Consider the following 111,704-nt stretch of genomic DNA (forward strand, 5'->3'; position numbering starts at 1 on the left):
AGGGCCACGAAGAGCGTCAGCAGATCGTTGGCCGCGGGGAAGACCAGCATGCCGGCCACCGAGAAGAGGACCAGCGGGAAGACCTCGGTGGTGGTGAATCCGGCCTTGACCGCCGCCTTCTCGCTGTCGCTGCCGGGGACCGAGGCCGCCTGGGCGGCGAAGGAGTCCACGTGCTTGCCGTGCGAGGCGGGGTCGAGCCGCCGCTCGGCGAAGGTGAAGACGGCGACCATCGAGGTCAGCAGGATGGTGCCCTGCAGGAACAGCGTCGGCCCGTCGATCGCGATGGCGCCCATCGCGGCGATGTGCGCCTTCGTCGTGCCGTATCCGCCGGCCGCCAGTCCGACGACCGCGGCGAACGCGGCGGCCAGCGCGACGACCGTGAGGAAGACCTGCGTGTAATAACGGGCCCGGCGCGGCACGAAGGCCTCGACGAGCACGCCGACCACGGCGACACCGATCACAATGAGGACCGGGGCCAGCTGGGTGTACTCGATGACCGGGGCCTTGAACTTCTCGACCGGGGCGGCCGATGTCACCCCGCCCGCCATTGTCCACAGGCTGTGGACAGCTGTTGCGCTCACTTGGCGGCCTCCACCTCAGGCTGGGGGTCCTTCTTCTGGACGTCCGACATGGTGTGCTGCACCGCCGGGTTGACGATCTCCGTCAGCGGCTTCGGATAGACACCCAGGAAGAGCAGCAGCGCGATCAGCGGGAGGACCACCACCAGCTCCCGGACCTTGAGGTCCGCCATGCCCTGGACCTCGGCCTTCACCGGGCCCGTCATCGTCCGCTGATAGAGGACGAGGACGTAGAGCGCGGCGAGCACGATGCCGGTCGTGGCGATGATGCCCGCCGCCGGGTACGCGCTGAACGCGCCGACCAGGACCAGGAACTCGCTGACGAACGGGGCGAGTCCGGGCAGCGACAGGGTGGCCAGACCGCCGATCAGGAAGGTGCCGGCCAGGATCGGCGCCACCTTCTGCACCCCGCCGTAGTCGGCGATGAGCCGCGAACCGCGCCGGGTGATCAGGAAGCCCGCCACCAGCATCAGCGCGGCGGTCGAGATGCCGTGGTTGACCATGTAGAGCGTGGCACCGGACTGGCCCTGGCTGGTCATCGCGAAGATGCCCAGGACGATGAAGCCGAAGTGCGAGATCGACGCGTAGGCGATCAGGCGCTTGATGTCGCGCTGGCCGACGGCGAGCAGCGCCCCGTACACGATGCTGATCAGCGCCAGGACGACGATCACCGGCGTCGCCCACTTGCTGGCCTCCGGGAAGAGCTGGAGGCAGAAGCGGAGCATCGCGAACGTGCCGACCTTGTCGACGACCGCGGTGATCAGGACGGCGACCGGGGAGGTCGCCTCGCCCATCGCGTTGGGCAGCCAGGTGTGCAGCGGCCACAGCGGGGCCTTCACCGCGAAGGCGAAGAAGAACCCGAGGAAGAGCCAGCGCTCCGTGCTGGTCGCCATGGAGAGCGAGCCGCTCGCGCGGGCCTCGGCGATCTCGGAGAGCGAGAACGTCCCCGCGACGACGTAGAGCCCGATCACGGCGGCCAGCATGATGAGCCCGCCGACCAGGTTGTAGAGCAGGAACTTGACCGCGGCGTACGAGCGCTGCGCCGCCGCGTTCTCGTCGCTGCCGGTGTGGGCCCGGTCCCCGAAGCCGCCGATGAGGAAGTACATCGGGATGAGCATGGCTTCGAAGAGGATGTAGAAGAGGAAGACGTCGGTGGCCTCGAAGGAGAGGATCACCATCGCTTCGACCATCAGGATCAGGGCGAAGAAGCCCTGGGTCGGGCGCCATCGATACGGCTTCGTCTCGTTGGGGCCTCCCCTGCTCGAACTCTGTTGAGAGCTTGGGGAAGGGTCGGCGTCGTGCCAGCCGGCCAGGATGACGAAGGGGATCAGCAGGGCGGTGAGCGCCATGAGCGCCACCCCGATGCCGTCCACGCCCAGTTCGTACCGGACGCCGAAGTCCTTGATCCAGGCGTGCGATTCAGTGAGTTGGTAGCGGTCGCCGCCGGGCTCGAAGCGGGCGAGCGCGATGCCCGCCAGCACGAGTGTGGCCAGCGAGAAGACCAGCGCCAGCCATTTGGCGGTGGTGCGCCGGGCGGCCGGGACGGCGGCGGTGGCGACCGCGCCGATCGCCGGGAGCGCCGCCGTCGCTGTCAGGAGGGGAAAGGACATGGTGATCAGACCGCCCTCATCAGCAGGGTCGCGGCGATGAGAACCGCCGTACCGCCGAACATCGAGACCGCGTAGGTGCGGGCGTAGCCGTTCTGCAGCTTGCGCAGCCGGCCGGAGAGCCCGCCCATCGAGGCCGCCGTGCCGTTGACGACGCCGTCGACCAGGGTGTGGTCGACGTACACCAGGGAGCGGGTGAGGTGCTCGCCGCCGCGGACCAGGACCACGTGGTTGAAGTCGTCCTGGAGGAGGTCGCGGCGGGCGGCCCGGGTGAGCAGCGAGCCGCGCGGGGCGACGACCGGCACGGGCTTGCGTCCGTACATCGTCCAGGCGATGGCGACGCCGATGACGAGCACCACCATGGTGGCGGCGGTGACCGTCGTGGCGCTGACCGGGGCGTGTCCGTGGCTGTGGCCGGTGACCGGCTCCAGCCAGTTCAGGAAGCGGTCGCCGATGGAGAAGAAGCCTCCGGCGAAGACCGAGCCGAACGCGAGGATGATCATGGGGATGGTCATCGACTTCGGGGACTCGTGCGGATGCGGCTCATGGCCTTCCGCGTCGGGCTGCCAGCGCTTCTCGCCGAAGAACGTCAGCAGCATCACGCGCGTCATGTAGAACGCGGTGATCGCTGCGCCCAGCAGAGCCACCGAGCCGAGGATCCAGCCCTCGGTGCCGCCCTTGGCGAAGGCCGCCTCGATGATCTTGTCCTTGGAGAAGAAGCCGGACAGACCGGGGAAGCCGATGATCGCCAGATAGCCGAGGCCGAAAGTGATGAAGGTGACCGGCATGTACTTCCGCAGGCCGCCGTACTTCCGCATGTCGACCTCGTCGTTCATGCCGTGCATGACCGAGCCGGCGCCGAGGAAGAGCCCGGCCTTGAAGAAGCCGTGCGTCACCAGGTGCATGATCGCGAAGACATAGCCGATCGGGCCGAGCCCGGCGGCCAGGATCATGTAGCCGATCTGCGACATCGTCGACCCGGCGAGGGCCTTCTTGATGTCGTCCTTCGCACAACCGACGATCGCACCGAAGAGCAGCGTGACCGCTCCGACGACCACGACGACCAGCTGTGCGTCCGGTGCTGCGTTGAAGATCGCGCCGGACCTGACGATGAGGTACACACCCGCGGTCACCATGGTCGCGGCGTGGATGAGGGCCGAGACCGGGGTCGGGCCCTCCATCGCGTCACCGAGCCAGGACTGCAGCGGCACCTGGGCCGACTTGCCGCAGGCCGCGAGCAGCAGCATCAGGCCGATCGCCGTCAGCTTGCCCTCGCTCGTCTCCCCTGTGGCTTCGAGGACCGGGCCGAAGGCGAAGGTGCCGAAGGTGGTGAACATCAGCATGATCGCGATCGACAGGCCCATGTCGCCGACCCGGTTGACCAGGAATGCCTTCTTGGCGGCCGTGGCCGCGCTGGGCTTGTGCTGCCAGAAGCCGATGAGCAGGTACGACGCCAGACCGACGCCCTCCCACCCGACGTACAGCAGCAGGTAGTTGTCGGCAATGACCAGGATCAGCATCGCCGCGAGAAACAGGTTCAGATAGCCGAAGAAGCGGCGCCGGCGCTCGTCGTGCTCCATGTAGCCGATCGAGTAGATGTGGATCAGGGTGCCCACACCGGTGATCAGCAGCACGAACGTCATCGACAACTGGTCGAGCTGGAAGGCCACATCGGCCTGGAAGCCCTCGACCGGAATCCAGCTGAACAGCTTCTGGTGCAGCGTCCGGTCCTCCGCGCCCTTCCCCAGCATGTCGAGGAAGAGCACGACACCGATGACGAACGACACGGCGGCCAGCAGGGTGCCGAGCCAGTGTCCGGCCCGGTCCAGCCGTCGGCCGCCGCAGAGCAGGACCGCCGCTCCGAGCAGAGGCGCCGCGACGAGCAGCGCGATCAGGTTCTCCACGATTCAACGTCCCCTTACAGCTTCATCAGGCTGGCGTCGTCGACCGAGGCCGAGTGGCGGGAACGGAACACCGACACGATGATCGCGAGCCCGACCACGACCTCGGCGGCGGCGACGACCATCGTGAAGAAGGCGATGATCTGGCCGTCGAGATTGCCGTGCATACGGGAGAAGGTCACGAACGCGAGGTTGCAGGCGTTGAGCATCAGCTCCACGCACATGAACACCACGATCGCGTTCCGCCGGATCAGCACCCCGGCCGCACCGATGGTGAACAGCAGGGCTGCGAGATAGAGGTAGTAGACCGGATTCACTTGGCGACCTCCTCTTCTTCGTTGTCACGGCCGAGCCGCTCCTCGGAGCGCTGTTCCAGCGCCTTGAGCTGCTCCAGCGACTCGTTCGACACATCGCGGATCTGGCCGCGCTTGCGCAGCGTCTGCATGACGGTGAGCTCGGAGGGCGTGCCGTCCGGGAGCAGACCCGGGATGTCCACGGCGTTGTGCCGGGCGTAGACGCCGGGGGCGGGCAGCGGCGGCAGCTGCTTTCCGCGTACGCGCTCCTCGGACATCTCCCGCTGGTTCTTGGCCCGTTCGGTGCGCTCCCGGTGGGTGAGCACCATCGCGCCGACCGTCGCCGTGATCAGCAGGGCGCCGGTGATCTCGAAGGCGAAGACGTACTTGGTGAAGATGAGGCTGGCCAGCCCCTCGACGTTCCCGCCGTGCTCGGCGTTGGCGGTGCCGAGTCCGTTGAAGCTGTTCAGGGAGGCGTTGCCGATGCCGGCAATGAGCAGGACGCCGAAGCCGAGCCCGCAGCCCGCGGCCAGCCAGCGCTGCCCCTTCAGGGTCTCCTTCAGCGAGTCGGCCGCGGTGACACCGACGAGCATGACCACGAAGAGGAACAGCATCATGATCGCGCCGGTGTAGACGACGATCTGGACGATGCCCAGGAAGTAGGCGCCGTTGGCGAGGTAGAACACCGCGAGGACGATCATGGTCCCGGCGAGGCTCAGCGCGCTGTGCACAGCCTTCTTCATCAGTACGGTGGACAGTGCGCCGATCACGGCGACGATCCCGAGCACCCAGAACTGGACGGCCTCACCGGTCGAGGTCTGGGAGGCCGCGGCGGCCAGGGCGGTCATGCGCCCACCTCCTGCGCCGAGCCGTTGTTCTCGTGGTGCGCGTCGTCCGGCTTCTCGCCCTTGGAGACGGCGACCTGACGCTCCGTACCGGGCGCGGCCTCGGTGACCAGACCCCGGTAGTAGTCCTGTTCGTCCATCCCCGGGAAGATCGCGTGCGGGGTGTCGACCATGCCTTCCTCCAGGCCCGCGAGCAGCTCGTCCTTGGTGTAGATGAGGCTCTCGCGGGTGGTGTTGGCGAGCTCGAACTCATTGGTCATCGTCAGCGCCCGGGTCGGGCAGGCCTCGATGCACAGTCCGCAGAGAATGCAGCGCGCGTAATTGATCTGGTAGACGCGGCCGTAGCGCTCACCCGGGGAGTAGCGCTCCTCGTCGGTGTTGTCCGCGCCCTCGACGTAGATCGCGTCCGCCGGGCAGGCCCAGGCGCACAGCTCGCAGCCGATGCACTTCTCCAGACCGTCGGGGTGGCGGTTGAGCTGGTGCCGGCCGTGGAAGCGCGGCGCCGTCACCTTCGGCGTTTCCGGATACTGCTCGGTCAGCCGCTTCTTGAACATGGCCTTGAAGGTCACGCCGAAGCCGGCGACGGGGTTCTGGAACTTCTCCTCCGAGGATCCCGAGGATCCCGAGGACTCCGATGACTCAGACACCGTCGGCCTCCTTTCCGTCACTCACATGTTCGTCACTCTGAGTATCCGACCCGCCACTGACAACGAGCTCCCGCTCGCCCCGCGGCCTGCGGCGCGGCACCGGCGGCAGGGTCTGTCCGGGCAGCGGCGGCACCGGGAACCCGCCCGCCATCGGGTCGAACGCCGGCCCCGGTCCGGCCTCCGCCTCGGCGGCCCGGCCCTTCTTGTCGCGGAAGATGTCGGCGACGAAGGAGATCAGCAGGATCGCGATCACGGCCCCGGCCACGTACAGCACGATCTTCGTGAAGTCGTAGCCCTCGTTGCGCAGCGCCCGTACCGTCGCGACCAGCATCAGCCAGACCACGGAGACCGGGATCAGGACCTTCCAGCCGAGCTTCATCAGCTGGTCGTAGCGGACCCGGGGCAGGGTGCCGCGCAGCCAGATGAAGAAGAACAGCAGCAGCTGGACCTTGATGACGAACCAGAGCATCGGCCACCAGCCGTGGTTCGCGCCCTCCCAGAAGGTGCTGATCGGCCACGGGGCCCGCCAGCCGCCCAGGAACAGGGTCGTGGAGACCGCGGAGACGGTGACCATGTTGACGTACTCGGCGAGCATGAACATCGCGAACTTGATCGACGAGTACTCGGTGTTGAAGCCGCCGACCAGGTCGCCCTCGGACTCCGGCATGTCGAACGGGGCGCGGTTGGTCTCGCCGACCATCGTGACGATGTAGATGATGAAGGAGACCGGCAGCAGGATGATGAACCAGCGGTCCTGCTGCGCCTCCACGATCTTCGAGGTCGACATCGACCCGGAGTAGAGGAAGACCGAGGCGAACGCGGCGCCCATCGCGATCTCGTAGCTGATCATCTGCGCGCAGGAGCGCAGACCGCCGAGGAGCGGGTACGTCGACCCTGACGACCAGCCGGCCAGCACGATGCCGTAGATCCCGACCGAGGCGACCGCGAGGATGTAGAGCATCGCGATCGGCAGGTCGGTGAGCTGCATCGTGGTGCGGTGCCCGAAGATCGAGACCTCGTTGCCGGACGGGCCGAACGGGATCACCGCGATCGCCATGAACGCCGGGATGGCGGCGACGATCGGGGCGAGCACGTACACGACTTTGTCGGCCCGCCTGACGACGACGTCCTCCTTCAGCATCAGCTTGATGCCGTCGGCGAGCGACTGGAGCATGCCCCAGGGGCCGTGCCGGTTGGGGCCGATGCGCAGCTGCATCCAGGCGACGACCTTGCGCTCCCACACGATGGAGAAGAGCACGGTCACCATCAGGAAGGCGAAGCAGAACACCGCCTTGATGACGACGAGCCACCACGGGTCGGTGCCGAACATCGACAGGTCCTCGGCGGCGAGCACGGCGCTGTGCGGTGCCGCGGCCAGTTGAGCGAAGGCACTCACGCCCCCACCTCCGGTGTGACGTCGGGAGTGCCCGGTGCGGCGGGGCCGATCCGGACCAGACCGCCGGGCCGGGCGCCGGTGTCGGCCGGGACGCCCCGCCCGACGGAGTTCAGGGGCACCCAGACCACCCGGTCCGGCATGTCGGTGACCTTCAACGGGAATGCGACGCTGCCCGCCGGGCCGGTGACGGCCAGCAGATCGCCGTCCTTCACGCCCGTCTCGGCCGCGGTGGCCGCGGACAGCCGGGCGACCGCGGCGTGCCGGGTGCCGGCCAGCGCCTCGTCGCCCTCCTGGAGCCGGCCCAGGTCGAGCAGCATCCGGTGGCCCGCGAGGATGGCCTCGCCGTCGCCGGGCCTGGGCAGCGGCTGCGGCGGCTCGTTCGGTTCGGTGGCGCGCGCCCCGCTCCAGCCGCCGAGCCGGTCCAGCTCACGGCGTACGGACTTCAGGTCCGGCAGCGCGAAGCGGCCGGGTCCCTCGGCGCCCGCGGTGCGGGCCATCGCGTCGGCCAGCATGTGCAGCACCCGGGCATCGCCCGACGCGAGCGTGCGCGTCATCTGCTCGGGCTTCAGCGCCGCCTCGAACATCCGCGCCCTGCCCTCCCAGTTGAGGAAGGTGCCGGACTTCTCGGCCACCGCGGCGACCGGGAAGACCACATCCGCGCGCTCGGTGACCTCGCTCGGCCGCAGCTCCAGCGAGACGAGGAAGCCGACCTGGTCCAGGGCCTCCAGGGCCCGCGCCGGGTCCGGAAGGTCCACGACCTCGACCCCGGCGACGACCAGCGCGCCCAGCTCGCCGGTGGCCGCGGCCTCGACGATCTGGCCGGTGTCGCGGCCGAAGCGGGACGGAAGTTCGGCGACGCCCCAGACGGCCGCCACCTCGTCCCTGGCCCGTGGGTCGGTCGCCGGACGGCCGCCGGGCAGCAGCGACGGGAGCGCGCCCGCCTCCACCGCGCCGCGCTCGCCGGCCCGGCGCGGGATCCACACCAGCGCGGCCCCCGTCGCGGTGGCCGTCCGTACCGCGGCGGTGAGCCCGCCCGGCACCGCGGCCAGCCGCTCGCCGACCACGATCACGGCGCCCTCGCCGCGCAGCGCCTCGGCCGCCGCGGCTCCGTCGCCGTCGAGCCCGACACCGCCCGCGATGGCGTCCAGCCACTCGGTCTCGGTGCCGGGGGCGGCGGGAAGCAGCGTGCCGCCCGCCTTGTCCAGGCCGCGGGTGGCGTGCGAGGCGATGGCGTAGGTGCGCTGTCCGTGCTTGCGGTTGGCCTTGCGCAGCCGCAGGAAGACGCCGGGCGCCTCCTCCTCCGACTCGAACCCGACGAGCAGCACCGCGGGGGCCTTCTCCAGCGAGGTGTACGTGACCCCCGCCCCGTCCAGGTCCCGGCCGCGCCCGGCGACGCGGGCGGCCAGGAAGTCGGCCTCCTCGCCGCTGTGGACCCGGGCCCGGAAGTCGATGTCGTTGGTGTCCAGCGCGACCCGGGCGAACTTGCTGTACGCGTAGGCGTCCTCGACGGTCAGCCGGCCGCCGGTGAGCACGCCGGTCCGGCCGCGCGCGGCGGAGAGACCGGCGGCCGCGGCGGCCAGCGCCTCGGGCCAGCTCGCCGGTTCCAGGACGCCGTCCGCGTTGCGCACCAGCGGGGTGGTGAGCCGGTCCCTCTGCTGCGCGTAGCGGAAGCCGAAGCGGCCCTTGTCGCAGACCCACTCCTCGTTGACCTCGGGGTCGTTGGCGGCGAGCCGCCGCATGACCTTGCCGCGCCGGTGGTCGGTGCGGGTCGCGCAGCCGCCCGCGCAGTGCTCGCAGACCGACGGCGAGGACACCAGGTCGAAGGGGCGGGAGCGGAATCGGTACGCCGCCGAGGTCAGCGCCCCGACCGGGCAGATCTGGATGGTGTTCCCGGAGAAGTACGACTCGAACGGGTCACCCTCGCCGGTACCGACCTGCTGGAGCGCGCCGCGCTCGATCAGCTCGATCATCGGGTCGCCCGCCACCTGGTTGGAGAACCGGGTGCAGCGCGCGCAGAGCACGCACCGCTCGCGGTCCAGCAGCACCTGGGTGGAGATCGGGACGGGCTTCTCGTACGTGCGCTTCTTGCCGTCGAAGCGGGAGTCCGCGTCGCCGTGCGACATCGCCTGGTTCTGCAGCGGGCACTCGCCGCCCTTGTCGCAGACCGGGCAGTCCAGCGGGTGGTTGATGAGCAGCAGCTCCATCACACCCTTCTGGGCCTTCTCGGCGACCGGCGAGGTGAGCTGCGACTTCACCACCATGCCGTCGGTGCAGGTGATGGTGCAGGACGCCATCGGCTTGCGCTGGCCCTCGACCTCGACGATGCACTGGCGGCAGGCGCCGACCGGGTCGAGGAGCGGGTGGTCGCAGAAGCGCGGGATCTCGATGCCGAGGAGTTCGGCGGCCCGGATGACCAGGGTGCCCTTGGGCACGCTGATCTCGATGCCGTCGATGGTCAGCGTGACCAGGTCCTCGGGCGGGATGGCCGCCTCGCCGCCCCCGGAGGGCGCACTCGTGGTGACTGTCATGCGTTCACCCCCTGGTGAGCGTTCTTGTCGTCGGCCCAGGCGGTCGACCTGGCGGGATCGAAGGGGCAGCCCTTGCCCGTGATGTGCTGCTCGTACTCCTCGCGGAAGTACTTCAGCGAGGAGAAGATCGGCGAGGCGGCGCCGTCGCCGAGGGCGCAGAAGGACTTGCCGTTGATGTTGTCGGCGATGTCGTTCAGCTTGTCGAGGTCGGCCATCTGTCCCTTGCCGGCCTCGATGTCGCGGAGCAACTGGACCAGCCAGTAGGTGCCTTCGCGACAGGGCGTGCACTTGCCGCAGGACTCGTGGGCGTAGAACTCGGTCCAGCGGGTGACGGCCCGCACGACGCAGGTCGTCTCGTCGAAGCACTGGAGCGCCTTGGTGCCGAGCATGGAACCGGCGGCGCCGACGCCCTCGTAGTCGAGCGGTACGTCGAGGTGCTCGTCGGTGAACATCGGGGTCGACGAGCCGCCGGGGGTCCAGAACTTCAGCCGGTGGCCGGGGCGCATGCCCCCGCTCATGTCGAGCAGCTGGCGCAGCGTGATGCCGAGCGGAGCCTCGTACTGGCCGGGGCCCGCGACGTGCCCGCTGAGCGAGTACAGCGTGAAGCCGGGGGACTTCTCGCTGCCCATCGACTTGAACCAGTCCTTGCCCCGGTTCAGGATTGCGGGAACCGAGGCGATGGATTCGACGTTGTTCACCACAGTGGGGCAGGCGTACAGACCGGCGACCGCGGGGAAGGGGGGTCGCAGCCGGGGCTGGCCACGCCGTCCTTCGAGAGAGTCGAGCAGCGCAGTTTCCTCACCACAGATGTACGCGCCGGCACCGGCGTGCACCGTGAGTTCCAGATCGAGCCCTGAGCCCAGGATGTTCGTCCCCAGATAACCCGCCTCGTACGCCTCTCGTACGGCCTCGTGCAGACGTCGCAGCACGGGGACGACCTCACCGCGCAAGTAGATGAACGCGTGCGACGAACGGATCGCGTAACAGGCGATCACGATGCCCTCGATGAGGCTGTGCGGGTTGGCGAACAGGAGCGGGATGTCCTTGCAGGTGCCCGGTTCCGATTCGTCGGCGTTGACAACTAGATAGTGCGGTTTACCGTCGCCCTGCGGGATGAACTGCCACTTCATCCCGGTGGGGAAGCCCGCGCCGCCGCGGCCGCGCAGACCGGAGTCCTTGACGTACGCGATGAGGTCGTCCGGTGTCATGGCGAGGGCCTTGCGCAGTCCCTCGTATCCCTCGTGGCGCCGGTAGGTCTCCAGGGTCCAGGATTCCGGCTGGTCCCAGAAGGCGGAGAGGACGGGGGCGAGCAGCTTCTCGGGGCTGTCCCCGTTGCCGCCTCCGTTGTCGTTGATCTCGGTCGTCAACGTCATCACTTCCCCTCCTCGGCGTGCGGGCGTTCGCCGCGCGGGGCGACGACGCGCGGGTGCGGCTCCTCGCCCTTGGCGAGCCGGAGGCCGATCAGCGAGGCGGGGCCCGCACCGCCGGAGGCCTCGACGGCACCGGGGCGCTCGTCGGGGAAGCCGGCCAGGATCCGGGCGGTCTCCTTGTACGAGCAGAGCGGGGCGCCTCGGGTGGGTTCGACGGTGCGCCCGGCGATCAGGTCGTCGACCAGGCGGGTCGCGCTCTCGGGCGTCTGGTTGTCGAAGAACTCCCAGTTGACCATCACCACGGGGGCGAAGTCGCAGGCCGCGTTGCACTCGATGTGTTCGAGGGTGATCTTCCCGTCCTCGGTGGTCTCGTCGTTGCCGACGCCGAGGTGCTCCTTGAGCCGGTCGAAGATGGCGTCGCCGCCCATCACCGCGCACAGGGTGTTGGTGCAGACACCGACCTGGTAGTCACCGCCGGCCCTGCGCCGGTACATCGTGTAGAAGGTGGCGACCGCGGTGACCTCGGCGGTGGTGAGGCCGAGCAGCTCGGCGCAGAACGCCATGCCCGTACGGGAGACGTAGCCCTCCTCGGACTGCACCAGGTGCAGCAGCGGCAGCAGGGCGGAGCGGCTGTCGGGGTAGCGGGCGATCACCTCCTTCGCGTCCGCTTCGAGCCTGGCGCGCACCTCGGCCGGGTAGGCGGGGGCGGGGAGCTGCGGCATCCCCAGACTGACTTCCTGACGTGCTTCGGTCACCGGTCGACGCCTCCCATCACGGGGTCGATGGACGCGACGGCGACGATGACGTCGGCGACCTGGCCGCCCTCGCACATCGCCGCCATGGCCTGAAGGTTGGTGAAGGACGGGTCGCGGAAGTGGACCCGGTACGGGCGGGTGCCGCCGTCCGAGACGACATGCACGCCGAGCTCGCCCTTGGGCGATTCGACCGCGGTGTACACCTGTCCGGCCGGGACCCGGAAGCCCTCGGTCACCAGCTTGAAGTGGTGGATCAGGGCCTCCATGGAGGTGCCCATGATCTTCTTGATGTGGTCGAGCGAGTTGCCGAGGCCGTCGGGGCCGAGCGCGAGCTGGGCGGGCCAGGCGATCTTCTTGTCGGCGACCATCACCGGGCCCGGTGCGAGCCGGTCGATGCACTGCTCGACGATCCGCAGCGACTGACGCATCTCCTCCAGGCGGACGAGGAAGCGGCCGTAGGCATCGCAGGTGTCGGCGGTGGGGACGTCGAACTCGTAGTTCTCGTATCCGCAGTACGGGTCGGTCTTGCGCAGGTCGTGCGGGAGTCCGGCGGAGCGCAGGATCGGGCCGGTGGCGCCGAGGGCCATGCAGCCGGTCAGGTCGAGATAGCCGACGTCCTGCATACGGGCCTTGAAGATGGGGTTGCCGGTGGCGAGCTTGTCGTACTCCGGCAGGTTCTTCTTCATGGTCTTCACGAACTCGCGCAGCTGGTCGATCGCGCCGGGCGGCAGGTCCTGGGCGAGTCCGCCGGGGCGGATGAACGCGTGGTTCATGCGCAGGCCGGTGATCAGCTCGAAGAGGTCGAGAACGAGTTCACGATCGCGGAAGCCGTAGATCATGATCGTGGTGGCGCCGAGCTCCATGCCGCCGGTGGCGATGCACACCAGGTGGGAGGAGATCCGGTTGAGCTCCATCAGGAGCACGCGCAGGACGGTGGCCCGGTCGGGGATCTGGTCCTCGATACCGAGGAGCTTCTCGACGCCGAGGCAGTACGCCGCCTCGTTGAAGAAGGGCGTCAGGTAGTCCATGCGCGTGACGAAGGTGGTGCCCTGCGTCCAGTTCCGGAATTCGAGGTTCTTCTCGATGCCGGTGTGGAGGTAGCCGATGCCGCAGCGGGCCTCGGTGACGGTCTCGCCGTCGATCTCCAGGATCAGCCGCAGAACACCGTGCGTGGACGGGTGCTGGGGGCCCATGTTGACAATGATGCGCTCGTCGTCGGACCTGGCGGCGGACTCGACGACCTCGTCCCAGTCGCCGCCGGTGACTGTATATACAGTCCCCTCGGTCGTCGCCCGGGGCGTTGCATGGGGAGTAGACATCAGGAGTACGACCTCCGCTGGTCCGGAGCCGGGATCTGGGCGCCCTTGTACTCGACGGCGATGCCGCCGAGCGGGTAGTCCTTGCGCTGCGGGAAGCCCTGCCAGTCGTCCGGCATCATGATCCGGGTGAGGGCGGGGTGCCCGTCGAAGACGAGCCCGAAGAAGTCGTAGGTCTCGCGCTCGTGCCAGTCGTTGGTCGGGTAGACCGCGACGAGGGACGGGATGTGCGGATCGCTGTCCGGGACCGACACCTCCAGGCGGATCAGCCGGCCGTGCGTGAGCGAGCGCAGGTGGTAGACGGCGTGCAGCTCGCGGCCCTTGTCGCCGAGGAAGTGGACGCCGCTCACCCCCGTACAGAGCTCGAAGCGCAGCGCCGGGTCGTCGCGCAGGGTCCGGGCGACCCGGACGAGGTGCTCGCGGGCGATGTGGAAGGTGAGCTCGCCGCGGTCGACGACGGTCTTCTCGATGGCGTTCCCGGGAAGCAGGTCCTGCTCCTCCAGAGCCCCTTCGAGCTCGTCGGCGACCTCGTCGAACCAGCCGCCGTACGGACGGGACGTGGCGCCCGGCAGGGTCACGGTGCGGACGAGGCCGCCGTAGCCGGAGGTGTCACCGCCGTTGTCGGCGCCGAACATGCCCTTGCGTACGCCGATGACCTCGCCGGCGTCCTCGCGCGGGGCGGGCACACCGTTGTGGTTCTGCTCGTCGTGGTTCTGGGTCCCGCTCACCGCAGCAGCCCCTTCATCTCGATCAGGGGCAGCGCCTTGAGTGCCGCGTCCTCCGCCTCGCGGGCGGCCTCCTCCGCGTTGACCCCGAGCTTGGAGCCCTGGATCTTCTGGTGGAGCTTGAGGATCGCGTCCATCAGCATCTCGGGCCGCGGCGGACAACCGGGCAAATAGATGTCAACCGGAACAATGTGATCAACACCCTGAACAATGGCGTAATTGTTGAACATTCCGCCCGATGATGCGCAAACTCCCATGGAGATCACCCACTTGGGGTTGGGCATCTGGTCGTAGACCTGCCGCAGGACGGGAGCCATCTTCTGGCTGACCCGTCCTGCCACGATCATCAGATCCGCCTGCCGCGGCGATCCGCGGAAGACCTCCATCCCGAAACGGGCCAGGTCGTAACGTCCGGCCCCGGTCGTCATCATCTCGATGGCGCAACAGGCGAGGCCGAAGGTGGCCGGGAAGACGGAGGACTTCCGCACCCAGCCGGCGGCCTGCTCGACAGTGGTCAGTACGAAGCCGCTGGGCAGCTTCTCTTCGAGTCCCATGGTGTGCCCCTCAGCCCCTCAGTCCCATTCCAGGCCGCCGCGACGCCACACATAGGCGTAGGCGACGAAGACGGTGAGCACGAAGAGCAGCATCTCCACGAGCCCGAAGATCCCCAGGGCGTCGAAGGTGACCGCCCAGGGATAGAGGAAGACGATCTCGATGTCGAAGACGATGAAGAGCATCGCCGTCAGGTAGTACTTGATGGGGAAGCGGCCGCCTCCGGCCGGAGTGGGTGTGGGTTCGATACCGCACTCGTACGCTTCGAGCTTTGCCCGGTTGTACCGCTTGGGGCCGATAAGCGTGGCCATGACCACGGAGAAGATCGCAAACCCTGCCCCGAGGGCGCCGAGCACGAGGATGGGCGCGTAGGCATTCACGCTCCTCGCTCCTTCCAGTCGTCCTTGACCGTTGGACCGCATCGGGCGACCGGCTCACCACCCCACCAAGATTGTGCACATGTGAGGCAGTTCACAAGCCCGACTGCCCCGCATCCTATGCCCGCCGTCCTGTGATCTGCGACACGGGGTACGACAACGCCTTTGTGATCTCCACCACCTGACGAAGGATCATGAAGTCGGATGAGCGGTGATCTTCACACGCGAAGCGGCCGAGTGATCACGAGACGTGACATTCGATGCCGTTACCGCTGGTCAAACGGCTGCCGCCCTATCAAGAGATGGCCACACCAAGCAAATTGGCGATGGACACCGCAGGGTGATAAAGGATCTTCCGCCCTCCGGCCCCGATCGACCGCCCACCGGTCGCCCCACCCCCGCCCGGACCGCTCGAACCTCACCCGGGAGAGGGAGCGCGAGGAGCGAAGTGGACGCCTGGGAACATTTGCGATCAACCGACCGAACGGGACATCTCCCCTCGCCCGGCGCCACCTTGGGTGCATGGCGCATTAGCGACCCCAGCACGGCGATCGCACTGTGACCTGCGTCACCCCTTCAAGGCTCCAACGAAAGCGGGCTTGGCCATCGGTCTGAACGGATGGTAGGTGGCGGGCAATTCGGGCGTATTGCCGAAAGTCCGTGATCACAGCGGTGATCGGGCATGCCCGTTTTGCCCGTTACGGCGTCAATAAGGGTCCCCGGAAAGCGGATTCACAGGTTCCGTACGTAACTGTGTCGCAACACACGTTTCTTGATGGGAGCCCCGGGGCCCTGATAGCGCTAGTACTCATGTCCCACACCGCTCACATACCCAGCCACCGGAAGCCCCGCCGAAACGCCTCGAAGACGGCGCTGCGGGCCGGAGTTGCCGGTGGCGTCCTCAGCACCATCGCGGTCGCAGGCGCTGCCGGTCCGGCCCAGGCCGAGCCGGTGACCCAGACCATCGAGATGCCCACCATCACCTCCGGGCTCTCCACCGCCGTCGCCGCGTCCGCCCAGGCCACGCAGCAGGTCGCCCAGGACCTGCAGACGCAGGCCCAGGAGGACGCCGCAGCCGCCACCGCGGCCAAGACCGCCAAGACGGCCAAGGCCGAGGCGGTCCGCAAGGCAGAGGCCAAGAAGAAGGCGGAGGCGGCCGCCAAGGCCAAGGCGGAGGCCGCCGAGCGCGCTTCCCGCTCCACCGCCCGTACGACGCTCAGCGCGACCTCCGGCTCCAACGCCGGCACGGCCGCCTCCTCTTCCTCCTCGTCGAACGCGACCGGCTCCGCAGCGGCCGTCATCGCCTTCGCGAAGGCGCAGCTCGGTGACGCGTACGTGTTGGGCAGCACCGGCCCCAGCTCGTGGGACTGCTCCAGCCTCGTCCAGGCCGCGTTCCGCTCGGTCAACATCGACCTGCCGCGCGTCTCGCAGTCCCAGTCCACCGCCGGCACCCAGGTCTCCCTGAGCAACCTCCAGCCGGGCGACATCCTGTACTGGGGCGGCGCGGGCAGCGCGTACCACGTCGGGATCTACGTGGGCGGCGGCGAGTTCGTCGGTGCGCAGAACTCCGGCACCGGTGTGGTGCAGCGCCCGCTGTCCTACGACCCGCCGTCGGGCGCGGTCCGCGTTCTCTGATTCGGCGCAACCTCTGGGTTCACGGATTCACAAGCGCCGTCGCGGCGCACGGTGAAGGGCCGTCACTCCCCCGCTCGGGAGCGACGGCCCTTCGCTGTTTCCGGTCCTCCGGCGAAAAGTGTCCGGCCTCCGGCGAAAAAGCGACGTCAACCCCGGCCGGTGGCATTGACGTCGCGAACCTGCCGGACACCGTCCACCGACGCTTGTGAACTGGGGCGAACAGCCCTCGCGTCACCGAGCACAGGACGGCACCCGCCATGACCACCCCCGCGGCCACCACCCCTTCCGAACGCACCGCCCTCCCTCCCCGCACCCCCTTACGCGGCCGACTCGCCGTCGTCTCCGTCATGCTGGGCATCTTCTCGATCGTCACCACCGAGATCCTGCCCATCGGCCTGCTCACATCGATCGGGTCCGACTTCGCCGTCTCGGACGGCACGGCGGGCCTGATGATGGCCATGCCCGGACTCCTCGCGGCGGTCTCCGCCCCCTTGGTCACGGTGGCGACGGCACGTGTCGACCGGCGCGTGATGCTCTGCGCCTTCATGCTCCTGCTGGCCCTGGCCGACTTCCTCATCGCCGCAGCGACCGACTACCGCCTCGTCCTGGTCTCCCGGGTGATGGTCGGGGTCACCATCGGCGGCTTCTGGTCCATCGGCGCCGGGCTGGCCGGCCGGCTGGTCCGCCCGGCGTCGGTCGGCCGGGCGACAGCGGTGATCTTCTCGGCCGTCCCGCTGGGCTCCGTACTCGGCGTCCCCGCCGGTACGTTCATCGGCGGCCTGGCCGGCTGGCGGACGGCGTTCGTGGTCATGGGGGTGCTGGGCGTGGGCGTACTGGCCCTGATGCTCCTGGTGGTTCCGCCCCTGCCGCCGGCACAGGTCACCCGCGCGAGCCTGCTGCGCACCGTACTCGGCCGGCCCGGCACCCGGTTCGCCCTGCTCCTCACCTTCCTCATCGTTCTGTCCCACTTCGCGACGTACACCTATGTCGCCCCCTTCCTGGAACAGGTCACGCACGCCGGTCCGGCGCTGATCACGGTGTTCCTGCTGGTCTACGGCGCCGCCGGGATCGTCGGCAACTTCGTCGGCGGCGCACTCGTGACGCGCCGCCCGCGCGCCGCGGTCTCCCTCGCCGCGGGACTGATCGCCGCCGCGACCGCGCTGCTCCCGGTCCTGGGCAGGTGGGAGGCCGGAGCCGTCGCGCTGCTTGCCGTCTGGGGAGTCGCCTATGGTGCGGTGCCGGTCTGCTCGCAGACCTGGTTCACCAGGGCCGCGCCCGAAGCACCCGAAGCCGCGTCCGTCCTGTTCACCGCGTCCTTCCAGGCCACCTTCGCCCTCGGCGCCCTGGCGGGCGGAGCCGTCCTCGACCGCGTGTCCGTGTCGGCGGTCATGCTGCTCGGCGGCGCGACCGCGGCTCTCGTGGTGGTCGTGGTGGCCGCGACGGGGCCAAGCTCCGGGCACTTCGGCGTCCGGGGGCGGCGAGGGTGAACCACACCGGCGACCGCGCCCCGTACGCGGTGGGGACAACCCCACCATGGCACGCAGTGCTGGCCCCCCAATGAATTCGGGGGGCCGCTTTACTGTCCGTAGCGCCTGCTGACCGCACGATGATTGCATGCAGCAAACCCACGCACATTCGCCCGGTCGCGGTCGCGATTCATTCATAGACGTCATCAGAGCGCTATGCGTGCTGGCCGTGATTTCCCAGCACTGGCTCATGCCCGTACTGGCCTACGAGAACGGGCATTTGAGCACCGGGAATGCGCTCGCGAGCCCCGGCTGGTGGATTGTCACCTGGCTGACGCAGGTCATGCCCATGGTGTTCTTCGCCGGCGGGGCCGCCAATTTCTTCTCGTTCCGGTCGGCGAAATCGGTGCGCACCTGGCTCCGGAGCAGAATTGCGCGTCTCCTGGTGCCGGTCATACCCCTGGCAGCCGTGTGGCTGCTGCTGCCCCACGCGTTGATCGGCGCGGGAGTGCCTCAGCAACCCGTGCTGATGGCGGGCAAAACAGCCGGGCAGTTGCTCTGGTTCCTCGCCGTCTACGTACTCGTGGTCGCGCTCACGCCGGTGATGTTCCGGTGGTACCGCCGGTACGGATGGCGCGTGATCGGCGTACTCGCCGTCTGCGCCCTGGCCGTCGACGTACTGCGCTTCGAGGTCAGCCCTGCGATCGGTTTCCTGAACGCCCTGTTCGTCTGGCTGGCGGCCCACCAGTTCGGCTTCCACTACGCCGACGGCGGCCTGCGCATGCGGAACGCGTGGGCGTCGTCGGGTCTGGCCGCGGTCGGCTTCGGACTCACCGCGGCCGCCGTGTTCTTCGGCCCCTACCCGGCGTCCATGATCGGAATGCCCGGGGCCCCCGTCTCCAACATGAGCCCTCCGACCGCGTTGATGATGTCGCTGACCATCGGCCAGCTCGGACTCTGGCTGACGCTCAAGCCGGTGATCACGCGATTCGCCGAACGCCCCATGGCCACCGCCGTACTTCAGTGGTGCGGAGCCCGTTTCATGACGCTGTATCTCTGGCACATGCCCGCGCTCGTGATGACGGCGGGAATCTCAATTGTCGGACTCGGATTCGCGACGCCGACGCCCGGCAGCCCCCTGTGGTTCGCGGTGGCACCGCTGTGGGTCGGCGTTTTGGGATTCTTCCTGGTCAGCTTCACTCGAATTTTCGGCCGGTTCGAATTCCGTCGCCCCACCGGTGGGGCATCGGACATGAGCCTCGGCAAGGTCGTTCTCGCGGCCGTGCTTTCCGCCGGCGGTCTCCTCGGACTTGCCGCGCAGGGCTTCATTTCCCCCGGAAACCCGCTCGGTCCGGTGCTCTGCGTGGCGCTGGTGCTGACCGGACTGCTCGTCGTACGGGAGAAGAACGCCCCGAAGGCTGCCGCCGGGCAGGGCATTCGCACCGTGCCCGTTCAGCCGGTGGTGAGCCATGCAGGTGCCCGGGTTCTCTCCCGGCAGGGCAGCTGATGCGTGCCGCCTCGCGTACGGCGACCGCACGCCCCGTACGCAAGGCGGCTCTCGCGCTTCTGCATCTCATGAGCCGTCGGCTGCGAGCTGTTGCCGGACCAGGCCGACCAGTCCCTCGATGAGGGGGCCGGGCTCAAGGGACGGGTCGAGCGACCGCTGGAGGAGATATCCGTCGATCGCCGCCGTGAGGGTCACCGCGACGGTGAGCGGGCGCGCGACCCCCCGCTCCGCGAACCAGTCGCACAACCGCTGCCGCAACTCGGCCAGCAAGCCGGCGATCTCGGCACGCAGCTCGTCGTCCCGGCTCGCGGCGACGAGAGACTCGTGCAGCAGCAGCAGTTCCGGATCACGGGGATCGTTGGCGGACAGCGCACGGAGCATGGTTTCCACGGCCACGGCCGGATCCTCCTGCGCCACCGCCTCGCCGATCCGGTCGAGGAAGAACGTCCGGATCTTCCGCACGGCGGCGATGCGCCGGAGTTCGCCGATGCTCCCCACGTGGTAGTGGATCACTCCGGTGTTCACACCCGCGCGCTCCGCCACCCGCCGACTGCTCACATCGCCCCAGCCCAGCTCGGGAATGAGGGAGGCCGCGGCTTCGATGATCTTCTCGCGCGTGTCCGTCCGGCGCGAGGGGCTCGTCGACTCGCTCATCACAGCCGCACCCCCTGGATCGCGATCACGGCGATCACACCGGCCGAGGCCAGCGCGATCGCTTCGAGGACGAGCAGCTGCACCGGCAGGGGGTCGGGCACGACGGGGAAGACCGCGCCGAGGTCCGCCGCGAAAACCGCGATGTAGCCGAGGCTCAGCACCAGTGCCGCCACGAAGGCCCAGTGCTGACCGGCCATGGCGAACCCGGCCACCACGAAGCTGGCGAGCCCCAGAGAGGTCAGATACACGTTGAAGCTGTTGTACTGCCACCGCGGAAGCGGGGAGAAGTCCCTCGTGTCGATCAGCTTCCCCGGGACCATGGGAATCAGCAGCAGCGCCTCCCAGACCAGGAGTGCCGCGGTCACGGTCGCCAGCAAGGATTGGTTCATCACACTCTCCGATACGTGTACGTGCGGGAGTCGGCCGTCGATTTGGACGATAGTCCTGGACGGTCGTCCAAATCAAATGGAGAGGTGAGCCGCGCTCGCGGCGGAGAGGGTGAACCACACCGTCTTCGAGTGCGGTGACCGCGCCCCGTACGCGGTGGTCCCCCACCGGGCGGCGAGCGCGTCGACAAGGAGCAGCCCCCCGCCCACCCTCGTCCGCGCCGGTATCCGCGCCGGGGGTGCGCGGGGGCGGTGGCGTGGGCAGCCGGCCGGGTTCGTCGTCCGTCACGTACACCGTCACCTGCCGGTGGTTGACGGTGACCTCCACCCGGACCTGCGGCGAGTCCGTATGGCAGTACGCGTTGGAGACGATCTCGCTCACGCAGAGCCGGGCGTCGTCGACGAGGGGGGCGTGCCCGGCGGCCCAGAGCACCGTCGCCACGAAGTCCCGCACGATCCTGGGGGCGGTGGGGGCGTTCGGCACGACGAGCCGGTATCGCTCGCCGCGCTGGGGGAGGTAGGGGGCGGGTGACGGAGGAGCGGTTACGGGGGTCATGGCGCGGTCTCCCTGCGTGATGCGGTCTCCGGGGCGTTGCACGGTGGGCGTGGTCCGTGGCATTGGCCGGTCCCGTGGGCGTTCAACTCGCTTACGGGTGGCTGCACTTCGGACGATGACGCCTTTGAGCGTCGCCCACTGGGACCATAGGGCGCCAGAATGCCCCGTAGCAAGGTTGCCCCTGCCACTTCACGCGATCGGGTGGACCGGGGCAGCCGCACCACGCAAGACTGCGCGGGGACGAAGGATGGTGACATGCCACCGAGGGACAATCCGACCGCACGCCAGGCACGCTTGGGCTGCGAACTGAGGAAGCTGCGGGAGCAGGCCGGCCGAACGGCTCGCGAGGCCGCCGGACTCATCTCGACCGATCAGTCGAAGATCAGCCACATGGAAGCGGGCCGCATCGGCGTCAGCGAGGCGCGAATCCGCCGCCTGGCCAGCTTCTACGCATGCGACGACGCCGTGCTGATCGAGGCGCTGTGCGCCATATCCCGGGAGCATCGGGGCCAGTTCTGGTGGGACGAGTACCGCGGCGTGCTGGCACCCGGTTTCCTCGACATCGCGGAGCTGGAGCACCACGCGAGCCATATGCGCTGCCTCCAGTCCGTGACGCTGCCGGGACTGATTCAGACGCCGCAGTACGCGCGGGCGCTGTTCGAGGGAGTGCTGCCCAAGCTGCCCGAGGACGAGGTGGAGACGAGGGTCGAGCACCGCATGCGCAGGCAGGCCGTGCTCGACCGCGAGAAGCCATCGAAGTTCGACGTCATCGTCCACGAGGCCGGTCTCCGCATGCGGGTCGGCGGCCGCGAGGTCGCTCGCGGCCAGCTGGTGCGCCTCGTGGAGGCGGCCGACAGGCCGAACGTGTCCGTGCGCGTGATCCCGTTCGCCAGCGAGAAGTTCGTCGAGGTGACACAGACCGTGCTGTACGCGGGCGGAGTCGCGCCGCAGCTGGACACTGTCCACATCGACGCCCCGTTCGGAGGCGTTCAGCTGGACGCCATGGCCGATCTGAACCGGTACCGCATGCAACTCGACTTCGCCCAGCGGGTCAGCCTCGCCCCCGAGGAGTCGCGGAGCTTCATTCACCACATCGCACGGGACCTGTGATAATCCGCAGCATGAGCGCAGACATCGAGTGGCAGAAGTCGTCGTTCTCCGGCGGCGGCGGAGAACAGTGTGTCGAGGTCTCGCGGCAGGCCGAGGAGATCCTGGTGCGCGAGAGCGACGACCCGCGCGTGGTGACCAGGACGAGCCGCAGCAAGTTCGCCGCGTTCATCCAGGGCGTCAAGGCAGGCGAGTTCGACCACTTCGTCCAGTAGCGCTGTCCCGCCTGCCGCAGGAGAGCCTCCGTCCGTACCGGGCGGGGGCTCTCCTGCTACCTGGAGGCAACCATGCCCCGGGGCATGGTTGCGCCCCACGCTCCCGTAACGCTACCGTCGCTCTGCGTCGCCGCGTGACGGGAGTCACCCGTCCCGCCGTGCCGCCCCGCGCCCCCCGCTCGCACGCCATTTGGCGCGCCCGCTGCGATCGGACGACCGACGATGCGTACACCCCTCACCCCCTTACAACCGGTCGTCGAGCGCGGCTACCGGTTCGAGGCCCTCCGCTACAGCCCCGCCACCGGCTTCGTCCCCGAGCCGATCGACCTGCGCATCATGGCCACGTCCCAAGAAGCCATCCGCGCCATCCGGATCCAGCTCCGGGCGAACCATCTCTTCGGCCTCACGCCGCGCGAACTGGTCCGCGCCCTCCACTGGTCCGATCACGGCGGCTGGGTTCAGGCCCTGGCGGCACTCCACCGTGGCGAGCCCTGTGGGTTCACGCTCATGCTGCGCGGCGGCCGGCACATCGAATGGCACGTCCGCCCGCTGACGTACGTATCGCTCGACGCCCGCACCCACCACCGTCCCGCCCCACGCCCCGTCGCACAGAAATCCGTATGAGTTAGGCTCGCCGGGGCGCAGCGAGGGCATCGATCGGGCTCAGGTATCGGCCCGCTGGGCCGGAATGTGAGGCCGCCCGTGCGGGACTACTTGCTCATGCTGTTCATCACGGCGGCCGTGACCCATCTCCTGACCGGCCCCGTGCGGAAGTTCGCCATCACGATCGGGGTGGTCCCCGAGGTCCGGGCGCGCGATGTCCACCGCGAGCCCACTCCGCGCCTGGGCGGCATGGCCATGTTCGGTGGGCTGCTGGCCGGACTGCTGGTTGCCTCCCACCTGCCGCACCTGGAAGAGATCTTCACCCAGAGCTCGACGCCACGGGCACTGCTGTCCGGCGCGGCCCTGATCTGTCTGCTCGGCGTGCTCGACGACAAATGGGGCGTCGACGCGCTGGTCAAGCTCGGCGGCCAGGTACTCGCCGCCGGAGTGATGGTCTTCCAGGGGCTGACGATCCTCTGGCTGCCGGTGCCGGGCACCGACGGGATCTACCTCTCCGACTGGCAGGGCACACTGCTGACCGTGGGGCTGATCGTCGTCTCCATCAACGCGGTCAACTTCGTCGACGGGCTCGACGGGCTGGCCGCGGGCACGGTGGGCATCGCGGCGACGGCGTTCTTCCTGTACGCGTACCGGCTCTGGTACGGCTACGGGATCGAGGCCGCCGCGTCCACCACCCTGGTCTCCGCGATCCTGGCGGGTATGTGCCTGGGCTTCCTGGTCCACAACTCGCATCCGGCCCGGATCTTCATGGGTGACTCGGGCTCGATGCTGCTCGGCCTGCTCATCGCCGGGTGCGCGGTCTCGGTGACGGGCGAGGTGGACCCGAGCCTCCTCAGCCAGTCGGTGGACGGCAGGTCCGGGTCGGCAGCGATGGTGCCGGTCTACATTCCGCTGATCATGCCGCTGTCCGTCATCGCGCTGCCCGTCGCGGATCTCGTGCTCGCCGTCATCAGGCGTACGTGGAACGGAATGTCCCCCTTCGCCGCCGACAAGGGGCACCTCCACCACCGCCTGCTCCAGCTCGGCCACTCGCACCGCCGGGCTGTGCTGCTCATGTACTTCTGGTCGGCGCTTTTCTCGTTCGGGATCGTGGCCTACTCGGCGCGGGGCGCCAAGTCCTGGATGCTCTTCGGGGTCGCGTTCGTCTGCGCGGTGGGCCTGTTCCTGCTGCTCCAGCCCCGCTACGAATCCGGCCTCACCCGCCGCCTGCTGCCGCGCAGGCCCAGGGGCCGCGTGGTCGCCACCGGTGGGAAGCGCACCGGGGCCGACGAGGAGCACCGGGCCCCGTCCAGGTGACCGCGGTGCTCCGTTCGCCGAAGGCCGCGACCTAAGTAGCCGCTCCCTGAGCCCGGTTCATCCTTTGGTCGCGCACCCGCAGACTTTCGGGGGACGCCCGCACCCTCCCATGCTCCGCAGGCTGGCGGCGACACACGAACCGCCGACCGACCGGGGAGTCAGAGTGCATCGCGACGAGCGCAACAGGGGAATCAGCCGGGCGAGGTTCCTGGCCGGGGCGAGGGCGGTCGGGGCCGCGGCGGCCGCCGGACCGCTCCTGGCCGGCGCCCCCGCCTCGGCGGCCACGACCGGCCGACGGGGCGGGCGCGGGAAAGGCAAGGGGCTGACGCACCGAGGGGTCTGCTACACGATCGGCGCGGGTGAGACCCCCGGCACCGCGTGGAGCACCGCCCGTATGCGCGCGGATCTCCGTGCCATCAGGAACGACCTGCACGCCACGTCGGTCGAGGTGACGGGCGACGGCGTCGACCGTCTCAACGCCACCGCGTCCGAGGCCGCCGAGCTCGGCCTGCACATCTGGCTCCAGCCGACCCTGGGCGACCGCCCCGCGTCGGAGATCCTCGACCACCTCGCGGAGACCGGCCGGCACCTGGAGCGGTTGCGCCGCCAGGGCGCGCGGGCCGACCTGAGCGTGGGCTGCGAGTTCTGGCTGTTCGTACCGGGCATCGTGCCCGGCGCCAACGCGCAGGAACGCATCCGCAATCTGATGGAAGGCAACTACGACCCGGAGCAGATGATGCGCCGTCTGTCCGCGTTCACGGCACGGGCCGCCGCGGTCGGACGGTCGGTCTTCGGCGGCAAGCTCTCGTACGCGGCCGCGCAGGACGACGAGGTCGACTGGAGCCTCTTCGACATCGTGGGCATCGACTACTACTCGTACTTCCCCGACCGCGCGGACTACCTGCGCAAGCTGCGCCCGTACCTGCGCTGGGGCAAGCCGCTGGCGATCACGGAGTTCGGAACCTGCACGTACACGGGAGCACCCCAGCAGGGCGGAGCATGGGCTGGGACACGGTCGACTACACCAAGCAACCGCCCGAGATCAAAGGCGACTTGGTCCGCAGCGAGCGCACCCAGGCCGCCTATCTCACCGAACTCCTCGGCGTTTTCGAGGAGATGGGCCTGTACGCCGCGATGGCCTTCGAGTTCGTCACCGCCGACGCCCCGCACTCACCCGTCCCGCGATACGACCTGGACATGGCCAGCTATGCCGTGGTGAAGCCGGTCAAGGACCGGTTCGACGACCCGGAGTCCGACTGGCGCCGGGAACCGAAGCAGGCCTTCCACGCACTGGCGCGGTGCTATGGGCGAGCGGGCCGCCGCTGACGGGCGTCGGCGGGAGGGACGCCCTGCTGAAGAGTCACGTACGGGAAGAAGGAGAGCTCTTCGCGGACCAGAAATCCGACTTGACGTCAGGGATGGGGGTCAGCTTTCCAGCATAGTTCGGGCCGACTGTCTCCGCTTTCGGCGGAGACACCTCGGAAACGTTCACACAAGGCGTCGCAACCTCAAAAAAGGCCTGCCCTGCGCCGCCGATGAGCACGCGCACATTGAATTGGTCGGGCGTCCTGTAGTACATGGCCGGCATATCCGAGTTGTTCACCGAGAGCTGCTTGTATCCCTTCCCCTCCCAGTAGCGCTCGATCAATCCAAGAAAGCTCCCCCGACGTTCCTCCGAGATAATCGTCATGACCGCCCGGCGCCTCTGTACGTCACAGTTTCCCTCAGTCGACCGCTCGTGCGTCCAGTGCACCGCCGGTTTGATGGCAGCGAATGTACCGTCGAGGATCTCATCCGCCCGAACCGCCGCCTCCTGCATGTTCATCTTTACCTCCCGTTCAGCCGGATCACCCGATACACCGCATCCAGCCAGGAGCAGTGCTCCAGCCATCAGCACCATGGCCCTCAAAACCCTCATCGAGGCGTCTCCAACTTGATCTCCTCAGACTTCCCAACCACAATCTTGGCAATATTGTCGGCCGATTCCTGGTCTTCGTCCGGGTCGAAATAATTCGAATGCGCCGTCATCTTTCCATGGTCTTCGATGATGGTTGCGCCGTCGTCCACCATGAACCGTGTGGCTCCGAAACGCTCGCTTGCAGGGTCGGTGCCGAACCAACGCTCGCTGGGGTCGGTTTGTGCGTCTTGGGCCGTGTAGCCGGCAATACCTCCGACGAGGGCCCCGGCGCCGCCACCGATGAGTGCTCCCGGCGGGCCGGCCATGCCGGCTCCCAGAACAAATCCGGTCGACCCCCCGCCGACCGCGCCGGAGGTCATGCCGGATGCTTCCTCATGGCTCGGGAGTTTGGTGACGATGTCGTTGTCGGCTGCGCCCACATACACGTGGCCCTTACCCACATTGAGGTCCTGCGCGTTGTCCGCGCCGGTGCCGGGGCTTCCGACCAGGATGATGTCATCGGCACCGGGGATGCCACCTCTCTCCTGAGCTGCGAGCCCGACCGTGAGAGAGCCGTAGGAGTGCCCAATGGCGGTGACATGCGGGTTGCCGCCCTCGTGCGTTGCGGAGATCCCCTCCATGAACGCGTTGTAGCCAGGCGCCCCCGCCTCGGCGTCGTTCGTGAACATCACGCTGTTACCGCTGGCCAGATCGCCAGGTGTCGTCTGCGGCGCATCGTATCCGAGCCACACGATCGACGAGGTTCTGCTGGACTGATCGAAATGATGCGCGCCGAGAGCTGTCTGCAACGCGCGGTTCACTGTTCCACCGGCGAAGTCCGCGTCCAGCTTGGTGCCGAGTCCAGGGACATACGCCGAGACGTTGTCGGCGGTATCGGGGTTGCCGTAGGCGATGATCGCGCGGCCGTTTCCCTCATCGCCGATGCCCAGCAAGTACATCGGCGGCTCGCCGCCCTCCTCCAGCTTCTCCTGGATCCCCTTCAGGCCACCCAGCATCTCTCGCGAGGCGTCATCATGCTTCACACCGAGTTGCCCGATGAGCAGCTGAAGATTCTCGCGGTTTGCCTCATCGCGCGCCAGTGCCGGAATCCCGTCCAAGTTCCCGATCACCCCCGGAAACGCGGACAGATACTCCTCGCGTTGCTCCTTGCTGAGGTGGTCCCACCACTCCTTGCGTTCCGCAGGCGACTTGTCGAGCGGAAGGTGTTTCTCCAGGTACTTCTGGGCGGCTTGGCTCACCGCATCGGCGTCCGAACCCACGTCCGCCCACGTCTTGGTGTCGACCGTGAGGCCCGGGGCCGCCTTGAGCTTGTTGAGTGCCGAGCTGTACCGGGCGTCGATCTCGTGTGCTTCCCGCATGGCATGGGCGAGGCGGTCGGCGACGTCCTGGGCCTTGGCATGGTGCGGATTGGGACTCTTCAGCGCGGGAGCACCCGGGCCCAGAGCGGGGTCCAACATGCCGTTGGCATCGCGGTACAGCGCCGGGTTCCCGGCACCGATGAGGCCGTTGTTGCCCACCACGGAGCCGCCGGGGAGTGCATCGCCGGTCAGCTCGTTCTTACCGCCGGCAGGGTAGACGATGCTGCCGTTGTCGTTGACGGTGTATCCGAGCGAGGCAGCGTCCTCCAGGGCCTCGCGCAACCGGCGCTGTGGGGCGCCGAGTTCACTGGCGAGCCCGTCGAGGGCGCCTCGAATGAGACCGGTCTCGGTGTGGATGTAGTGGTAGTTCTCGCTCAGCCGCTTCAGTCGCTTCACGGCCGATCGGGCGGACTCGCTGTTCTGTGTCTTGGCGAGCCTGCCACCCATGTCGCCGTCGACGCGTTCGCGAGCAGCATCGGCGAACGCGGAAGCGGCACGCCAGCCGTCGGCGGCATCGGTCAGTTCCGACAGCTTGAGGTCGCGGAGCCGCTGCCAGGTCAGCCCGGGTGCTGTGGCCATGGTCTACTCTCCCCTCCTCGTGCCCGGCACCGCGACCGCCTTCGCTCTGCTCCCCACCTCGGCATCCACTTCGGCGAGGTCCACAGCCACCTGCCGCAGTTTCGGCTCCAGAGAACCGCACTCCTCACGGACACGACCGAGGCGTTCGTCCCACGAGGTGAGTACGGACGTGAGTGCTCCGAGGCTGGACAGCCCGGCCAGACCGTCGACAGTGCCGTCGTGAGCTCTGCGCAGATCAACCTTTGCGGTGATCGTGCTGGTCTGGAGATCATCCGCCGTGCCAGCCGCCTTCGTCCACGGGCCGCCCTTGTGCCTGAGCGTTCCGGTACCGCCCCCGCCACCGGACGGATCGGCGTGGCCGCCCTCCCCCGGAAGGCTGTTGAGCTGTAACCGAGCGGTGTGCCGCTCGGCCACCTGCGCCTTTACCTGTTCCCACTCGTCCCACGCCATGCACACGCCCTCCCCCGCGACCCGAGCCAACGCCCAGGTGAGTTCTCCGGCCGTGTCTGTTGTGCTCGCCGGAGGTTGTCGCTGCAGACGTTACAGAAGAGGTGCTCAGCGTCACGTCCGTACAGTCCCTCAGGCGGGCCCTGAGTATCCGTACCTACCCGCGACAGCTGCGGGCCGGGCCGTCGTCCGGCCGGTGGGACCATCGCACTCATTCACCGCCACACCAGGGGCTGTTGGGACTTCCGCAGAATATTGAACAGTGATTCAATCCTTGCTGAGCCGGTTGGAGCGCCATCCAGGAGTAGCGGCAGGACCGCGCTTCGTCGCGCCGCGGCCGCGACGGGATGTGGAGAGTCCTGCAGTGAACCTGACGTGGATGCTGGAGAAGTCGGCTCGCGCCTCTGCCGCGAAGCCCGCCGTGGTTTCCGACCTGGGCTCGATGACCTACGCCGAGCTGCTCTCGGCTTCGAAGCGCGCGGCTGCCGTACTGCGTGACCGCGGTGTGCGGCCGGGCGACCGCGTGGGCGTGATGATGTACAACACTCCCGCCTTCGCCGTGGCGGCGTTCGGCATCTGGCGGGCCGGCGCAGCCCTGGTGCCCATCAACCACAAGCTCACCGCACACGAGGTGGCGTACGTCATCGGGCACGCGAAGGTGCGCGTGGCAGTCGTGGCGGAGGAACTGGCCGGGCGCATGCGTGAAGGGGCTCCCGACATCGTTGCTCTCACCACGAGCGATACCCGCAGTGGCGAGTTCGACCTGCGCGTCGCGCAGGCTCAGGAGTGGGACGGCGTGGACGTCGGGCCCGACGACGTCGCACAGGTGCTGTACACCTCCGGGACGACCAGTGCGCCCAAGGGATGTCTCCACTCGCACCGTGGTCTGTCCAGCGTGCCCGCGTACACCACCGCGGCCACGGGTCTGCGCCGCGACGACCGGTTCCTGATCGCGATGCCGATCTGGCACGCGGCGCCCCTGAACAACTGGTTCCTGTCCATGATCTACCTCGGCGGCACCGTGGTCCTGCTCAAGGAGTACCAGCCCGTCGCCTTCCTCGAAGCCGTCCAGAAGCACCGGGCCACGGCGTTCTTCGGTGCCCCCATCGCCTACCTCGCCCCGCTGAAGACACTGGAAGCGGCGGGACGCGACCTGTCCGGCTTCGATCTGTCGCACATGCGGCTGTGGGCCTATGGCGGTGCACCACTGGGGGCGCAGACCGTACGGATGCTGCAGGCCGCCTACGGATCCGACCGCTTCTACCAGGTGTACGGGATGACCGAAATGGGCCCCGTCGGTTCCGCTCTCTATCCTCAGGAGCAGGTCGCCAAGGCCGGGTCGATCGGCGCAGGGGGAATGCCCGGCGTGGATATCCGCGTGGTCAGGGCCGACGGCTCCGATGCCCGCGCCGGCCAGACCGGGGAGCTGTGGCTGCGCTCGGGCACGCGGATGATCGGCTACCTCGACGACCCGGCTTCGACGGAGCGCGCGTTCGACGGCGACTGGTACAAGTCCGGGGATCTGGCACGCGTCGACGAGGACGGTTACCTGTTCATCGTCGACCGGCTCAAGGACGTCGTCATCACCGGCGGCGAGAACGTCTTCTCCCCCGAGGTGGAGGAGGCACTGCGCCAGCATCCGGCGGTCCAGGACTGCGCCGTCATCGGCCGGCCGCACGAGGAATGGGGAGAGACCGTCGTGGCCGTCGTGGAGGCCAACGCGGCTGTGACACTCGATGAGTTGCGTCGGTTCCTCTCCACGACGCTGGCCAAGTACAAGATCCCACGGGAACTGGTGGTACTCCCGTCCCTCCCCCGCACCCCCTCCGGCAAGGTGATGAAACACGTCCTGCGCGAGCAGGCGCTGCCGGGTGCACACTGACCACGCCTCGCCGCACGGACCCGCGAGTGGCCGACCGGCAAAGCGGGCAGGGCGGCCCCTGACGCGAGGACGGGGGTCTTCTCGCCAGGGGCCGGGGAGACAGCGGTGGGCGGGCGTCTGCTGTCAGTCCTCCCGCGCCGCGCGCTCGCCCGCCGTCACGATCGTCCCTTGCGCCACGGCGACCAGGCGCTCGGGTCCCTCCGACGACGTGACGTAGACGGAGCACTGGCACACGGCCTGCCTCCGGGTGGTGGCCGTGGCCTGCGCGCGGGCGATGACGACGTCGCCGACCGCCGGCTTGATGTAGTTGATCTTGTACTCGGCGGTGAGCGCATCGCCCCCCAGGGCGAGTCCTCCCGCGAATGTCAGCGCGTTGTCCGCCAGGTAGCTGAGGACCCCTCCGTGCACGAAGCCGTGCTGCTGCTGGATCTCAGGCCGGTTGGAGATGCGGATCTCGGCCGAGCCGGGCCCCACCGAGGTGAGTTCGGCGCCCAGGAACATGCTGAAGGGCTGGGCCTTGAAGATGCTGTGCGCGAAACCGCTGAGGTCCGTGGTCATGAGTGCTGTCCTGTCGTCGCGCGGGTGGTGGCCGAAGTATCGGCGGCCTCGCCCGGGCCGGTGAGCCGCTCGTCTATGTTGCTCTGGAACATCGCGAGCAGGCCCTCCGCGAGTCCGAGGACATGGTGATCGCTGCCGCCGTGGAGGAGGTGGCGTTGCACGTCCTCGGCGATGGCGAAGTCCTCCTGGTCGAACACGGCGTCGTTGGTGAACCGGAACCGCTTCTCCAGGGCACTTTGCCCGGCGGAACCGGCGAAGTCCTCGGCCCGGTAGAGCATCTCGTGAGTCCAGATCGTCCGGTCGGGGCTCAGCGGCCAGAACGTGTTGATGGACACGTAGTCGGGATGCAGGATGAAGAAGGTGTTGGGGAAGAGCGTGTAGTACACGGAGGCGTAGTCGAGGATGCGCCACTCCTCCTCCGGTTTGAGGGCGGTCTCACCTATGTTGGTGCGCGCTGCGGACAGCCGGATGTGCGGCCCGTCGCCGTCGTGGGCGATCACGCCCCTCTTGAAGGCGGACGCGAGCGTCTCCCGGTGGAGGTAAGGGACGTGGTAGCCCTCCAGGTATGTCTTGATCAGCAGCTTCCAGTTGGCTTCCTTGACGACCTTCGTCTTCTTGTACTGGACCAGCGAGGCCACGTCGAAGTTCACGAGGTCCTCGAAGAACACCCCGAGGAAGCCGGGGATGTCGAGCGAGGCCCCGGGCGTCCGGCCGACCCAGATCAGGCCTCCTGCCTCCGTGGCCGGCAGTTCCACCAGCCCGTAGTCGCACGGGTTCACGCCCGGGAAGTCGTGTGCCCGGGTGATGCCCTTCAGGGCGCCGTCGAGCCCGTAGACCCAGCCGTGGAAGGGGCAGACGAAGTTCTTCACCGTGCCGGCGGGCGCCTCGGCGATCCGGGCGCCGCGATGGCGGCACTGGTTGTAGAAGGCGCGGACCCGGCCGTCCTCACCTCTGACGACGAAGTACGGGAACTGGTCCCAGTCGCTGGTCAGATAGGCCCCTGGTTCGGCAAGCGCCGACGCGTGACCCGCGATCAGCGGGTACCGGGAGAAGGCCGAGGCGATCTCCTGCTCCAGGAGCCCCTCGTCCGTGTACTTGGTGACCGGAAGCCTGACGACCTCATCGAGCATCTTCTCGTCGCGGCGCGTCTCGCGCAGCGCGAGAAGGCGCTTGAGCATGTCTACCTGTTCCCCGTGTTGCATCTGTCCCCCCAAGTCCAGATCAAGCCATGAACCCTCGTTCAATTCATGGTACGGACGATGCAGGAGCGAGGCAACGATCCTCCGAAGCGGTAGCGGACGGTCCGTTCGGCGCACAACTGAGCGCCCGAAGACAGAAGTTGTGGATCCCGGCCACCGGCTGACCATCCGGTGGATCCGCCCCCGTCCCGCCGGAGACACCCGGCGGGAACCGGGCGACCGACGACCACGCCGAGCGGCGCCCCGGCAGGGCGGGAGCCGACCCGTCCGGGACGATCAGGCCTTCGGAGCCACCTTGGACAGCCCGTTGATGATGCGGTCCATCGCGTCGCCGCCCGTGGGGTCGGTGAGGTTGGCGAGCATCTTCAGGGTGAACTTCATCAGCAGCGGGTGCGTCAGGCCGCGCTGGGTGGCGACCTTCATGACCTTGGGGTTGCCGATCAGCTTCACGAAGGCGCGGCCCATCGTGTAGTAACCGCCGTAGGTCTCCTTGAGCACCTTCGGGTAGTTGTTCAGCGCCAGTTCGCGCTGGGCCGGGGTCGCGCGGGCGTGGGCCTGGACGATGACGTCCGCGGCGATCTGGCCCGACTCCATGGCGTACGCGATGCCTTCGCCGTTGAACGGGTTGACCATGCCGCCCGCGTCACCGACGAGCAGGAGGCCCTTGGTGTAGTGCGGCTGGCGGTTGAAGGCCATCGGGAGGGCGGCGCCGCGGATCGGCGTCGTCATGTTCTCCGGGGTGTAGCCCCAGTCCTCCGGCATCGAGGCGCACCACGCCTTGAGGACCTCGCGCCAGTCCAGCTCCTTGAACGCGGAGGAGGAGTTGAGGATGCCGAGGCCGACGTTGGACGTGCCGTCGCCCATGCCGAAGATCCAGCCGTAGCCGGGCAGCAGCCGGTCCTGGGGGCCGCGCCGGTCCCACAGCTCCAGCCAGGACTCCAGGTAGTCGTCGTCGTGGCGGGGCGAGGTGAAGTACGTGCGCACGGCCACGCCCATCGGGCGGTCCTCGCGGCGGTGCAGGCCCATGGCGAGCGAAAGCCGGGTGGAGTTGCCGTCGGCGGCGACGACGAGCGGGGCGTGGAAGGTGACCGGGGTCTTCTCCTCGCCGAGCTTCGCGTTGACGCCGGTGATGCGGCCGGTGCGGTCGTCGACGATCGGGGCGCCGACATTGCAGCGCTCGTACAGCCGCGCGCCCGCCTTCTGCGCCTGGCGGGCCAGCTGCTCGTCGAAGTCGTCGCGCTTGCGGACCAGTCCGTAGTCCGGGTACGAGGCGAGATCGGGCCAGTCCAGCTGGAGGCGGACGCCGCCGCCGATGATGCGCAGGCCCTTGTTGCGCAGCCAGCCGGCCTCTTCGGAGATGTCGATGCCCATGGAGACGAGCTGCTTGGTGGCGCGCGGGGTGAGGCCGTCGCCGCAGACCTTCTCGCGGGGGAAGGCCGTCTTCTCCAGGAGCAGAACGTCCAGTCCGGCCTTGGCGAGGTAGTACGCGGTCGTGGAGCCGGCCGGGCCTGCCCCGACGACGATCACATCCGCGCTGTGTTCGGAGAGGGGCTGCTCGGTCACGGTCGGATCTCCCGAAGACTCGAAATCGCGTGCCGCGCGGCACCTGTCCCATGCAGTCTAGGGGGGTTCGCTGATCGACTTTCGAAGGGCTCCCAGATGTCGACCGTGCTTCCCGGCGCTCCCTCCGTACAGCTGCGCGTCCCGATCGACGAGGACGCGCTCTCCTGGCACCGCGCCTTCGACGACCCCGAGGTGATGGAGTTCTTCGGCGGTGCGTCGGAGGAGCTCTCGATGTACGAGGAGTGGACCGCCCGGCAGCGCCGGCTCGACGCCGAACTCGGCTACTGCCTGTGGACGGTGCTGGGCGAGGACGGCGAGGTGGCCGGCTTCACGGGCGCCCAGCCGTGGCCGCGGACCGATTACGGGCCGGTCGGCGAGATCGAGATCGGCTGGCGGCTGGCCCGGACCGCCTGGGGCCGGGGTTACGCCACCGCCGCCGCGCGCCTCACGCTGGAGCGGCTGCGCGCGGCCGGGGTGGAGCGGGTGGTGGCGACGATCGACGCGGCGAACGAACGGTCCCTGGCGGTGGCCCGGCGGCTGGGGATGGAGCGGGCGGAGAGCTTCACGACGCCGAGGACGGGCCAGGAGGTGGTCTGCTTCCGGCTGGCCCTGACGCCGTGAACGCGCGCGTCAGTCGATGTCGTTGAGCATCCAGGTGGACAGGGCGGTGTCGAAGATCCGCCGGGCGCCGGGCCATTCGGTGTCGCGTTCGGTGGTGTAGACGGCGTACTCGGTGCCGTCGTCCGCGATGTAGCTCTGGTCGATCGCGTGGATCGTCTCGCCGCTCTCCCGGTCCTCGTAGGTGTACTCCCAGATCGCGCCCGGCCGCCCCTGGAAGGTGTTGGCCGTCAGCTCCAGCCGTCGGTAGTTCTTCTGGTTCGCGTCGGCGGTGTGCTCCAGCGTCACGAAGTTCTCGTACGAGGTGTACGGGGCGTTGCGGATGACGCCGACCTTGAGTGCGGCCCGGCCGGTGGAGCCCGCGTAGGTGATCTGGTGGTTCTCCTCGCTGCGCCGGTCCCAGACCGTGGGGACGGCGAAGGAGAAGCCGGCGGTGTCGGAGACGAGCCGGAAGCCCTCGGGGACGGTGGGGGCGGAGGGGGTGGCGGAAGCGGTGGGGGCCGGGCTGCCGGACGGGGACGGATCGGGGGACGAGGTCGGTTCGTCGGTCGGCGCCCGACTGCTCCGGGCCTCGGTGGTGGGCTTGTCGTCCGTGGCCGCTCCGTCGCCGCTCCGGCCGTCCGTCAGGGCCAGGACCCCCGCGGTCGCGCCGCCGCCGACGAGCAGCGCCGCGACGAGGGTGCCGGTCCAGACGAGGGCGGAGCGCCTGCGGCCACCGGCCGGGGAGGACAGGGAGGCCTGAGGAACCGTGGGCGCGGCGGTCAGGCGGGCGGTCTGCGGGTCGTAGGGGGACGCGTCGTACGGAGTCGGCGTCGGAGCCGGAGTCGGCGTCGGCGCCTGAGCCGGAGTCGGCGTCGGAGTCGGCGTCGGCGCCTGAGCCGGAGTCGGCGTCGGCGTCGGCGTCGGCGTCGGCGCCTGAGCCGGAGTCGGCGTCGGCGTCGGCGTCGGCGTCGGCGTCGGAGCCTGAGCCTGAGCCGGAGTCTGCGTCGGCGGGGTGGCCGTCGGTGCCGGGACGACCGCGGTGGGGGCCGAGGCCGTCGGGTCGTACGGGGCCTGGGCCGGAGCCGCCGGAGCCGCACCGGGCAGCGGCGGCACCGGCGTCTGCGCGGTCCGCCCCGGCAGGCGCAGCAGATACGGCGCCACGAGCACCGCGCCGCCCACCCACAACAGCCCGAACAGCAGCGCGTCCGACACGCTCGTCGCGAGTTCGGCCGTGCCCTGGCCACCCATGTCCTCGAAGCCGCCCGCCAGCTCCGTGGAAACCCCGCTGATCCCGCTCAGCACCAGGAACAACGCGAGGAACAGAGCGCCCGCGGTGGCCTGTTCACGCCGGTCCGCCGAGCGCCGCGCGGCGTGGATCCCGATCGCCAGCGCGCAGACGGCGCCGAGGGCCAGAGCTCCGGCCACCGCCCAGCCGTTCAGCACCTCGCCCAGTTCGGACAGCCCGAAGCCGCCGTGCTCCATGCCCGAGCCGAAGAAGCTGACCTGCCCGCGCACGTCGTACTCGACCGGGGCGCCCCAGCTCAGCCCGAGCACCGTCAGTGCGATGTTCGGCAGCAGCGGCAGTGCGATCAGCATGGACTCGCCGTCCACGCCGTCGGCGTCGGCGTACGCGATGTACCCGACCAGAGCGCACAGCAGGAGCACGGCGCCGAGTGCCCGTACCGCCGTGCCCGCCGCCCGGACCGCGGTGAGCGCCGCCGGCCGCGCGGCCAGCCACTGGGCCGAGGCATCGCGCTGGAGTACGCCGCCGGTGACGAGCAGCGCGATGACCAGCGCCCCGAGCGTGGCGAGCAGAGGTGCGGACGAGACCGACACACCCGCGACATCGGGCTGCGCGAACAGCCCGAGGACCAGGACGGCGGCGGAGGCCACCAGGCTGATCCGTACCGCCGCCTCCAGCCCGCCGCCCTGCGCACGGGCCCTGCGGGCGCCCAGGATCAGCGCGCCCACCCACAGCACGGTGACGGTCAGCGGGACCACGGAGAGCGAGGCGCCGCCCTGCGACATGCCCCCGTCGAAGTCGTACCCGCCGTCGTCGAAACCGCTGCCGCCGAAATCACCGCCGCCCGGGCCCGTGGACCGCAGCTCGAAACCGCCGCCGAACGCCTGGAGCAGCATCGCCAGCGCGATCCGCAGCCGGTCGCTCCAGCCGACGACGATGTCGTCGCCCTGCCCGTACGAGGGAATGGCGAGCGCCACCGCGAGGGCGAGGATCAGCCCGCTGGGCCAGGCGGCGGCCTTCACCGAACCCGCCCAGTCGCCGCGGAAGGTCCGCCCCAGGAACGCGCCGAGTGGCGACGGAACCGCCGGACCGGGCAGCGGCGGCGCGGCGTGCGGCATCGGCGGCGGGGCCACGGGCGGGACGGAGGGCGGGGCGGGCCGCGCCGTCCCGGCCTCCGGTGCCATCTCCACGGTCGGACGTTCGCGCCCGCACTTCATACAGAAGCGCGCCCCGTCCGGGGCCTGTGTTCCACAGAAGGGGCAGTACAACGGCATGCGGGCTCCGGCGACAGAAACGGGGACGGGAAGTGGTCCGGGGAGGTCGGGAAAGACATGTGCGCTTCAACGGACACATCTTCCCGGCCGCCCGGTTCCCGTCGGCGGAAGTCACCGAACCGTTGTCTCAGGGACGCACGCCCCGGTGCAGCGCCACCACACCGCCGGTGAGGTCGCGCCAGGCGACCTTCGACCAGCCGGCCCGCTGGAGCGCGGCCGCGAGCCCGGGCTGGTCGGGCCAGGCGCGGATGGACTCGGCGAGGTAGACGTACGCGTCGGGGTTGGACGACACCGCACGCGCGACCGGCGGCAGCGCCCGCATCAGGTACTCGGTGTAGACGGTGCGGAACGGTGCCCAGGTCGGCTGCGAGAACTCGCAGATCACCACCCGGCCGCCCGGCTTGGTCACCCGGTGCAGCTCGCGCAGCGCCGCGTCCGTGTCCTGGACGTTGCGCAGCCCGAAGGAGATCGTCACCGCGTCGAAGGTCTCGTCGCGGAACGGCAGCCGGGTGGCGTCGCCCGCGGTGAAGGGCAGCCAGGAGTGGCGCTTCTTGCCCTCCCGGAGCATGCCGAGGGAGAAGTCGCACGGCACGACGTACGCGCCCGTCGCGGCGAACGGCAGCGACGACGTCGCGGTGCCCGCGGCCAGGTCGAGGATCTTCTCCGCGGGCCGGGCGTGCACCGCCTTCGCGACCTCCTTGCGCCACAGCCGGGCCTGGCCGAGTGACAGCACGTCGTTGGTGAGGTCGTAGTTCGCCGCCACGTCGTCGAACATCGTGGCGACTTCGTGCGGCTGCTTTTCCAGGGAGGCTCGGGTCACCCATCCATTCAAGCAGCCCGGTCCGCGCCGCTCCGCGCCGGTCGCGAGTCGGGCCCGGGTGGACTGAACCAATCCGGGCCACCCGCAGTCGGTACGGAAGGGGGCACGGAGCCACCGGGAGCACCGAAGGCGTCGCCGGGCGGGCGCTTATGCCGTACCGGCCGCGATCCGGACGTGATCTATGACCGGCTGGTCACACTGGGGTCCGGACCGGACGGGCCGACCGGGCGCGGAGATGTGGCCGGCAGCGGTTCATCGATGCCCGGGGTGCTGGCGGGCGGCACCGGAGCCGGGTCCAGCGGGCTGTCGGGCAGCAGCACCAGCAGGCACACGGTCACCACGGCGGCAGCCACACCGAGCGCGGCGAAGGCCATCCTGCGCACCCGGTGCACTCCCCAACTGCGTCCCTGCGGGGGTGCGTCGCGGCGCAGGTCGCGGTGCGTGACGAGCGCGGCGCGGGCGGCCAGCGCGGCACGCAGCCGGTCCTCGGTCGCAAGTCGGCGGTCTTCGGCGTTCGGCTTCATGGGCCCGCCCCCAGCTTCTTCTCCAGGACATCCAGCGCGCGGCTCGCGGTGGACTTCACCGTGCCGCGCGACAGCCCGAGCGTCTGCGCGATCTGCGCCTCGGTCAGCTCCGACCAGTAGCGCAGCACCAGTACCTCTCGCTGACGCTGCGTCAATTGTGCCATTGCGTCGAGAACTTGACGGTGCTCCTCGGCAAGCAGCAGCCCCTCGTCGACGGGCGGCCCATAACCCTGGTGGGGCGGGGTGTAGGCACGGGCGGTGCGACGTCTGCGCAGCACGGAGCGGGCCGCGTTGACCACGGCTGTGTGCAGGTAGGCCCCGGGGTCCCGGAGCCCGTCCAGCGAAGTGCCGTGCGAGCGGCAGACTGCGGCGAAGGCGTCCTGGACGACGTCCTCGGCGGTGTGCAGATCGTCCACCAGGAAGAGCGCGAGCCGCACCATGTCGAGTCGCCGCGCCTGGTACAGCTCGGTCAGCGTGGGCGGCGGCTCGTCGTCGTACGGCGTACCGAGCCGCAGACGATGTCCCCATTCCGGCGCATCCTCGGTCCGGGGCATGCGGGAGAACAGACGGGACCACCAGGGCGGCGCTGTGGGGATGGCGTACTGCATGGACCTCGATCCGTTGCAGGAGGGGCGGGCGGGCCTGCGGAGAGGCCGGCCCGCCCCGTGGTGCTGCCGCTGCCGCTACTTCTGGGCTCCGCTGCCCGGCTTGATCACCCGGGGCGCTTCGGCCGGGACGGGCGCGGTGCCGGGCTTGCCCGCGTCGGCCTGCTTGCCCGCCTCGACGACCTTCGGGGTACCGGCGGGCTTCGAGCCGACGGGCTTCGACACGGTCTGCGGGGCTGCGTCCCCGGGCGTGGTGACCTTCGGCGCGGCGGGGGCCGGCTTCACGCCGGAGTCGGCGACGGCCTGCACGGCGAAGCCGCCGCCCAGCAGCAGCACGACACCGGTGACGGTACCCAGGACCCGGGGGCGGAGACGGTGGTTCCACTTGGTGTGCGTAGACATGGGGCTCTCCTGAGGAAGTGACGGAAACACGGTCTGGAACGACAGCTGAAAGGCGCCTTCAACCCACCAGACGTGCGAGACCCCCCGAGGTTGCGACCACATCCGAGAAACCTCATCAGTTCCGGAACTCGGCTTCAACCTTTTGGCCACGGCATTACTCAGTACAGAGGTGAGAGACCACCGAGACCCCGGAGAGGGGGACAGATGACCGCAGACGGCAGCCGGGACTCCACCGGGTTCGAGGAGTTCGCCCGGGCGAACCAACGGCGTCTGTACCGGACCGCATATCTGCTGTGCGGCGATGCGGAGAGCGCCCGCGATCTGACCCAGACGACACTGGCCAAGCTCTTCCAGTACTGGCACCGGGCGAGCAAAGCCGACCATCCCGCAGCCTATGCGCGCACCGTCCTCACCCGGACGTATCTCGCCGAGCGCCGGCGCCGGCTCCGCGACTTCCTGGCCCACAGCCATGTCGACGCCCAGCCCTCCGCGGTGGCCCCCGAGCTGACGGTGACGCTGCTGACCGCGCTCGCCGAACTGCCGCCCCGCGCCCGGGCGATGGTCGTCCTGCGCTACTGGGAGGACCTGGGCGTGCAGACGGTCGCCGAGTTGCTGCGCTGCAGCGAGTCCACCGTCAAGAGTCAGTGCTCACGCTCGCTCGCCACGCTTCGTACGCGGCTGGGCGACCCGCACCTCTACACCACCCGCAGCTGAGGAGAACGTCATGGACATGTTTCCGGAAGGTGCGCCGCAGGAGAGCGAGGCCCGGCTGATGAGGGAGGCCATGGCGGAGGCGGCCGAGGGTGCGCCACCGCTGCCGGACCTGGTGCCGGTCGCCCTGGCCGAGGGCCGCAGGCGCCGCACCAGGGCGCGGGCGGCGATCGGCGGCTGGATGGTGGGAGTGGTGGCGCTCGGAGTGCTCGGCGTGACGCTGCCGTCCTGGGGTACGGGCACCGGTACGGGTGAGGGCACCGCGCGGGTCGGGGCGCCCTCACCCGTACCGAGCACGGGGCACGGGACCCCGTCCCCCATGCCCGCCAGGCCCACGACCGTCTTCTCGACGCCACCCCCCTCACCCTCCTCGCCCCCCGGGCCGTCACGTACGCCCGTCCACATCGAGCCCACTCCGGGCGAGTCGTCCATGGCCGACCTGCCCGCGACCGAGCGCGGGCGGCAGGAAAAGTTCCAGCAGAAGGCGGCGGCCGTGCTGGACGAGCTGCTTCCTGCGGCGTTCGGCACGGTACGCCCGGTCGACCTGGCCGTCAGCGAGTACCAGGGCGGGTCCGGGGGGCATGTCTTCCCCGTCGTCCTCTCCGTACAGCCCACCGGCGACGCGTCCGGCAGCCCGGCACAGGAGCCGTGCCACTACGGCCCGAAGAAGAGGTACCGGTGCGAGGAGGCGGCGCTGCCGGACGGCATCGTGGCCCGCACCGTCACCGCGGTCGGGAGTTCGAAGGGCGGGAAGGACATCGTCGGCGTCAGTGTCCGCTTCCCTTTCAAGGACAGCACCGTCGTCCTCTCGGCCGACGGCGACGAATCCGCCATGGTCTCGGCGCCGGTCAACGCCGACCAGCTGCTCCACGTCGCCCGGGACGCCCGCTTCCTGCGCCTCGTGCGGTACGCGGACGCGTTCCCGATGGAGCCGAAGCGGGAGTCCGTCCATGGCGGGTGAGGAACGGGGCCGCCGGGGGCGGGGCCGTGGTCGTGCTGCAACCCGGCGGGCCCGTCGCCGACGGACCCGGATACGGGTGATGGGCGCCCTGCTGGTACCGGGTGCGCTGCTCTGCGGGGCGCTGGTGTGGGGGCCGTGGGGCGGCGGTGACGGGGCGTCCACGGTGGCGGACGCCCCGTCGGACCGGGCGGCGGTGTCGTCGTCCCCGGCCCCCGGGCCCGACTCCCGCTCCGTGCCCGGCCGTCCGCTCCCTTCCGCCTCGGGTGCCGCCTCCGACGCCGGGAAGGAACGCAGGGCGAAGAAGAGGCCCGAGCCGAGGAAGCGGGCGGACGAGTCCCGGACCTCGCGCGGGTCCGTGCCCGGACATGGCTCCGGTACGTTCGTCACCGCCGCCGCTGCGCGCACCGGCAGCCATGGCACCGGCACGGTCCACCGCTACCGCGTCGAGGTGGAGCGGGGCACCGGTCTGGCCACACGCCCCGCCGCGGCCGCGGTCTCCGAGGTGTTCGGCGACCCGCGCGGTTGGACCCGCACCGGGCGCGACGCGTTCCGGCAGGTCGACTCGGGCCCGGCCGGTCTGGTGATCCGGATCGCGACACCGGACACCGTCGACCGGCTCTGCGGGGCGTACGGGCTGAACACACACGGCGAGGTCAACTGCCGAGTCGGCACCACGGTCGTGGTGAACCTGAAGCGGTGGATGCGGGGGTCGCCGCAGTTCGACGGCCCGCTGGCCGAGTACCGGGCGCTGATCATCAATCACGAGGTCGGCCACTGGCTGGGCCACGGCCATGAGACCTGCCCGGGACCCGGACGCCACGCGCCCGCGATGATGCAGCAGATCGACGGGCTGAAGGGGTGCGTCGCCAATGCGTGGCCGTACACAGCCGCAGGCACATACATACGCGGCCCGTCCGTGTTGTGACAACACGGGTGCCCGGATTCCGGGACCGTCCGCCCGCGGGGCAGGCGGGACATTCGAAACGCGCCCTAGCGGCGCCGGTGCACCAGCCGCCCGCCCAGCACCGTGGCCACGCACCGCCCCGCCCCCGCCGCGCACAGCGCCGCCTCATCGGGTACGTCGAAGACGGCGAGGTCGGCGCGGCCGCCGACGGTGAGCGGGCCGTGCACGGAACCGGGCAGGTCATACCCCTCCACGAACGGGTCCAGGCTCGGTTCGCCGACCAGGATGCCGGGGGCGCCGACGACCGAGACCTCCGTCATACCCGAGCGGGCGACGGCGGTGCGGACGGCCGGGTCGTGGAAGCGGCCCGCGAGGTGCGTCGTGCCGTACCGCAGCATCTGCTGCAGCCCGCGCCGTACGCTGCCCGCCCGCCGCGTCGCGTCCATCTCACCGACCAGCCGCTCGAACGCCTCGCCCCACAGCGGCTGGTCGCCGAGCGCGTCCGCCTCTCGCGGGTCGGGGTGGTAGCAGCGGGTGAGCAGCCACAGCCCGTGCCACTGCCGCAGTCCCGGCGTGATGACGCCCGGCCATGTGCGGACCCGGGCCGTGGGGTGGGCGGCCACGACCTCGTCGTACGGTCCGAGCGCGACGATCCGGTCGCCCTCCACGGCCACCGCACCCTGCGCAACGGCAGCCGCGCCGACCGGAAGAACCAGCGGCGCGGCATGAACGGTCAGCAAAGCGGCCTCAGACCGACCGGCAATCGGGGGGCGGCGTCGCGGGGCCGGGCACGCGCGTCTGCCGCGTTGTCGTCAATCACCATGGCTCAATCCTCCGCCTTGCAGCCGCACGCACCCAGCCCCGCTCCTTCTCCCACCCCCCGATTACCGGTCGGCCTCAGTTGGCGTTGAGGAGCTTCAGCTCCGGGTGCGCCGTGCCGCCCTCGATGGCGGTGGACGAGATGTGCGAGACCACGCGCTCGTCGACCGGGTCGTTCGCCGGGTCGTCGTGCACGACGAGGTGCTCGTACGTGGTGGCGCGCTGGGCCGGCACCCGGTCCGCCTTGCGGATCAGGTCGATGATCTCCAGGCGGTTGGAACGGTGCTTGGCACCGGCCGAGGAGACGACGTTCTCCTCCAGCATGATCGAGCCGAGGTCGTCGGCGCCGTAGTGCAGCGAAAGCTGGCCGACCTCCTTGCCGGTGGTCAGCCAGGAGCCCTGGATGTGGGCGACGTTGTCGAGGAAGATCCGGGCGATGGCGATCATCCGCAGGTACTCGAAGAGCGTGGCCTGCGTGCGGCCCTTCAGCTTGTTGTTCTCGGGCTGGTACGTGTACGGGATGAAGGCGCGGAAGCCGCCGGTGCGGTCCTGCACGTCGCGGATCATCCGCAGGTGCTCGATGCGCTCGGCGTTGGTCTCGCCGGTGCCCATCAGCATGGTGGAGGTGGACTCGACACCGAGCCGGTGGGCGATCTCCATGATCTCCAGCCAGCGCTCGCCGGACTCCTTGAGCGGAGCGATCGCGGTACGCGGCCGGGCCGGCAGCAGCTCGGCGCCGGCTCCCGCGAAGGAGTCGAGACCGGCGGCGTGGATGCGCTGGATGGCCTCGTCGACGGAGACCTCGGAGATCCGGGCCATGTGCTCGACCTCGGAGGCGCCCAGCGAGTGGATGACCAGCTGCGGGAACGCCTTCTTGATCGCGGAGAAGTGCTCCTCGTAGTACTCGACGCCGTAGTCCGGGTGGTGCCCGCCCTGGAACATGATCTGCGTACCGCCGAGTTCGACGGTCTCCGCGCAGCGGCGCAGGATGTCGTCGAGGTCGCGGGACCAGCCCTTGGCGGTGTCCTTCGGTGCGGCGTAGAAGGCGCAGAACTTGCAGGCCGTGACACAGACGTTCGTGTAGTTGATGTTGCGCTCGATGATGTACGTCGCGATGTGCTCCGTACCGGCGTAACGGCGGCGTCGTACGGCGTCGGCGGCCGCCCCCAGTGCGTGCAGCGGGGCCGAGCGGTAGAGGTCCAGCGCCTCCTCCGGAGAGATCCGACCGCCCTCGGCGGCTCGGTCGAGGATGGGCTGAAGGTCGGCCTTCTCGGTCACCGGGCTGTCACCTTTCGGCGGTTCTTCAACGGATCGACGGACGGTTCAGCGTACGCCAGCCCCTTGCGGGGTCAGCCGCCGGACCGGCTCAGCGTGCCGTACGGCAGACCCGCGCCCCGCTCCTCGGACCGGAAACGCAGGGTGCCGTCGGCGGCCCGGGTGAAGTGGACGTCGGTGGTGGTGGAGGTGCACAGGGCCGGGGTGCTGGGCCGGTCCGGGTCGACGCGTTCGTGGAGGGTCACTTCCTCGGCGGTGCCGGAGGTGAGGCTGGCGACGCTGTTGCAGCTGACGGTGACCCCGAGGCTGGTGACCTCGGTGTTCATCCGGACCACGTCCGTGCCCTTCTTCCCTGCGGTGAAGACGGCGGTGAGCGTGCCGTGCGGCTGCCCGGTGGTCTTCTCGGTGACCGGGCCCTTCCAGGTGCCGATGAACTCCTTCGGGAGCTCGGTGATCTGCTCCGGGCTCCCCGTGCCCGAGTCCGTGGGCTGCGACGGCCGGCCGGACGTCGCGGCATCGGGCGGGGTGCTGCCGACATTGCCGTGATCGGCGTTGTTCCGGCCGCCGCCGCCCGGCATCAGGTCGAAGATGAACGCGCCGCCCACGGTCACGGCGGCGAGCGCACCCGCCACCGCGAGGGCGACGGTGCAGCTCAGCCTCCGGCCCCGGTCCGCATCCGGCCGGGCCGGGCCGGAGTCCGCGCTGACGGTGACGGAGAAATGGGGGTCGGACGCGCGTTGTCCGGGCAGCCCGGACGTGTCGGTCCGCGACGGCGGCCCGGACGCCCCCGATGTCCTGGCCGACTGGGCCGCGCCCGCGGGCGCGGGCCACGAGGGCAGTACGCCCGGGTGGGACAGCCGGGTCGGGTCGTGCGTGGGGAAGGGCTCGGCCGGCGTCCCGAACCCGCCGCCCACGCCCCCGGCCCCGTTCGCGCCACTGGCGTCGTTCCGGCCGTATGCACCGTCGGCGCCGCCCGCACTCCACGCCGCGCTGCTGAACGGCACCGGCCCCGACTGCACCGGCGCGTCCTGTGGCTCCAGGTCCAGCAGCGCGACCGCCGCCTGGCTGACCTCGCGCACCAGCGGTCCGGGCAGCCAGCCGGCCGCCACCAGCGCGGCGGCCCCGCCCGGCGCCAGCCGCCGGGCCAGCTCCATCGGCGTGGGCCGGTCCTCGGGCTCCTTCTCCAGGCACCCGGCGACGAGCTCCCGCAGGTCCCCCTCCAACTCCCCCAGCTCGGGCTCCTCGTGCACCACCTTGTAGAGGAGTACGGCCGAGGAGTCGCCGAGGAAGGGAGAGGTACCGGTCGCCGCGTACGCGAGCACCGCGCCGAGCGAGAAGACATCGGCCGCACCCGAGATGTCGGTACCCCGGATCTGCTCCGGCGCCATGTAGCCGGGCGAGCCGACCGAGACCCCGGTGGAGGTGAGCGAGGCGGTGGCGCCGATGGCGTGCGCGATCCCGAAGTCGATCAGCCGGGGGCCGTCCAGAGCCAGCAGTACGTTGGACGGCTTCACATCGCGGTGGATGACGCCCTGCTCGTGCACCGCGGCCAGCGCCTCGCCGAGTCCGGCGCCCAGCGTCCGTACCGCGTTCTCGGGCAGCGGCCCGTGCTCGGCGACCGCGGCGGAGAGCGGAGGGCCGGCCACGTAGCCGGTGGCGACCCAGGGAATGGGCGCATCCGGGTCGGCGTCCAGAACGGGGGCCGTCCATTGCGCGCCGATCCGCCGCGCCGCGTCCACTTCGCGGCGGAAGCGCGCACGGAACTGCTCGTCGAGAGCGAAATGCGGGTGCACGACCTTGACCGCGACGGTGCGCCCGCCGGCGCTGCGCCCCAGATAGACCCGGCCCATGCCGCCCGCACCGAGCCTGCCGAGCAATCGGTAGGCACCGATGCTCAGCGGTTCGCCGGCTTCCAGCGGCTGCATATGGACTCCCCCTGTGGACCGGCCTGACCTCCGACCGAAGCCTAGGGGGCGAAGGTCATCGGGTCACAGAGGAAACCATCCGCCTATTTCGCTCCTAACGGAACGAACAACAGCTTTCGACACAACAAAAGGCGTGAATGTGTCGTTCACCCGAGCGATTCCTGGTACCGGCCGGGGCACACCGCGGGCACCATCCGGGAATCGGCTATTCGACACGTAATAACCCGAATCGAGGCCGGACCGGCGGAAACCGGGAGAAGGAACGGAAGATGCCGGGGAAGGCCGGAGAAGGGGAGGGAGGGATAAGAGCCCGGAGAAGCCCCGTCCGGAGAAGTACAGGATTCACCTATATCCCGCATATCCCGGGTCCATCCCGCATATCCCGGGCAACCCCCGCCCCGCCTCACGGTCAGCCGCCGAGCAGCTCGACCTTCACGTCCGCCGGGAAGCCGGTCGTCGGACCGACCCGGCGCGCGAACTCCTGCACGCCCGCCAGCTGGTCCGGGCCGAAGCGGAAGTCCAGGGTCGTGAAGTACCGCTCCAGCACCTCCGAGTCGAAGGCCTCCCAGCGCGCCGCCTGCTCCGCGACCTTGGTGACCTCCTCCAGGGAGAGGTCCCGCGAGGCCAGGAACGCCTCGTGCACCTTGGCCACCTGGTCGGGCCGGCGCGCCAGGTAGTCCTTGCGGGCCGCCCAGACCGCGAAGACGAACGGCAGCCCGGTCCACTCCTTCCACATCTGTCCCAGGTCGTGGACCTGAAGGCCGAGCCGCGGCGCGTCGTGGAGGTTGGCGCGCAGCGCGGCGTCGCCGATCAGCACGGCGGCGTCCGCCTCCTGCATCATCAGACCGAGGTCCGGCGGGCAGGTGTAGTAGTCCGGGCCGACCCCGTACCGCTCGGCAAGCAACAGCTGGGCCAGGCGTACGGAGGTGCGCGAGGTCGAGCCGAGCGCCACCCGGGCCCGGTCCAGCTGGTCCAGCGGCACCTGCGACACGATCACGCAGGACATGACGGGCCCGTCGCAGCCCACCGCGATGTCGGGGAAGGCGACCAGGTCGTCGGCGTTGCGCAGGAACTCCACGAGCGTGACGGGGCCGATGTCCAGATCGCCTCCGATCAACTGCTCGCTGAGCTTCTCCGGGGTGTCCTTCGAGAGCTCCAGGTCGAGCAGGGTCCCGGTGCGTGCCAGACCCCAGTACAGGGGAAGGCAGTTCAGGAACTGGATGTGGCCGACGCGCGGCCTGCTGCGACGGCCGTCGCCTGCGACGGTTGAGACGGTTGAATTGTCCACATCGCGAGGCTAGACCCGTGGCGCGATCCGTACGGCACCGGGGGCGCGGGGCGCACCCGGTCTCACTCCCCGGAGCCCACGTCCCACCGCGCGGAAACGCGGATGCCGCCCCGGCCCCGTCCGGAACCGCTTACGGAGCACCCCGAAGGCGCCCTCCGTACCCCTGGAAGTCGCCTTAGCAACACCCTCCGGTACGCCCACTTCGTCAGCCGATGAGCACAGCAATCAAACATCCGGGTGAAGTGATCTTTCCCTCTACCGTTCGATACATGCTGCGTGCTAGGCTCGACGCAAGTTGCAGTTTGGTTTCCCTTGCAGTACAGAGCCTGCGGAGCATGTAACCCGCAGGCTTTTGTAGTTTTCAGACTTCTTTGCAGGTTCTGGAGCAGGGCAACCCTTTGGCCCAAGGAGGGCTTATGGCTACCGGAACCGTCAAGTGGTTCAACGCTGAAAAGGGCTTCGGCTTCATCGCCCAGGACGGCGGCGGCCCGGATGTCTTCGTCCACTACTCCGCGATCAACGCGTCCGGGTTCCGCTCCCTCGAGGAGAACCAGGTCGTGAACTTCGACGTCACTCAGGGACCCAAGGGTCCGCAGGCTGAGAACGTCACCCCGGCCTAGTTGCCCGGGTCGGCCGATCGCGGCCGGCTAGTAGTACCCAAGGAGCCCCGCTCCTCCGCCTCGGCGGGGAACGGGGCTCCTGCCTTTTCCGTTCCCCCCTTTTCCGTCCGATGCCCCTGCCAAGGCCTCCTCTCTCGCCGCGCTCCCCCTTTCCGGTGCCCGCTTCCGATACCCCTCCTTATTCTCCGCTGCCCGGCCGCAGGGCGGCGGCGCTTGACCTTGACACCGTGTGAAGGGGTGCGCTGGGAGACATCATGTTCACCATCGGAGACTTCGCCAGGTACGGGCGGGTGTCGGCCCGGATGCTGCGTCACTACGACGCCATCGGGCTGCTGCACCCCGACCGCACCGACCCCGCCACCGGCTACCGCTTCTACGGCGCCGCCCAACTCGCCCGCCTCAACCGCATCATCGCCCTCAAGGATCTCGGCTTCACGCTCCAGCAGGTGCAGGCCATCCTCGACGAGCAGGTGGGGCCGGAGGAGCTGCGCGGGATGCTGCGGCTGCGTCAGGCGGAGCTGGAGGAGGCCATGAGGGCGGCGGCCGCACGGCTGGCGCAGGTCGAGGCGAGGCTCCGGTCGATCGAGAGCGAGGGACGCATGTCCATGGACGATGTCGTCGTCAAGAATGTCGCCGCCGTACGGGTCGCCGAGCTGGCCGGCACCGCGGCGAGCTACGAACCGGAGGACATCACTCCGGTGATCGGCCCGCTGTACGACCGGCTGTTCCCGCTGCTGGACGAGGCGGGCGTCGGTCCGAGCGGGCCGGGGATCGCGTACTACGAGGATGCCCCGGAAGGCGGCGCGGTCGTCGTCCACGCGGGGGTCACGGTGTCCGCCCCGGTGGGCCCGCTGGGCGACACCGGGATCACGGTGGTCGAGCTGCCCCCGTTCGAGGCGGCGACCGTCGTCCACCGGGGTCCGATGGACGGCGTGCTGCCGACGTCCCAGGCCCTGGCCCGCTGGATCGACGCCAACGGCTACCGGTCCGCGGGGTACGCGCGCGAGATCAGCCTGGAGTGCCCCGAGGACCGGGACAAGTGGGTGACGGAGCTTCAGGAGCCGGTCATCAAGGTCTGACCCGCTCCGGACAGCTATGGGTGGAGAAGAACGTGACACTCGTTGCCTGAAGTGTCACGTTCTTCTCCGCTCCCTAGTGCCCTCCGCCGGGTCCTGACCACAGCCCGTCGTCCGTCAGCCCCAGCAGGTCGATCGCGTTGCGGCGCACGATCCGGTCCACCACATCGGCGTCCAGATGCCCCATCTGCGCCTCGCCGACCTCGCGCGACTTGGGCCAGGTGGAGTCGGAGTGCGGGTAGTCCGTCTCGTACAGGACGTTCCCGACGCCGATCGAGTCCAGGTTCTTCAGCCCGAAGGCGTCGTCGAAGAAGCAGCCGTAGACGTGCTCGGCGAACAGCTCCGACGGCGGGCGGTGGACCTTGTCGGCGACGCCGCCCCAGCCCCGGTTCTCCTCCCAGACCACGTCGGCGCGTTCGAGGATGTACGGGATCCACCCGATCTGGCCCTCCGCGTACATGATCCGGAGGTTCGGGAACCGTTCGAACTTGCCGCTCATCAGCCAGTCGACCATCGAGAAGCAGCAGTTGGCGAAGGTGATGGTGGATCCGACGGCGGGCGGGGCGTCGGCCGAGGTGGACGGCATCTTCGAGGACGAGCCGATGTGCATCGCGATCACCGTCCCCGTCTCGTCACAGGCCCGCAGGAAGGGATCCCACTCGTCCGTGTGAATCGACGGCAGTCCGAGGTGCGGGGGTATCTCGGAGAACGCCACCGCGCGCACGCCGCGCGCCGCATTGCGCCGGACCTCGTCGGCGGCCAGTTGTGCGTCCCAGAGCGGGATCAGGGTGAGCGGTATGAGCCGGCCCCTCGCCTCGGGCCCGCACCACTCCTCGACCATCCAGTCGTTGTACGCGCGCACTCCGAGCAGCCCCAGCTCGCGGTCCTTCGCTTCGGTGAAGGTCTGGCCGCAGAAGCGCGGGAAGGTGGGGAAGCAGAGCGCGGACTGGACGTGGTTGACGTCCATGTCGGCGAGGCGCTCGGGCACCGAGAACGAGCCCGGGCGCATCTGCTCGTACGTGATGATCTCCAGCTTGATCTCGTCCCGGTCGTAGCCGACCGCGGTGTCGAGCCGGGTGAGCGGACGGTGCAGGTCCTCGTACACCCACCAGTCGCCGATCGGCCCGTCGTCACCCTTCGCACCCATCACGGGCGCGAACTTCCCGCCCATGAAGGTCATTTCCTTGAGCGGCGCACGGACGATCCGCGGGCCGCGGTCGAGGTACTTGGACGGGAGCCGGTCCCGCCAGACATGAGCGGGCTCCACCGTGTGGTCGTCCACCGAGATGATCTTCGGGAAGGTCTCCATGTTCTCCACGTTAGCGCCGATCTGACGAACCGTCAGCAATCTCGACCGGACCCCGTTCCGCAATCGTTGTCGAGGGCTTGTGCAGAGAGTCACCCACTGCTGACGTGTCCGCCCAAGACAAGGCAGACTGTTGAGCGCGATACCAGCGGTACCGAGCAATCCGGATCCACCCGCCCCGGACCGGCACACGGGCGGGCATATCCAGGCAGGCAGAGACAGCACGATGGGCGACACCGGCGGGGCGAGCAGGACAGGGGGCAGCAATGGACCGTGACCACGGGTCACACGTACGCGTTCCGGAGCAGCGCGCTCCGCAACAGCGGTCGGCGGGCAACGTCGATCTGCGTTTTTCCGTGCTCGGTCCGGTACGGGCATGGCGGGACGGCGAGGCGCTGCCGTCCGGTTCGCCGCAGCAGCGGGCCCTGCTGGCGGCGCTGCTCCTGCGCGGCGGCCGCACGGCCACCGCCGCCGAACTCATCGACGCCATCTGGGGCGACGAACCGCCCTCGCAGGCGCTCGCCACCATCCGTACGTACGCCTCCCGCCTCCGCAAGGTCCTCGACCCGCAGACGCTGGTCAGCGACGCCGGCGGGTACGCGATCCGGGCCGGCCACGACACCCTCGACGTGACGGTGGCCCAGGAGCTGGCGGCCGACGCGGACAAGGCCCGCGCGTCCGGCGACCGCTGCCAGGCCCGGACCCTCCTCAACGAGGCGCTCGTGCTGTGGGACGGCGAGGCCCTGGCCTCCGTGCCCGGACCGTACGCCGAGAACCAGCGCACCCGGCTGGAGGAATGGCGGCTCCAGCTCACCGAGTCCCGCCTCGACCTGGACCTGGAGGTCGGCTGCCACGCGGAGGCGGTCTCCGAGCTGACCGCGCTCACCGCCGCGCACCCGCTGCGCGAACGGCTGCGCGAACTCCTGATGGTCGCCCTGTACCGCAGCGGCCGGCAGGCCGAGGCGCTGGCCGTCTACGCCGACACCCGCCGGCTGCTCGCCGACGAACTGGGCGTCGACCCGCGCCCCGAGCTCGCCCAGCTCCAGCAGCGCATCCTGCGGGCCGACGAGGAACTCGCCCGCCCCGCGGACGAACCGGCCCCGGCCCCCGCGCCGGTGCGCCCCGCCCAGCTCCCGGCCACCGTCCCGGACTTCACCGGCCGCGCCTCCTTCGTACGCGACCTGAGCGACCGGCTGGCGACCGCCGAGGGTTCGGTGATGGCCGTCTCGGCGCTGGCCGGCATCGGCGGCGTCGGCAAGACCACCCTCGCCGTGCACGTCGCCCATCAGGCACGCCAGCACTTCCCGGACGGCCAGCTGTACATGGACCTCCAGGGCGCGGGCGCACGGGCCGCCGAGCCGGAGACGGTCCTCGGCGCGTTCCTGCGCGCGCTGGGCACAGCGGACTCGGCGATCCCCGACTCCCTGGACGAACGCGCCGCCCTGTACCGCTCCACGCTCGACGGCCGCCGCATCCTGGTCCTCCTCGACAACGCCCACGACGCGGCGCAGGTCCGCCCCCTGCTCCCCGGCACGGCGGGCTGCGCGGCGCTGATCACCAGCCGCGTCCGGATGGTCGACCTGGCCGGTTCACATCTGGTCGACCTGGACGTGATGTCCCCCGAGGAGGCGCTCCAGCTCTTCACCCGCATCGCGGGCGAGGAACGCATCAACTCCGAGCGCAAGGCCGCCCTGGACGTGGTCGCCGCCTGCGGCTTCCTCCCCCTGGCCATCCGCATCGCCGCCTCCCGCCTGGCCGCCCGCCGCACCTGGACGGTCTCCGTCCTGGCCGCCAAGCTCGCCGACGAACGCCGCCGCCTGGACGAACTCCAGGCGGGCGACCTCGCGGTGAAGGCCACCTTCGAACTCGGCTACGGCCAGCTGGAGCCCGCCCAGGCCCGCGCCTTCCGCCTCCTGGGCCTGGCCGACGGCCCCGACATCTCCCTCGCCGCGGCGGCGGCCGTGCTCAACCTGGAGACCCACGCGGCGGAGGACCTCCTGGAGGCCCTGGTGGACACCAGCCTCCTGGAATCGGCCGCCCCCGGCCGCTACCGCTACCACGACCTCGTGCGCCTCTACGCACGTTCGTGCGCCGAACGCGACGAGGAGCCCCAGGAGGAGCGGGAGGCGGCGTTGTCGCGGCTGCTGGACTTCTATCTGGCGACGGCGGCGGGGGTGTACGCGCTGGAGCGGCCGGGGGACCGCGCCGTTGCCCACCTGGTGGCCACCGAGCACCCGGGGCTCGAATTCACGGACGGACCGCAAGCCGTGGACTGGCTGTACAGCGAGGCCGATTCACTGCTCGCCTGCGCCCATCAGAGCGCGTCGAACGGAATGCTTCAGCGAGCCGTCGACCTGCTCTGCGCCGCCAAGGACCTCGCCGAGTCGGGCGCCAACTCCCGCCAGTACGAAACCACCGGCGCGGCCCTGCGTGACGCGGCGCGGGCCGCCGCCGACCCTCGCTCCGAGGCGCGGGCCCGTGCCTCGCTGTCCACCGTCTACCTCGTCTCCGGCCGTTTCACGCTGGCCGACGAGGAGGCACGGCACGCAATGGATCTGGCGGAGAGCACCAAGGACCCGATCCCCGCGTGCTGGGCACCCAATGATCGCGGCATCATCGCGTTCTACCAGGGCAGGCACGAAGAGGGCGAAAAGTTCCTGCAGGCGGCCATAGACAACTACCGCGCGGACGGAAACCTGGTCGGTGAGGCATCCGCGCTGTGCAATCTCTCGCGCATCCACGTGAACATGGACCGCACGGCCAGCGCGGTCGAGCTCGCCCAGCAGGGCACAGCCATCTTCGACGGAATGGGACTCAGCCTCCGTACGGCCAACGGCCGCTTCGCGCTGGGCATCGCGCTCACCCAGGCCGGAAGGCCCGCCGAGGCCCTGGAGGAGCTCAACGAAGCGCTGCGCGTGTTCCGGGGCAACCGGCAGCGGCTCTGGGAAGGCTCGACCCACTTCCGGATGGCTGAGGCACACCTGGCCGACGAACGCCCCGCGCAGGCGGCTCAGCACGCGGAGCAGGCCCTGGCTCTGCGTGTCATCGGAGGCGAATGGATGCGAGGCAACGTTTTGATCACCTTGGGACGCGCCCTCGAAAGCCTCGGTCAGATCGACCGGGCCCACGCATGCTGGACCGAAGCACTTGGCATCCACGAGCAGTTCGGAGCTGCGGAGGCGGACAAGGTCCGGGCACTCCTCAGCCCGATCAGTGCAGCCTGAGACCGACCGGAACCGGCAGAGAGCCGCCGGCGTTCATCGAACGTTTATCGCCACTCGTCAGTCTTAGCCCATCGATCCGTCGCGTCGGGGGGCAGGCGGGTCGCACGGGGGACCACACCGCTAGGGTGAACGGCCCTGACATGCCCGTCCGGCGTCCCACGGGGGAGTCGCCGGACGGGCATCGCCGACCGAGCAAGCAAGATCTCTGGGAGTTGACAGGCATGAGCGACGCACTGAAGCCGAAGACCGGTGGCGCCACCACTCAGGAGAATCACGCCGGCAGCCCGAGCAGCGGTGGCAGCGCCGTGAAGCCGCTGGAGAACCACGCCGGCAGTGTGGCCGAGGACATCACGACTCTGGAGAACCACGCCGGCAGCACGCCGAAGGACCTCCTCAAGACGCAGGAGAACCACGCGGGTTCCGAGAAGGCCTGAACGTCACTCGACGGGGGAGCGGCCGCGGCGGCGCGGAGGGGGAGCCGTCGCGGCCGCTGTACGTCCGAGGGGCACGAGCCAATGGCTCGTGCCCCTCTCCGCGTTCGCCTACGCGCTGACACACCCCGGGCGGGGCCGGTGGTCACAAGGGGCGGACGGTGAGGATCTGCTGGGCGTGGCCGACCGGCCCCTCCGCGTCGTGCAGGACGGTGCTGGTGATGCCCTGGCCGGTGGGGCCGAAGGTCACCGTGGTGTCGAGTCCGGTCCAGCGGCCCCCGGGCCGGCGGTGGAGGTGGATGGTCAGGTCGACGTTGGGGAACATCCAGGCGGTCGGCGACTCGCGTACGGCGATGCCGTTGGCGGTGTCGACGAGCGCGATGTAGGACGCGAGGGGGCTCGCGGTCTGCCCGGCGACGAGGTCGAGGGGTGTGGAGATCCAGGCGGTCGTGCGGCCCGGCTGCGGTTCGGCGAGCGGGCGGACGTCGAGGGAGGCGATGTAGCCGCCGGGCCAGACGTCGCTCATCTGCCAGGACTTGAGCGCCTGGGGAGGGGTGAGCCGGCCCTCGGCGCCTCCGGCGACGGCGGTGGTGTCGCCGGGGGCGAGGAGCCAGGCGCGGGCGCGTACGACGGGTCGGCCGGCGATCAGGGCGACGGCTTCGAGCAGTTCGATGGTGCGGCCGGGCCGGAGGGTCTCGACCCGGATCTCGCACTCGTCGAGGGCGAGCCGCCCGAGGATGTCGAAGCTGATCCGGGACAGGACCGGCCCGCTGTCCGGGCCGCTGTCCGGGCGCGCGGCCAGGTGGCGGTCGATGGCGTGGACGATGAGGCCGCCGAGCGGGCTGAAGTGCTGCTCGTCGGTGTCCCAGGCACCGCCCGCGTGGGCGGTGGGCTTGTAGCGGTGCTCGTCGATGGGCTCGTAGTAGCTGCCGGTGTTCAACGCGTGTTTCCTCGCTCCGGTGACGGGTGGGGCTCAACGAGCGAAGACGCTACTGGCCAGGGCGACATGGACGACGGTGCCCCCCGAGGATGCCGAGCAGGGCGTTGCGGCGCCACAGGTGCGGGCCGACCGTGACGGCCGGGCAGTGCCCCGTCCGGGAGACGGCGACTGCTACCCCCGCCTCCGCAGCTCCCCCTTCACCACCTTGCCGCTCGCGTTGCGCGGCAGCTCGGTCACGAACTCCACCGCCCTGGGGACCTTGTAGTTCGCCATCTCGCGGCGGGACCAGGCGATCAGGTCGTCGGCCGTCACCGTCGCGCCCGGCCGCCGCACCGCGTACGCCTTGCCCACCTCGCCGAGGCGGGGGTCGGGGATGCCGATCACCGCGACGTCGGCCACGTCCGGGTGCAGGCCGAGGAGCTGTTCTATCTCGGCCGGGTACGCGTTGAAGCCGCCGACGATGAACATGTCCTTGATCCGGTCGGTGATCCGCAGGTTGCCCGTCTCGTCGAGGACGCCCACGTCGCCGGTGCGGAGCCAGCCGTCGGGGCTGATCGCGGTGGCCGTGGTCTCCGGGTCCTCGAAGTACCCCTGCATCACGTGGAAGCCGCGGACCAGCACCTCGCCGGGCATGCCGGGGTCGGCCAGGACGCAGACCTCGGTGTCCGGGATCGCCCGGCCGGACGTCGAGGCGATCGTCTCGGCGGGGTCGCCGCGGCGGCACATCGTGACGATGCCGCTCGCCTCGGAGAGGCCGTACGCGGTGAGGACGGTGGCGATGTGGAGCTCGGTGCGCAGGCGTTCCACCAGTTTCAGCGGGACCACCGCCGCGCCCGTCACCACCAGGCGGAGGGCGGAGAGATCGTGGGCGGAGCGCGCCGGGTGGTCCAGGAGGGACTGGTGGAGGGTGGGCGGGCCGGGCAGCACCGAGATGCGTTCGGCGGCGATGTTGGCCAGGACCGTGTCCACGTTGAAGACCGGTTGCGGGACCATCGTCGCGCCCCGCATCAGGCAGGCGATGATGCCCGCCTTGTAGCCGAAGGTGTGGAAGAACGGGTTCACGATCAGGTAGCGGTCGCCCTCGCGCAGATCCGCCAGCTCGCTCCAGATCGCGTAGCAGCGCAGGGTCTGGGCATGGGTGATGACGGCTCCCTTGGGCCGGCCCGTGGTGCCCGAGGTGTAGATGATGTCGGAAGGGGCCGAGGGGGCGATCGCGTCGGCCCGGGACCGTACCGCCGCACCGGACACCCCCTCCCCCGCCGCCAGGAAGTCCTTCCAGGTGACGTAGTCGTCGGGGGCGGCGTCCGCCAGCACCACCACCTTCTCCAGGCAGGGGAGTTCGGCATCCGCCCGGCGCAGCGACGCCACGTACGAGGTGCCGAGGAAGGTGCCCGTGACGAAGAGGAGTTTCGCCCGGCTGCGTTGCAGGATGTACGCCGCTTCGCTGCCCTTGAAGCGGGTGTTGAGGGGGACGAGGACCGCGCCGGCCGTCACCGCCCCCAGCGCGGAGACGATCCAGTCCAGGGTGTTCGGGGCCCAGACCGCGACCCGGTCCCCCGGCTCGACGCCCGAGGCCATGCACGCGGCGGCGGCCCGCTCCACGCGCTCGCCGAGTCCGGCGTACGAGATCCGGGTGCGGCCCTCGACGACCGCCTCCCGGTCCCCGTACCGCCGCGCCGCCGCCCGGACCAGCTTCGGGATGCTGCCCCACTCCTCGTCGCCGCGCATCGTTCGCCTCCCTGACGCAGTAGCTGACTATCCGTCAGATTAGCTGTAGCCTCAGCCGCTGTCAGCAGTCATGACGGCCTGGGAGGTGGCGGTGACGGCACTCAAGGACGCGACGGCGATAGCCGGCATAGGGCAGACGGCCTTCGCGAAACAACTGCCGGAGTCCGAGAAGACCTTGGCCTGCCGGGCCATCGTCGCGGCGCTCGACGACGCGGGCATCGCCGCGTCGGAGGTGGACGCGTTCGCCTCGTACACGATGGAGGAGACCGACGAGGTCGAGATCGCCAAGGCCGTCGGGGCGGGCGACGTCACCTTCTTCAGCAAGGTGGGGTACGGCGGCGGCGGCTCCTGCGCGACGATCGCGCACCTCGCCGCCGCCGTGGCGACGGGGCAGGCGAGCGTCGGGGTCGCCTGGCGGTCGCGCAAGCGGGGGTCGGGGCCCCGGCCCTGGAAGAACACCGCGGTGCAACTGCCCACCCCCGCCCAGTGGACCCGCCCGTACGGGCTGCTGCGGCCGGCCGACGAGATCGGGATGCTGGCCCGGCGGTACATGCACGAGTACGGGGCGACCCGCGACCACCTCTTCAACGTCGCCCTCGCCTGCCGCAACCGCGCCAACCAGAACCCGGACGCGGTGATGTACGAGCGGCCGCTGACCCGCGACATGTATATGACCTCACGGTGGATCAGCGAGCCGCTCTGCCTCTTCGACAACTGCCTGGAGACGGACGGGGCGCTGGCCTGCGTCATCGTCTCCGCCGAGCGGGCCCGGGACTGCCGGCAGAAGCCCGTCTACATCCACTCCGTCGCCCAGGGGCTGCCCGCCCAGCACCACGGGATGATCAATTACTGGAACGACGACCCGCTCAGCGGACCCGCCTGGACGGCCGCCCGGCAGCTGTGGAAGCAGGCCGACTTCGGCCCGGACGATGTCGATGTCGCGCAGATCTACGACGCGTTCACCCCGCTCATCCCGCTCTCCCTGGAGGGCTACGGCTTCTGCGGGCGCGGCGAGGGCGCCGCGTTCACCGAGGGCGGGGCGCTGGAGAGCGGCGGGCGGCTGCCCATCAACACCGGGGGCGGCGGGCTCAGCGAGGCGTATGTGCACGGCTTCAACCTGATCAACGAGGGCGTCAAGCAGCTGCGCGGCGTCTCCACCGCCCAGGTCCCGGACGCCGGGACGTGCCTGGTCACCGCCGGCGAGGGCGTGCCCACATCCGCCGTACTGCTGAGGAGTTGAGGAGTTGACCGGGATGGATGCCCTGCTGCTGCCCGTCGTGGACGAGGACGGCGCCCCCTTCTGGGAGTACGTGGCCCGCGGCGAACTCCGCGTCCAGGCGTGCGCCGCCCAGGAGTGCGGACGGCTCCGCTTCCCGCCCCGGCCGTGCTGCCCGCACTGCCAGTCCTTCGAGAGCGAGTGGCGGCCGATGAGCGGACGCGGCCGCATCTGGTCCTACGTACTGCCGCATCCGCCACTGCTGCCCGCGTACGCCGCGCAGGCCCCGTACAACGCCGTCGTGGTCGAGCTTGCGGACGCGCCGCAGATCCGGCTGGTGGGGAATGTGGTGAGCGGTCCGGACGCCCCGCTGGACTCGGTCGATCCGGGGCGGCTGCGGATCGGTGCACCGGTGCGTGCGGTGTTCTGCCCGGCCGGTCCCGGGGTGACCCTGGTGCGCTGGCTGCTGGAGCGGTGAGGGGCGATGGCGCTGCGAACGGAGACGGACAAGGAGACCGGGGTCGCGCTCGTCACCCTCGACCGGCCCGCCAGGCTCAACGCGATCGACCTGGCCACGGCGGCCGAACTGGCCGCCGTCTGGCGGGCGTTCCGCTTCGACGACGGGGTGCGGGCGGTGGTCCTCACCGGTGCGGGCGGCCGGGCCTTCTGCACCGGGATCGACCGGGACGTGGACGTGCCGCAGCCCTCGTCCCCGTACACGATCGACGATCCGCTGCTCGCGATCGGGCCGAAGGCGAACGACCTGTGGAAGCCGGTGATCGCGGCCGTGGAGGGGATGGCCTGCGGCGGGGCGTTCTATCTGCTGGGCGAGGCGGAGTTCGTGATCGCGTCCGAGGAGGCGACGTTCTTCGACCCGCACACGACGTACGGCATGGTCAGCGCGTACGAGGCGATCTCCATGGCGCAGCGGATGCCGTTCGGCGAGGTGGCCCGGATGTCGCTGATGGGGACCGCCGAGCGGGTCTCGGCCCGTCGCGCGTACGAGACCGGGCTGGTCAGCGAGGTGACGGCGCCCGGCGGCGCGGTGGACGCGGCGCTGCGGGCGGCAGGCGTGATCGCCTCGTACCCGACTCAGGCGGTGCAGGGGACGGTGCGGGCGGTGTGGTCCGCGCGGGAGGCGGCCAGGGCGCGGGCCATGGCCCACGCCCCGCACCTCATCGCACTCGGCAATCTGCCGCCGGAGCGGCAGGCCGAACTGTTCCGGGGGCGGGGCGCGGGCGAGTTCCGGACGCGCTGACGGGCCTGCCGGTGGCTCAGTAGCTCAGCTCGGCCTCGACACGGCACTTCTTCACCTTGGAGACCTTGCGCGGGTTGTCCATCCGCACGGAGACGGTCTTGGTCTCGCCGCCCTCGACGTCCACGGTCGCGTCACCGGTGTCGACGGTGTTGCCCCGTGCGTCGAGGAAGGTCACGTCGACCTCGTACGTGTGCGAGCCGGAGGCACCGGCGTCGGCGGTGAGCCTGACGGTGGAGGTGGTGACGGCCTTGCGCTTGCCCTTGCGGGGCTGGGCGCAGCGCAAGACGTACGCCTGGGGCGCGTCGGACGCCGTGGCGCTCGGGGTCTCCGTCGCGTAGTCCGTACCGCCGGAGGAGCTGCTCGACGAGTCGTAGTCATCGTCGTCGTAGTCGCTGCTGTCATAGCTGCCGTTGCTCTTCTTGGAGTTGGAGCAGCCACCGCCGCTGCTGCTGCTGCTCGACCCGCCGCTCTTGCTCTTGCCGCTGCGGCCGCCGCTGCTGGAGGTCGAGAAACCGGTGAGGGCGAGTACCACCACGACCAGTACCGCGGAAAGCTTTATGTGCTGCCGCATCATCGATGCAGCCCCCCTTGTGTTGTTGTCCGTTTCTGCAGTTGTCGAACGACCGTGCGTCACGCTAGCGCAAGGTGGCGGGGGCCAGGGGCCGGGCGTAGCGTCGAGGCCGAGAGCGGTGCAGAGCTGTGACGCCGGTCCGCGCACGCGCAGGAGGCCGATGATGATCCGCAACGTCCTGGGCTCGGTGCTCGCTCTCGCCGGAGCGGCGGCCGCCGTGCTGAGCCCCTTCCGTGACTGGTACGACGGTCGCCTCGGGCGTCACTACCGGATCGAGGAGCTGTTCACCGGCATCACCGCGGGGCGGCCCGGTCCGCTGGGCTCGATCCTGCTCGCGTTCCTCTTCGCCGCCCTGCTGACGGTGGTCGGTGTGGTGCTGCGGTCGCGGCTGCTGGTGGCGGCCGCGGGTGTGGTGGTGCTCGGGTTCACCGTGTTGTGGATGGTGCGCCAGGGACAGGCGCTGGGCAGTCTGGCGGTCGCGGGGGACGGTTCCGGGCTGCGGTGGGGAGTGGCCGAGGCGGCGGCGGGCGGGGTGCTGCTGCTGGTGGGTGCGGCGGTGATGTCCGGGCGGCGGCCCGCTCGCGGGACGCACGATCAGCCGTACAAGGCGCCCGGCTCGGAGAACCCGGACACCTGGCCGCCGACGCAGGAACCGGGGCCGTCCGTGCAGACGAGCACGCTGCCGGAGCCCGAGCCGGAGCTGTACACGGGGCCGGACCCGGCGGCCCACCACCCGGACGAGGGCCCGGACGCGGACGGGCGCCCGCGCCGCTGAGACCCGCCGCGCCCCGGCTTCGCAGCGGACGGCCCGACGCGGTCTACGTCCTGGCCCTGCCGCCCGTACCCGTGCCCTTCAGCGCGTCCAGCGCGTACACGCAGCGGTCCTTGCTGCACGCGTACACGACGCCGCCCTGCGCCACCGGCGACCCCGTGATCTCGCCGCCCGTCGCCAGCTTCCAGCGGAGCTGGCCGCCCGCCGCGTCCAGGGTGTACAGGACGTGGTCGGCGGAGCCGAAGTGGACCCGGCCGTCGGCGACCACCGGGGCGCCCACCACCTCGCCGCCCGCCGCGAACCGCCACTTCGGGGTGCCGGTGACCGCGTCGAGCGTGTACAGCGCGCTGCCGCTGCCGACATGGACGTTTCCGGCCGTCACCAGGACCGGTTCGATCGACTGGCGGGCCTCCGTGGCGATGCGCCAGCGGTCCTTGCCGGTCGAGACGTCGATCGCGTACACCGTGCCGAGGTAGTCGGCGAGGTACACACCGCCGCCGGTGACGGCGGGGCCGGACGCGAACGCGGGCGGGGAGAGGAAGACGGCGGGCGACTCGAAGTGCCAGCGCACATGGCCGGACACGTTGTCCACGGCCAGGACCCGGGCCCCGGCACTGACGTAGACGAAGCCGTCCGGGGCCGCGGTCACCCGGACCGGCACACCGCCGCAGGAGGTCGCGTCGCCGATGGGGTACGACCAGCGCTCGATGCCGGTACGGGCGTCGACGGCGCGCAGCCGGGCGTCCTGCCAGAGGTAGACCGTGCCGTCGTGGATCGCGGGTCCGGCCTCCGCCGTCTCGAAGTCGGTCTGCGCACCGCCGCTCTCCCACAGCTTCTCGCCCGTGGAGGCCTCCCAGGCCTGTACGCCGCCGCCCCGGGTGCCGGTGACGACGGTGCCGCGGTCGGCCTTGAGGGAGTAGACCCAGGCGTCCGTCTGGAGCCGCCACCGCTCGGCGCCGGTCGCCGCGTCCAGGGCGTACAGGGACGGCCCGTCGGAGGCGTGGATGCGGCCGCCCTCGACGGCCATCACCCAGGCCACGTCCCGGGTCTTGAACTGGCGGCGCCCGTTGCCGACGTCCAGGGCGTGCACCTCGAACGACGTGACGTAGAGGAGGTCCCCGGCGACGACGGGGGTGCCCCAGACGTCGTTGGACATCCGGAACCGCCAGGGCCGCCAGCGGTCCGGGCCGGGCGGGGGCTCCGGCGGTTGCGCGGGTCCGGGCACAGGGGCGGTCGGGGCGGAACCGTTCACCCCGGCGGGCGGGCGCACCCAGCCGGTCGCGGGGCCGGCGTCCGCGGTGGCCGTGGCGGTGGCCCGTACGTCCTGGGCGCGCGGGCCGGGGCCGATCGGCACCTTCGCACCGGGCAGCCGCACCGGACCGCCCCCGTCGGGCGCGGGAGCCGGGCCGGGATGCGGGCCGGGATGCGGGCCGGCGGCCGGGGAGCGCAGGTCTCCGCCGCTGCGCCAGGCGGCGTCCCGGTCGGCGCCCGGCGGCTGCGGGGGCGGCGGCGGTACCGGGGCGGGCGCGGCGGTCTTCCGGCCGCCGCGGCGCTGCTCGATCATCGCGGTGGCGGAGGTCGGCAGCCACGCCGAGGCCGTACCGCTGTCGTCGCCGCCGGAGGCGAAGAGGTGCGGGGCGAGCTGGGCCTGGAGGTCGGCGGGGGTGGGCCGCAGCCCGGCGTCCATCTGCATGCAGGACTCGATCAGCGGCCGCAGCTCGCCGGGCAGACCCTCCAGGTCGGGGCCTTCGCGCAGCAGCATGAAGACCGTCTCGACCGGGTTGGCGCCGTGGAAGGGCGCATGGCCGGTGGCGGCGAAGACGAGGGTGGAGCCGAGCGAGAAGATGTCACTGGCGCCGGTGACGCTGCGCGAGTCCCTGGCCTGTTCGGGCGACATGTAGGCGGGCGTGCCCACGGCGACGTTCGTCATGGTCAGCCGGGTGTTGGAGACCCCGGACGCGATCCCGAAGTCGATCACCCGGGGGCCGTCCTCGACGACGAGCACGTTCGACGGCTTCATGTCGCGGTGGACGAGCCCCGCTCCGTGAATCGACTGCAGCGCCTCGGCGATACCGGCGGCCAGCCAGCGCACCGCCTGGACCGGCATGGGCCCGCACTCACTCAGTATCTCTTCCAGCGAGGGGGCCGGCACATAGGCGGTGGCCAGCCACGGCACGGCGGCGCGCGGGTCTGCGTCCACCACCGCGGCCGTGTAGAAGCCGCTGACGGCGCGGGCGGCCTCCACCTCGCGCGTGAAGCGGACCCGGAACAGCTGGTCCTCGGCGAGCTCCGTACGGACCGTCTTGATCGCCACGCGCCGGCCCGAAGCCGAGCGGGCGAGATAGACCAGCCCCATGCCGCCGGCACCGAGCCGTCCCAGCACCTCGAACGGGCCGATCCGCCTCGGGTCGTGCTGCGTCAGCTGCTCCACCACTTGCCCTGCCACCTCCCCGTACGGGCCTCAGGAACAGAAGCCCGCGAAAACCCGCCCTGTACGGCGTCTCACCACTGGGCACCACCCGGCGGTGCGCACCCCCGATTCTTCCTGGCTGAGGCCCTGGTTGCGAACCCGGGGGCGGATCGGGGTGTCACAGCTCACTCTGCCCCGTTCTCGGACACAGGGGGCTGAAGTACGGCGAAGACGGCGCCCTGATCGTCCTGGAGGACCGCCATCCGCCCGTACGGAATGTCGAAGGGCGGCGCGGAGATCCGGCCGCCGAGGCGTACGGCGTGCCCGGCCGCGCTGTTGCAGTCCTCGACGGCGAAGTAGCTGAGGAAGTAGCTGGGCAGCTCCGCCGGGAAGGCGTCGGTGATGACGCTGCGGCCGCCGACCGCGGTGTCCGGTCCGGGCTCGGTGCCCGCCGGCGACCACATCCGGAAGGCGGGAGTGGACGCGGCAGCGCCGGGTTCGGTGTCCTGGAAGGGTTCGGCGTCCTGGGCGAGGTCGGTTCCCTGGAAGCCGAAAACCTCCTCGTAGAAGGCGTCCACCCGGTCCTTCTGGCGGGTGTGGACCTCGGTCCAGCAGAAGGAGCCGGGTTCGTTCTGCTTCTGGAAGCCCTCGCGGTCACCGGCCTGCCAGAGTCCGAAGACCGCTCCGCCGGGGTCGGCCGCCTGGGCGAGGACTCCGGCCCGGCCGGCCCGGACCGGCTCGGTGATCACCTGGCCGCCCGCCTCCCTGATCCGGGCGACGGACGCGACGATGTCGTCGGTGGCGAAGTAGACCCCCCAGGCGGTCGGCATCCGGCCGTCCTGCTTGGCGGCGAGCGCGGCGACGAGCTTCCCGCCGCTGTAGGCGTCCGCGTACGGCCCCTCGCCGGCCCGGAAGGTCCAGCCGAACAACTCGCCGTAGAAGCGCTTGCCCGCTTCCAGGTCGGGAAGCTGCGCATCCACCCAGCACGGCGCGGATCGCGCGAATGCGGCCATGGGCCCGGGTCCTTCCGTGATCACGCGTCGCTCGCGATTCGTGACAGTGAGGCTCGTCACAGCAAACGTAACCGCGGGTCGCGCCCATCGCCCCCCGACCCGTCACCATCGAACTGATTTTCGATAAACCCCGGTGGAAGACTTCCATGCTCACGGCTTCACGGAAAGTTATCCACGGAAGTTATCCACAGGCTGTTGATAAGACTTATCGCTTCGTGGTTCACTCCGGGTGCGCATACGTCGAAATCCGGCCACTACCCCCGCCGCGTCTGCGGTGATCCCCATTTGCAGTCGGCCGAATCGCGCTCCGATCACCCCTCGGTAAGCTGACGGCATGACAGGACAAGTGCGCACCGTCGACGGCCGCGTGGCCGGTCGACGCGGACAGGCGACGCGGCAGAAGCTGCTCGACTGCCTCAGCGAGATGCTCAGCTCCTCACCGTACCGGGACGTCAAAGTCATCGACGTCGCCCGGAAGGCGGGGACTTCACCCGCGACCTTCTACCAGTACTTCCCCGATGTCGAGGGCGCCGTCCTCGAGATCGCCGAGGAAATGGCCAAGGAGGGCGCCGGGTTGACCGAACTGGTCGCCGGCCGCTCCTGGGTCGGCAAGGCCGGCTGGCAGACAGCCGAAGAACTGGTCGAGGGATTCCTCGACTTCTGGCGGCACCACGACGCGATCCTGCGCGTGGTCGACCTCGGTGCGGCCGAGGGCGACAAACGGTTCTACAAGATCCGCATGAAGATCCTGAACTCGGTCACCAACTCCCTCACCGATTCGGTGAAGGAGCTCCAGGCCAAGGGCAAGGTCGACAAGGAGGTCAGCGCCGCGGCGATGGCGGGCTCGCTGGTCGCGATGCTGGCCGCCGTCGCCTCGCACCAGAAAGGCTTTACGACCTGGGGCGTGAAGCAGGCCGAACTCAAGCCGAACCTCGCCCTGTTGGTGCATCTGGGGATCACCGGCAGGAAGCCGACGAGGTAGCACCGGCGCCGACGGCCCCGCCCCCACCGGGGTATCGCGCGGCCGTCCCGGGCGCCCCAGGTCCTGTCTCACCGACGGCGGGCCACGCATGTGGTCCGCCGTCGGTGCACCCGGACCGTGCCGGGAGCCGCCCCGCTCAGGCGTCGCCCCGCTCAGGAACCACCCACGTTCAGGAACCGCCGCGCCCGCGCAGTCTGAAGAGCCGGATCTCCCGGTCGACCCGCTCCTGGTAAGTCGCGTACGGCGGCCAGAACTTCAGCGCCGCCCGCCACACCTCGTCCCGCTCGGCACCCTCCAGCAGCGTGGCGCGCACCGGAATGTCCCGGCCCCGCCAGTTGACGACCGCCTTGTCGGGACCGGCCAGCAGATTCGCGGTCCAGGCCGGGTGCCCCGTACGGCCGAAGTTGCTGCCGACCAGAATCCAGCTCTGCTCCGCCCCCTCCTCCGGCATGCAGGCCAGCGGAGTGGTTCTGAGCTGCCCGCTCCTCGCCCCCGGCACCGTCAGGATCAGCCCCGGCAGCATCCGGGAGCTGAGCAGCACCTTGCCGCGCGTGAGCCGGTGCACCGTACGGTCCATGGCGGGAACGACATGCGGGGCGATCCTCGCGAACGCGCGGGTGGAGGAGACCTTCTGGATCAGCCGGACGCCGGGCGCCATCAGACCGCCACCCGTCCGGCCGACCTCGAAGCAGTCGGCCCCGAAGCGGTCGACTCCGGAGCAGCCGGCTCCATCGCCGATCCCGCGAACAGCCCGGCCCGTTGTGCCGCGTGGTCGCGGAGCCGGTGGACGGGGCCGAAGAGCAGTTCGTCGGCCGCGGCCCGCTTGAAGTACAGATGCGCCTCGTGCTCCCAGGTGAAGCCGAGCCCGCCGTGCAGCTGGACGGCCTCGGCGGTGGTGGTCCGGAGCGCCTCCAGGGCCTGGGCGAGGGCGAGCCCCCCGGCGTCGGCCGGGTCCCAGGCCGCGTAGTACGCCGCGGAGCGGGCCGCCTGCACCTGTACGTACAGGTCCGCGAGGCGGTGCTTCACCGCCTGGAAGGAGCCGATCGCCCGGCCGAACTGCTCGCGCGCCCCGACGTATTCGACCGTCCGCTCCAGCGCGCTCGCCGCCGCCCCCACCGCCTGGGCGGCGAGCAGCGCGGCAGCCGGGTGACCGGCCGAGGCGAGGGCGCCGGTGACGTCCACGGCGTCGTCCGCGCCGAGGAGTTCGGCCTCGGTGTCGCGGAGTTCGATCCGGGCCAGCGGGCGGGTCTCGTCGAGCGAGGTGCGGCGGGTGCGGACGACTCCGGCCGCCGTGTCCGGGCGGACCAGGAAGAGGAGCGTACGGCTGCGCGGGAAACCTCCGGCGTGGGCCGCGACCAGGAGGAGTCCGGCGCTGTGCCCGTCGAGGACCTGGGCGGCTTCCCCGTACAGCCGCCAGCCCTGCGCGCCGGTGACCGGCCTGGCCTGCATGCCACCCGCCCGGCCGCCGCCCGCCCAGGTGCCGTCGGCGGAGTCGGCGGTGAGGCCGAGGGCGGTGGCGAGCGAGCCGCCGGGGACGGCCAGGGTCGCGGTCAGCCCACCGGCCGCGATGCGCGGCAGCAGGGCGGTGCGCTGGGCGTCGGTGCCGAGTGCGGCGATCAGGGGCGCGGCGAGCGCGGCGGTGGCGATCAGGGGCGAGGGCAGCAGGGCGCGGCCGGTCTCCTCGCAGGCGACGGCGAGCTCGGTGAGGCCGCAGCCGACGCCTCCGTACTCCTGCGGGAGGGCGAGTCCGGGCAGCCCGAGGTCCTGGGCGAGGCGTCGCCACAGCTCCGCGTCGTACCCGTCGGCGGTGCGCGCGGCGCTCTTGACGTCGTCGGGTGCGCACTGTGCGGCCAGCAGCTCGCGCAAGGTGCGGCGGATCTCGTCCTGTTCCGCGGTGAAGGCGGCATCCATCGGCGGACTCCTTCCCCTCAGGGGCCGGAAGCCCCTGATCTGACGGTGCGTCATGCTAGGGCCGAATCCCCGAGATGCCCAGAGCCGCGCACGGGAGGTAGTGGAAGATCCCCACCCCGCCGGACGGTCCCCCCGCACACCGATCTGATGTACCGTCAGATTCATGCCTTCTTCCCACCGCAAGGTCGCTGTCGTCGGCATATCCCTCGCCGACTGCGGACGCGTCGAGACGGCCACGCCGTACGCCCTGCACGCCCAGGCCGCCCGTCGGGCGCTGGCCGACTCGGGGCTGGACCGGTCCGTCGTCGACGGTTTCGCCTCCGCCGGACTCGGCACGCTCGCCCCGGTCGAGGTCGCCGAGTACCTGGGCCTGAAGCCGACGTGGGTGGACTCCACCGCGGTCGGCGGCTCGACCTGGGAGGTGATGGCGGCCCATGCGGCGGACGCCATCGCGGCGGGGCACGCCAATGCCGTACTGCTGGTGTACGGCTCGACGGCACGCGCGGACATCAAGGCGGGCCGCCGGACCTCCAACCTCTCCTTCGGGGCGCGCGGCCCGCTCCAGTTCGAGGTGCCGTACGGGCACTCGCTGATCGCCAAGTACGCGATGGCCGCCCGCCGTCACATGCACGAGTACGGGACGACCCTGGAGCAGCTCGCCGAGGTCGCGGTCCAGGCGCGGGCGAACGCGGCGGCCAACCCGGACGCGATGTTCCGGGACCCGGTCACGGTGGACGAGGTGCTGTCGGGGCCGGTGATCGCGGACCCGTTCACCAAACTGCACTGCTGCATCCGCAGCGACGGCGGCTGCGCGGTGCTGCTGGCCGCCGAGGAGTACGTACCGGACACGGCGAAGGCGCCGGTGTGGATCCTCGGCACGGGCGAGCACGTCTCGCACTCCACCATGTCCGAGTGGGACGACTTCACGGTCTCCCCGGCGGCGGTCTCGGGCCGCCTGGCGTTCGAGCGGGCCGGGGTGCGGCCCGCGGACATCGATCTCGCCGAGCTCTACGACGCGTTCACCTACATGACGCTGGTGACGCTGGAGGACCTGGGTTTCTGCGCCAAGGGCGAGGGCGGCGCGTTCGTGGAGAAGGGCCGGACCGGGCTCACCGGCGAGCTGCCGGTGAACACCGACGGCGGCGGCCTGTCCGCCTGCCATCCCGGGATGCGCGGTCTGTTCCTGCTGGTGGAGGCGGTACGCCAACTGCGCGGCGAGGCGGGCGAACGCCAGGTGCGCAGAGCGGGCGGCCGGCTTCCGGAACTGGCGGTGGCGTCGGGGACGGGCGGCTGGTTCTGCTCGTCGGGGACGGTGGTGCTGGGGCGGGGGTGAGGGGGCTAGGCTCCGCGGCCGCCGGTCACACCGGGACGACGGTGAGGGCCCCCTCCAGCCCTTTGAAGTCGGCCGCGTTGCGCGTATAGAGCGGCAGCCCCCTGACCGAGGCGATGGACGCGATCATCAGGTCCGCGTCATGCCGCCTCAGCCACGCTCGCACTCCCACGGGTCGTCGTCCCCGACCCGGTCCTCGGCCCCGAAGAACGCATCGGCCTCGCGGCGCATCTGCGCGCCGTCCACACGGGGCAGCCGACGGTGCCTGGCCACCAGCTCTTCGGAGCTCAGCTGCCGTTTCCGGGTGAGCGGCCGCAGTTCGGCGACCTCTATGCCGTTGCGGGTGATGTGAAAGACCTCGCCCGCCTCCACGGCGTTCATGACTTCGGCGCAGTTGTTCCGGAACTCGCGCTGGGTAATGGCCTTCATACACACCAGAGTGGCCCTGCGTGTCCCCCATGCGCTACACCGACCACCCCTCCCGCCCCGTACCGGCCATACGCTGCAATGGGGGCATGACCGACGCACACCAGAGCTTCCTGGACCTGCTCCATGCCCAGCGTGTCTGGGACGTGGAGCTTCCCGGCTTCGATCCGGCCGCCGCGCCACCCACCCCGCTCCCCCTCTTCCACCGCTGGTTCGCCGAGGCGGTGGCCGCCGGGCAGGTGGAGCCGCACACGATGTCGCTGGCCACGACGGACGGCGAGGGGCACCCCGATGTGCGGACGCTGATGCTGCACGACGTGGACGAGCGCGGCTGGCACTTCGCCACCCACCGCACCAGCGCGAAGGGCCGCCAGCTCGCCGCCCGGCCCTGTGCGGCGCTCGGCTTCTACTGGCCGGCGCAGGGCCGGCAGGTACGGGTGCGGGGTCCGGTCACCGAATGTGCGCCGGCCGAGAGCCTGGCCGATCTGCACGCCCGCTCGACCGGTGCGCTCGCATCGGCGCTGACCGGCTCGCAGAGCGAGGTGCTGGGCTCGCTGGAGGAGCTGACCCGCACCGCCGACGCCGCCTGGGAGCGGGCACGGGCCGAACCGGACGCGCAGGTCACGAGCTGGACCCGGTACGTGGTCGAGGCGCGGGAGGTCGAGTTCTTCCAGGGCGACGCGGCGCGCAGACACGTACGGCTGCGCTACCGCAGGCAGGACGCGGGCTGGACCCGGGAACTGCTCTGGCCGTAGGGCCGTGCCCGCCCGGCCTGCCCGTCAGCCGAGGCTGATCGCCTGCACCGGGCAGACCCGGACGGCCTCCTTCACCGTGGCGCCGTCCAGGGCCTCTTCGTAGCCGGGCAGCAGTTCACTGAACCCGTCGTCGTCCTGGGTGAACACCTTCGGCGCGGTGAGCGCGCACTGGCCCGCGCCGATGCACCGGTCCTTGTCGATACTGATCCGCATTCCGGCAGAACCTTCCGGTCGCATTCCGATCACCATGTTCCGATCACCATGTCACGGGTAGTTCGAACAGCCCCTGGATGGTGTCACCGGGCTTGAACGGGATTTCTTCGGCGGGTACCGCGAGCCGCAGACCGGGAAGACGGTCGAAAAGCGCGGGCAGCGCGATCTCCAGCTCGGCCCGGGCCAGATTCTGTCCCAGGCACTGATGGATTCCGAAGCCGAAAGCGACGTGATTGCGCGCGTTCCGGCCGAGGTCCAGTTCGTCCGGGGACGGATAAACGGTCTCGTCCCGGTTGATCACCGACGTGGTCAGGATGACACCGTCCCCCGCACGGATGGTCACCCCGCCCACCTCGATGTCCTCGACCGCCACCCGGGAGATTCCGTCGGCGATGGACAGGAAGCGGAGCAGTTCCTCGACCGCCGAACTCATCAGGCCCTCGGATTCACGCATCCGGGCCAGCTGATCGGGATGCTGGAGCAGCGTGAACGTACCGAGCGAGATCATGTTCGCGGTCGTCTCGTGCCCGGCGATGAGCAGGATCTGGGCCAGCCGCACCAGCTCGTCGTGGTCCACTCCGCCCGTCTCCAGCTGCTTGACGATGAGCTCGTCGAGCAGCCCTTCGCCGGGGGCGGCCCGCTTCTGCTCGATCAGCACCCGGAAGTAGTCGTCGAGCTCGTCCCGCGCCGCCTCGACATCCGCGGCCGCCGGGCCGCGGAGCAGCTTGCGCGACTGCGCCTCGAAGAACTCGTGGTCCTCGTAGGGCACCCCGAGCAGGGCGCAGATGACCATGGACGGTACGGGCAGGGCGAAGGCGTCGACCAGATCGGCCGGCGGGCCCTGCTCGGCCATCGCGTCGAGCAGCCGGTCCACGGTCTCGTGGATCTGCGGCCGGAGCGCGGCCGTCCGCCTGACCGTGAAACTCGGGATCAGCATCCGGCGCTGGGCGTTGTGCTCCGGGTCGTCCACGCCGAGCAGTTCGACGCGGCGCAGGGTGCTCGAAGCCACCCGCTCGGCGAAGAACGGGAACGCGGGGTTCTCCCGGTCGGACGACAGCCGCGGGTCCACCAGGAGCGAACGCGCTTCGGCGTGCCCGGTCACCAGCCACACCGTGCGGCCGTCGAAGAGCCTGGCGGGAGACACGGGCCGCTGCCCCCGGTGCTCGCGATATCCCGTCGGCGGGTGGTAGGGACAGGTGCGGTTCTGCGGAAAGGAGACGGTCTCGGCGTCTACCATGGCGGACCTCGCAAAGAGATGGGGGAGTCCTACCGATCTCCGCCCACTAGATGCCTCGGGCACCTAATGGGTCCAGGTGTTGTTCGGCCAAATCTCCTCGGGGAGATCCATTTTCCGCCCGCCGGACCGAGCGGGCATTTCGAGCCACCCGATTGCCTCCGCGTTCCTCGCGAAAGGGGCAAGATGGAAGGCATCAGGGTGACTGGAGGCGAAAATGAGCCGACCCCTTTCCCGCACCCGCACCGGCACGCGTGCCCGTTCCCGTTACGCCCCGGACAGCGGGCTGACCACACGCATGGTCGGCACCATGTTTCTGATCGGCCTGTTGTACGTGGTCCTGGTCGGCGTGCTGCTCGCCGTGCTGCGCGGCGCCTGGCCGATCATTCTGATCTTCGTGGGCGGCATGTTCATCGCGCAGTTCTGGTTCAGCGACCGCATCGCGGCGTTCAGTATGGGCGCCCGTGAGGTCACCCCGGAGGAGGCGCCGGAACTGCACGGCGCGGTCGACCGGATCTGCGCTCTTGCCGATATGCCGAAACCGCGCGTGGCCATCGCGCAGAGCGACGTGCCGAACGCCTTCGCGACGGGCCGCAGCGAGAAGACCGCCCTCGTCTGCGCCACCACCGGGCTCCTGCGCAGACTGGAGCCCCCGGAGCTGGAGGGTGTGCTCGCGCACGAGATGTCGCATGTCGCGCACCGCGATGTCGCCGTCATGACGATCGCCTCGTTCCTCGGTGTGCTCGCCGGCATCATCACCCGGGTCGCCCTGTGGGGCGGGCTCTCCCGCAACAGCCGCAGCAACGACCCGATCGGCATCGCGATCATGCTGATCCCGCTGGTCAGCGCGGTCGTGTACGCGCTGAGCTTCCTGCTGACCCGGCTGCTCTCCCGCTACCGCGAGCTCTCCGCCGACCGCACCGCCGCCCTGCTCACCGGCCGCCCCTCCGCGCTCGCCTCCGCCCTGACCAAGGTGACCGGTCAGATGGCCCGCATCCCGACCGAGGACCTGCGCAAGGCGCAGCCGTACAACGCCTTCTACTTCGTCCCCGCGTTCTCCTCCAAGGAGAGCCTGAGCCGGCTGCTCTCCTCGCACCCGACCCTCGAACAGCGCCTGGACCAGCTGGCCCGCATCTCCGCCGACCTCGCCCGTCCGTGAGCAACGCCCGAAGCGACGCCCGGACCGACGCCCGAAGGAACGCCCCGAAGGAACGTCCTCCCCGTCCGCAAGGAACGCCCCATGGGTCTTCTCGACACCATCCTCGGCCGCAGCAAGCCGGTCCGCCCCGACCTCGACGAGCTCTTCGCCGTACCCTCCGCCGCCCTGACTCTCCAGGCGGGCGCGGGATTCACACCGACCGGTCTCGGCTCGGTCTGTTTCGCGGGCGTCGAGGGCGGCGCCTTCGCCCGCCTCCAGCAGGACGTACGCGAACTGCTCGACGCCGACACCGGCCGCGGCGGCCTCCCGGTGGAGTTCAGCCAGGACGCGTACGGCTACACCTGGCTGCTCTCCCGCCGCCCGGCCGACGACACCGCCACCCTGGTCAACGACCTGCACGCGGTCAACACCCTGCTCCAGGACGGCGGGTTCGGCCCGCACCTGCTCTGCTCGCTGGTCGGCTTCCGGGACGAGCGGGGCCGTCCGCTGGCCCTGGTCTATCTCTACAAGCGCGGCACGTTCTACCCCTTCGCCCCGCTGCCCGGCGGCGGCGAGAAGCGGGACAACCAGCTGGAGTTGCAGGTCAGGGCGGTACTCGGGGACGACCTGCGGATGGAGAAGGACCTGGCCCGGTGGTTCCCGGTGTGGGGGGCGCCGGGGCTGTGAAGGCAGCGGCGGGCTCCCCCGCCCGTATCATCGCTTCCATGACTGCTGAGCCCGCCCGTTCCGCCGCCCGTATGCGCGCTTCGGATGCCGATCGCGAGGCGGTGGTCGAGCAGTTGCGCGAGGCGGCCGCCGAGGGCCGTATCGACATGGACGAGCTGGACACCCGGCTCGGGCAGGCGCTCTCCGCCAAGACGTACGCCGAACTGGCGCCCCTCACCGAGGACCTGGTCCCCATCGAGGTGGCCACCGGTGAGCCGCTGGTCCTCAAGGGCGGCATGCACGGCGTGACGCGCTCGGGCGTCTGGAAGGTCCCCCCGGTGATACGCGCCCAGGGCGGCATCGGCGGCGTCCGGATCGACTTCACCCGCGCCGAGTGCCGGCTGCGCGAGATCGCGCTGGAAGTGCGCGGCGAGATGGCCGGAGTGAAGATCGTGATCCCGGAGGGCTGGACCGTGCACACCGACAACCTGGACCACGGACTCGGCGGCCTGAAGGACAAGACCACCGACGCGCGGACCCCCGGCGCCCCGCTCCTCCGGCTGACGGGCTCCTGCGGCATGGGCGGTGTGGTCGTACGCCACCCGAACTTCCGCGAACGGCGCAAGCTGCGCAGCATCGAATCCTGAGTACGCGTACCCAGTCCCGACCGGGTGACCGCGCCCATCCGCCGCGCTCCCCCGGCCGCATACCGTCCCCCGTATGCCCGAGGAGACCGCACCCGCCGACACCACGCCCGCCCCGACCCCCGCCCCGGCCTGGTCCAGGTCCGCACAGCGGGAGAAGTAGGGCGCGCCTGTCCGGCGCAGCGCACTCAGCAGTCCCCGGGGTGGAAGACCGCAACGGCCTCCTCCCCCTCCGCCCGCCGGAAGCCCACCCGCAGCGCCATGCCGATGGCGAGAGCGGACTCCTCGCACCCCACGATCTCCGTCATCATCCGCGGCCCCTCGGCCAGGTCGACCACCGCGGCGACGTACGGGACACGGGCGCCGAACGGCGGCAGGTCGTTGCGGTGGACGACGGACCAGGTGTAGAGCGTGGCGTCCCCGCTCGCCGGTTCCCAGGTGACGTCCTCGCTCCAGCAGTGCGGGCAGAACTCGCGCGGGTAGTGGTGCGCACGCCCGCAGGCGCGGCAACGGCGCAGCAGCAACTGCCCCCGGGCGGCGGCGTCCCAGTACGGGCGGCTGAAGGCGTCGGGCTCGGGGAGGTCGAAACGTACGGCGGCCGCGGTCACAGGAAGAGTCCGATCGCTTCGTCGAGGGACCAGGTCTGCCAGGACATCGCGAACAGCGCGACGAGCGAGATGAGCGCCATCATCGCGTTCTGCCCCTGCTCCGCCCAGTCGTGGATCATCAGCACCAGATAGAGAAGGTTGAGGAGGAGCCCTGCGACCAGTGCGACAGGGGTGAGGAACCCGGTGATCAGGCCGAGTCCCAGGGCGAGTTCGGCGTACACGACGATGTAGGCCATGGCCTTGGGGCGCGGGGCGACGATCCGCCGGAATCCGGTGCGTACGGCCGCCCAGCGGTGCTTGCCCGCGACGTCCGCGGCCCAGGCGATGCCCGTACCGCGCTCGAACCAGCCCTTCTTGTCCTTGTGCCGCCAGCTCTCCAGCCACCACAGGCCGAGGCCTATCCGGAGAACGGCGAGCCACTCGGCTCCGCCGAGCCAGATCGTCTGCATGGGGCCTCCCGTGGCCTCCCGTTCACTGAATCTGACGGTACGTCAGTTCACCCGATGACGAGCGACTCGCGCAAGAGGTGCGCAAGGAGTGCCCATTAAGCGAGCAAGAGACGGCCGCGATCCATCAAAAGGCTTTCACGCGTGATCAATTCGCAATCGATTCCGGTCTTGACCGAGACCCATCAACCGGGTGCGCGATTACGCTCCGAACCATGCCCGACAGCGCGCTTACCGCCGGTAGCTCCATAGCGGCCCAGACCGACCTCACCGAGGACCGGCCCGTATACGTCATCGGTGGCGGTCCCGGCGGTCTCGCCGCCGCCGCGGCCCTGCGCGAGCTGGGCGTACGGGCGGTCGTGCTGGAGAAGTCCGGGAACGTGGGAGCGTCCTGGCGCCGTCACTACGACCGCCTGCACCTCCACACCACCCGGCGCCGGTCGGCGCTGCCGGGGCTCGCGATGCCGCGCCGGTTCGGACGCTGGGTGTCCAGGGACGATGTGGTGCGCTATCTGGACAAGTACGCCGAGCACCACGAACTGGAGGTGGTGACGGGCGTCGAGGTGTCCCGGATCGACCGCGCCCCGGACGGCAGGAACTGGCAGCTGACCGCGACCGGTGGCCGGGTGCTGACCGGCCGGGCCGTCGTCGTCGCCACCGGCTTCAACCACACCCCGCGCATCCCCGACTGGTCCGGCCGCGACTCCTTCACCGGCGATCTGCTCCACGCCTCCGACTACCGCAACCCCGCCCCGTACGCGGGCAAGGACGTCCTGGTCGTCGGTATCGGCAACACGGGCGCGGAGATCGCCGTCGACCTGGTCGAGGGCGGGGCGTCCCGGGTACGGATCGCCGTGCGCACCGTGCCGCACATCGTGCGCCGCTCGACCGCGGGCTGGCCCGCCCAGTCGACCGCCGTCCTGGTGCGCAGGCTGCCGGTCCGGCTGGTCGACCGGGCCGCGGGCCTGATGGCCAGGGTCGCCGTGCCCGACCTCGCCGCCCAGGGCCTGCCGCGCCCGGACACGGGCCTGTACTCACGGGTCAAGGACGGCGCCATCCCGGTGCAGGACGTGGGGCTGATCGACGCGGTGAAGCGCGGCCGGGTGGTGCCGGTGGCGGCCGTCGAGTCGTTCGACGGGGACGCGGTGGTGCTGGCCGACGGCGAGCGGATCACCCCTGACGCGGTGATCGCGGCGACCGGCTACCGGCGGGGGCTGGAGGGGCTGGTCGGTCACCTGGACGTACTGGATGCCCGGGGCCGGCCGGTGGTCCACGGCGCCCGCACCCCCAAACGGGCACCCGGCCTGTACTTCACCGGCTTCACCAACCCGATCAGCGGGATGCTGCGCGAACTGGCCCTGGACGCACGGAAGATCGCGAAGAGGGCGGCGCGCCGGGGCTGAGGCCGCACGGACCGCCGCTCCTGGAGTGATCGCCATGCCGATACCCGCACACGCTCTCGCCCCCCTGCGCCGCGCAGTCCGCCGCTTTCGCCACCGCTCCGGACCCAGGTGAATCCGCACGGCAGATCTGGAGGTTACGACGTCACGATGCGTTCGACCGCGGCCTCGACGAGCTGTTCGCGCTCGGCCTCCGAGAACACCCCTGGCAGGGTGAGCTGTTCGACGATGAGCCAGTTGAACGCCAGATAGAGCAGCCGGACGGCAGTCGCGTCGCCGGGCAGACCGGACTGCTCGTGGTAGGCCACGTTGGCGTCGACGTCCGCACGGACCCGCTCGGTCAGCACCGCGCGCAGCTCAGGACGCCGGGTGGCTTCGAGGCGAAGTTCCAGCAGCGCCAGATAGCCGGTGCGGAAAGCACTGATCCGGCCGACCAGCTCGTGCATCAGCATCGTGTAGGTCTCCCGGCCCGGCGCGCTCGCCCGCTGGCGTTCGATCGTCGCCTCATCGGGCTGGAGCCGTTCGTAGACCCGAGCGCCCGCTTGGGTGAGCAGGTCATCGCGGTTGGCGAAGTAGTTGGAGGCCGTGCCGACGGGCACGGCGGCTTCGGCGTCCACAGCCCGGAAGGTCAGACCTCGCGCTCCCTCTTTGGCAAGCACCTCGATCGCGGCATCAACGAGGGCGGCCCTTCGCTCGTCGTTCCTGCGCACCATTGACACCACTCCATCCGTAGTACTACCTTCAAGCCACTACATTCAGAGTACTACAGCTGGAGTTATATAGATGCGGAAGCTCGTGTACTACGTCGCCGTCACCATCGATGGCTACATCGCCGGCCCCGGCGGAGAGTTCGACTTCTACCCCCAAGGCGACGAGCAGCAGGCCGCCGCCTATGCCGAGTGGGTCAATGCCCGCTACCCCGAGACAGTCCCCACCGCCATGCGCGCCGCCCACGGCCTGTCGGGCACCCCGAACCAGCGCTTCGACACCGTCCTGATGGGACTCGGAAGCTATCGCCCGGCTCTGCAGGCAGGCCTCACCAGCCCCTACGCCCACCTGCGCCAGTACGTCGTGTCGAGCACGCTCGCACCCGACACCGACCCGTCGGTCACGGTGGTCGGCGAAGACCCGCTCGCCCTGGTCCGCGACCTCAAACAGGAGGAGGGCCAGGACATCTGGCTCTGCGGGGGCGGACTTCTCGCCGGCGCACTGCTGCCGGAGATCGACGAGCTGATCATCAAGAGCTATCCCGTAGTCGCGGGAACCGGGATCCCGGTGTTCGACGGGGAGTTCGACCCCACTCTCTTCAAGGTGGCCGATCGCGCCTCGTTCACCAACGACGTCACGATCACGCGGTTCGCTCGGCGTTGACGCGTTCAGGATGAAGCAGCGGTCCGATCACCGGAGCGTCGGCACATCGACCGGTGCTCACCGGCCGGTTCCCGGATACGACCCGTTCCCGGAGCAGAATCGGGCACGGTCGGCGGGGCCTCGCGCTCACGCCAGTGCTGTGACCGCATGGGTTCGCCGGGTTGGCGGTCGTGGCGGTTGGATGCGGGGTGACGTCCGATCCGACTGCCGGGGCGCGATGGCCGAGCCCGTCCGTGTGCGCCGCTCGGGCGCACAGGCGTCCACCGATCAACTGCCCCTCCAACCGCTCCAATCGCCAACCCGGCGGACCTCCCGGTCAGGGCGCTAGGCGGCCTCCTCAAGGTCGGTTCGGCACTCGCGGCAGTGGCCCGGCTCCGGAGCCCGGAAGGCACGGTCGCAGCCGTCACAGTTCTGCAGGGGGTCGTGGCGCGGCGCGGGTTCCTCAGCCGGGACGGCGGTGGGCAGGGGTGGCGGCAGGAGCGTGGTGAGGCGGTGGGCGATGAGGCCCGCCGGACGTGTCAGCGATCCGGGCAGGTCCGCGACGAGGGTGCGGCGTACGGCATCGGGGTGAGCGTCGCGTTCGAACCAGGCGGCGACGGCGGGGGCCAGCCGGTGGATGTCCGCCTCGCCGAGCAGCAGCCGGGGTTCATGGCGTCGCAGGTCCGCCAGGAGATCGAGGGCCGTGCGATGGCGGTCGAGGTCGTGGACCTGCGGCTCGGGAAGCGACGGGCGCGGCGGTGCGGGGATGGAAGCCGGGGCGGGGACGGGGGCGGGTTTGTCTGTTTCCGGCCGAGGCAGGTGCGCGGGGGCCGGGCGAACGGGGCTGGGTTGCGGCTGCGGCTGCTGTTTCGGCTTCGGCTCCGGCTCCGGCTCCGGCTCCGGCTGCGGTCTTGGCGCTCCGGCGGGGGTCGCACCGGTGACGGGCTGGTTGTACGAGACCGTACGCGTGACGACCCGGCCGCTGGGGAGGCGCTCCCGGGTGCGCTTCAGATAGCCGTGGGCTTCCAGCTCGCGCAGGGCTGCGGCGATCCGGGTCTCGCTCTCCGGGAAGCGTTCGGCGAGGTGCTTGATGCCGATCCTGGCTCCGGCGGGCAGCGACTGGATGTGGGCGGCGAGCCCGATCGCGGTGAGGGACAGCTCACTGTGCTGGGTGAGGTGATTGCCCACGACCGTGAAGCGGCTGGTGTGCCGGGTGTTGATGTGTACGACACCGGATGACGGGGCGCGCGAGGGCGCGCTAATCTGCGGGGTATCCATCAGGAAGCTGTCTTCTTCCTCGTTGGTCAGGCCCTCGTTCAGGATTGCCGTCCTGGCCGAGGGCCGTCGCGTGTCTGGGGTTGCGTGGCGAGCATATGCCAGCCAACCGGCCGCAACTCCAGTCGAGTTGGGGACGCTCACCCGTGCGAGTGACGGGGGCGGGGTGGGGTTGGGTTGGGAAGGTTTTTCTCCCCGGTTCTTAGATCTTTGACGTCCCGCGCTACCGCGTCGCGGCTCCCCACGCCGTGGTTCACCGGGTCGCGGTCCACCGGGTCGCGGCTGTCGCGATCCGGTGGAGCCGGTCACCGTACGAGGTCGAGTTCGGCCCAGACCGTCTTGCGCGGGAACGGGCCGGGGACGGTGCCCCAACGGTCCGCGAGCGCCTCGACGATGAGCAGACCGCGCCCGTGCTCGGCGTCGTCGGCGGGGACGGCGGTCGCGCCGGGGCAGGGCGGAAGGCGCTCGCCCCGGGCGTCACTCACCTCGATCCGCAGCAACGCGTCACCGTGCACCGCGAGGCCCAACCGGAAGTCCCGGCCGGTCACTCGGCCGTGGACCGTGGCATTCGCAGCCAGTTCGGCGACGATGTGCGCGGCCGATTCACAGTCGATTCCCCAGTCCCCCAGATGCGCCGAGGCCAGCAGTCGGGCGAGACGGGCACCCCGGCGCGTGGGCGAGAGCAGCACGGCGAACGCACGGATGGGAGCGGCGAGTTGAAGTTGAGTGATTTCTCGATTCACATCACTCAGCGTGGTCGGGTCCGCATACCGTGAACAGTGACAAAGCCCTTGCGTACGGTAACTGTCCCGGGCTTGTCCAGTGCCGTCCTGGCTGTCCGGGGTGACGGGCCGGGGACAGAGGAGGTTGGGAAAGAACGGCACGCACAGCAGAAATGGGGCACGGATGAGCGTGGATGAGGCCGGTACGGAACGCGCTGACGGCGGAGCGGATGAGTCCGGTTGGGACGTCGACCCCGATGACGAGTCGGGCCTGGCCGTGCTCGCCACGGTGGGCCGCCAGATCAAGGCATGGCGGGAGTCGGCAGGGCTGCGGGCCGCCGAGTTCGGCGCGGCGATCGGGTACGGGGAGGACCAGGTCTACAAAGTGGAGGGCGGCCGTCGTATCCCCCGGCCGGAGTTCCTGGACAGAGCGGACGCGGTAGTGGGCGCGGGCGGGAAGCTCTCCGCGATGAAACAGGATGTGGCGGAGGTCCGGTACCCGAAGAAGATCCGGGACCTGGCGAAGATGGAGGCGAAGGCCGTCGAGATCTTGGTGTACGCCAACCACGGCGTCCATGGCTTGTTGCAGACAGAAGGCCATGCGCGAGTGCTGCTGGAGACGCGACAACCCTTCTACCCTCAGGACGAGATTGAGCGTGGAGTCGCAGGCCGCATGGCCCGACGTTCGGTCTTCGACCGGTCACCGGCACCCGCCCTCAGTTTCGTCCTGGAAGAGGCTGCGCTGCGGCGGCCCATCGGGGGCAGAATGGAGTGGCGCCGCCAACTCGAACGCCTCTCGGAGGTGGGGCAGTTGCGGAACGTCTCACTACAGATGATGCCTCTCGACTGCGAGACTCACCCTGGAATGGGCGGCGAGATCGAGGTGCTGAAGTTCGGGGACGGTACGGCAGTGGGGCGGTCGAGCGGCGCATTCAACGGCCGTCCGGTGTCCGACCCGAAGCAGCTCGGGGTTCTCGAATTGCGCTATGGCATGATCCGGGCTCAGGCCCTGACGCCAGGGGCGACGCTGGCTTTCATCGAGCAAGTGCTGGGAGAGACATGATCCACAAGCCCTCTGCCGGGGACGCTTCCGAACTGAAGTGGTTCAAGAGCAGCTACAGCGACAGCAGCAGTGGAAACGACTGCATCGAGTTCGCGACCACGCCGGGCACGGTCCACGTCCGCGACTCGAAGAACGCTTCGGGCCCCCGATTCGCCGTCACGCCTGCGGCATGGGCGGACTTCGTGAGCTACGCGTCCACGAACTGACCGGCAGCTATCCGCGCCCGCCCCCGGCCGACAGCAGCGGGCGGCCGTGCGCGTTGTCCGCAAGCGTCGGGAGAGACATGACCCGCAAGCCCTCTGCCGGGGACACTCCCGAGCTGAAGTGGTTCAAGAGCAGCTACAGCAGTAGCGGCGACGGAAACGGCTGCATCGAGGTCGCGACCACACCGGGCACGGTCCACGTCCGCGATTCGAAGGACGCCTCCGGCCCCCGATTCGCCGTCACATCTGCGGCATGGGCGCACTTCGTGAGCTACGCGTCCGCGAACTGACGGGCATCAGCGCCTGCCCCGCGCGGGGCGCGGCCCGGAGATCCGGCCGCGCCCCGCGCCCACGCTTCGGGGGCGTCGGTCAGGCCGCAGGCGTGGCGTTCAGCACGAGCTGGGTCGTGTTGTTGGCCGGCTGCGGGTCGAACGGGAAGGTCGCGGGGCTGGAGCCGCCGGTGGTGAGCATGACGCGGCCCGCCGCGTCGGGGACCACCCGGTCGATGCGCAGCTGGAACGGGAGGGAGCGCGTCGTGTCCGGCAGGGCCCAGTACGGCATCTCGCAGCTGTACCGCGGGGCGCCGGTCCGCTGCGGGTAGTAGCCGCCGCTCAGGGTGCGCGGCTCGCAGTCGGCGGGGGCGTTGGTGACGGTGGCGCCCTCGGGGACGGTGAAGTCGACGGCCGCGACCGGGTCGCCGGAGCCGAGGTTGCCGATCCAGGCCGGGCCGTTGTTGCGGAAGCCGAGTTCGGCGGTGACGGTCTCGCCGACGCCGCCCGTGACCCGGGCGCCCTGAGCCGCGAAGTCCGCCGTGTTCACCGCACCGAAAGCGGCGATGGTGTAGTTGTCCTCGTCCGCGAGGTCCGTGGCTCCGTTGCCGGGCTCGACGCTGATGTCGAGCCGCTCGGCGTACGCGTGCGCGGCGAGGGCCACCCGCAGCGGCGCGGGCAGCGTGAAGGAGTCGCCCGGCTCGATGACCTGGTCGAAGGAGCAGGTGGCCTGGGACATCGGGGCGTAGTCGCCGCCGAGCGTCCCGTACGTGCACTCGGCGTACTTGGTGAGGAAGTCGAGCCCGTACGAAGCGGTGAAGGTGGCGGTGAGGCCCTCGGACCGCTCGCCGCCCTTGTTCGTCACCGCGAAGGGGACGGTCCGGACGTCGCCCGGCTGGAGGCCCTTCGCCGGGGCGATCTCCCCGAGCGACAGGTCGGGGCCCGAGCCGACCGTGACCGTGGTGTCGAAGGAGTCGTGCGGGGCTTCCAGCGTGCCGTCGGGGCCGCCGGTGGCCACGGCGGCGTAGGTGATCCGGCCCTGGGCGCCGAGCGCGGCACCGTCGGCGGCGCGGAGCGTGAGGTGGACCTGCGGGCTGTAGGCGTCGCCGATGACGGGCACCTCGGGGACGGTGCACAGGGCCGTGGTCCCGGTCGGTGCGCAGTTGTCGGGCCAGGTCACGTCGGCCACTCCGGCGACACCGGAGATGTCGACCGAGAGCCGGCCGTCGGTGACGGTGAAGTTGTCGTTGTCGTGGTAGAGCCCGATGTCGAGCGGGCTGCCCTCCGACGCGTCGCCGCCGAGTTGGAGCTTCTGCTCGCCGGGCGCCTGTATCCAGAGCTGATCGGTCTGCTCCTGCGCGAACGCGGGAGCCGCGAGTCCGGCGGTCAACAGTCCGGCGGCCGCGGCAGCCGCGGCGGCACGGATGCCGAGACGCACGGTGCGCCGGGCGGAGGCGGGTCTGACGGGTCCGACAGGTCTCATGTTTTCCCCAGAGGTGAGCCGTGGATGGCGAACGACGGCCGGCGCGTCCGGCCGGCCCGTTCGACTCTCAAGATCACCCGGAGGTTGTACGACGCCCGGCTCTCGTCCAGCCTTTGCCTGCACACCCATTCCTGACGCGTCGTCAGTTCAGTAACCTGACAGAGCGTCAGCTTTTGCTGGCCGGGCACGATCACCCGACGGACCCCGACCAGAAGTGGGCGGAACGATGCTTGGATCGACTCACGGCACCCTCACCACCGACTTCCGCGCCAGGGTGGTGGCCTGCGGCGAAGAGCCGCACGCCGCCGTCCACAGCATGACGGTCGACGCCGCCACGGCCTCCGTCCTGGACGTCAGCGGCCGGCCGCTGCACGCGGCCGTACCGGACCTGGACCGGTTCTTCCGGCCCGGGTCCGTGGCCGTCGTCGGCGCGTCCGACACCGAGGGACGGCCCAACACCGGCATCACCCGGCAGCTGATCGACTGGGCCGAGCGGGTCGGGGCGCGGCTGTATCCCGTGCACCCCACCCGGGAGTCCGTGTTCGGGCGGGCCTGTTCTCCTTCCGTCGCGGACCTGCCGGAGCAGGTCGATCTGGCGGTGCTGCTGGTCGGCGATCCGCTCCCGGTGATCGAGGAACTCGCGCAGGCCAAGGTGCGGTTCGCCGTCGCCTTCGCCTCCGGGTTCGCCGAGACCGGGGAGGAGGGCGCCGCCGCCCAGGCGCGGCTGGCCGAGGCGGTGGAACGGTCCGGGCTGCGGCTGCTCGGGCCGAACACCAACCTCAACGCCTTCGAGAAATTCCGGGACGATCTGGACGGGCCGGCCATCGCGCTGATCACCCAGTCCGGTCACCAGGGCCGCCCCGTCTACACCCTTCAGGAACTGGGGGTGCGGCTCTCGCACTGGGCGCCCACGGGCAACGAGGCGGATCTGGAGACCGCCGACTTCATCTCGTACTTCTCGCAGTGCCCCGAGGTCGGGGCCATCGCCTGTTATGTGGAGGGGCTCAAGGACGGGCGCTCCTTCCTGCTGGCCGCGGACCGGGCGGCGCGGGCCGGGGTTCCGGTCGTGGCGGTCAAGGTGGGGCGTACGGAGACGGGGGCCAGGATGGCCGCGTCACACACCGGCAAGCTGACCGGTGCCGACCAGGTGGTGGACGCGGCGATGCGGCAGTTCGGGGTGATCCGGGTGGACGGGCTCGACGAGCTCCAGGACACCGCGGCCCTGCTGGCGCGGGCGCGGAAACCGCAGGCCGAGGGGGTCGTCGTGTATTCGATCTCGGGCGGCACGGGCGCGCACTTCTCGGACCTTGCGACCGGGGCCGGGCTGAGCCTGCCCACCCTCTCCGAGGCGAAGCAGCGCGAGCTGCACGAGTGGATCCCCGACTACCTGAACGTGGCGAACCCGGTCGACAACGGCGGCCATCCGGTCGGCGACTGGCGCGGCCGGAAGATCATCGACGCGATCCTCGCCGACCCCGACGTCGGGGTGCTGATCTGTCCGATCACCGGCCCCTTCCCCCCGATGAGCGACAAACTCGCGCAGGACCTGGTGGACGCGGCGGAGACCACGGACAAGCTGGTGTGCGTGGTGTGGGGCTCGCCCGTGGGCACGGAGGAGGCGTACCGCACGACGCTGCTCGGCTCGTCCCGTGTCGCCACCTTCCGTACCTTCGGCAACTGCATCACCGCCGTGAAGGCCTATCTGGACCACCACCGGTTCGCCGCCTCCTACCGCTCCCCCTTCGACGAGGCGCCCCGCACACCCTCGCCCTCGTTCCGCAAGGCGCAGGCACTGATGCGTCCGGGCCACCAGCTGAGCGAGCACGCGGCGAAGCAGCTGCTGCGGGCGTACGGAATCCGCGTACCGCGCGAGCAGTTGGTGACCAGCGCCGCGGCGTCCGTCCGGGCCGCGGCGCTGGTCGGCTACCCGGTGGTCATGAAGGCCTCGGGCGCCCGGCTCGCGCACAAGACCGAACTGGGCCTGGTCAAGGTCGGGCTCACCTCCGCGAGCCAGGTGCGCGACGCGTACCGCGAGCTGACCGACATCGCGCGGTACGAGGGTGTCGAGCTGGACGGGATCCTGGTCTGCCAGATGGTCGAGCGGGGCGTCGAGATGGTCGTCGGCGTCACTCAGGACGCGCTGTTCGGGCCGACGGTGACGGTCGGGCTCGGTGGCGTACTGGTCGAGGTGCTGCACGACGCGGCGGTGCGGGTGCCGCCGTTCGGCGAGGACCAGGCGCGGTCGATGCTGGGCGAACTGCGCGGCCGGGCGCTGCTGGAGGGCGTGCGCGGCGGCCCGCCGGTGGATGTGGACGCGCTCGTCGAGGTCGTGCTGCGGGTGCAGCGGATGGCGCTGGAGCTCGGCGACGACCTCACCGAACTGGACATCAACCCGCTGATGGTGCTGGGCCGGGGGCAGGGCGCGGTGGCACTGGACGCGCTCGCCGTCTGCCGCTGACCGGCCGCGCCACCGCCCGACCCACCTGACCAGGAGCTGCCTCATGCCGTCCTCCCCCGAAGACATCACCGAGTCCGCCGACCCGCTCCACTCATTGGTACTCCACGCCACTGACAACGGCGTCTGCTGGATCACGCTCAACCGTCCCGAGGCGATGAACGCCGTCACCTGGGAGCAGCGGGAACGCGTCATCGGCCTGCTCGCCGAGGCCTCCGCCGACCCGGCGGTCCGGGCCGTCGTCCTCACCGCCACCGGCCGCGGCTTCTGCGCGGGCGCCGACCTGCGCGGTGCCCCGGCGACCGGCGAGCGGGTGCCGGGCGATGTGGCCCGTACGATCCGGCTCGGCGCGCAGCGGCTGATCGCCGCGGTCCTGGACTGCGAGAAGCCCGTCGTCGCGGCCGTCAACGGCACGGCGGCCGGCATCGGCGCCCATCTGGCGTTCGCCTGCGATCTGGTGCTGGCCGCCGAATCGGCGAAGTTCATCGAGGTGTTCGTACGCCGGGGTCTCGTGCCCGACGGCGGCGGCGCGTATCTGCTGCCGCGGCTGATCGGCCCGCAGCGCGCCAAGGAGCTGATGTTCTTCGGCGATTCGCTCCCGGCGACGGAGGCGGAGCGCCTGGGGCTGGTCAACCGGGTCGTGCCGGAGGGGGAGTTGACGGAGACGGCGCGGGCGTGGGCGCAGCGGCTGGCCGAGGGTCCGACCCGTGCGATCGCCCTCACCAAGCAGCTCGTCAACGCGTCGATGGACGCCGACCGCGCGACGGCCTTCGCCGCCGAGGCCATGGCCCAGGAGATCAACATGACGACGCAGGACGCCAACGAGGGCGTGGCGAGCTTCGTGGAGCGACGAGTGCCGAAGTACCGGGGGGTCTAGGGACTTCGAGCGGTCACGCGGGTGACAGGGCGCTGGTGTCCAGGTCCATCAGCCGGTCCGACGACTCAGAGTAGCGGCCTGTCACCAGGCAATCACTGCCGAACCCGCGTGCCCGGCGCCGGGCCATTGGCAACGGTGACTTTCGGCAGTGTCGGGGCGCTCCGCGGCTGCGTACGGTCGTCCGGGTGGAGAGAGTGATGTCGATCGGTGCGGTCCGGCGGGCCCTCGTCGCGCCGGGGAGTCTGCTCGCCGTCGGCGCGGCGGTCTGTGTCGGGCTGAGCGCGGTCAGCCCGTGGTGGGCACTGCCCGCCGCCGCGGCGGCGTTCTTCGCGGGCCGGGAGCCGGGGAGGACCGGCCCCGTGGTCCTCGTGCTCGTCGCGGTGGTGGCCGGCGGGGTGGTGGCGGTGGCCCTGGTGCCCTCCTGGCTGCTGATGGCGGGGCGGTTCGTCGCGGTGGTGGCGGTGGCGGCGATGCTGCCGTGGTTCGCGGGGCGCTTCTGGCGCCAGTACCAGGAACTCGTCCGGGCGGGCTGGGAGCGGGCGGGCCGGCTGGAGCGCGAACAGCGGCTTGTCGCCGAGCAGGCCCGGTCCCGCGAGCGGGCCAGGATCGCCCAGGACATGCACGACGTCCTCGGGCACGACCTCAGCCTCATCGCCCTGTCGGCCGGCGCCCTCAAGCTGGCCCCCGGACTCGACGAGGCGCACCGGGCCGCGGCCGGGGAGATCCGGGCCCGCGCGGCCGCGTCCGTGGAGCGGCTCGGCGAGGTGATCGGTCTGCTGCGCGAGGAGGCGGACGACGGAACTCCGCAGCCGCCCGGCACCGGCATTCCCCGGCTGGTCGAGGAGGCCGCGGCCGCCGGGCTCGCGGTCGGCCTGCGGGTCGAGGGGGACGCCGGCGCCCTGCCCCCGCCGGCCGCGCGCGCCGCCCACCGGGTGGTCCAGGAGGCCCTGACCAACGCGGCCAAGCACGCGCCGCGGGCGCCGGTGGATGTGCGGGTGACGCACACGGCCGAGGAGACGACCGTATGGGTGGAGAACGGGCCCGCCCCCGCACCGGACCGCGCCGAGGACGTACCGGGCACCGGGCGGGGTCTGATCGGGCTCGACGAACGGGTGCGGCTGACCGGCGGCACCTTCGCCCACGGCCCGTACGAGGGCGGCTTCGCGGTCACCGCACGGATTCCGCACGCCCCGCCCGCCCACCGGCCGCCCGCCGCGCCGAGATCCGCTCCCCCGGCCCTGCCCCCGGAGCACCGGCACGCCCGCAGCCGCGCCCGCCGGGCGCTGGCCCTCGCGGTGGTGCTGCCCCTGGTGGCATGGGCAGGGCTGAGTGCCGCCCTGATGGCCTGGGACATCCGCTCGGCCCGGCTGTCCGTGCTGGACCCCGGCGACTACGCCCGGCTGCGGGTGGGACAGGATCGGGAGGCGGTCGAGCGGCTGCTGCCCGACCGGGAGACCACGCAGCGGCCGGTGGCCGGGGAACCGAAGGGAGAGGGCATCGCATGCGCGTACTACGCGATGACGGCGGACCGCTTCGACGACCGGTCCGGGGACGCCTACCGGCTCTGCTTCCGGGACGGCCGGCTGATGTCCAAGGAGGCTCTGACCCCATGAGCGCGCCCCACGCGGAAGGAACGTGAGCGGACGGTGATCCGGGTACTGATCGCCGACGACGAGCCGATGATCCGCGCGGGGGTGCGCGCCGTGCTGGCCACCGCCCCGGACATCGACGTCGTCGCCGAGGCCGCCGACGGACACGACGCCGTGGAGCTGGTGCACCGCCACCGCCCGGCCGTCGCCGTGCTCGACATCCGGATGCCCGGAACGAACGGCATCGAGGCGGCGGCCGAGATCCGGCGCACCGTGCCGGAGACGGGGGTCGTGATGCTCACGACCTTCGGCGAGGACGACTACATCCTCCAGGCGCTCGGAGGCGGCGCCGCCGGTTTCCTGATCAAGTCGGGCGAGCCCGAGGAACTGATCGCGGGGGTCCGCGCGGTGGCCGACGGGGCCGCCTATCTGTCACCGAAGGTCGCGGCGCGGGTCGTCGCCCATCTCTCGGCGACGGGCGCGGGCGCCCTGGCCGGCCGGCGCACCGCCGCCCGGGAACGGGTCGGCGCTCTCACCGCCCGGGAACGCGACGTACTGGCCTTCCTCGGCAGCGGGCTGTCCAACGGGCAGATCGCCCGGCGGCTCCATCTGGTGGAAGGGACGGTCAAGGCGCATGTGAGCTCCATCCTGGCCCGGCTGGGCGTGGACAACCGGGCCGCCGCGGCCGTCGTCGCCCACGAGGCCGGAATCGTCGCGCCCACGCAGCCGCCGCTCGACCGCTGACGCCGCACGCCGGGCGAGCGGCAGGAACGCGAGCAGTACGGCCGCCACCACCGAGGCCCCGAGGACCGCGCCGGCCAGCACGTCGTGCGGGTAGTGCGCCCCCACCATGACCCGCAGCAGGGCCCCCGCCGCGCCCACCGGCAGGGTGACGGCGGCCAGGCGCGGGCGCAGCACGGCCAGGCCCACCGCGAGGCCGACGGCCAGGGTGGCGTGGTTGCTCGGGAAGGACCAGTCGCCGGGCGGCGGGCACTCGGCGGCCGTCTCCGCGATGCCGTGCAGGGCCCGGCAGGGGCGCTCCTCGTCCACCACCAGCTTCGCCGCCTCGCTGACCGCGTACGCCGCCACGGTGCCGATGCCGGTGAGCACGGTGCCGGCGGACATCCGGGTGTCCCCCCGGCGTACGGCGGTCCACCAGGCCCACACCAGCAGCAGGCCGAGGACCACCAGGGTGCCGTCGGTCGCCGCCTCCAGCAGCGGTCCGGTCCAGGAGGGCGCGTCGGCCACCGCCCGGGTCACCGAGCGGTAGACGGAGGCCGAGGCGCCGTCCGTCACCTCCACGGCACGGTCCGTGCCCAGTCCGCCCGGGGCGAGCGCCAGGACGGCCGCCGCCCCCGAGGCCAGGACGACGCAGGCGAGCAGTGGCCTCGGCTGCCCGGTCCGGGTTCTGCTTCCGGTTTCTCGTCTCATGGGAGGTGAACCTAGAAGCGGCGGGGGGTCGCGGACCCGAGCCGAACGGCAGGGCCCACCCCTGACGATCGTCAGGGGTGGGCCCTGCCCGGGACATGCACCTTGCGGCGCACAGGCATGTTCAAGCTGCCGGTCCGCAGCCCTTCCCATCTGATGGGGTGTCAGCTCTAATCGAAGGGTGATGGGACACGCAGGCATGGCCGCCATCGCCGTCCGGTACCTCAGGTCCGTCGGCGCCGCCACCACCGCCGGACCGGCACCGGTCGATCCGCTGCCGCGCCCGCATCTGCGCGCCGTGGCCGACGGTGAGCGGCCGCCCGTCGACCCGGGCGAATTCCGCCGTGTGCTGGGAAGCTTCGCCAGCGGCGTCACCATCGTCACCGCGCACGACCCGGACGACGCGCGGGGCCCGGCGGGCTTCGCCTGCCAGTCGTTCGCCTCGCTCTCCCTCGACCCGCCGCTGGTCACGTTCATGGTCGCCCGTACGTCGACGACCTGGCCGCGCATCGCGCGCGCCGGGGTCTTCTGCGTCAACATCCTCGGCGCGGGCCAGGGCGCGCTGTGCCGGAGCTTCGCGGTGAGCGGCGCGGACAAGTTCGCGGGGGTGGCGTACGCGCCCGCCCCGGTGACCGGGTCACCGCTGCTGGACTCCGTACCGGCCTGGGTCGACTGCCGCGTCCAGGCCGTCCACACCGGGGGCGACCATCTGATCGTCGTCGGCCGGGTGGAGGCGCTGGGCGCGGTGGACGGGGCCGATCCGCTGCTGTTCCACCGGGGGGTGTTCGGGCGGTTCGGGCCGCTCGACGGGTGAGCGCGCGGTGAGCGCGTGGTGAGCGCGTGGTGAGCGCGTGGTGAGCGCGCACCGCTGACTGCTCCGTCCGTGACGCCCCGGCCGTTCAGCCCAGGGCGTCGCGCGGGACGGCCTCCTGCAGCAGGTCCCGCAGCGCCAGTGCCGCCGGAAGCGGGGTGGCGGGCAGGGCGACGTGCACGGTCCGGCTCGGGGCGAGGCCGCCGAGCCGGCAGACGGCAAGTTCGGCGGGAACCGCCCGGGTGGCCAGCGAGGGGACCAGCGCGACCCCCAGCCCGGCGGCCGCGTAGCCGAACTTGCCGGTCCACTCGGCGATCCTGGTGATCCGCTTCGGCGTGAAGCCCGCCCGGTCGCACACCTCGGCGAGCATCATGGGCCGGTCGACGGACACGTCCTGGAGCCAGGTCTCGTCGCGCAGTTCACGCAGATCGACCATCCCGGATCCGGCCAGGCGGTGGTCGCGAGGGAGCACGACGAACAGCTCGTCCTCCAGCAGCATCTCGGTCGTGACGGCGTCGACCGACGGCAGACCGGACGGGTAGTCGCTGACCACGGCGAGGTCGAGCGCCCCCTCCGCCAGACGCCGCATCAGCTCGCCGCTCCGGCCCTCGGCCGCGACGACCTCGACGTCCGGCCTGGACCGCACGAACGCCCGCAGCGCGGCGGGCACCAACGAGATGTTGGCCGTGGCGAACGCCCCCACGCGCAGCCGCCCGCCCAGCCCCGCGTGGATCGCGGCCATCTCGTGCTCCGCGCTCGCCAGTTGTGCGAGCACCTCCACGGCGTGCCGGTGCAGCGCCTGGCCGGCCGGAGTCAGCCGCACGCCCCGGGCGAGCCGTTCGAAGAGTGGTCCGCCCGCCTGTTTCTCCAGCGCGGCGATGCGCCGGGACACCGCGGACTGCGTGTAGTCGAGCCGGGCCGCGGCCCTCGTGAACGATCCGGTGTCGGCCACCGTCACCAGCAGACGAAGTACGTCGATCCCGAACACATTCCTCCTCCGCATGACTGACATGCAATCTAGTCGCTGGTGGAATGCCTTGCCCGGCCCTAGCGTCGAGGAGCGAGACCGGCACACACGAGGGAGACATCCATGGCGGCAGCACCCACCACCCTGTCGTCCGAGGCGACCGAGCTGGCCACCGCCCATCAACTGGGCGCGCTGGAAGGCACGTTCACCCCCAAGCGCCTGAACAAGGCGCTCTTCGCCCTCTACATCTTCACGACGCTCAACCTGCTGGTGATGTTCGTGATACCCGGCCTGTTGTTCTTCTGGTGGCTGCGCCGGTATCCGGACTTCAGCCGAAGACAGGCCGCCAAGCGTCTCCACCTGTTCGAGAACGGACTGATCGTGCACCCGGAGTCCGGCGACGGCACGGTCGCCATCCGCTGGGACTCCGTGCGGCTCTACCAGGACATCACCCAAAAGGTCATCAACGGCATCCCCGGACCCACCGAGTACGCCTACTCCGCGGTGGGTCCGGGCCGCGCCAGCGCGAGGATCACGCACTTCTACGAAGGCCCCGAGTCCTGGGGACCCCATATGCAGCAGGCCGTTCTCCGCGCCCAGGGACCGGCGGTCCTGGAATCGGTCCTGGCCGGCGAGACGGCGAACTTCGGGGAGTTCTCGCTCTCCCGCACCGGCCTGACCACCAGACAGAAGGGGCACCTCCCCTGGTCCGAGGTCCAGGAGATCCAGGTCGCGGCGGGCCGGGTCCACGTCATGAGGAGCGGCGGCTCGGGCCTCTGGTGCGGTGTCGCGGTCAGCGACATCGCGAACCTCCACGTCTTCCTGGCCCTCACCCAGCACCTCTCCGCCACCCACGGCCCGGCAGCCTGAAGGGCCCGCACCCGGCCGAAGAGGAATCGGGCCATCGGGATCGTCGCTTTCCGGCCCGGGACGCCGCCGCTACCGCGCCTTGCTGCGGTCCGAGGCGGAAGCAGCCAGGGCCGTCACCGCCCAGGCGAACCCCGCCCCCACCGCGTACCAGAGCAGATCGGGTGCGTTGAAGGTCGAGCCGAGCACCAGCCGCGCCACCGTGCTGTGCCGGGAGAGCTCCGCGGGCACCCCGGTCAGTTGCAGCAGCTCCACCGCCCAGCTGAACACCAGCCCCGTCCCTGCCGTGACGGCCGGCCGCGCGCCGGGTGCGATCACGGCGACCAGGGCGCAGATCAGTACGGTGTAGAGCGCGTCCCCGGCGTACTTGGCGAGGTCGCCGTCCATGAACGCCCTGACCGCGAGCCCGGCGAGTACGGTCGACGCCGCGGCACCGGCCGCGAACGCACGGATGCGCAGGGCCGTCCGGGCTCCCCCGTCCCCGGTCACGCGATCCGCTCCAGCCGGCTGATCGGCCGGGCCACCAGCAGCACCGCCACCACCATCAGGTTGATCACCGCTCCGGCCAGCAGCACCTCGGGCGCGCCCACCCGGTCCGCGACCGGTCCGCCGGTGCCCGGCCCGCCGCCAGCATCAGCAGCGAGCCCGCCACGTCGTACGCGTGCAGGCGGTTCAGTGCCTCGGGCGGCACATGGGTCTGGACCGTGGCCGACCACATCACCAGCCAGAACGCGAACGCCGCACCCGCCATGAAGGTTGCGGTTCCAGAGCCCGTCCGGCCGGCCGTCGCCGGGTCCGCCGTCCATTGCGCGCACATCACGGGAACCGGGCAAAAGGGGCTGCACACCATCGCGTTCGGCGGCGGGAATGCGCGGGTACCGCGCTGACTTTTCCTTCACAGGAGTGACATGTATCAGGCTTGAGGTCTATACCACTAGAGGGAAGGGAGTCCGCCAATGCCGCACCGAATCGCCGTCCTGGCCCTCAACGGGCCCGAGTCGACGGTCGATCGACCAGGTGGCGCGGGACGCGGGCTTCGGGACGCCCACGTCGCTGCGGCAGCATCTCCAGGCGGCGCTGGGGGTGTCCCCGACGGTGTACCGGCGCACCTTCCGCGCCGGGAGTACCTGAGGGGCGCCGCCCAGGAGGTCAGAACACCAGCACGCCCCGTGCCACCCGGCCGTGGTGCGCGTCGTCCGCCGCCCTGTCGAAGTCCTCCACCGGGTAGGTGGTGGTGACGAGTTCGTCCAGGAGCAGCCGGCCCTCCCGGTACAGCTCCGCGTAGAGCGCGATGTCCCGCTGCGGGCGCGAGGAGCCGTACCGGCAGCCCAGGATCGACTTGTCCAGGTACATCGACGAGACGAGGAACGAGGCCTCCGCCGTGGCGGCCGGGACGCCCAGCAGGATCGCCTGGCCGTGCCGGTCCAGCAGGTCGATCGCGGTACGGATCAGTTCCGTACGGCCCACGCACTCGAAGGCGTGGTCGGCGCCGCCCGGCAGGATCTCGCGCACGCCGTCCGCCGAGGTCAGGAAGTGCGTCGCGCCGAACTGCCGAGCCGCCGCCTCCTTCGCCGGGTTGGCGTCGACGGCAACGATCGTCAGCGCGCCCGCGATCCGGGCGCCCTGGATCACATTGAGCCCGATGCCGCCGGTGCCGATCACCACCACCGTGTCGCCCCGGTCGACCTTCGCCCGGTTGAGCACGGCGCCGACTCCCGTCAGCACCCCGCAGCCGATCAGGGCCGCGGAGGTCAGCGGGATGTCCGCCGGGATCTTCACCGCCTGCACGGCCTTGACCAGGGTCCGTTCGGCGAAGGCCGAGTTGGACGCGAACTGGTACAGCGGCTTGCCGCGCCGTGCGAACGGCTGCCCCGGCATCCCGATCGCCTTGCGGCACATGGTCGGGCGCCCCCGGTCGCACTGGGCGCAGGCCCCGCAGTTGGCCAGCGTGGACAGCGACACATGGTCGCCGGGCGCCACATGGGAGACGCCCGCGCCGACCGCCTCGACCACACCCGCGCCCTCGTGCCCGAGCACCACCGGCGCCGGGAACGGGATCGTCCCGTCGATCACCGAGAGGTCGCTGTGGCACAGCCCGGCCGCGGCCACCGCCACCAGCACCTCGCCGGGGCCCGGATCGCGTATCTCCAGATCGTCGACGACCTCGGTCCGCTTGCCGTCGAAGACGACGCCTCTCATCTCGGCTCCCTCGGTAGGCCGAGCACCCGCTCGGCGATGATGTTCCGCTGGATCTCGTCCGAGCCGCCGTAGATGGTGTCGGACCGGGTGAACAGGAACAGGCGCTGTGCCTCGTCGAGTCCGTACGGTTCCTTCGCCGACCAGTCGTCCGGGCCGACGGCCGCCGCCGCGCCCCTGACCTGCACGGCCAGCTCGCCCAGGCGCTTGTGCCAGCCGCCCCAGAGCAGCTTCGCCACACTGGGCGCGCCGGGGTCGCCGGTGGAGCCGAGGGTGCGCAGGGCGTTCCAGCGCATGGTCCGCAGCCGGGCCCACTGCTGTACGAGGCGTTCGCGCAGGACCGGGTCGGTGACGGCGCCGCTGTCCATGGCCGCGCGGACCACCCGGTCCAGTTCGGCGGCGAAGCCGATCTGCTGGACGAGCGTGGAGACGCCGCGCTCCAGGGCCAGCAGCCCCATGGCGACGGTCCAGCCGTTGCCCTCGCCGCCGACGCACTCCTCGGCGTGCGCCCCGTCGAAGAAGACCTCGTTGAACTCGCTGGTCCCCGACATCTGGCGGATCGGCCGCACCTCGATCCTGCCGGGCTGGTCCATCGGCACGAGCAGGAACGACAGGCCGTGGTGGCGGCGGGAGCCGGGCTCCGTACGGGCCAGCACGAAGCACCAGTCGGCCTCCTTCGCGAGCGACGTCCAGATCTTCTGCCCGGTCACGCGGTGGCCGCCGCGGCTCCGGTCGGGCACCGCGGCCGTACGGACCGCGGCGAGGTCCGATCCGGCGTCCGGCTCGCTGTACCCCTGGCACCAGAGCGCGTCGCCGCGTGCCACGGCGGGCAGGAAGCGGCGCTGCTGTTCCTCGCTGCCGTAGGCGATCAGGGTCGGGGCGAGGAGGTTCTCGCCGATGTGGCCGACCCGGGCGGGTGCGGCGGCGCGGGCGTACTCCTCGGCCCAGACGACCTGCTGGGTGAGGCTCGCGCGGCGGTTGCCGTGGCCGGCGGCGCGGTTCTCCCAGCCGAGGCCGATCCAGCCGTCGCGGCCCAGTTCGCGCTCCCAGGCGCGGCGGACCGCGAAGCCCTCGTGCTCGCTGCCGGGACCGCCGGTGCCGGCCGCCGCCGCGTACGCGCCGACGAGGTGCGCTTCCAGCCAGGCACGGGCCTCCTCGCGGAAGGCGGTGTCGTCGGGGCCGAAGCTGAAGTCCACGGTGCCTCCTGACTGTTGACGCTCGCCGTCCATGGCCTCACGCGTTGGGCCGGGCCTTCGCCGCGGCCGCCGCAGCCATCTCCTCCAGTCGCGCCAGCATCGGCATCGGGTCGGTGCCCACCGTCCCCGGCAGGAAGTCCGCGATCCGTTCCGGGGTCCACGCCCCCTCCACGTATCCGGCCCGCAGCTCCCTCGGCTGGGCCCAGACCGCGATCTTCGGTCCCGCGACCGTGTACACCTGGCCGGTGATCTTCTCCTGCCGGGCCCGGTCGCTGAGCAGGTAGACGACGAGCGCCGCCACGTCCTCCGGCTCGCCGATCTCCTTGAGTTCCATGGGAACGTTGGCGGACATCCGGGTACGGGCGACCGGGGCGACGGCGTTGGCCGTGACGCCGTACTTGTGCAGGCCGAGCGCCGCGCTCCGCACCAACGAGATGATCCCGCCCTTCGCGGCGCTGTAGTTGGCCTGGGCGACGCTGCCCTGGTGGTTTCCGCTGGTGAAACCGATCAGGGTGCCGCCGCCGTCCTGCTTGCGCATTACCGCCGACGCGGCCCGGAAGACGGTGAAGGTGCCCTTGAGGTGGGTGGCGACCACCGGGTCCCACTCCTCCTCGGACATGTTGAACAGCATCCGTTCCCGCAGGATCCCGGCCACGCAGACGACTCCGTCGATCCGCCCGAACCGTGCGAGCGCCGTGTCCACGATCCGCTGTCCGCCCGCCATCGTGGAGATGTCGTCGGCGACCGCCACCGCCTCGCCGCCCGCCGCCTCGATCTCCTTGACGACCGACTCGGCGACCTCGCTGCTCGGCTCGCCGCCCTCGATGGAGACGCCGTAGTCGTTGACGACGACCCGCGCCCCCTCGGCCGCCGCCGCGAGCGCGACCGCCCGCCCGATGCCGCGTCCGGCACCCGTCACGGCCACCACCTTGCCTGCCAAGAAGTTCCCCATGCCCGGCCCCTTCCCGCGATTTCTGACGGACCGTTAGATTTTATGGGCCATCAGGTCCACGAGCACAAGCCCCAGGAGGCGCCATGTCACTGCCGGCCGAGTTCCACGACATCGCGAAGCGGGTCAACAACTGGGGCCGCTGGGGCGCCGACGACGAGATCGGGACGCTCAACCTGATCACCGACGCCGTGGTGCGCGAGGCCGCCGCCACCGTCCGCAGCGGTCTGCGGATACCGCTCGCGCTCCCCCTCCAGCAGGACGGCGTACAGAGCGGGCTGATCCCCGGGCGGATCAATCCGCTGCACACCATGGTCCAGATCAACCAGGAGCTCTTCGGCCCCGGCACCGTCGCCACCAGCGACGACACCGCGGTCCTGAGCCTGCAGACGGCCACCCACTGGGACGCCCTCACCCACGCCTCGCACTCCGGGAGGATCTACAACGGCCGCCCGGCCGCGACGATCACCGCACACGGCGGCGCGGAGTTCAGCGGGATCGACAAGGCGCCGCACATCGTCTCGCGCGGGGTGCTGCTCGACGTGGCGCGCGCCCTGGGCACGGACCGGCTGCCCGGCGACCACGCCGTCACCCCCGAGGACCTGGAGGCGGCCGAGGAGCTGGCGGGGGTACGCGTCCGGTCCGGCGACATCGTGCTCGTACGGACCGGGCAGGTGCAGGTGTTCCTGGCAGGCGACAAGCACGCGTACGGCTATCCCTCGCCCGGCCTCTCGGTCCGGACACCCGAGTGGTTCCGCGCCCGCGATGCGGCGGCGGTCGCCAACGACACCCTGACCTTCGAGATCTTCCCGCCGGAGATCGACGATCTGTGGCTGGGGGTGCACGCGCTGGACCTGGTCGAGATGGGCATGCTCCAGGGCCAGAACTGGAACCTGGAGGCGCTGTCCACAGCCTGTGCGCAGGAGCGGCGGTACGCCTTCCTGCTCTCCGCGATGCCGGAACCGTTCGTCGGCGCGACCGGCACTCCGGTGGCGCCGGTCGCGATCCTCTGATCCGCCCGGAGCAACTGCTTTAACCTTTATGCAAGATGCGTCACGGCGTGCGAAACCTTGCGCACATCGCGGTCCGCGTCACCCGCGCCCTGCGCACCGGGGTGCGACGGCAGCTGGATCAGCGGCGCGGCCCGGTCGACCTCGCACCAGATGCGCTTGCCCGCGCCCTCCGGCTGCCAGCCCCAGCGGTCGGCGAGGCCGTCGACCAGCTCCAGGCCCCGGCCGTTGGTGTCCTCGCCCGCAGCGTGGCGCTGCTGCGGCGGGCGGCAGCTGGCGTCGGCCACCTCGACCCGGACGGTCCCGGCCGCACCGGCCGCGCCGGTCGGGCCGAACAGCATGCGCAGCACGGCCGGACAGCCGGTGTGCACCACCGCGTTGGTGACCAGCTCCGAGATCAGCAGGATGAGCGTCTCGGCCAGCGGCTCGTCGTCCCTTATCCCGGACCCGACCAGTCTCGACCGGGCCCATCTACGGGCCCGCCCGACCTCCGCGGGATCCGGCCCGACCTCCAGCTGAACCTGAAGCACCTGCACCGCTCACACCATCCGAACCGGCGGACACATCGCCTCGCGCCTCCTCGGGGTCACGGAACGTGACTCCCCTGCGAGACAGCATGGTTGACGTACAGTCACCGCAACAAGCGCTTCGGGCATATTCCAGCGCGAAGGAGTACGCGTGGTGCATACTGTGCGACGCACGTTGCGGGGAGTCGAACAGAGGCGCGTCAAGGCCGCGAGAGCCGCCTCCCGGGCACGCCCGGCGCTTCTGCCCGGAAAGCGAGCAGGGCACCTCTCCCGGACCGGAGTCGCCGCACGGGCAACACCCGGATCGCCCGGTTCCAGTTCCTGTCGCATCCAACGGAGGGTACCCGAGCCCGGGGCCGACTCCACCCCGTGACGGAGTACGTGAAGGGCGCGGGACGGTGCCCGCGCCTGCCGACTGCACTGCGTAACTCCGCAGCGTGAGACTCATACCGCTGCCTGTCACATGCGTACGTCAGGCCTTGACCCGTTTCCGGACGCCGGAAGCCTGCACGGAACCCGTCCGGCTTCAGCACAGGTCCCCCGCAAGCACCTCCTCGGCCGTCGCCGCCGTCAGCCACTGCCCGGACCGCAGCCAGGCCCGTTTGAGGTGCAGATGGACGTCCGACTCCCAGGTGAAGCCCATGCCGCCGTGCACCTGGAGGCAGTCCCGCGCGTTGCGGACCGCCGCGTCGTCGGCGAGCAGTTTGGCGCCCGCGATCTCGACGGGGTCCGCGGTCACGGCCGCCGCGTACACGGCGCTGCGGGCCAGTTCGGCGCGGACCAGCATTCCGGCGCACAGGTGCTTGACCGCCTGGAAGGAGCCGATGGGCGCACCGAACTGTTCGCGCGTACCGGCGTGTTGGACCGCCATCTCGGTCGTCCGGGCGGCGCTGCCGAGCTGTTCGGCGGCGGCGAGCAGGGCGCCCTCCTCGCGCAGCCGCCCGCCCCCGGGCAGCGGCTCGCCCGCCGCCACCGGGTCCGTGACCCGCCACAGGGGCGTGAACGGGTCGGCCGACCGTACGGGGCCGGCCGCGTCCCGTACCGGTGCGGCGTCCCGCAGCGTGCCGCCCGTGGCCCGCGGCGCGTGCCCCGGGGCGAGAACGAGCAGCGCGTCCGCCTCCCCCAGGTGTGCCACCGGCTGCCCCGCGTCGAGCACGGCGACCACCGCCTCGCCGCGCGCCGCGCCCTTCACCGAACCGGCGGCGAGATGGGTGGCGATCAGCGGCCCCGGCAGCAGCGAGCGCCCCGCCTCCTCGAAGAGCAGGACCGCTTCGGGCAGCCCGAGACCGACGCCGCCCTCCGCCTCCGGCAGCCGCAGCGCGAAGAACCCGGCTTCGCCGAGCTCCCGCCACAGCGCCCGGTCGGTGCCGGTGCCGGCGTCGAGCGCGGCCCGCATCCGGTCCCTGCCGAAGCGCCCGGCGAGGAGTTCCCGCACCCCCGCCCGCAGGGCCCGCTGGTCGTCCGAGAGCTGGAAGTCCATGAGTGCGTCAGCGCCCCTTCGGCAGGCCGAGTATGCGTTCGGCGACGATGTTCCGCTGGATCTGCGAGGTGCCCGCGGCGATGGTGTACGAGAGCGAGGAGAGCCGGTCCAGGACCCACTCCCGGTCCAGGTCCGCGCCGTCCGCGCCGAGCACCTCGGCGGCCGCCTCGTACAGCTCCTGGCGGGCGTGCGAGTAGCGCAGCTTGAAGACCGAGCCGCCGGTCCCGGGCACGCCGCCGCCCCCGGCCCGCTGCGCCTCGCTGACGTTCCACTGGGTGAGCCGCCACAGCGCCCGGAACTCGGCGTTCAGCCTGCCCAGCCGGCGGCGCAGGACCGGGTCGTCCCAGCGTCCGGTGCGCCGGGCCTCGGCCGCCAGTGCCGCCAGGGTGCGGCGGCAGGCGACGACCTCGCCGACGAAGGCCGTGCCGCGCTCGAAGGAGAGGGTGACCATGGTGACCCGCCAGCCGTCGTTCTCCGCGCCGACGCGGTGGGAGACCGGCACCCGCACCTCGTCGAGGAACATCTCGGCGAACTCGGTGGACCCGGCGAGGGTGCGCAGCGGGCGGACGGTGACCCCGGGGGCGTCCATCTCCATCGCGAGCCAGCTGATCCCGCGGTGCCTGGGCGCCGCCGGGTCCGTACGCACCAGCAGCTCGCACCAGTCGGCGACCTCGGCGTGCGAGGTCCAGATCTTGCTGCCGCTCACCACGTAGTGGTCGCCGTCGCGCACCGCCCTGGTCCGCAGCGCGGCGAGGTCCGACCCGGCCTCGGGCTCGCTGAACCCCTGGCACCAGATCTCGTCGCCGCGCAGCACCGGCGGCAGCCAGCGGGCCCGCTGCTCCGCGGTGCCCTCGGCGGCGATCGTCGGGCCGGCGTGCAGCAGCCCGACGAAGTTCGCGCCGACGTACGGGGCCCCGGCCCGCTCCGTCTCCTCCAGGAAGATCAGGTGCTGGGTCGGGGTCGCGCCCCGGCCGCCCGCGTCGACGGGCCAGTGCAGGCCCGCGTAGCCCGCGTCGTACAGCATCCGCTGCCAGGCCGTGTCGTACGCGCGGCGCCCCGGCCAGTCGTCGGGGCCGGGCTTCGCCGGCAGCTCGGGGAGCACGGCGGCCAGCCACTCGCGCAGCCGCGCCCGGAACTCCTGTTCCTCCTCCGTGTACGCGAGGTCCATCGCGGGCCTACTTCTCCCGGTCCAGGTCCAGGTCCAGACCGAGCATCCGGATCGCGTTTCCGCGCATCAGTTTGTAGACGGTCTCGTCGTCCAGCCCCTTGACGTGGTCGAGGGCGACCTCCTTGGTGTGCGGGAAGGTCGAGTCGACGTGCGGGTAGTCGGTCTCGAAGGTGGCGTTGTCCCGTCCGACGACGTCGAGCGAGGCGACGCCGTGCTTGTCGCGGAAGAAGCAGCAGAACATCTGCCGGTAGTAGTACGTGGACGGCGGCTCGGGGATCAGGCCGCGCACCCCGCCCCAGGCCCGGTGCTCCTCCCAGACGTCGTCGGCGCGCTCCAGTGCGTACGGGATCCAGCCCATCTGGCCCTCGCTGTAGGCGAGTTTCAACCGGGGGTACTTCACCAGGACCCCGCTGAACAGGAAGTCCATCATCGAGGCCATGGCGTTGTTGAAGGAGAGGCTGGCCTGCACGGCGGGCGGGGCGTCCGGCGAGGCGGCGGGCATCTGGGAGCTGGACCCGATGTGCATGTTGACGACCGTGCCGGTCTCCTGGCAGACGGCGAAGAACGGGTCCCAGTAGCCGGTGTGGATCGACGGCAGTCCGAGGTGGGTGGGGATCTCCGAGAAGGTGACCGCCCGCACCCCGCGCGCCGCGTTCCGCCTGATCTCGGCGACGGCCAGGTCGATGTCCCAGAGCGGGATGATGCAGAGCGGGATGAGCCGGCCGCCGCTGTCGCCGCACCACTCCTCCACCATCCAGTCGTTGTAGGCGCGCACGCAGGCGAGCGCGACCTCCTTGTCGTGGGCCTCGGCGAAGGTCTGGCCGCAGAAGCGCGGGAAGGTGGGGAAGCAGAGGCTCGCCTCGACGTGGTTGAGGTCCATGTCCTTGAGCCGCTCGGCCGGGTCCCAGCAGCCGGGCCGCATCTCCGCCCGGGTGATCCCCTCCAGCGTCATGTCGTCGCGGTCGAAGCCGACGGCCGCGATGTTGCGCTTGTACGGGAACTTCAGGTCCTCGTAGATCCACCAGTCGGTGGGCGGGCCGTCCGGGTCCATCGTGATGACGTACTTGCCACCCGTGTACGCCAGCTCGCCGATGCCCGCGGTGAGCGGCTGCGGGCCGCGCTCGCGGTACTTGGCGGGCAACCAGGTCGAGAAGAGGTGCGGCGGCTCGATCACATGGTCGTCGACGCTGACGATCCGAGGCAGTTCCGTCATGGTGTCCCCTTCGGCGCACGCTTTTCTGATGACCCGTCAGATTGACGTCGCCCTCAGGCTAGCTCCGCACCCCTGGACCGACAAGGCGCAGCGCTCTACGCTCTCCGCACTATCTGACTGTCCGTCAGCTGTGAGGGGTTCGCCGTGACCGAAACCGCGCACGCCCTGGGTGCATCGGGCACCTTCTGGGAACTCGTCGAACGCCGGGCCGCCCTGACCCCGGACCGCCCGTTCCTGATCCAGGACGACCGCACCCTGACTTTCGGCGAGCTGCGCACCCGCGGCGAGCGGGTCGCGGCCGGGCTGTGGGAGATGGGCGTGCGTCCCGGCGGCGTCGTCGCCTGGCAGCTGCCGACCCGGATCGAGACGGTGCTGCTGTCGTTCGCGCTGACCCGGATCGGGGCGGTGCAGTCACCGGTCATCCCTTTCTACCGGGACCGCGAGGTGGGGTTCGCTCTGCGCGAGTCGAAGGCGGAGTTCTTCGCCGTACCGGGCACCTGGCGCGGCTTCGACCACACCGCGATGGCCGGACGGCTGGCGACGGACCGGCCGCCGGTGGTGTTCGAGGCGTACGCCACGCTGCCGGACGGCGATCCCTCGGTGCTCCCGCCGCCGCCCGCCGACGGCACGGCGGTGCGCTGGATCTACTGGACCTCGGGCACCACCTCCGACCCGAAGGGGGTCCTCCACACCGACCGCAGCCTGATCGCGGGCGGCTCCTGTCTGGCCCACGCGCTGCATCTGTCGGCCGACGACATCGGCTCGATGGCCTTCCCCTTCGCCCATGTCGCCGGGCCCGACTACTCGGTGATGCTGCTCCTGTACGGCTTCCCGGCGGTCCTCTTCGAACACTTCGCGATGCCGAACGCGCTGGAGGGCTACCGTCGGCACGGGGTGACGGTCGCGGGCGGTTCCACGGCGTTCTACTCGATGTTCCTGACCGAGCAGCGCAAGACCCCGGACCGCAGGCTGATCCCCACCCTGCGGCTGCTGGCGGGCGGCGGGGCACCGAAGCCGCCGGAGATCTACCACGCGGCGGTACGGGAGCTGGGCGTCCAGCTCACCCACGGGTACGGGATGACCGAGGTCCCCATGATCACGATGGGCGCCCCCGACGACACGGTGGAACACCTCGCCGAGACGGAGGGGCGGCCGCCCGCGGGCATGGAGATCCGGATCACCGACGAGGACGGCAAGCCACTGCCCTGCGGCACGGACGGCGAGGTGCGGCTGCGCGGGGAGGCCGTCTGCTCGGGCTATCTGGACCCGGCGGCGTCCGCGGCGGCGTTCGACGCGGAGGGCTTCCTGATCACCGGCGATGTCGGCCATGTCAGGGAGAGCGGGCATCTGGTGCTCACCGGGCGGCTGAAGGACATCATCATCCGCAAGGGCGAGAACATCTCCGCCAAGGAGATAGAGGACCTGCTGCACCGGCACCCGGATGTCGGGGACGCGGCGGTGATCGGGCTCCCGGACCCGGAGCGGGGCGAGCTGGTCTGCGCGGTCGTGGAGCAGCCGGCGGGCGCCGCGCCGCTGACGCTGGCTCAGGTCACGGGGTATCTGCGGGCCGAGGGGCTCTCCGTGCACAAGCTGCCGGAGCGGCTGGAGGTGGTGGCGGCGCTGCCGCGCAACGAGACCCTGCGCAAGGTGCTGAAGTACCGGCTGCGGGAGCAGTTCGCCTGACGGGAGGGGCGGGGCGGCGCCCCGCCCCGCCCGGCCCTACGCGTCCGGGGCGAACACCGTGAAGTAGTCGGCGAACGCCGACACCGCCTGGTCCTCGGTGATTCTGCCGTCCCGGTCCGTGTCCAGGCTCAGCGCCGCGAGCTCCGCCGTCCCGGCGTCGGCACCCAGTACCCGCAGCGCCCGCTCCATGGCGGGTACGGAGGCGGCGCCCCGGTCGTCCCGGTCCGCCACGGCGATCGCCGCGCGCAGGAAGGGGCGGGCGATCTCCGCGAAGCGCTCCGGGTTGTCGCGCAGCCGTTTCACGGCCCCGCCCACGAACTCCTCACGGGTGACGCGCTGGTCCCCGTCGACATCGGCGATGCCCGCCATGCCCTGCCAGAACGCCTCGGCCCCGGTGTAGAGCGCCTGGCCCTTGTCGCAGCGCGCCGTCGTACCGAATTCGGCGAGCAGACGGGCGGCGGCGGCATTGAAATCCGCGCGATCGATGTATCCGTTGCCGTCCTGGTCGAAGGCGGCGAAGCGGAAGGCGATCTTGCGCTCATATTCTGCGCTGTCCATGCGGGGAGCGTACGACGCCGGAAGGCGTCACGTGTCACTTACGCGCTCCACCGGTGCTACAAGCCGGTCATCGAGACCGGTCCGGTCCGCCGCGACCGGGGCGGTCTCACGCGGAGAGCGGCCGGGACCGCTCGTCGACGGCCGCGTACCGGTCGGGGTAGACCTCGAAGAGACGGCGTACGCCGAGGGCGGCGAGCACCCGGTTGACGTGGGAGCCCTCCTCCGCGCCCCGGGCCGGCAGGATCAGCCGCAGCCGGCCCCCGCAGGAGCGCATCAGCCGGCGGGCGGCGATCAGCACGCCGACGCCGCTGGAATCGCAGAACAGCACCTCGGACAGGTCGAGCACCACGTCGTGGCGGCCGTCGGCGACCGCGTCGTGGACGGACTGGCGCACGGCGGGCGACGTCACCAGATCCAGTTCGCCGCGTATGCGCAGTACGGTCCATCCGCCCTGCGCGCTCTCGGTCACCCTCAATGTCACGCGACCGGCCCTCTCGTTCCGGGGATTCCGACGATCCGGAAGTTTCCGTTCCTTCTCGCGGCTGCCCCAGCCGCACCCCTATGAAACACCGAGCGACCTGTCAGGACACAGCCGGATTCAGGCAGAAATGATCACTTCGACTCGGATTCCGTCGGTGCTCCAGGATGCATTCCCTACCATCCCGGGCCTCTTCGCGGGCGTACTTGCCACAAAGGGACGTGCATCTCCGGCGCCGCCGACTACATTCGGTGTGACGAGGGGAACAGGGCTGGGGGTCGCATGACTGGAAACGCACCACCCCGCTGGGACCGCAAGATGCAGCAGCGGCTGGCACGCGGTGAGGCGGCTGCTCTCGGCGAGCTCTACGACCGGTTCGCCTCGCTCGTGCACAGCCAGGCCCACCGGATGCTCGACGACGAGACCGCCGCCGACCTGGTGACCCGCGAGGTCTTCGGCTACGTGTGGGAGAACCCCGACGCCTACGACCCCAAGCAGGGCTCGATGCGTTCCTGGGTGGCCCGGCTCACGCACCGCCAGTCCGTGCGACGGCTGCGCGAGGAGGACGGCCTGCGCGACGACGCGGACGAGGGCGGCATCGGGCTGGAGGAGCGGGTGCACCGGGCCACGGCCGCGGCGCGGGCCGACTACATCGTCGCGTCCATGCCGGCCCCGCTGCGGGCCGCGCTGGAGCTCGCGTACGTCCAGCGCCGGGACTACCGGCAGACCGCGGCCGACCTCGGGGTCACCGAGGACGAGGCCCGCCGCCGGCTCCGGCTCGGGCTGCAGCTGCTCTCCACCGCACACACCCGCCCGCTCGAAGGGACCTCGCCGCCCGGATACGGACGGCCCCTGTGACCGGCGACGACAACGCGAACGGACGCGAGGACGGCGGACGCGACGACGAGGTGCGGGGCGCGCGGCGCATACCGGGACCACGGTCCGCCGCGGACGACCTCGATCTCTCCGCCCTACCGCTGCCGCCGCCCGTACCCGCGACCCCGCCCGAGGAGCCGCGGCCGGGCCCGCAGCCGACGACACCGGAGCCGGAAACCGCCGTGGCACCACCGGCCCCGTCCGGCCCACCCGGCCCGACGGCCCCGCCCGGCCCGCCGGTGCTGGGGCACCGCGTCCTGAAGGCGCTGCTCGGCGCGTGGGCCCTGGCGGCCTGCTCGGCGGAGGAGACCGAGGCCGTCGAGGCGCATCTGACCGAGTGCGCCGCCTGCGCGGACGAGGCCCTGCGGCTGCGCGACGCGGTCGGGCTGCTGCACACCGACCGCAGCCTGGACCTCGACCCGACGCTGCGCACCCGGGTGATCGACGCCTGTCTGAACCGCCGCCCGGCCGATATCCCGGTGCCGGACTGGGCCTCGCCGTACGACGCGGAGACCGCGCGGCTCGACGCGCTGCTCCGTGACATCGGCGACTCGGAGTGGCACGCCCCGGTCCGGCTGAAGTGGTTCGAGAGCGAGCAGGAGACCACCCGCAAGACCACGGTCGCGGGTGTCATCGGCCATCTCATGACCGTCGACGGACTGGTCGGCACCGCCCTCGGCCTCGACGTGGCACTCGGCGACGGCACCCGCGGCCCGGGCGCCGACTGGCCGCTCTCGCCCACCGCCCGCACCGAGAAGTACTGGTCGGCCGTCCGGCGCCCGCCCACCCGGCGGATCCACGAACCGTGGCGCGAGCAGAGCCACGCCCTCATCCGCACGGTGTCCTTCGCCGGCCGCGGGGTCTGCGAGCTCTCCGTCTCGTACGGGGACTTCGCCCTGCCGATGCACGACTCCCTGCTGGACCGGGCCTTCGAGTGCTGGGTGCACGGCGGCGACATCGCGAACGCGGTGGACTATCCGTACGCGGCGCCGTCCGCCGCCCACCTCAACCGGATGATCGACCTGGCCGCCCGGCTGCTGCCCGCCGCACTCGCCGAGCGCCGCAGGACCGGTCTCGCCGGGCCGGCCCGCCATCTGGTGACGCCCGGTTCACCGGGCCGTTCGCTGCATCTGGAGGTCGAGGGCTCGGGCGGCGGCGACTGGTACATCCCGCTGGACTCCCCGGCCGCGCTCGGCTCCCCCGCGCACACCGTGGCGCAGGTCGCGCTCGACGGCGTGGAGTTCTGCCAGCTGGTGGCCGGGCATGTGCCACCGGTGGAGGCGGCGGCCGGTCAGGAGGGCGACCGCGAGGCGATCCGCGACGTGCTCTTCGCGGCGGCCTCGCTGAGCCGTCTGTAGGACCTCCGCCGGACAGGCCCTACGCGAAGACCACCGTACGGCGGCCGTTGAGCAGGATGCGGCGCTCGGCGTGCCACTTCACGGCCCGCGCCAGCGCCTGGCACTCCACGTCGCGCCCGATGGCGACCAGCTGGTCCGGCGTGACGCCGTGGCCCACGCGCTCGACCTCCTGCTCGATGATCGGCCCCTCGTCGAGGTCCGCGGTCACATAGTGCGCCGTCGCCCCGATCAGCTTCACACCGCGGGCGTGCGCCTGGTGGTACGGCTTGGCGCCCTTGAAACTCGGCAGGAAGGAGTGGTGGATGTTGATGATCCGGCCGCTCAGCTGCTTGCAGAAGTCGTCCGAGAGGACCTGCATGTAGCGGGCGAGGACGACCAGCTCGACGTTCTCCTCACGGACCAGCTCCAGCAGCTCGGCCTCCGCGGCGGCCTTGGTCTCCTTGGTCACCGGGATGTGCCGGAAGGGAATGCCGTACGAGGTGACGAGCTCGGCGAAGTCCGTGTGGTTGGAGACGACGGCGGCGATCTCGACCGGCAGCGCCCCGATCCGGGAGCGGAACAGCAGGTCGTTGAGGCAGTGCCCGAACCTGCTGACCATCAGCACGATCCGCATCCGGTCCGAGGAACGGTGGATCTGCCAGTCCATCCGGAAGGAGTCGCCGACCGCGGCGAAACTGGCCCGCAGCTTCTCCAGCGTCACCGGGGCGTCCGCCGAGAAGTGCACCCGCATGAAGAACAGACCCGTGTCGTGGTCGCCGAACTGCTGGCTGTCCTCGATGTTGCAGCCGGTCATGAAGAGATAGCTCGACACGGCGTGCACGATGCCCTGTTTGTCGGGGCAGGAGAGCGTGAGGACGTACTGCTCGGGAGCGGTCTCAGCAGGCTGCGGCGCGGTCATCCCCGTAGCGTGCCACACCCGGCCGCACTCAGGCCGACCTGGTCAGAATGCGGAGCACGTCGAGGGAGCGCGGCGGCGTGTCGGGGTCCTCGCCGTCGTTTCCGGCGAGCAGTACATGGGCCTCGCGGGCGGCCCGTACGGCCTCCTGCCAGCCCTGGTGCTCCAGATACGCCGAGACGGGGGCGTCCGCGCCGACCTGGTGCATGATGCGCAGCACCCGGAGCACCGCGACGTCCACGAGGGCTGCCTCGCCGGCGTCGCGGAAGATCGTCCCTATGTATTTCTCGGCGGACCAGTTGTCCAGCCAGGTGTCCTCGACCAGGCGGTACACGGCGTCGGTGACGTCTCCGTACCCCTCCCGGCCGGCCAGCCAGCACTCGTGGTGGAAGACGGGGTCGGAGAGCATGTGCAGCGCCGAGCGCACGTTGCTGCGCCAGCGCCACCAAGGCATGTCATTCAGCGGCATGCCGCCCATGGTGGAGGAGCGACGGCCGCGACGGGAAGAGTTCTCCGAACCTTGCTGCACGGTCATCGATCGTACGTTCCCTTTTCGGCCCCCCGCACCGGCCCCCGCAATTCACCCGGATGTCACCGAGCGTTGAGCGGGGCACACTGCGGCGTTACCCCGCGGCCGGAAACGTTCATGCCCATGACCGGACGGCGACGCCCCACCTCCCCCCGCCCCTACAAGTTCCTCACAAGTACGGCGGCGGTCGGGGCGTTGCTGGCCACCGGCTGCGGTGTACTCCCTGGGGCCACGGGGGGCTCCAGGGAGCCCCTCACCGTGCTGACGTGGGCCCCGAGCGGGGTCGCGGGACCGGACGCGGTGGACATGGCGGGCATGACCGCCATGGCGCGCACCTATGCCCGCTGGGCCAACGACAACGGCGGGCTGGACGGCCACAGGCTGCGCGTCGTCACCTGCGACGAGGAGGACACCTCGATCGGCGCGGCGAACTGCGCCCGGCGGGCCGTCGAGGAGAAGGCGGTCGCGGTCGTCGGCTCGTACAGCCGGCACGGCTCGGCGTTCATGCCGCCGCTGGAGGCCGCCGGAATCCCCTACATCGGCGGATACGGCGCTTCCGACGAGGAGTTCAGCAGCTACAACTCCTATCCGGTCAACGGCGGCCAGCCGGCCCTGCTCGCCGGCAACGCCCGGCAGCTGGCCCGCAGTTGCGAGCGAGTGTCCGTGGTCCGGCCCGACACCCTGAGCGGCGACGGCCAGGCCTGGCTCCTCAGGACCGGGCTCACCGAGGCCGGCCGGCCCGCGCCCACCGACATCCGGGCTCCGGAGTCGGCCACTTCGTACGACGCGTCCGCCGGGCCGGCGCTCGATGCGGCGGGGACGGCCGACGGCTGTGTGACGGCCGTGCTCGGCAAGCGCACGGAAACCTTCTTCGACTCCTTCCGGCGGCTCGAACCGTCGTACGGGAGCGGCAGCGTACGGATCTCCTCCGTGCTCGGCAGCGTCGACCAGCCGCTGATCGACAGCACCGGCGGCCGGAACAGCCCGTTCGAGGGGGCCTACATCACCGGCTGGTACCCGGACGCGGGCGACGCCCGCTGGGACGGGATGCGGAACGTGATCCGCGAGCATGCCTTCGGCGACAACCGGATCGACCCGGACGACACGGGCGTGCAGACCACCTGGATCGCGTTCACCGTGCTGAAGGAGATCGTGAAGGCGATCGACTCCCCGCAGATCAACGCCTGGAAGCTCGCCTCCGCCCTCAACGGGGGCACCCCGGCCGACACCGGCGGCCTCACCCCGGTGCTGCGCTGGAGCTTCGAGGACGTGCTGGGCTCGTCCTCGTATCCGCGGATCGTCAACACCCGGGTGACGTTCCAGGTGGTGCGCGACGGGCGGCTCGTCGCGGACCGGAAGGGCTTCATGGACGTCGCGAAGACCCTGTCGGACGCCAGCGCGAAGAGCTGACCGCCGCGCTCCGGCGCATCTGCGCGGCGCGGGGCGGCGGGCCCGTTCCGGACTCCCCCGCCCCGCCCGCCGTCACAGCTCGGTGGCCGCCCGACGGGTCAGCCCGTACTTCGACGCGATCGAGTTCCACAGCCCCGAAGCCTGCCGCTTCGCCTTGCTGGCCTCGCCGCTCTGCACGGTGGCCGCTTGCATCTCGGAGGTCGTGCGCGCCTTCCCGTGCTTGCACACCTTCTTGCCGTTCTTGGCCTGCTCGGCCCATGCGGCGTAGTGCTCGTCGGCGGCGGCGGAGGCCCGCCAGGCCTTGGTGAGGGAGGCGGTCAACTGCGCGTGGTTCGGCAGCTTGTCGACGGACAGCCCCTCCAGGCGGGTCACCAGATCGCGGCGCTGCTGGGCGGCGCTCTTCAGATCGGTCACGGCCTGGTCCAGATCCGTGCAGCTCTTGGTCTTCTCCACGGCCCCGATGACCGCGGCGCGGCTGTTGTTGCTGTCCGCGAGCAGCTTGTCGAGCGCCTCGGCCTGCGGCTTCGCCGGATCGGACGCGGCCTGCGTCTCGGGCTCCTCGACGGGTGAACTCGCCGCGGCCACCGGCTGCTTGTCGTCCTCGCCCTTGTCGTCGCCGCCGCTCATCAGCGCACCCGCGCCGAGGCCGACGACGGCGCAGCCGGCCACGACCGCCGTAATGAGCGTGACGTGCGCCCGCTTCTTGCGCGGCCGCTGCGGCTCCTCGTCCACCGGCTGGTACGGGGGCTGCGTGGCCTGCGGGGGCTGCGGGGGCTGCGGGGCACCCTGGTACCGGGGCCCGGGGTCGAGATGGGGCATCTGCTGGGTGGCGCCCGCCGGCTCGTCGCTGCGGAACAGGTTGTCGAACTCGGCGGGCGGCTGCCGGTCGCCCGGGGCCCCGGGCCTGATGCCGTACGGGGCGCCGCCCGGGACCGGCGGGATGTACTGGGTCGCCTCGGCGTCGCCGCCCTGACCGGGCTGCTGCTGATACGCCTGCTGCTGCTGCGCCGGGCCGCCGAGGAACCGGGTCGACTCCGCGGGGTTCTCCGGCGGCAGCCCGCCCGGCCCGGGGCCGCCGGCCACCGGCGCGATGTACTGCGTGGCCTCCGCGTCCCCGCCGGGGCCCGCCCCGGGCCCGGCCTCGGGCGGCAACGGCTGCGCGAAGGGCTGTGGTTGCTGCTGAGCGTGCGGAGGCTGCGGTTGCTGCTGCGGCTGGTGGGACTGCGGGGCCTGGTGGGCCTGGTGGGCCTGGTGGGCCTGCTGCGGCAGGTAGGACTGGTGAGGCTGCTGGGGATGTACCGGCGGCAGCGGCTGGGCCTGCGGCATCTGCGCGTGCTGCGGGGCGGGCGGCTGCCCGTACCCCTGCCCCGGCTGCATCTGTCCGTACTGTCCCTGCCCGTACGCCCCCGGCCCCTGGGCGGGCGCATGGGGCTGCGGCAGCGGCTGGGACTGATGCGAGGCGTCCTGGTGCGCCGCCTGCGGCCCCCAGGGCTGCCCCCACGGCTGGCCGCCCGCCGGGGCGGCCTGATCCGCGGGCCCCCCTGGCATCCAGGGCTCGCTGCCACCCGCGGGCAGCACGACACCTTCGTGCGCGGGCCGTACAGCAGGGAGCTGCTGCTCGTCACCCTGTCCGCTCTGCGTCACCGGGACTCCTACGTGTAAACCTACGGAATCGTCGGCTCACGCTATCGGGTGGTTGCCGCCGTTCGCCAAGCGTGTGCTGTCACTCACCAGCCCTCCACAGGCGCTGTAACGCTCAGCGCTCTCAAAACGCAGTTAAGGGGCGGCTTCCCGCGCGCCCCCGGTCAGGCCGCCTGGAGCTCCAGCCGCGCGCCGAACTCGCGCACCGCCGCCTCGTCCCCGTACGGGAGGAGCCGCTGCTGCAGATCGTCCAGGTATTCCGCGCCCCGGCTGGAGCGCACCGACCCCAGCAGCTCCATCGCCCGCGTGCCCGTGTGGCAGGCCTGCTCCACCTCGCGCATCTGGACCTGGGCCGTGGCCAGGAGCACCAGACCGATGCCGCGGCGGCGGGCCCGGGACTCCGGGTGCCCGGCCACGGACTCCTTCGCCCGGCGCGCGGCGGCCTCCGCCTGGCCGAGGTCGCGGTGACAGTGCGCCAGTTCGTCCGCGAGATAGGCGTGGTCGAAGTGGGCGATCCAGTCGGGGTCGTCGCCCGTGCCGGGTTCGGCCTGCTCCATGGCCGTCAGCGCGCGGCCCGTCACCACCTGGCAGGTGCGGGCGTCGCCGAGCAGGGCGTGGCCGCGGGCCTCCGCCGCGTAGAACATCGCCTCGGCCCTCGGGGTGACCCGCCCGCGCGCGCCCTCCTGCGCGGCGCGCGCCAGCTGGGCGATCTCCCGGGGATTGCCGAGCTGCGCGGCGAGATGACTCATCGAGGCGGCCAGTACATAACCGCCGTACGCCCGGTCGCCCGCCGCCTGGGCCAGGCGCAGCGCCTGGATGTAGTAGCGCTGGGCGAGCCCCGGCTGGCCGGTGTCGACCGCCATGTACCCGGCGAGTTCGGTGAGTCGCGCGACCGCCCCGAACAGCTGCCGGCCGACCGATTCCCGGTACGCCCCGGAGAGCAGCCCGGAGACCACGCTGTTCAGGTAGTGCACCAGGACCGGCCGCACATGTCCGCTGCCGAAGCGGTGGTCGAGGTCGACCAGCGCGGCCGTCATCGCCCGCACCGCCGCCACGTCCGACACCCCGACCCGGGACCCGGCGGCCCGTGCCACCTGCGGGTCGGCGCCGGTGATCAGCCAGTCGCGGCTGGGTTCGACGAGCGCGGAGGAGGCGACCGCCGAGCCGGACAGGAAGTCGCGGCGGCCGACATCGCTGCGCCACAGCTCGCAGACCTGCTCGATCGCGCCGATCACGGTCGGGGCGAACTGCAGGCCGACGCCCGATGCCGGATTCTTGCCATTGGCCATCCCGATCTCGTCGATCGTGACCGTACGGCCGAGCTTGCGGCCGAGCGCCTCGGCGATGATTCCCGGTGCCCTGCCGCGTGGTTGCTGTCCGCGGAGCCAACGGGCCACGGACGTCTTGTCGTAGCGCAGGTCGAGCCCGCGTTCCGCACCGACCATGTTGACGCGGCGGGCGAGGCCGGCGTTGGAGCATCCGGCTTCCTGGATGAGCGCCTGGAGCCGTTCGTTCGGCTGGCGTGCGACGAGAGGCCTGGCTGCCATGTTTCCCCCTGAGGCCGCAGTGATCATTGAGCCGATCACTGCCCGGCGATTACGCGGAAAATGCACAGATTCATCGTGTTCGTCACGTGCGTCGTATTCCTTGCCATTCATGTCGGCATATG

General features: G+C 70.8%; 106 protein-coding genes and 6 pseudogenes (1 of these 112 only partly in view). 45 read left to right on the top strand and 67 right to left on the bottom strand.

Translation table 11 applies throughout. The annotated features are described in order from the left end of the window. The 14 genes in view from nuoN to BT364_RS14900 are tightly spaced (at most 29 nt apart) and all read right to left on the bottom strand, a layout consistent with a single transcriptional unit that may run on beyond the window. Positions 1–581 carry the 5' portion of an NADH-quinone oxidoreductase subunit NuoN gene (gene nuoN, locus BT364_RS14835; protein ID WP_177328132.1) on the bottom strand. The gene continues 1,084 nt to the left of window position 1, outside the view, so only the first 581 of its 1,665 coding nucleotides appear in the window; its start codon is at positions 579–581; its stop codon lies beyond the left edge, outside the window. Then, positions 578–2,188 (bottom strand): NADH-quinone oxidoreductase subunit M, encoded by a 1,611-nt coding sequence (locus tag BT364_RS14840; protein WP_072485614.1) that lies wholly within the window; start codon positions 2,186–2,188, stop codon positions 578–580. Before BT364_RS14840 ends, nuoN begins: the two co-directional genes overlap by 4 nt. 5 nt (positions 2,189–2,193) lie before the next feature. Further along, complete coding sequence (gene nuoL / locus BT364_RS14845; RefSeq protein ID WP_072485615.1) at positions 2,194–4,089, bottom strand: NADH-quinone oxidoreductase subunit L; 1,896 nt, start codon at positions 4,087–4,089, stop codon at positions 2,194–2,196. Positions 4,090–4,103: 14 nt separating this feature from the next. Then, positions 4,104–4,403, bottom strand: a complete 300-nt coding sequence (nuoK, locus tag BT364_RS14850; RefSeq protein WP_072485616.1) for an NADH-quinone oxidoreductase subunit NuoK — start codon at positions 4,401–4,403, stop codon at positions 4,104–4,106. Continuing rightward, on the bottom strand, positions 4,400–5,227 hold the full coding sequence (locus BT364_RS14855; RefSeq protein ID WP_072485617.1) for an NADH-quinone oxidoreductase subunit J: 828 nt from the start codon (positions 5,225–5,227) through the stop codon (positions 4,400–4,402). Before BT364_RS14855 ends, nuoK begins: the two co-directional genes overlap by 4 nt. Next, a complete protein-coding gene (nuoI, locus tag BT364_RS14860; RefSeq protein ID WP_072485618.1) occupies positions 5,224–5,871 on the bottom strand; it encodes an NADH-quinone oxidoreductase subunit NuoI in 648 nt (215 codons plus the stop codon). Before nuoI ends, BT364_RS14855 begins: the two co-directional genes overlap by 4 nt. Continuing rightward, on the bottom strand, positions 5,864–7,267 hold the full coding sequence (nuoH, locus tag BT364_RS14865; protein ID WP_072485619.1) for an NADH-quinone oxidoreductase subunit NuoH: 1,404 nt from the start codon (positions 7,265–7,267) through the stop codon (positions 5,864–5,866). The genes nuoI and nuoH overlap by 8 nt, the downstream gene beginning before the upstream one ends. Continuing rightward, positions 7,264–9,795, bottom strand: a complete 2,532-nt coding sequence (locus tag BT364_RS14870) for an NADH-quinone oxidoreductase subunit G (RefSeq protein ID WP_072485620.1) — start codon at positions 9,793–9,795, stop codon at positions 7,264–7,266. Before BT364_RS14870 ends, nuoH begins: the two co-directional genes overlap by 4 nt. After that, positions 9,792–11,168 carry an NADH-quinone oxidoreductase subunit NuoF gene (gene nuoF / locus BT364_RS14875; protein WP_072485621.1) on the bottom strand — a complete coding sequence of 459 codons (1,377 nt, stop codon included), beginning with the start codon at positions 11,166–11,168 and terminating at the stop codon, positions 9,792–9,794. Before nuoF ends, BT364_RS14870 begins: the two co-directional genes overlap by 4 nt. After that, a complete protein-coding gene (gene nuoE / locus BT364_RS14880; protein ID WP_256259829.1) occupies positions 11,168–11,887 on the bottom strand; it encodes an NADH-quinone oxidoreductase subunit NuoE in 720 nt (239 codons plus the stop codon). Before nuoE ends, nuoF begins: the two co-directional genes overlap by 1 nt. A gap of 29 nt (positions 11,888–11,916) precedes the next feature. Then, positions 11,917–13,239, bottom strand: coding sequence for an NADH-quinone oxidoreductase subunit D (locus tag BT364_RS14885; RefSeq protein WP_072485623.1), 1,323 nt, complete (start codon positions 13,237–13,239; stop codon positions 11,917–11,919). Continuing rightward, positions 13,239–13,964 carry an NADH-quinone oxidoreductase subunit C gene (locus tag BT364_RS14890; protein WP_072485624.1) on the bottom strand — a complete coding sequence of 242 codons (726 nt, stop codon included), beginning with the start codon at positions 13,962–13,964 and terminating at the stop codon, positions 13,239–13,241. Before BT364_RS14890 ends, BT364_RS14885 begins: the two co-directional genes overlap by 1 nt. Next, entirely contained in the window at positions 13,961–14,515 is a 555-nt protein-coding gene (locus BT364_RS14895; protein ID WP_030926341.1) for a NuoB/complex I 20 kDa subunit family protein, read from the bottom strand. Before BT364_RS14895 ends, BT364_RS14890 begins: the two co-directional genes overlap by 4 nt. An 18-nt stretch (positions 14,516–14,533) precedes the next feature. After that, a complete protein-coding gene (locus BT364_RS14900; RefSeq protein ID WP_003992243.1) occupies positions 14,534–14,893 on the bottom strand; it encodes an NADH-quinone oxidoreductase subunit A in 360 nt (119 codons plus the stop codon). An 807-nt stretch (positions 14,894–15,700) separates the two neighbouring features. Here BT364_RS14900 and BT364_RS14905 point away from each other — a divergent pair. The 3 genes from BT364_RS14905 to BT364_RS14915 all read left to right on the top strand — a co-directional run bounded on the left by BT364_RS14905 (position 15,701) and on the right by BT364_RS14915 (position 19,498). After that, positions 15,701–16,525 (top strand): C40 family peptidase, encoded by an 825-nt coding sequence (locus BT364_RS14905; protein WP_072485625.1) that lies wholly within the window; start codon positions 15,701–15,703, stop codon positions 16,523–16,525. 257 nt (positions 16,526–16,782) lie between these two features. Then, entirely contained in the window at positions 16,783–18,012 is a 1,230-nt protein-coding gene (locus BT364_RS14910; protein WP_072485626.1) for an MFS transporter, read from the top strand. Positions 18,013–18,139: 127 nt separating this feature from the next. Continuing rightward, positions 18,140–19,498 (top strand): acyltransferase family protein, encoded by a 1,359-nt coding sequence (locus BT364_RS14915; protein WP_072485627.1) that lies wholly within the window; start codon positions 18,140–18,142, stop codon positions 19,496–19,498. A 66-nt stretch (positions 19,499–19,564) separates the two neighbouring features. Here the strand turns inward: BT364_RS14915 and BT364_RS14920 are convergent, their stop codons facing one another. From BT364_RS14920 to BT364_RS42950, 3 genes and pseudogenes are all read right to left on the bottom strand, one after another. Beyond that, on the bottom strand, positions 19,565–20,152 hold the full coding sequence (locus tag BT364_RS14920) for a TetR/AcrR family transcriptional regulator (protein WP_072485628.1): 588 nt from the start codon (positions 20,150–20,152) through the stop codon (positions 19,565–19,567). Continuing rightward, positions 20,152–20,541: a DUF8051 family protein gene (locus BT364_RS14925; RefSeq protein ID WP_072485629.1), complete on the bottom strand. Its 390-nt coding sequence runs from the start codon at positions 20,539–20,541 to the stop codon at positions 20,152–20,154. The genes BT364_RS14920 and BT364_RS14925 overlap by 1 nt, the downstream gene beginning before the upstream one ends. Before the next feature lie 256 nt (positions 20,542–20,797). Next, positions 20,798–21,157, bottom strand: a pseudogene (locus tag BT364_RS42950) (ATP-binding protein); the annotation flags it as partial. A gap of 192 nt (positions 21,158–21,349) precedes the next feature. On the opposite strand from BT364_RS42950, the gene BT364_RS14935 reads away from it, so the two are divergent. The 5 genes and pseudogenes from BT364_RS14935 (at position 21,350) to BT364_RS14955 (ending at position 25,662) form a co-directional block, all read left to right on the top strand. Beyond that, positions 21,350–22,204: a helix-turn-helix domain-containing protein gene (locus BT364_RS14935; protein ID WP_072485630.1), complete on the top strand. Its 855-nt coding sequence runs from the start codon at positions 21,350–21,352 to the stop codon at positions 22,202–22,204. Between the two features lie 11 nt (positions 22,205–22,215). Beyond that, complete coding sequence (locus BT364_RS14940; protein WP_072485631.1) at positions 22,216–22,416, top strand: DUF397 domain-containing protein; 201 nt, start codon at positions 22,216–22,218, stop codon at positions 22,414–22,416. A 222-nt stretch (positions 22,417–22,638) separates the two neighbouring features. Further along, positions 22,639–23,040, top strand: coding sequence for a hypothetical protein (locus BT364_RS14945; RefSeq protein WP_072485632.1), 402 nt, complete (start codon positions 22,639–22,641; stop codon positions 23,038–23,040). A 78-nt stretch (positions 23,041–23,118) separates the two neighbouring features. Then, positions 23,119–24,336, top strand: a complete 1,218-nt coding sequence (locus BT364_RS14950; RefSeq protein WP_079179472.1) for an MraY family glycosyltransferase — start codon at positions 23,119–23,121, stop codon at positions 24,334–24,336. Positions 24,337–24,526: 190 nt separating this feature from the next. Next, positions 24,527–25,662: pseudogene (locus BT364_RS14955) on the top strand (abortive phage infection protein). A gap of 34 nt (positions 25,663–25,696) precedes the next feature. Here the strand turns inward: BT364_RS14955 and BT364_RS14960 are convergent. The 3 genes from BT364_RS14960 to BT364_RS14970 are packed head-to-tail and all read right to left on the bottom strand — an operon-like array spanning position 25,697 to position 28,641. Continuing rightward, positions 25,697–26,254 (bottom strand): hypothetical protein, encoded by a 558-nt coding sequence (locus BT364_RS14960; protein ID WP_072485633.1) that lies wholly within the window; start codon positions 26,252–26,254, stop codon positions 25,697–25,699. Then, positions 26,251–28,191: an alpha/beta hydrolase gene (locus BT364_RS14965; RefSeq protein ID WP_072485634.1), complete on the bottom strand. Its 1,941-nt coding sequence runs from the start codon at positions 28,189–28,191 to the stop codon at positions 26,251–26,253. Before BT364_RS14965 ends, BT364_RS14960 begins: the two co-directional genes overlap by 4 nt. 3 nt (positions 28,192–28,194) lie before the next feature. Next, positions 28,195–28,641, bottom strand: a complete 447-nt coding sequence (locus BT364_RS14970) for a hypothetical protein (protein ID WP_072485820.1) — start codon at positions 28,639–28,641, stop codon at positions 28,195–28,197. A gap of 361 nt (positions 28,642–29,002) precedes the next feature. Here BT364_RS14970 and BT364_RS14975 point away from each other — a divergent pair, with 361 nt between their 5' ends. Then, a complete protein-coding gene (locus BT364_RS14975; protein ID WP_072485635.1) occupies positions 29,003–30,520 on the top strand; it encodes a class I adenylate-forming enzyme family protein in 1,518 nt (505 codons plus the stop codon). Positions 30,521–30,643: 123 nt separating this feature from the next. Here the strand turns inward: BT364_RS14975 and BT364_RS14980 are convergent, their stop codons facing one another. The 3 genes from BT364_RS14980 to BT364_RS14990 form a co-directional block, all read right to left on the bottom strand. Then, positions 30,644–31,078 carry a PaaI family thioesterase gene (locus tag BT364_RS14980; protein ID WP_072485636.1) on the bottom strand — a complete coding sequence of 145 codons (435 nt, stop codon included), beginning with the start codon at positions 31,076–31,078 and terminating at the stop codon, positions 30,644–30,646. Then, the gene (locus BT364_RS14985) at positions 31,075–32,256 is read right to left on the bottom strand and encodes an aromatic ring-hydroxylating oxygenase subunit alpha (RefSeq protein ID WP_072485637.1); all 1,182 of its coding nucleotides are present in this window, start codon (positions 32,254–32,256) and stop codon (positions 31,075–31,077) included. Before BT364_RS14985 ends, BT364_RS14980 begins: the two co-directional genes overlap by 4 nt. A gap of 297 nt (positions 32,257–32,553) precedes the next feature. Beyond that, the gene (locus tag BT364_RS14990) at positions 32,554–33,840 is read right to left on the bottom strand and encodes a geranylgeranyl reductase family protein (RefSeq protein WP_072485638.1); all 1,287 of its coding nucleotides are present in this window, start codon (positions 33,838–33,840) and stop codon (positions 32,554–32,556) included. A 96-nt stretch (positions 33,841–33,936) separates the two neighbouring features. On the opposite strand from BT364_RS14990, the gene BT364_RS14995 reads away from it, so the two are divergent. Then, positions 33,937–34,461 carry a GNAT family N-acetyltransferase gene (locus BT364_RS14995; RefSeq protein WP_072485639.1) on the top strand — a complete coding sequence of 175 codons (525 nt, stop codon included), beginning with the start codon at positions 33,937–33,939 and terminating at the stop codon, positions 34,459–34,461. A gap of 9 nt (positions 34,462–34,470) precedes the next feature. On the opposite strand, the gene BT364_RS40095 is transcribed toward BT364_RS14995, so the two are convergent. The 6 genes and pseudogenes from BT364_RS40095 to BT364_RS15020 form a co-directional block, all read right to left on the bottom strand. After that, the gene (locus tag BT364_RS40095; protein WP_256259784.1) at positions 34,471–36,873 is read right to left on the bottom strand and encodes a hypothetical protein; all 2,403 of its coding nucleotides are present in this window, start codon (positions 36,871–36,873) and stop codon (positions 34,471–34,473) included. 15 nt (positions 36,874–36,888) lie between these two features. Next, positions 36,889–36,957 (bottom strand): annotated as a pseudogene (locus BT364_RS44195) (zinc-ribbon domain-containing protein); the annotation flags it as partial. Positions 36,958–37,084: 127 nt separating this feature from the next. Then, on the bottom strand, positions 37,085–37,777 hold the full coding sequence (locus tag BT364_RS15005; RefSeq protein WP_072485641.1) for a demethylmenaquinone methyltransferase: 693 nt from the start codon (positions 37,775–37,777) through the stop codon (positions 37,085–37,087). Positions 37,778–37,956: 179 nt separating this feature from the next. Next, entirely contained in the window at positions 37,957–38,301 is a 345-nt protein-coding gene (locus BT364_RS15010) for a hypothetical protein (protein WP_072485642.1), read from the bottom strand. Next, a complete protein-coding gene (locus BT364_RS15015; RefSeq protein WP_072485643.1) occupies positions 38,298–38,909 on the bottom strand; it encodes an RNA polymerase sigma factor in 612 nt (203 codons plus the stop codon). Before BT364_RS15015 ends, BT364_RS15010 begins: the two co-directional genes overlap by 4 nt. A 75-nt stretch (positions 38,910–38,984) precedes the next feature. After that, positions 38,985–39,308, bottom strand: a complete 324-nt coding sequence (locus BT364_RS15020; RefSeq protein ID WP_072485644.1) for a hypothetical protein — start codon at positions 39,306–39,308, stop codon at positions 38,985–38,987. Between the two features lie 204 nt (positions 39,309–39,512). On the opposite strand from BT364_RS15020, the gene BT364_RS15025 reads away from it, so the two are divergent. The 3 genes from BT364_RS15025 to BT364_RS15035 all read left to right on the top strand — a co-directional run bounded on the left by BT364_RS15025 (position 39,513) and on the right by BT364_RS15035 (position 41,905). Further along, positions 39,513–40,022: a SigE family RNA polymerase sigma factor gene (locus tag BT364_RS15025; RefSeq protein WP_072485645.1), complete on the top strand. Its 510-nt coding sequence runs from the start codon at positions 39,513–39,515 to the stop codon at positions 40,020–40,022. A gap of 10 nt (positions 40,023–40,032) precedes the next feature. After that, positions 40,033–40,980 (top strand): hypothetical protein, encoded by a 948-nt coding sequence (locus BT364_RS43945; RefSeq protein ID WP_072485646.1) that lies wholly within the window; start codon positions 40,033–40,035, stop codon positions 40,978–40,980. Between the two features lie 79 nt (positions 40,981–41,059). Continuing rightward, complete coding sequence (locus BT364_RS15035) at positions 41,060–41,905, top strand: DUF3152 domain-containing protein (protein ID WP_256259785.1); 846 nt, start codon at positions 41,060–41,062, stop codon at positions 41,903–41,905. A 65-nt stretch (positions 41,906–41,970) separates the two neighbouring features. Here BT364_RS15035 and BT364_RS15040 read toward each other — a convergent pair whose 3' ends face one another. From BT364_RS15040 to BT364_RS15055, 4 genes are all read right to left on the bottom strand, one after another. Continuing rightward, the gene (locus BT364_RS15040) at positions 41,971–42,624 is read right to left on the bottom strand and encodes an imidazolonepropionase-like domain-containing protein (protein ID WP_072485648.1); all 654 of its coding nucleotides are present in this window, start codon (positions 42,622–42,624) and stop codon (positions 41,971–41,973) included. A gap of 157 nt (positions 42,625–42,781) precedes the next feature. Then, positions 42,782–43,981, bottom strand: a complete 1,200-nt coding sequence (gene mqnC / locus BT364_RS15045) for a cyclic dehypoxanthinyl futalosine synthase (protein ID WP_072485649.1) — start codon at positions 43,979–43,981, stop codon at positions 42,782–42,784. A 71-nt stretch (positions 43,982–44,052) separates the two neighbouring features. Then, positions 44,053–45,903, bottom strand: a complete 1,851-nt coding sequence (locus BT364_RS15050; RefSeq protein WP_072485650.1) for a serine/threonine-protein kinase — start codon at positions 45,901–45,903, stop codon at positions 44,053–44,055. A gap of 409 nt (positions 45,904–46,312) precedes the next feature. Then, positions 46,313–47,191: a menaquinone biosynthetic enzyme MqnA/MqnD family protein gene (locus tag BT364_RS15055; RefSeq protein ID WP_072485651.1), complete on the bottom strand. Its 879-nt coding sequence runs from the start codon at positions 47,189–47,191 to the stop codon at positions 46,313–46,315. Between the two features lie 416 nt (positions 47,192–47,607). Between BT364_RS15055 and BT364_RS15060 the strand changes: the two genes are divergently transcribed. Then, complete coding sequence (locus tag BT364_RS15060; protein WP_003967102.1) at positions 47,608–47,811, top strand: cold-shock protein; 204 nt, start codon at positions 47,608–47,610, stop codon at positions 47,809–47,811. Positions 47,812–48,065: 254 nt separating this feature from the next. Then, on the top strand, positions 48,066–48,890 hold the full coding sequence (locus BT364_RS15065; RefSeq protein WP_072485652.1) for a MerR family transcriptional regulator: 825 nt from the start codon (positions 48,066–48,068) through the stop codon (positions 48,888–48,890). 73 nt (positions 48,891–48,963) lie between these two features. On the opposite strand, the gene BT364_RS15070 is transcribed toward BT364_RS15065, so the two are convergent. Next, entirely contained in the window at positions 48,964–50,196 is a 1,233-nt protein-coding gene (locus tag BT364_RS15070; RefSeq protein ID WP_072485653.1) for an amidohydrolase family protein, read from the bottom strand. A 263-nt stretch (positions 50,197–50,459) separates the two neighbouring features. Between BT364_RS15070 and BT364_RS15075 the strand changes: the two genes are divergently transcribed. Together BT364_RS15075 and BT364_RS15080 are read left to right on the top strand one after the other, a co-directional pair. Continuing rightward, entirely contained in the window at positions 50,460–53,417 is a 2,958-nt protein-coding gene (locus BT364_RS15075) for an SARP-family global regulator AfsR (protein ID WP_072485654.1), read from the top strand. Positions 53,418–53,638: 221 nt separating this feature from the next. After that, positions 53,639–53,851, top strand: coding sequence for a hypothetical protein (locus tag BT364_RS15080; RefSeq protein WP_072485655.1), 213 nt, complete (start codon positions 53,639–53,641; stop codon positions 53,849–53,851). Between the two features lie 142 nt (positions 53,852–53,993). On the opposite strand, the gene BT364_RS15085 is transcribed toward BT364_RS15080, so the two are convergent. Together BT364_RS15085 and BT364_RS15090 are read right to left on the bottom strand one after the other, a co-directional pair. After that, positions 53,994–54,788, bottom strand: a complete 795-nt coding sequence (locus tag BT364_RS15085; protein WP_072485656.1) for a thioesterase family protein — start codon at positions 54,786–54,788, stop codon at positions 53,994–53,996. Between the two features lie 171 nt (positions 54,789–54,959). Beyond that, a complete protein-coding gene (locus BT364_RS15090; RefSeq protein WP_072485657.1) occupies positions 54,960–56,516 on the bottom strand; it encodes a FadD3 family acyl-CoA ligase in 1,557 nt (518 codons plus the stop codon). Positions 56,517–56,607: 91 nt separating this feature from the next. Between BT364_RS15090 and BT364_RS15095 the strand changes: the two genes are divergently transcribed. The 3 genes from BT364_RS15095 to BT364_RS15105 are packed head-to-tail and all read left to right on the top strand — an operon-like array spanning position 56,608 to position 58,990. Further along, positions 56,608–57,756: a lipid-transfer protein gene (locus BT364_RS15095; RefSeq protein WP_107408240.1), complete on the top strand. Its 1,149-nt coding sequence runs from the start codon at positions 56,608–56,610 to the stop codon at positions 57,754–57,756. Between the two features lie 13 nt (positions 57,757–57,769). Beyond that, positions 57,770–58,210, top strand: a complete 441-nt coding sequence (locus BT364_RS15100) for a Zn-ribbon domain-containing OB-fold protein (RefSeq protein WP_177328134.1) — start codon at positions 57,770–57,772, stop codon at positions 58,208–58,210. 6 nt (positions 58,211–58,216) lie between these two features. Next, positions 58,217–58,990 (top strand): enoyl-CoA hydratase/isomerase family protein, encoded by a 774-nt coding sequence (locus tag BT364_RS15105; protein WP_072485660.1) that lies wholly within the window; start codon positions 58,217–58,219, stop codon positions 58,988–58,990. Between the two features lie 16 nt (positions 58,991–59,006). On the opposite strand, the gene BT364_RS15110 is transcribed toward BT364_RS15105, so the two are convergent. Then, positions 59,007–59,564 (bottom strand): hypothetical protein, encoded by a 558-nt coding sequence (locus BT364_RS15110; RefSeq protein ID WP_072485661.1) that lies wholly within the window; start codon positions 59,562–59,564, stop codon positions 59,007–59,009. Between the two features lie 160 nt (positions 59,565–59,724). Between BT364_RS15110 and BT364_RS15115 the strand changes: the two genes are divergently transcribed. After that, positions 59,725–60,336, top strand: coding sequence for a hypothetical protein (locus tag BT364_RS15115; protein WP_072485822.1), 612 nt, complete (start codon positions 59,725–59,727; stop codon positions 60,334–60,336). Between the two features lie 43 nt (positions 60,337–60,379). Here BT364_RS15115 and BT364_RS15120 read toward each other — a convergent pair whose 3' ends face one another. Both BT364_RS15120 and BT364_RS15125 read right to left on the bottom strand, forming a co-directional pair. Further along, the gene (locus BT364_RS15120) at positions 60,380–62,767 is read right to left on the bottom strand and encodes a protein serine/threonine kinase AfsK (protein ID WP_177328135.1); all 2,388 of its coding nucleotides are present in this window, start codon (positions 62,765–62,767) and stop codon (positions 60,380–60,382) included. 161 nt (positions 62,768–62,928) lie between these two features. Then, positions 62,929–63,756, bottom strand: coding sequence for a VOC family protein (locus BT364_RS15125; RefSeq protein WP_072485662.1), 828 nt, complete (start codon positions 63,754–63,756; stop codon positions 62,929–62,931). Between the two features lie 334 nt (positions 63,757–64,090). On the opposite strand from BT364_RS15125, the gene BT364_RS15130 reads away from it, so the two are divergent. Then, positions 64,091–64,738: a TetR family transcriptional regulator gene (locus tag BT364_RS15130; protein WP_072485663.1), complete on the top strand. Its 648-nt coding sequence runs from the start codon at positions 64,091–64,093 to the stop codon at positions 64,736–64,738. Positions 64,739–64,907: 169 nt separating this feature from the next. On the opposite strand, the gene BT364_RS15135 is transcribed toward BT364_RS15130, so the two are convergent. Continuing rightward, a complete protein-coding gene (locus BT364_RS15135; protein WP_072485664.1) occupies positions 64,908–65,396 on the bottom strand; it encodes a nitroreductase family deazaflavin-dependent oxidoreductase in 489 nt (162 codons plus the stop codon). Further along, on the bottom strand, positions 65,396–66,649 hold the full coding sequence (locus tag BT364_RS15140) for an acyl-CoA dehydrogenase family protein (protein ID WP_072485665.1): 1,254 nt from the start codon (positions 66,647–66,649) through the stop codon (positions 65,396–65,398). The genes BT364_RS15135 and BT364_RS15140 overlap by 1 nt, the downstream gene beginning before the upstream one ends. 163 nt (positions 66,650–66,812) lie before the next feature. On the opposite strand from BT364_RS15140, the gene BT364_RS15145 reads away from it, so the two are divergent. After that, positions 66,813–67,982 (top strand): thiolase C-terminal domain-containing protein, encoded by a 1,170-nt coding sequence (locus BT364_RS15145; protein ID WP_072485666.1) that lies wholly within the window; start codon positions 66,813–66,815, stop codon positions 67,980–67,982. A 147-nt stretch (positions 67,983–68,129) separates the two neighbouring features. Here BT364_RS15145 and BT364_RS15150 read toward each other — a convergent pair whose 3' ends face one another. After that, positions 68,130–68,408 carry a type II toxin-antitoxin system Phd/YefM family antitoxin gene (locus BT364_RS15150; RefSeq protein WP_072485667.1) on the bottom strand — a complete coding sequence of 93 codons (279 nt, stop codon included), beginning with the start codon at positions 68,406–68,408 and terminating at the stop codon, positions 68,130–68,132. 86 nt (positions 68,409–68,494) lie between these two features. Between BT364_RS15150 and BT364_RS15155 the strand changes: the two genes are divergently transcribed. Further along, positions 68,495–69,160, top strand: a complete 666-nt coding sequence (locus tag BT364_RS15155; RefSeq protein ID WP_072485668.1) for a pyridoxine/pyridoxamine 5'-phosphate oxidase — start codon at positions 68,495–68,497, stop codon at positions 69,158–69,160. 24 nt (positions 69,161–69,184) lie between these two features. On the opposite strand, the gene BT364_RS15160 is transcribed toward BT364_RS15155, so the two are convergent. Both BT364_RS15160 and BT364_RS15165 read right to left on the bottom strand, forming a co-directional pair. Then, a complete protein-coding gene (locus BT364_RS15160; RefSeq protein WP_072485669.1) occupies positions 69,185–69,373 on the bottom strand; it encodes a ferredoxin in 189 nt (62 codons plus the stop codon). 43 nt (positions 69,374–69,416) lie between these two features. Then, positions 69,417–70,610 carry a cytochrome P450 gene (locus BT364_RS15165; RefSeq protein WP_072485670.1) on the bottom strand — a complete coding sequence of 398 codons (1,194 nt, stop codon included), beginning with the start codon at positions 70,608–70,610 and terminating at the stop codon, positions 69,417–69,419. A 214-nt stretch (positions 70,611–70,824) separates the two neighbouring features. Between BT364_RS15165 and htpX the strand changes: the two genes are divergently transcribed. From htpX to BT364_RS15180, 3 genes are all read left to right on the top strand, one after another. Then, positions 70,825–71,766, top strand: coding sequence for a zinc metalloprotease HtpX (htpX, locus tag BT364_RS15170; RefSeq protein ID WP_072485671.1), 942 nt, complete (start codon positions 70,825–70,827; stop codon positions 71,764–71,766). An 81-nt stretch (positions 71,767–71,847) separates the two neighbouring features. Continuing rightward, a complete protein-coding gene (pspAB, locus tag BT364_RS15175; RefSeq protein ID WP_072485672.1) occupies positions 71,848–72,432 on the top strand; it encodes a PspA-associated protein PspAB in 585 nt (194 codons plus the stop codon). A 38-nt stretch (positions 72,433–72,470) separates the two neighbouring features. After that, entirely contained in the window at positions 72,471–73,058 is a 588-nt protein-coding gene (locus BT364_RS15180) for a DUF1707 SHOCT-like domain-containing protein (RefSeq protein ID WP_072485823.1), read from the top strand. Positions 73,059–73,243: 185 nt separating this feature from the next. Here the strand turns inward: BT364_RS15180 and BT364_RS15185 are convergent, their stop codons facing one another. Together BT364_RS15185 and BT364_RS15190 are read right to left on the bottom strand one after the other, a co-directional pair. Then, positions 73,244–73,663, bottom strand: a complete 420-nt coding sequence (locus BT364_RS15185; RefSeq protein WP_072485673.1) for a Zn-ribbon domain-containing OB-fold protein — start codon at positions 73,661–73,663, stop codon at positions 73,244–73,246. Beyond that, complete coding sequence (locus BT364_RS15190; RefSeq protein WP_072485674.1) at positions 73,660–74,112, bottom strand: DoxX family protein; 453 nt, start codon at positions 74,110–74,112, stop codon at positions 73,660–73,662. Before BT364_RS15190 ends, BT364_RS15185 begins: the two co-directional genes overlap by 4 nt. A 212-nt stretch (positions 74,113–74,324) precedes the next feature. Between BT364_RS15190 and BT364_RS15195 the strand changes: the two genes are divergently transcribed. Continuing rightward, a complete protein-coding gene (locus tag BT364_RS15195) occupies positions 74,325–75,512 on the top strand; it encodes a flavin-containing monooxygenase (protein ID WP_072485675.1) in 1,188 nt (395 codons plus the stop codon). A 134-nt stretch (positions 75,513–75,646) separates the two neighbouring features. Here BT364_RS15195 and BT364_RS15200 read toward each other — a convergent pair whose 3' ends face one another. After that, on the bottom strand, positions 75,647–76,222 hold the full coding sequence (locus tag BT364_RS15200; RefSeq protein WP_072485676.1) for a TetR/AcrR family transcriptional regulator: 576 nt from the start codon (positions 76,220–76,222) through the stop codon (positions 75,647–75,649). Positions 76,223–76,292: 70 nt separating this feature from the next. Here BT364_RS15200 and BT364_RS15205 point away from each other — a divergent pair, with 70 nt between their 5' ends. Then, positions 76,293–76,880, top strand: a complete 588-nt coding sequence (locus tag BT364_RS15205; protein ID WP_072485677.1) for a dihydrofolate reductase family protein — start codon at positions 76,293–76,295, stop codon at positions 76,878–76,880. A 324-nt stretch (positions 76,881–77,204) separates the two neighbouring features. On the opposite strand, the gene BT364_RS15210 is transcribed toward BT364_RS15205, so the two are convergent. Both BT364_RS15210 and BT364_RS15215 read right to left on the bottom strand, forming a co-directional pair. Continuing rightward, complete coding sequence (locus BT364_RS15210; protein WP_072485678.1) at positions 77,205–78,137, bottom strand: helix-turn-helix domain-containing protein; 933 nt, start codon at positions 78,135–78,137, stop codon at positions 77,205–77,207. A 302-nt stretch (positions 78,138–78,439) separates the two neighbouring features. Further along, positions 78,440–78,877, bottom strand: a complete 438-nt coding sequence (locus tag BT364_RS15215; protein ID WP_072485679.1) for an ATP-binding protein — start codon at positions 78,875–78,877, stop codon at positions 78,440–78,442. A gap of 163 nt (positions 78,878–79,040) precedes the next feature. Here BT364_RS15215 and BT364_RS15220 point away from each other — a divergent pair, with 163 nt between their 5' ends. The 3 genes from BT364_RS15220 to BT364_RS15230 all read left to right on the top strand — a co-directional run bounded on the left by BT364_RS15220 (position 79,041) and on the right by BT364_RS15230 (position 80,412). Continuing rightward, positions 79,041–79,919 carry a helix-turn-helix domain-containing protein gene (locus BT364_RS15220; protein ID WP_072485680.1) on the top strand — a complete coding sequence of 293 codons (879 nt, stop codon included), beginning with the start codon at positions 79,041–79,043 and terminating at the stop codon, positions 79,917–79,919. Next, entirely contained in the window at positions 79,916–80,125 is a 210-nt protein-coding gene (locus BT364_RS15225; protein ID WP_072485681.1) for a DUF397 domain-containing protein, read from the top strand. Before BT364_RS15220 ends, BT364_RS15225 begins: the two co-directional genes overlap by 4 nt. Before the next feature lie 77 nt (positions 80,126–80,202). Then, on the top strand, positions 80,203–80,412 hold the full coding sequence (locus tag BT364_RS15230; RefSeq protein ID WP_072485682.1) for a DUF397 domain-containing protein: 210 nt from the start codon (positions 80,203–80,205) through the stop codon (positions 80,410–80,412). Positions 80,413–80,491: 79 nt separating this feature from the next. Here the strand turns inward: BT364_RS15230 and BT364_RS15235 are convergent, their stop codons facing one another. Beyond that, on the bottom strand, positions 80,492–81,874 hold the full coding sequence (locus BT364_RS15235; protein ID WP_072485683.1) for a COG1361 family protein: 1,383 nt from the start codon (positions 81,872–81,874) through the stop codon (positions 80,492–80,494). Positions 81,875–82,100: 226 nt separating this feature from the next. On the opposite strand from BT364_RS15235, the gene BT364_RS15240 reads away from it, so the two are divergent. The 4 genes from BT364_RS15240 (at position 82,101) to BT364_RS42960 (ending at position 87,539) form a co-directional block, all read left to right on the top strand. Next, positions 82,101–84,332, top strand: coding sequence for an acetate--CoA ligase family protein (locus BT364_RS15240; RefSeq protein WP_072485684.1), 2,232 nt, complete (start codon positions 82,101–82,103; stop codon positions 84,330–84,332). A gap of 43 nt (positions 84,333–84,375) precedes the next feature. Then, positions 84,376–85,206, top strand: coding sequence for an enoyl-CoA hydratase/isomerase family protein (locus tag BT364_RS15245; RefSeq protein WP_072485685.1), 831 nt, complete (start codon positions 84,376–84,378; stop codon positions 85,204–85,206). Positions 85,207–85,403: 197 nt separating this feature from the next. Then, entirely contained in the window at positions 85,404–86,819 is a 1,416-nt protein-coding gene (locus BT364_RS15250; protein WP_072485686.1) for a sensor histidine kinase, read from the top strand. Positions 86,820–86,852: 33 nt separating this feature from the next. Next, entirely contained in the window at positions 86,853–87,539 is a 687-nt protein-coding gene (locus BT364_RS42960; protein WP_072485687.1) for a response regulator, read from the top strand. Here the strand turns inward: BT364_RS42960 and BT364_RS42965 are convergent. Beyond that, positions 87,510–88,226, bottom strand: a pseudogene (locus BT364_RS42965) (phosphatase PAP2 family protein); the annotation flags it as partial. The gene BT364_RS42960 and the pseudogene BT364_RS42965 overlap by 30 nt on opposite strands. A 196-nt stretch (positions 88,227–88,422) precedes the next feature. On the opposite strand from BT364_RS42965, the gene BT364_RS15265 reads away from it, so the two are divergent. Next, complete coding sequence (locus tag BT364_RS15265) at positions 88,423–89,037, top strand: flavin reductase family protein (RefSeq protein ID WP_072485688.1); 615 nt, start codon at positions 88,423–88,425, stop codon at positions 89,035–89,037. Positions 89,038–89,122: 85 nt separating this feature from the next. On the opposite strand, the gene BT364_RS15270 is transcribed toward BT364_RS15265, so the two are convergent. Then, positions 89,123–90,037, bottom strand: a complete 915-nt coding sequence (locus tag BT364_RS15270) for a LysR family transcriptional regulator (protein WP_072485689.1) — start codon at positions 90,035–90,037, stop codon at positions 89,123–89,125. A gap of 87 nt (positions 90,038–90,124) precedes the next feature. Here BT364_RS15270 and BT364_RS15275 point away from each other — a divergent pair, with 87 nt between their 5' ends. Then, positions 90,125–90,871 (top strand): DUF6585 family protein, encoded by a 747-nt coding sequence (locus tag BT364_RS15275; protein ID WP_072485690.1) that lies wholly within the window; start codon positions 90,125–90,127, stop codon positions 90,869–90,871. Between the two features lie 69 nt (positions 90,872–90,940). Here the strand turns inward: BT364_RS15275 and BT364_RS15280 are convergent, their stop codons facing one another. Beyond that, positions 90,941–91,357, bottom strand: coding sequence for a ribosomal maturation YjgA family protein (locus BT364_RS15280; RefSeq protein WP_072485691.1), 417 nt, complete (start codon positions 91,355–91,357; stop codon positions 90,941–90,943). Continuing rightward, positions 91,354–91,619: pseudogene (locus BT364_RS15285) on the bottom strand (MFS transporter); the annotation flags it as partial. The gene BT364_RS15280 and the pseudogene BT364_RS15285, both read right to left, overlap by 4 nt. Here BT364_RS15285 and BT364_RS41535 point away from each other — a divergent pair. Together BT364_RS41535 and BT364_RS42970 are read left to right on the top strand one after the other, a co-directional pair. After that, the gene (locus BT364_RS41535) at positions 91,573–91,755 is read left to right on the top strand and encodes a hypothetical protein (RefSeq protein ID WP_177328129.1); all 183 of its coding nucleotides are present in this window, start codon (positions 91,573–91,575) and stop codon (positions 91,753–91,755) included. The pseudogene BT364_RS15285 and the gene BT364_RS41535 overlap by 47 nt on opposite strands. A 118-nt stretch (positions 91,756–91,873) precedes the next feature. After that, a pseudogene (locus BT364_RS42970) lies at positions 91,874–91,999 on the top strand (AraC family transcriptional regulator); the annotation flags it as partial. A gap of 18 nt (positions 92,000–92,017) precedes the next feature. Here the strand turns inward: BT364_RS42970 and BT364_RS15295 are convergent. From BT364_RS15295 to BT364_RS15305, 3 genes are read right to left on the bottom strand one after another with little or no spacing between them, the layout of a single operon-like run. Further along, complete coding sequence (locus BT364_RS15295) at positions 92,018–93,067, bottom strand: Zn-dependent alcohol dehydrogenase (protein WP_072485693.1); 1,050 nt, start codon at positions 93,065–93,067, stop codon at positions 92,018–92,020. Then, positions 93,064–94,260, bottom strand: a complete 1,197-nt coding sequence (locus BT364_RS15300) for an acyl-CoA dehydrogenase family protein (protein WP_072485694.1) — start codon at positions 94,258–94,260, stop codon at positions 93,064–93,066. The genes BT364_RS15295 and BT364_RS15300 overlap by 4 nt, the downstream gene beginning before the upstream one ends. A gap of 37 nt (positions 94,261–94,297) precedes the next feature. Continuing rightward, positions 94,298–95,212 carry an SDR family oxidoreductase gene (locus tag BT364_RS15305; RefSeq protein WP_072485695.1) on the bottom strand — a complete coding sequence of 305 codons (915 nt, stop codon included), beginning with the start codon at positions 95,210–95,212 and terminating at the stop codon, positions 94,298–94,300. An 83-nt stretch (positions 95,213–95,295) separates the two neighbouring features. Between BT364_RS15305 and BT364_RS15310 the strand changes: the two genes are divergently transcribed. Then, a complete protein-coding gene (locus tag BT364_RS15310) occupies positions 95,296–96,222 on the top strand; it encodes a cyclase family protein (RefSeq protein WP_072485696.1) in 927 nt (308 codons plus the stop codon). A 26-nt stretch (positions 96,223–96,248) separates the two neighbouring features. Here the strand turns inward: BT364_RS15310 and BT364_RS15315 are convergent, their stop codons facing one another. The 4 genes from BT364_RS15315 to BT364_RS15330 all read right to left on the bottom strand — a co-directional run bounded on the left by BT364_RS15315 (position 96,249) and on the right by BT364_RS15330 (position 100,607). Then, positions 96,249–96,755, bottom strand: coding sequence for an ATP-binding protein (locus BT364_RS15315; protein WP_072485697.1), 507 nt, complete (start codon positions 96,753–96,755; stop codon positions 96,249–96,251). A 517-nt stretch (positions 96,756–97,272) separates the two neighbouring features. After that, positions 97,273–98,226: an acyl-CoA dehydrogenase family protein gene (locus BT364_RS15320; protein WP_072485698.1), complete on the bottom strand. Its 954-nt coding sequence runs from the start codon at positions 98,224–98,226 to the stop codon at positions 97,273–97,275. 7 nt (positions 98,227–98,233) lie between these two features. Next, complete coding sequence (locus BT364_RS15325) at positions 98,234–99,394, bottom strand: acyl-CoA dehydrogenase (protein WP_072485699.1); 1,161 nt, start codon at positions 99,392–99,394, stop codon at positions 98,234–98,236. 7 nt (positions 99,395–99,401) lie between these two features. Beyond that, positions 99,402–100,607 carry an amidohydrolase family protein gene (locus BT364_RS15330; RefSeq protein ID WP_072485700.1) on the bottom strand — a complete coding sequence of 402 codons (1,206 nt, stop codon included), beginning with the start codon at positions 100,605–100,607 and terminating at the stop codon, positions 99,402–99,404. Positions 100,608–100,751: 144 nt separating this feature from the next. On the opposite strand from BT364_RS15330, the gene BT364_RS15335 reads away from it, so the two are divergent. Beyond that, positions 100,752–102,290, top strand: a complete 1,539-nt coding sequence (locus tag BT364_RS15335) for a class I adenylate-forming enzyme family protein (protein WP_072485701.1) — start codon at positions 100,752–100,754, stop codon at positions 102,288–102,290. Positions 102,291–102,326: 36 nt separating this feature from the next. Here the strand turns inward: BT364_RS15335 and BT364_RS15340 are convergent, their stop codons facing one another. Continuing rightward, positions 102,327–102,848 (bottom strand): EF-hand domain-containing protein, encoded by a 522-nt coding sequence (locus tag BT364_RS15340; RefSeq protein WP_072485702.1) that lies wholly within the window; start codon positions 102,846–102,848, stop codon positions 102,327–102,329. A 106-nt stretch (positions 102,849–102,954) separates the two neighbouring features. Next, a complete protein-coding gene (locus BT364_RS15345; RefSeq protein WP_072485703.1) occupies positions 102,955–103,329 on the bottom strand; it encodes an STAS domain-containing protein in 375 nt (124 codons plus the stop codon). 279 nt (positions 103,330–103,608) lie between these two features. On the opposite strand from BT364_RS15345, the gene BT364_RS15350 reads away from it, so the two are divergent. Both BT364_RS15350 and BT364_RS15355 read left to right on the top strand, forming a co-directional pair. Beyond that, positions 103,609–104,184 carry an RNA polymerase sigma factor gene (locus BT364_RS15350; protein ID WP_072485704.1) on the top strand — a complete coding sequence of 192 codons (576 nt, stop codon included), beginning with the start codon at positions 103,609–103,611 and terminating at the stop codon, positions 104,182–104,184. Then, the gene (locus BT364_RS15355; protein WP_072485705.1) at positions 104,181–105,560 is read left to right on the top strand and encodes a zf-HC2 domain-containing protein; all 1,380 of its coding nucleotides are present in this window, start codon (positions 104,181–104,183) and stop codon (positions 105,558–105,560) included. Before BT364_RS15350 ends, BT364_RS15355 begins: the two co-directional genes overlap by 4 nt. Before the next feature lie 19 nt (positions 105,561–105,579). Here the strand turns inward: BT364_RS15355 and purU are convergent, their stop codons facing one another. Both purU and BT364_RS15365 read right to left on the bottom strand, forming a co-directional pair. After that, positions 105,580–106,458 (bottom strand): formyltetrahydrofolate deformylase, encoded by an 879-nt coding sequence (purU, locus tag BT364_RS15360; RefSeq protein ID WP_072485706.1) that lies wholly within the window; start codon positions 106,456–106,458, stop codon positions 105,580–105,582. Positions 106,459–106,486: 28 nt separating this feature from the next. Beyond that, positions 106,487–106,933 (bottom strand): SCO4402 family protein, encoded by a 447-nt coding sequence (locus BT364_RS15365; protein ID WP_072485707.1) that lies wholly within the window; start codon positions 106,931–106,933, stop codon positions 106,487–106,489. A gap of 174 nt (positions 106,934–107,107) precedes the next feature. Between BT364_RS15365 and BT364_RS15370 the strand changes: the two genes are divergently transcribed. Next, positions 107,108–108,394: an ABC transporter substrate-binding protein gene (locus BT364_RS15370; protein WP_072485708.1), complete on the top strand. Its 1,287-nt coding sequence runs from the start codon at positions 107,108–107,110 to the stop codon at positions 108,392–108,394. A 72-nt stretch (positions 108,395–108,466) separates the two neighbouring features. Here the strand turns inward: BT364_RS15370 and BT364_RS15375 are convergent, their stop codons facing one another. Both BT364_RS15375 and BT364_RS15380 read right to left on the bottom strand, forming a co-directional pair. Continuing rightward, entirely contained in the window at positions 108,467–110,038 is a 1,572-nt protein-coding gene (locus BT364_RS15375) for a hypothetical protein (RefSeq protein WP_177328136.1), read from the bottom strand. Positions 110,039–110,199: 161 nt separating this feature from the next. Beyond that, positions 110,200–111,582 carry an NsdA family TPR-like regulatory protein gene (locus BT364_RS15380; protein WP_072485709.1) on the bottom strand — a complete coding sequence of 461 codons (1,383 nt, stop codon included), beginning with the start codon at positions 111,580–111,582 and terminating at the stop codon, positions 110,200–110,202. Positions 111,583–111,704 lie beyond the last annotated feature (122 nt).

It is taken from the genome of Streptomyces atratus (assembly GCF_900119365.1).
In the GTDB taxonomy this organism is placed as follows: Bacteria; Actinomycetota; Actinomycetes; order Streptomycetales; family Streptomycetaceae; genus Streptomyces; species Streptomyces atratus_B.

Bases quoted from the DNA above. Each gene is read 5' to 3' on its own strand.
- BT364_RS14840 (WP_072485614.1), bottom strand. From the start codon at position 2,188: ATGTCCTTTCCCCTCCTGACAGCGACGGCGGCGCTCCCGGCGATCGGC.
- BT364_RS14855 (WP_072485617.1), bottom strand. From the start codon at position 5,227: ATGACCGCCCTGGCCGCCGCGGCCTCCCAGACCTCGACCGGTGAGGCC.
- BT364_RS14870 (WP_072485620.1), bottom strand. From the start codon at position 9,795: ATGACAGTCACCACGAGTGCGCCCTCCGGGGGCGGCGAGGCGGCCATC.
- nuoF (WP_072485621.1), bottom strand. From the start codon at position 11,168: ATGACGTTGACGACCGAGATCAACGACAACGGAGGCGGCAACGGGGAC.
- nuoE (WP_256259829.1), bottom strand. From the start codon at position 11,887: ATGCCGCAGCTCCCCGCCCCCGCCTACCCGGCCGAGGTGCGCGCCAGG.
- BT364_RS14885 (WP_072485623.1), bottom strand. From the start codon at position 13,239: ATGTCTACTCCCCATGCAACGCCCCGGGCGACGACCGAGGGGACTGTA.
- BT364_RS14895 (WP_030926341.1), bottom strand. From the start codon at position 14,515: ATGGGACTCGAAGAGAAGCTGCCCAGCGGCTTCGTACTGACCACTGTC.
- BT364_RS14905 (WP_072485625.1), top strand. From the start codon at position 15,701: ATGTCCCACACCGCTCACATACCCAGCCACCGGAAGCCCCGCCGAAAC.
- BT364_RS14910 (WP_072485626.1), top strand. From the start codon at position 16,783: ATGACCACCCCCGCGGCCACCACCCCTTCCGAACGCACCGCCCTCCCT.
- BT364_RS14915 (WP_072485627.1), top strand. From the start codon at position 18,140: ATGCAGCAAACCCACGCACATTCGCCCGGTCGCGGTCGCGATTCATTC.
- BT364_RS14920 (WP_072485628.1), bottom strand. From the start codon at position 20,152: ATGAGCGAGTCGACGAGCCCCTCGCGCCGGACGGACACGCGCGAGAAG.
- BT364_RS14925 (WP_072485629.1), bottom strand. From the start codon at position 20,541: ATGAACCAATCCTTGCTGGCGACCGTGACCGCGGCACTCCTGGTCTGG.
- BT364_RS14935 (WP_072485630.1), top strand. From the start codon at position 21,350: ATGCCACCGAGGGACAATCCGACCGCACGCCAGGCACGCTTGGGCTGC.
- BT364_RS14940 (WP_072485631.1), top strand. From the start codon at position 22,216: ATGAGCGCAGACATCGAGTGGCAGAAGTCGTCGTTCTCCGGCGGCGGC.
- BT364_RS14945 (WP_072485632.1), top strand. From the start codon at position 22,639: ATGCGTACACCCCTCACCCCCTTACAACCGGTCGTCGAGCGCGGCTAC.
- BT364_RS14960 (WP_072485633.1), bottom strand. From the start codon at position 26,254: ATGAGGGTTTTGAGGGCCATGGTGCTGATGGCTGGAGCACTGCTCCTG.
- BT364_RS14965 (WP_072485634.1), bottom strand. From the start codon at position 28,191: ATGGCCACAGCACCCGGGCTGACCTGGCAGCGGCTCCGCGACCTCAAG.
- BT364_RS14970 (WP_072485820.1), bottom strand. From the start codon at position 28,641: ATGGCGTGGGACGAGTGGGAACAGGTAAAGGCGCAGGTGGCCGAGCGG.
- BT364_RS14980 (WP_072485636.1), bottom strand. From the start codon at position 31,078: ATGACCACGGACCTCAGCGGTTTCGCGCACAGCATCTTCAAGGCCCAG.
- BT364_RS14985 (WP_072485637.1), bottom strand. From the start codon at position 32,256: ATGCTCAAGCGCCTTCTCGCGCTGCGCGAGACGCGCCGCGACGAGAAG.
- BT364_RS14995 (WP_072485639.1), top strand. From the start codon at position 33,937: ATGTCGACCGTGCTTCCCGGCGCTCCCTCCGTACAGCTGCGCGTCCCG.
- BT364_RS15010 (WP_072485642.1), bottom strand. From the start codon at position 38,301: ATGAAGCCGAACGCCGAAGACCGCCGACTTGCGACCGAGGACCGGCTG.
- BT364_RS15015 (WP_072485643.1), bottom strand. From the start codon at position 38,909: ATGCAGTACGCCATCCCCACAGCGCCGCCCTGGTGGTCCCGTCTGTTC.
- BT364_RS15020 (WP_072485644.1), bottom strand. From the start codon at position 39,308: ATGTCTACGCACACCAAGTGGAACCACCGTCTCCGCCCCCGGGTCCTG.
- BT364_RS15025 (WP_072485645.1), top strand. From the start codon at position 39,513: ATGACCGCAGACGGCAGCCGGGACTCCACCGGGTTCGAGGAGTTCGCC.
- BT364_RS43945 (WP_072485646.1), top strand. From the start codon at position 40,033: ATGGACATGTTTCCGGAAGGTGCGCCGCAGGAGAGCGAGGCCCGGCTG.
- BT364_RS15035 (WP_256259785.1), top strand. From the start codon at position 41,060: ATGGGCGCCCTGCTGGTACCGGGTGCGCTGCTCTGCGGGGCGCTGGTG.
- BT364_RS15050 (WP_072485650.1), bottom strand. From the start codon at position 45,903: ATGCAGCCGCTGGAAGCCGGCGAACCGCTGAGCATCGGTGCCTACCGA.
- BT364_RS15060 (WP_003967102.1), top strand. From the start codon at position 47,608: ATGGCTACCGGAACCGTCAAGTGGTTCAACGCTGAAAAGGGCTTCGGC.
- BT364_RS15065 (WP_072485652.1), top strand. From the start codon at position 48,066: ATGTTCACCATCGGAGACTTCGCCAGGTACGGGCGGGTGTCGGCCCGG.
- BT364_RS15070 (WP_072485653.1), bottom strand. From the start codon at position 50,196: ATGGAGACCTTCCCGAAGATCATCTCGGTGGACGACCACACGGTGGAG.
- BT364_RS15075 (WP_072485654.1), top strand. From the start codon at position 50,460: ATGGACCGTGACCACGGGTCACACGTACGCGTTCCGGAGCAGCGCGCT.
- BT364_RS15080 (WP_072485655.1), top strand. From the start codon at position 53,639: ATGAGCGACGCACTGAAGCCGAAGACCGGTGGCGCCACCACTCAGGAG.
- BT364_RS15090 (WP_072485657.1), bottom strand. From the start codon at position 56,516: ATGCGCGGCGACGAGGAGTGGGGCAGCATCCCGAAGCTGGTCCGGGCG.
- BT364_RS15100 (WP_177328134.1), top strand. From the start codon at position 57,770: ATGGATGCCCTGCTGCTGCCCGTCGTGGACGAGGACGGCGCCCCCTTC.
- BT364_RS15105 (WP_072485660.1), top strand. From the start codon at position 58,217: ATGGCGCTGCGAACGGAGACGGACAAGGAGACCGGGGTCGCGCTCGTC.
- BT364_RS15110 (WP_072485661.1), bottom strand. From the start codon at position 59,564: ATGATGCGGCAGCACATAAAGCTTTCCGCGGTACTGGTCGTGGTGGTA.
- BT364_RS15115 (WP_072485822.1), top strand. From the start codon at position 59,725: ATGATCCGCAACGTCCTGGGCTCGGTGCTCGCTCTCGCCGGAGCGGCG.
- BT364_RS15125 (WP_072485662.1), bottom strand. From the start codon at position 63,756: ATGGCCGCATTCGCGCGATCCGCGCCGTGCTGGGTGGATGCGCAGCTT.
- BT364_RS15130 (WP_072485663.1), top strand. From the start codon at position 64,091: ATGACAGGACAAGTGCGCACCGTCGACGGCCGCGTGGCCGGTCGACGC.
- BT364_RS15135 (WP_072485664.1), bottom strand. From the start codon at position 65,396: ATGGCGCCCGGCGTCCGGCTGATCCAGAAGGTCTCCTCCACCCGCGCG.
- BT364_RS15140 (WP_072485665.1), bottom strand. From the start codon at position 66,649: ATGGATGCCGCCTTCACCGCGGAACAGGACGAGATCCGCCGCACCTTG.
- BT364_RS15145 (WP_072485666.1), top strand. From the start codon at position 66,813: ATGCCTTCTTCCCACCGCAAGGTCGCTGTCGTCGGCATATCCCTCGCC.
- BT364_RS15150 (WP_072485667.1), bottom strand. From the start codon at position 68,408: ATGAAGGCCATTACCCAGCGCGAGTTCCGGAACAACTGCGCCGAAGTC.
- BT364_RS15155 (WP_072485668.1), top strand. From the start codon at position 68,495: ATGACCGACGCACACCAGAGCTTCCTGGACCTGCTCCATGCCCAGCGT.
- BT364_RS15160 (WP_072485669.1), bottom strand. From the start codon at position 69,373: ATGCGGATCAGTATCGACAAGGACCGGTGCATCGGCGCGGGCCAGTGC.
- BT364_RS15165 (WP_072485670.1), bottom strand. From the start codon at position 70,610: ATGGTAGACGCCGAGACCGTCTCCTTTCCGCAGAACCGCACCTGTCCC.
- htpX (WP_072485671.1), top strand. From the start codon at position 70,825: ATGAGCCGACCCCTTTCCCGCACCCGCACCGGCACGCGTGCCCGTTCC.
- pspAB (WP_072485672.1), top strand. From the start codon at position 71,848: ATGGGTCTTCTCGACACCATCCTCGGCCGCAGCAAGCCGGTCCGCCCC.
- BT364_RS15180 (WP_072485823.1), top strand. From the start codon at position 72,471: ATGACTGCTGAGCCCGCCCGTTCCGCCGCCCGTATGCGCGCTTCGGAT.
- BT364_RS15190 (WP_072485674.1), bottom strand. From the start codon at position 74,112: ATGCAGACGATCTGGCTCGGCGGAGCCGAGTGGCTCGCCGTTCTCCGG.
- BT364_RS15195 (WP_072485675.1), top strand. From the start codon at position 74,325: ATGCCCGACAGCGCGCTTACCGCCGGTAGCTCCATAGCGGCCCAGACC.
- BT364_RS15200 (WP_072485676.1), bottom strand. From the start codon at position 76,222: ATGGTGCGCAGGAACGACGAGCGAAGGGCCGCCCTCGTTGATGCCGCG.
- BT364_RS15205 (WP_072485677.1), top strand. From the start codon at position 76,293: ATGCGGAAGCTCGTGTACTACGTCGCCGTCACCATCGATGGCTACATC.
- BT364_RS15210 (WP_072485678.1), bottom strand. From the start codon at position 78,137: ATGGATACCCCGCAGATTAGCGCGCCCTCGCGCGCCCCGTCATCCGGT.
- BT364_RS15220 (WP_072485680.1), top strand. From the start codon at position 79,041: ATGAGCGTGGATGAGGCCGGTACGGAACGCGCTGACGGCGGAGCGGAT.
- BT364_RS15225 (WP_072485681.1), top strand. From the start codon at position 79,916: ATGATCCACAAGCCCTCTGCCGGGGACGCTTCCGAACTGAAGTGGTTC.
- BT364_RS15230 (WP_072485682.1), top strand. From the start codon at position 80,203: ATGACCCGCAAGCCCTCTGCCGGGGACACTCCCGAGCTGAAGTGGTTC.
- BT364_RS15235 (WP_072485683.1), bottom strand. From the start codon at position 81,874: ATGAGACCTGTCGGACCCGTCAGACCCGCCTCCGCCCGGCGCACCGTG.
- BT364_RS15240 (WP_072485684.1), top strand. From the start codon at position 82,101: ATGCTTGGATCGACTCACGGCACCCTCACCACCGACTTCCGCGCCAGG.
- BT364_RS15245 (WP_072485685.1), top strand. From the start codon at position 84,376: ATGCCGTCCTCCCCCGAAGACATCACCGAGTCCGCCGACCCGCTCCAC.
- BT364_RS15250 (WP_072485686.1), top strand. From the start codon at position 85,404: ATGTCGATCGGTGCGGTCCGGCGGGCCCTCGTCGCGCCGGGGAGTCTG.
- BT364_RS15265 (WP_072485688.1), top strand. From the start codon at position 88,423: ATGGCCGCCATCGCCGTCCGGTACCTCAGGTCCGTCGGCGCCGCCACC.
- BT364_RS15270 (WP_072485689.1), bottom strand. From the start codon at position 90,037: ATGCGGAGGAGGAATGTGTTCGGGATCGACGTACTTCGTCTGCTGGTG.
- BT364_RS15275 (WP_072485690.1), top strand. From the start codon at position 90,125: ATGGCGGCAGCACCCACCACCCTGTCGTCCGAGGCGACCGAGCTGGCC.
- BT364_RS15295 (WP_072485693.1), bottom strand. From the start codon at position 93,067: ATGAGAGGCGTCGTCTTCGACGGCAAGCGGACCGAGGTCGTCGACGAT.
- BT364_RS15305 (WP_072485695.1), bottom strand. From the start codon at position 95,212: ATGGGGAACTTCTTGGCAGGCAAGGTGGTGGCCGTGACGGGTGCCGGA.
- BT364_RS15310 (WP_072485696.1), top strand. From the start codon at position 95,296: ATGTCACTGCCGGCCGAGTTCCACGACATCGCGAAGCGGGTCAACAAC.
- BT364_RS15320 (WP_072485698.1), bottom strand. From the start codon at position 98,226: ATGGACTTCCAGCTCTCGGACGACCAGCGGGCCCTGCGGGCGGGGGTG.
- BT364_RS15325 (WP_072485699.1), bottom strand. From the start codon at position 99,394: ATGGACCTCGCGTACACGGAGGAGGAACAGGAGTTCCGGGCGCGGCTG.
- BT364_RS15330 (WP_072485700.1), bottom strand. From the start codon at position 100,607: ATGACGGAACTGCCTCGGATCGTCAGCGTCGACGACCATGTGATCGAG.
- BT364_RS15340 (WP_072485702.1), bottom strand. From the start codon at position 102,848: ATGGACAGCGCAGAATATGAGCGCAAGATCGCCTTCCGCTTCGCCGCC.
- BT364_RS15350 (WP_072485704.1), top strand. From the start codon at position 103,609: ATGACTGGAAACGCACCACCCCGCTGGGACCGCAAGATGCAGCAGCGG.
- purU (WP_072485706.1), bottom strand. From the start codon at position 106,458: ATGACCGCGCCGCAGCCTGCTGAGACCGCTCCCGAGCAGTACGTCCTC.
- BT364_RS15365 (WP_072485707.1), bottom strand. From the start codon at position 106,933: ATGGGCGGCATGCCGCTGAATGACATGCCTTGGTGGCGCTGGCGCAGC.
- BT364_RS15370 (WP_072485708.1), top strand. From the start codon at position 107,108: ATGACCGGACGGCGACGCCCCACCTCCCCCCGCCCCTACAAGTTCCTC.
- BT364_RS15380 (WP_072485709.1), bottom strand. From the start codon at position 111,582: ATGGCAGCCAGGCCTCTCGTCGCACGCCAGCCGAACGAACGGCTCCAG.